A 113025-nucleotide genomic window follows, 5' to 3' on the forward strand; every position below is an offset into this window, starting at 1 on the left:
GCTGCGGCCAGGCGCATTCGCATTGCGACCGCCGGCGGGGCTGCCATCACGATCGAGGGCGGCAATATCACCTTTGAATGTCCGGGGCCGATTACATATAAGGCAGTGCAGAGGAAATTCGAGGGGCCCACGCATGCATCGCGCGAAATGAATACGTGGCCCCAAACGCCGTTCGATGACGCCTACCTCGTAAGAGATGAAATTACTGGAGAACCGCTACGAAACGTGCAAGTCGAATTGCGCCGCAATGATGGGGCACGCATCAAACTTGTGACAGACAGTGAGGGTCGCTTGCCGAAACAGCGAGGCATTTCGATGGAGCATGTTCAGTTGCGCGTGCTTGGCAAGCATTCACGTGACCACAACGCCTGAGGTGGCAATGCATAACGAGCGCAGTCCGTCGGATCAGGAAGTCGTGATATCGCGCACGCGCGATATCGACGGGCGACCGGTCTTCGACACACACCTGACCCCCACCGAGGACACACGAACCAAAGTTATTGAAACGAAGCTGCCAGCAGTAATTCCGATCGTGTTCCTGCCAGGGATCATGGGAACCAACCTCAAGAACAAGAAAACAGGCGATGCTGTCTGGCGGCCACCGAATATGAGCCTGAACCTGGCCGACATACTCGGCGTCGTCGCCGCTTTGGCGACATGGGGCGTTCGCGGACCGAAGAAGCGCCAGCAAATCCTGAAAGCGGAAGATCTGACAGTAGACGACGGCGGCTCTATTGACGTCGGGGAATCGGGTCTGGCAAAGGAAACCGCGCGCAAGCGAGGCTGGGGCAGCGTGCTTCGCACCTCCTATAACCCGGTCATGGGGATATTGGAAGCGCGAACCAGCCGTATCGTTGCCAACCGCGTGCCACAGGGATGGTGGTTCACTGAGGGGCTGCGCCCGCCTGCTGACTTCGGTGAGGAAACCGGACAGCCGGCATTGACGGAACCGGAACTCGTGAACGCAGCACGCTATGACTTCGATGTCTGGTGCGCCGGCTACAACTGGTTGCAATCCAACCGAAAGTCCGCCGAAGACGTCAGGCAATACATCGAAAACACGGTGCTGAGACACTACCGTGAACAGAAGCCGCCCGTGCCGGCTGACAAGGTCATCCTGGTCACGCATTCCATGGGCGGACTCGTTGCGCGTGCGCTTACGAGTCTTGTCGGTTATGAGAAGGTCCTAGGTGTTGTCCATGGCGTGCAGCCGGCTACAGGGGCGCCTGCGATTTACCATCACATGCGGGCTGGTTATGAGGGACCCGAACAGTTGATCCTGGGCTCCAATGCCGGGGAGGTAACGGCTGTCGTAGCAAACTCGGCCGGGGCCTTGGAGCTATGCCCGACGTTCGATCATCGCGACGGCCAAGCATGGTTGTTTTTGCAGAGCAAGCATGGCGATGTGGTCATGGACACAAGCGGCTTACCTAGTGCATTTCCGCGAGCGGAAAACCCTTATGATGAAATCTACAAGAATCCAGTGTGGTACGGGCTCGTGCCGGAGGCAAACACAAAGTTCCTCAATTTATCGGAGGACCTCTCCAACTACGATGATTCAAAAGTGGACCCGCGCGGCAACTTCGAAAAGCTGATTGACCAAGTCGCGAGGTTTCATCGTGATCTCGGTAGGCAATATCATCCCGAAACTTACGTACACTATGGTGCGGATGGCTCAAGGCCAATGCATAGCTGGCAAGACATTGTCTGGCGTGGCGATTCACACGAATTCCCGACATCAGATTTTCCGGCGAGCGACGATGGAAATGGGAGCTATCGACATGGTGCCACGACTAACGCCCCTGCCCTAACTGCGACACGCGGACAAGGTGATGGGACGGTACCCACTTTTTCGGGCGAGGCCCCCCGTGATGCTGGGGTGCGCTCAAGTTTCCGGCACGGTTCGGATGGCGCTGGTTCCGAGAACGCCGGTCGCAAAGGCTACGATCATCAAGGTAGCTACAACGACCCTAGGGCACGATGGGCGACGCTATACGGCATTGCCAAGATAGCCCAATTGGCCGACTGGCATTCAATTTAAAAATGAAGACATTGCGATCATTCATTACGGTAATTGTTGCTTGCCTGATGTCGGCACTTGCTAGCCTTAGCTATGGGCAATCGATGCCGCGGAGCAAATCAATGGATAAACTTGGCTGGAAGATATACTGTTTTGGGCGCTACCTCGTTGAGCTCCCCCCACAAGCCAAAGTCAACGCAACCTACAAAATTTGGGGCGACGAAATCGCGCCGATGCCAGGACAAACTCCAGGCACACTCCGGTCAATGATCGACCATCGAGAGAGGGACTTGAGGGCCGCACGTCACGAGACACAGGGTTCCATGCTCGTTAGTAGAACGATGGTTGGCGACGGCTCCGAAGTCCTATTGTCATGGTCATTGCCGTACAGCAAAGTCATGCTACGCAACGATACGTACCTTGTTGCAGCGGATCCGTGGCGCGCTTTTCGATATGGAGGAGATGTCTCCCCGGGTCGAGAACCGATAGCCCTTCGACACTCGAAAACCTTGGCCACCAACATCCGCTCCCGGGCTGACAACGAAATCCCCACAGGCCCCGGCTTCTGCATCGACAAAGGTTTTATCGCCGGCAACGACTACCGTTCCGAAAGCGTGCAGGTCGGCATCACACTGCCGCAGCACCCCAATGCCTTCATCAGTTTTGACGCCAGTACCGGCGCTGAGGAAGACCGGCTACTTGAACGCATCGACAAGTTTCTTGCTGCAGCAGTCGCCGGCCCGATCGCCGGCCTGAAGGTGTTGCGCAAGCGCCAACGCAACGTCAGTGCCATTCCAGCCGAAGAGTATGCAACCGCCGCGACGGGTAATGGCCAGCGTGTCTATGTTTTCGCCTGGGAATCGCAGGGAAGAAACAAGTCCTTGTCCGAGCAAAATGTGTCGGCTGGCCTGCGCGTACTCGAGCAGCCGGTGGTCAGTCCGAAGACACCTTATCAGCCGGCATTTCAGTCAGATGATGAGGCGCTGCAGTTGTGGGATGCCATCATCGAGTCCATTCGGCTACGGCCCGGCGCAGTTTAAAACTCTTCGATCAACACGACGGCCTCTTCTGAGATGCATCGTCTAGCCAGATACCTCTGTTTTGCCGCGGCAGCTTGCACTCTTGCATTGCACACCTCAATGGTTGAGGCACAAGCGGCTTCGAGACAATCCATCGTCAGCAGGACCGGCTGGAACACCTATTGTTTTGGTCGCTATCTTGTCGACTTGCCTCCGCAAGCCGTCATAAGTACTGCCTACAAGATTTGGGGCGACCCTATCACCTATTTGCCGGGAAAGACGCCCGAAATTCTGAGTTACGATATCCGCAAGCGCGAAGCGGAACTGAAGGCGATACAACATAAGCATCTGGAAGGGAGCCTTTATGTTCGCCGCGTGTCGCATCAAAATGGCTCAGTCAGCTTGGTTTCGTGGAAGGCACCATTTAGCAAGGAAGTCATGAGGATGGAGTCTTTCCTTGTCGCCAACAATCCGTGGCAGCTATTCCATTACGAAGGGGATATTTCTCGTAGCAGGCAGGACATGGCTCTTGCTCTTGCCGATTCGCTCGCCACCAACATCCGCTCGCGCGCCGACAACGAAATCCCCACCGGCCCCGGTTTCTGCATCGACAAGGGCTTTATCGCCGGCAACGATTACCGTTCCGAAAGCGTACAGGTCGGCATCACGCTGCCGCAGCACCCCAATGCCTTCATCAGTTTTGACGCCAGTACCGGCGCTGAGGAAGACCGGCTACTTGAACGCGTGGACAAATTTGCTATTGCAGCAGTCGCCGGCTGGTTCGCCGGCCTGAAGGTATTGCGTAAGGGCGAACGCAATGTCGGTGCCATTCCAGCCGAAGAGTATGCGACCGCGGCGACGGGCAATGGTCAGCGTGTCTATGTATTCGCCTGGGAGTCCCAGGGGAAGAACAAATCCTTGTCCGAGCAAAATGTGTCGGCTGGCCTGCGCGTACTCGAGCAGCCGGTGGTCAGTCCGCAGACACCGTATCGGCCGGCATTCCAGTCCGATGATGAGGCGCTGCAGTTATGGGATGCCATCATCGAGTCCATTCGGCTGCGGCCCGGCGCAGTCTAGCGCTGCCCTATTCCTCCTGCCGCGCCGTGTGTGCCAGCAGCCAGTCGGTCACGGCAGCGCGGTCGCCGCGGAAGACGATGCGTGCCGCGCGCTGGTCGCGCTGGAAGTCATACATCGGATCGTAGTAGTCGCGCAGCAGCACTTCGATCCAGCCGCGATGCAGTGCTACCTCGCCGCATTCTGCCTGCCGTGCCAGCGCCTGGTCCAGCAGCGCAGACAGCTTGCCGTAGCGTGCGCCGCCAAGCCGGGGCGCGATCGCGGCCATCGCTTCGCGCAGGCGCGTGGCGTAGGCGTCGAAGCCTTCCGCGCTGCCCCTGGTGTCGATAAATTCCGCCGCCAGTCCCTGCACGTAGTCGCGCAGCACGCGCTCGACGCGGACGTCGAACGGCGCTTCCAGCCATACCAGCGGACTGGCCTGCATGCGCTGCGACAGTGCCTGCGGCACGTCGCGGCTGCCGATGAAGCGGCCTTCGTCTTCCACCACCAGTGCACGCCAGCCGGCGTCGAGACGCCGCAGCACGTCGATGGCGAGGGCGTTTTCAAAGTCGATTTGCGGCGGCTGCGGCAGCGCGCGGCGGCCGAATGCCGAGCCGCGGTGGCGCGCATGGCCTTCCAGGTCGATCGACGCGGGCACGTCGGCCAGCACGTCGGTCTTGCCGCTGCCGGTCAGTCCGCCCACCACGAACCATGGCTGCGCTGCCGCCGCGGTATCGATGGTCTCGATCAGGAAGCTGCGCATGGCCTTGTAGCCGCCGGTCACGCGCGGATAGTCGACACCGGCATCGTGCAGCCACTGCTGCACCAGCTGCGAACGCAAGCCGCCGCGGAAGCAATACAGGTAGCCGTCCGGATGCGCGCGCGCAAACTCCGCCCAGGCGGCGATGCGCGTCGCCTTGCGCTGGCCGGACACCAGATGGTGGCCGAGTTCGATCGCGGCCTGCTGGCCCTTTTGCGCATAGCACAGGCCGACCTCGTGGCGCTCGGCGTCGTCCATCAGCGGCAGGTTGACCGCGCCGGGAAAGGCCCCGCGCGCGAACTCCAGCGGCGCGCGCACGTCCAGCATGGCGACGCCACTGAGGAACAACGTGCGGAAATCAGCGGTATCCGGGCGCATCAGCGGATCTCTACGGCCAGCGCGGCGCGTGCCACCATCTCGCCGATCGGGGCGAGCGCCAGTCCCAGGCGCTGGCATTCGTCAAGGAACTCGGCTTCGCCGGCCGGCTCGACCGCGACCAGCAGGCCGCCGCTGGTCTGGGGATCGCACAGCAGCGCGCGTTGCGTCTCGGTGAGCGGCGCGATGCGGTGCCCGTAGCTGTCGAAGTTGCGTTGGGTGCCGCCCGGCACGCACCCCCGGCCGATGTAGTCGGTCACGTCATCCAGCACCGGCACCGCGGCATAGTCGACGCGCGCGGTCAGACCGCTGCCGTCGGCCATTTCGACCAGATGGCCGAGCAGCCCGAAGCCGGTCACGTCGGTCATCGCGCGCACGCCGGACAAGCGCCCGAAGGCGCTGCCGGGCCGGTTCAGCACGCACATCCAGTCGCGCGCCAGATGGCGGTTATCGTCGCGCAGCAGTCCCTTCTTCTCGGCCGTGGTCAGCACGCCGATGCCGAGCGGCTTGGTCAGGTACAGCCGGCAGCCGGGCGTGGCGGTGTCGTTGCGCTTCATGTGCGCACGCTCGACCAGCCCCGTGACCGCCAGGCCGAAGATGGGCTCGGGCGCGTCGATCGAATGACCGCCCGCCAGCGGAATGCCGGCGTCGTCGCAGGCGCGGCGCCCGCCGGCCACCACTTCGCGTGCCACCTCGGGCGGCAGCACGTTCACCGGCCAGCCCAGGATGGCGATGGCCATCAGCGGGTCGCCGCCCATGGCGTAGATGTCGCTGATCGCATTGGTCGCGGCAATGCGCCCGAAGTCGAACGGGTCGTCGACGATGGGCATGAAGAAGTCGGTGGTGGAAACCACCCCGCGCTGGCCGTCTGCGCCATCCAGCGCATACACCGCTGCATCATCGCGCGAGGCATTGCCGACCCACAGGCGCGGGTCCAGGTGCTGCGCGCCGCTGCCGGCCAGGATCACGTCGAGCACTTTGGGAGAAATCTTGCAGCCGCAGCCGGCACCGTGGCTGTACTGCGTCAGGCGGATGGGACTGGTCATGAACGTGGACTCCGCGCGGCGCGCCGGCGGGTCAGGAGCCTTGCCCCGCCGGCGCGCCTGGATGAAGAGAGGAATTGGAATGAGAAGGGTTACTGCCTGCAGGCGAGCAACCAGGCGGCGCCGATCGGCGCCGCGCGCTGGGGCGGGCCGCCACCGAAGCGGCCGCGCCGAAGACGGCGGCTTATTGCTCGCCCGGCTCCATCTGCGACTGCAGGTAGTTCTGCAGCCCGACCTTGTCGATCAGGTCCAGCTGCGTCTCCAGGTATTCGATATGTTCCTCGGTATCGGTGAGGATATCGACCAGAATTTCGCGGCTGACGTAATCGCCAACCGACTCGCAGTAGGCAATGCCTTCCTTGACGGTGGCGTGCGCCGTCTGCTCCAGCTTCAGGTCGCACTTGAGCATCTCGGGCGTGTCTTCGCCGAGCAGCAGCTTGTGCAGGTCCTGCAGGTTGGGCAGGCCGTCCAGCATCAGGATGCGGTCGATCAGGCGGTCGGCGTGCTTCATCTCGCCGATCGATTCCTTGTACTCCACTTCGCCGAGCTTCTTCAGGCCCCAGTGGCGATACATGCGGGCGTGCAGGAAATACTGGTTGATCGCGGTCAGCTCGTTCTTGAGCTGGGCGTTCAGATGCTGGATGACCTTCTTGTCACCTTTCATTGGCGGCTCCTGTTGCTTCGGGCCCGCGCAAAAATACGAAACGGCGCCAATGGCGCCGTGCAGTCAGAAAAAAGGAATGCGCAAAAACGCGCCGTGAACTGAAGCTTCAGTTCATGGGCGCGTTCAGGCCACCAGCGCCTTGCGCTGGTCGTTCGCGACTGCCGGGTCCCGAGTGTCCATTATGGTACATGGGCCCGAAGCGGAACAGGAAGAAATCTCCACAACCTGGATGCTGGCGAGGGTCGCCACCGTCACGTTGCGTACCGCGGCCACGCCTTCCTGCAACACCTGCTGCGCGCACTCGCGGCAACGGCCGCAGCACGTGCCGACGCCGAGCGTTTCAGCCAGTTCGTCGAGGGTTTCGACGCCCAGGTGCGCGGCACCGTGAATCTCGCGATCGGTGATCTGGTTGCAGATGCAGACGTACACAACTCCCTCCGTTGGGGCGCGGGACACCGGCATGTCCCTGCGAATGAACGTCAGAATATCAGAGATCAATAATGATAACAATTCCCATTAAGCCACATCGACGAAGGTCGGGAAGGCGTCACAGGGCGTAAAAAGAAGGCGGCTGGCGCGGCACTTTTCCGTGTGGGGAAGTGCCGCGCCAGCCGCCTTTTTGCCTCGGAAAACCCTGATTGCGTCAGGGTCGTGCGATTTGCCGCAGGACCGTTGCCTGTTCCTCGGGATCGTATGCCTGCAGCAGCTGGTCGATCAATGGTTCCAGGTGTTCGCAGTTGGCGTGCAGGATTTCCTGCTTGACCCGCAGCAGCTGCGACGGGTGCATGGAGAATTCGCGCAAGCCCATGCCCAGCAGCAGCCGCGTCATCGACGGGTCGCCCGCCATCTCGCCGCACACCGCCACCGGCACGCCGGCGCGGTTGGCTTCGCGGATGGTGCGCGCCACCAGTTGCAGCACCGCCGGATGCAGCGGGTCGAACAGATGCGCCACGGCGTTGTCGGCGCGGTCGATCGCCAGCGTGTACTGGATCAGGTCGTTGGTGCCGATGGACAGGAAATCCATCTTGCGCAGGAACAGCGGCAGCAGCAGCACCGCCGCGGGGATCTCGATCATGGCCCCGACCTTCATGCCGGGGTCGTACGGCTCGCCGCGCTCGTCGAGCTGGCGCTTGGCCTTGGCGATCAGCGCCAGGGTCTGGTCGATCTCGCTGGCATGCGCCAGCATCGGCACCAGCAGCCGCACCGGGCCGAAGGCCGAGGCACGCAGCAGCGCGCGCAGCTGGGTCAGGAACATGCCGGGCTCCGACAGCGACCAGCGGATCGCGCGCAGGCCCAGCGCCGGGTTGAGCGCGGTCTCGAAGTCGTCTGCGCGGCCGTCGCCGCGGGCGTCGAGCGGCTTGTCGGCGCCGATATCGATGGTGCGGATGGTCACCGGCAGCCCGTGCATGGCGTCGACCGCGCCGCGGTATGCCTGGAACTGCTCTTCCTCGCCCGGCAGCTCGTCGCGCCGGTTCATGAACAGGAACTCGGAGCGGAACAGGCCGACGCCGACCGCGCCCGCGGCCAGCGCGGCGCCGGCGTCCTCGGCCATCTCGATATTGGCCAGCAGCTCGATCTCGATGCCGTCGAGCGTCACCGCCGGCGTATGGCGCAGGCGCTGCAGGCGCTTCTTCTCCAGCACGCGCTCGCTCTGGCGGTGGCGGTATTCCTCCAGGATGATGGCGGTGGGGTCGACGATCACCAGGCCGGCGTCGCCGTCGATGATGATCCAGTCATCCTGGCGGATCAGTTCGCTCGCGCTCTGCACGCCGACCGCGGCCGGGATGTCGAGGCTGCGCGCGACGATGGCGGTATGCGAGGTGCGCCCGCCCAGGTCGGTGACGAAGCCGTGGAACACGGTGTGGCGGAACTGCAGCATGTCGGCCGGCGCGATATCGTGGGCCACCACGATCACGCCGGGCGCGGGCTCGCCGTCGGCGGCCAGCGCTGGCACCGGCGCCGGCACCAGCACCGGGGCGCCGGCCAGCGCCTTGAGGATGCGCTCCACCACCTGCTGGATGTCGGCCTTGCGCTCGCGCAGGTATTCGTCCTCGATCTCGTCGAACTGGCGCATCAGCTCTTCGAGGCGCGTCGTCAGGGCCCACTCGGCGTTGTAGCGCCGGCCCCGGATCAGCGCCTCGGGTTCGCGCGCCAGCGCCTCGTCGTCGAGGATCATCGCGTGCACATCGAGGAAGGCACCCAGCTCTTCGGGCGCGTCGCGCGGCAGGTCGCGCTTGAGCGCGGCCAGTTCGGCGCGCACCGCGGCGCGCGCGGCGCGCAGCCGTTCCACCTCGGCGTCGAGCTGCTCTTCATCGACCAGGTAGTGCGACACGTCCAGCGCCGCGGGCGCAAGCAGGTGCGCGCGCCCGATGGCGACGCCGCGCGAGACCGGGATGCCGTGCAGGGCGAAAGGCATGTACCGCTCCGTCAGGAACGTTTATCAATTCGGGTCAAGGCCGCCGGCCTCACTCCCCTTCACCAAAACGGTTGGCGATCAGGGCCAGCAGCGCGTCCATCGCCTCCTGTTCGTCGGGACCCTCGGTTTCGATCGTGATGGTCGAGCCGATCCCGGCGGCGAGCATCATCACGCCCATGATGCTCTTGGCGTCGACCTGGCGTCCGTTGCGGGACATCTTGACCTGGCTGACAAAGCTGCCGGCGAGCTGGGTCAGCTTGGCGGACGCACGTGCGTGCAGTCCGAGTTTATTGATGATGGTGGTGTCCCTCTGCAGCATATTTGTCGGGATGATTGGCGGTTTGATTCTGGACGGTGGTGGTGCCGACCTGCAGCACGCCCTGCGAGCCGCCGGCCAGCGCCTTGGTGGCGAGCTGGTCCAGCTTTTCGGCCCGGTAGCAGATGGCGCGGACCAGCATGGGAAGGTTGACGCCGGCCAGCACGCGCACGCGGCCCGGCTCGGCCAGGCGCGCGGCGATATTGGCGGGGGTGGCGCCGAAGATGTCGGTCAGGACCAGCGCGCCGTTGTCTTCGCAGATGGCATCCAGGCGGCGCCTGGCCTCGGCCAGCACGGCGGCGGGATCGGCATCGGGAAGGACGTCGATGGCTTCCAGCCGCTGCGGCTGGCCACAGTAGACGTGGGCGGCGCAATCGCGCAGGGCTGACGCCAGCGGGGTGTGCGCGATGATCAGGATGCCTGCCATGATGGTGAATCCGTTGGATTGCCCCGATTGTAGCAGGCGCCCCCCGGCGCTCCCGCTGGCCGCCCGGGCCGGTGGGGCCTAGCTGCCGGCAGCGCCGACCGCGTGCTCGAGCGCGTCGATGAACATCGCCGCGACATGGAAGCCGGTCTGCTGGGTGATCTCCTGGAAACAGGTCGGGCTCGTCACATTGACCTCGGTGAGGTAGTCGCCGATAACGTCCAGGCCGACCAGCAGCAGGCCCTGCTCCCACAGCCCCGGCGCCAGCGCCTCGGCGATCTCGCGGTCGCGCCGGCTCAACTCCTGGGCGCGGCCGGTGCCGCCCGCGGCGAGGTTGCCGCGCACTTCGCCGGCCATCGGCACGCGCGCCAGCGAATACGGCACCGGCACGCCGCCGATCAGCAGCACGCGCTTGTCGCCGTCCTTGATCGCCGGGATATAGCGCTGCACCATCAGCGAGCGGGCGCCGTCCTGGCCCAGCGTCTCGACGATCGCGGCGAGGTTCATGCCGTCCGCGCCGACGCGGAACACGCCCATGCCGCCCATGCCGTCGAGCGGCTTGACGATGATGTCGCGATGCTCGGCGTGGAAATCGCGGATCCGCGCCAGGTCGCGCGTGACCAGCGTCGGCGTGATGAATTCCGGGTACTGCGCAATCGCCAGCTTCTCGGAATGGTCGCGGATCGCGCGCGGCTTGTTGAATACGCGCGCGCCCTGCGCCTCGGCCAGTTCCAGCAGCCAGGTGCTGGTCACGTATTCCATGTCGAACGGCGGATCCTTGCGCATCAGCACCGCGTCGAAGGCCGACAGCGGCTCGAGCGCGCTGTTGCCCTCGCGGTACCAGGCGCCGGGCTCCGCGCCATCGTCGCCGGTCAGGTGCAGGCGCGTGGCCACGGTCTCGACCGTGCGGCCGGACAGCGCCAGCTGCGGCTGCAGGCACCAGTACAGCTCGTGGCCGCGCGCGGCGGCCTCGGCCATCATGGCGTAGGTGGAGTCCTTGTAGGTCTTGAAGGTCTCCAGCGGATCGGTGATGAAGAGGATGCGCATGGCGGCGTTCAGATGATCGGGTTGGGGTCGGTCTTCTCGAGCTCCAGCGACGCCGCCAGCAAGGCCAGCCGCGCCACCACGCCATACATGTAGAAGCGGTTCGGCACCGCCGCGCCGGGCTTGGCGTGGCTGTCCGGGATGCCGTTGGGCGCAAACGCCAGCGGCACGAAATGCATGCCCGGCGCGTTCAGGTTCTCGTCGTTGCCGCGGCCGGTGTGCACGCGGTAGAAGCCGCCCACCACGTAGCGGTCGATCATGTAGACCACCGGCTCGGCCACCGCCTCGTTGACCTTCTCGAAGGTGTGCACGCCCTCCTGGATGATGACGTCGCTGACCTCCAGACCCTCCTTGACCACGCTCATCTTGTTGCGCTCTTTGCGGTTCAGGCCCTTGATCTCGGACGGGTCGCGCACGGTCATGATGCCCATGCCATAGGTGCCGGCATCGGCCTTGACCACCACGTACGGCGTTTCCTTGATGCCGTACTCGCGGTACTTCTTGGCAATCTTCTTCAGCACGCCTTCGACCGCGTCGGCCAGTTCTTCCTCGCCCACGCGCTCGTGGAAGTTCACGCCGGTGGTACGGGCGAAGTACGGGTTGACCATCCACGGGTCGATGTCGATCAGCTTGGCGAACTTCTTCGCCACCTCGTCATAGGCGGAAAAGTGGCTGCTCTTGCGGCGCGTGGACCAGCCGGCGTGCAGCGGCGGCAGCAGGTACTGCTCGTTGATGTTTTCCAGGATCGGCGGAATGCCGGCCGACAGGTCGTTGTTGAGCAGGATCGAACAGGGATCGAAGTCCTTCAGCCCCAGCCGGCGGGCCTTGGTGCCCAGGCGCGCCAGCGGCTCGACCACCAGGGTCTGGCCATCGGGCAGCTCGATCGGGGTCGGTTCGGTGATTTCCTCGGAAAGCGAGCCCAGGCGCACGTTCAGCCCCGCCTGGCGCATGATCAGCGACAGCCGCGCCACGTTCTGCAGGTAAAACATATTGCGGGTGTGGCGCTCCGGGATCAGCAGCAGGTTCTTGGCATCCGGGCAGATCTTCTCGATCGCGGCCATCGCCGCCTGCACCGCCAGCGGCAGCATCTCGGGGGCCAGGTTGTTGAAGCCGCCCGGGAACAGGTTGGTATCGACCGGCGCCAGCTTGAAGCCGGCGTTGCGCAGGTCCACCGAGCAATAGAACGGGGGCGTATGTTCCTGCCATTCCAGCCTGAACCAGCGCTCGATGGACGGCGTCGCGTCCAGGATCTTCTTTTCCAGTTCGAGCAGCGGACCGTTCAGCGCGGTGATGAGATGCGGGACCATATCCATCCTATAGATCGTCTTAATCGTTCGCCCCGATTGTAGAGGAACGGCCAACCAGGCGCTGGCACACCCTTTGTAAGGATATGCAGCGCCTGGCATAAGGGATAACCATATGGGGATGGGCGGCGCGAAATAAAGAGGCCGCGCCGGCGACGGCGGACGGGCAAAAAAAAAGCGCGGCGATGCCGCGCTTTTAAATGGCCTGACAGATACGGGGAGCGTTCTGCAGGTGGAGGAAACTGCCTCAGTGGCAATGTATGTGCGCCGCACATTAAAGACAATTGAAGCTTTTTAAGATCGGAGTTAAGCACTCTGCGAAAAGCCCGTGCCCGGCGCGGGGGATTGCCCGCTGGCCCGCGCCAGCATTGGCTTCGCCGGTCCGGGCGGCGGTGGGAATGCGCCGCGCGATGGCCTTGTTCGCCCCAGCGCGACCTGTCGCCGCAGGCTAAATGTCTGCAACCCCGGTCAAGGCGACAAAGAAAAAAGCCCGGCACGCAGCCGGGCAAAACTCCTGAGAGCAGATTCCCAATCAGCCCTCCAGCACAACACCGTTGCGATCAGCCTTCGTAAGCGGTCTCGCCGTGCGAGGTGATATCCAGGCCTTCGCGCTCTTCGTCTTCCGGCACGCGCAGCCCGATCAGCATGTCCACCAGCTTGAAGGCGACGAAGGCTACCACGCCGGACCACACCACGGTGGTCAGCACGCCTTCGAACTGGACCCACAGCTGGCCCGCAATCGAATAGTCGTCGGCGACCTTGTTGGCCACGTAGTCGTAGATGCCGGTGCCGCCCAGGCTGGGCGCGGCGAACACGCCGGTCAGCAGCGCGCCGACGATGCCGCCGACGCCGTGCACGCCGAACACGTCCAGCGAGTCGTCCATGCCCAGCATGCGCTTCAGTCCGGTCACGCCCCACAGGCACAGCAGGCCGGCCACCAGGCCCATCACGATCGAGCCCATCGGGCCGACGAAGCCCGCGGCCGGGGTGATCGCCACCAGGCCGGCGACCGCGCCCGAGGCGCCGCCCAGCATCGACGGCTTGCCCTTGCCGATCCACTCGCCGAAGGTCCACGACAGCACCGCGGCGCAGGTCGCCAGCAGCGTGTTGACGAAGGCCAGCGCGGCCGAGCCGTTGGCTTCCAGCGCCGAACCGGCGTTGAAGCCGAACCAGCCGAACCACAGCAGCGAGGCACCCACCATGGTGAAGGTCAGGCTGTGCGGACGGATCGCCTCGCGGCCGAAGCCGATGCGCTTGCCGAACATGAAGGCCCCGACCAGCCCGGCCACCGCGGCATTGATATGGACCACGGTGCCGCCGGCAAAGTCCAGCGCGCCCTTCTGGAACAGCCAGCCGGCCTTGGCCGTGGCGGCGGTGCCGGCAGCGGCGTCGGTGTAGGCATCAGGGCCCGGCCAGAACCACACCATGTGCGCCACCGGGATGTAGGCGAAGGTGAACCACAGCACCACGAACACCAGCACCGCCGAAAAGCGCGCGCGCTCGGCGAAGGCGCCGATGATCAGGCCGCAGGTGATGCAGGCGAAAGCGCACTGGAAGGCGAAGTAGCCCAGTTCCGGCAGCACCACGCCCTTGCTGAAGGTGGCGGCCACGGCGTCGACCGTCAGCCCCTTCATGAACAGCCGGTCGGTGCCGCCGAAGAAGGCGTTGCCCTCGGTGAAGGCAAAGCTGTAGCCGTAGATGGCCCACAGCAGCGCCACCAGCGAAAAGATCACCAGGCACTGCATCAGTACCGACAACATGTTCTTGGAGCGCACCAGGCCGCCATAGAACAGCGCCAGGCCAGGCAGCGTCATCAGGATCACGAACGCGGTCGAGACCAGCAGCCAGGCGGTGTCGCCCTTGTTGGGCACGGGTGCGGCCGGCGCGGCGGCGGCTTCAGCCGGTGCGGCCGCGGCAGGGGCCGCTGCAGGGGCCGCAGGGGCCGCGGCGGGTGTTGCTGCAGTCGCTGCCGCGGCCGGCGCGGAAGTGGCGGCGGCCGAAGCCTCGGCGGCCGGCTTGTCCTGCGCGGCGGCCGGAGCCGACATGCCCATGCCGGCCGTGCCGACGGCCAGCGCCATCGCGCCCGCGGTCAGGAATCGCTTGATCCAGGTTTTCATGGAATTCACCTTTGTCTCTATGCTGTCTTGGGTCACAGGGCATCGCCGCCGGTCTCGCCGGTGCGGATGCGGATGACCTGCTCGATCGGAGCCACGAAGATCTTGCCGTCGCCGATCTTGCCGGTGCGGGCGGACTTTTCGACCGCTTCGATGGCACGCTCGACCACGTCGTCGGGCACCGCCACCTCGATCTTCACCTTGGGCAGGAAGTCGACGATGTACTCGGCGCCGCGGTAGAGCTCGGTATGGCCCTTCTGGCGGCCGAAGCCTTTCACTTCGGTCACGGTGATGCCGGACACGCCCACGTCCGACAGCGCTTCGCGCACCTCGTCGAGCTTGAACGGCTTGATGACTGCGATGATGAGTTTCATCAGGATTCTCCTGGGAGCGGACCGGCATCAGCCCGCCCGGGCTGCGTCAGAGTTAGAAAGTCTTGGTGATCGAGGCCCAGGCCGCGGCCTTGCCCAGGTAGCGGCCGCGGTTGGCGCTGGTGTAGGCCACTTCCTTGGCGTTGGTGTCGACATAGGCGACCGCCAGCGCAAAGCCCTTGCCCAGGTCCTTGGTCAGCCCGATCTTCCAGTCGGTGTACGAGGCATCGCTGTTGTGCTTCACGCCCTGGTAGCCAACGTGCGCGTTCAGCGTCAGGTCCCAGAAATTCAGCGGCACGTTGGCGCTCAGGTCGACGTAGTAGCTGTTCTTGCTGTCGGCCCAGCCGAACAGGTTGGTGACCGAGTGCGAGTACTTCAGGAATACCGGTCCCCAGCCGACCCCGGCATACAGTTCCGTGGTGTACGGGCGCGGGTTGTTGTAGCCGCCCGGGTAGTAGTACTCGAGCACGCCCAGGTCATAGGCGAATTCGGTGCCCGCCACCTTGAAGGTGTTCTTGAAGCCGCCGTAGAAATCCATCTCGACCGGCGCCGACACCGCCGGATTGGCATCCTCGAGCCAGCTGATGCTGGAGTTCCAGTTGCCCAGGTAGAAGCCGCTTTCGTGCGCGTAATCGAAACCGCCCTGGATGGCCGGGCGCAGGTTGGTCTGGCTGATGCCGCGATAGCGGTAGTCCGTGACCAGCGACACGTTGGCCGTGAACGTATGCGGCGAGGCCGGCTCGGCAGCCGGGGCCGCGGCGCCGGTGCTCTGCGCCAGGGCGCCGCCCGCGGCGCTGGCCAGGACCACCGCGCTGACTGCAAGGGCCAACTTCTTCATGGGGTTTTTCTCCTTTTCCTGATGGCTCGGATTTCGTTTAGTTGGATTCCGGTGAAGCTTTGAGGCAGCTCGGCATCACTACTGCAACTGCCGTGCCAACCCACGGAATGCCGCAGTGCGTGCGGCCCCTCGCGCCCTGCCAATGGGCACCGCGCGGGCTTGAATGCGCCTCGCAGCGACGCCAGATGGGGTTAAATGGTGTGAACGGCGCGGCGCCGGTGCTTTCGCGCGCGTGCCGCTGGGGCGATAATCGAGTCTTGACGGGGACGGCGTAGGGCCCGCGCACCACGGATCGCCCGCATTCAGGGCGCCCAAATCCTGTGCGAAAGCGCGCCATACGCCAGATTCCCCCCCGGATTGGCACCACTCAGGTGCGCAAAGGAGAAACCATGAAACCGACCGACCTCTTCAACGACCTGCAGAACAAGGTCAGCGAGGCGCTGCGCAATTCGCCGGCAAAGGACATCGAGAAAAACGTGCGCAGCATGATGACCCAGGGCTTTGCCCGGCTGGACCTGGTCACGCGCGAGGAGTTCGACGTCCAGTCGCAGGTGCTGGCGCGCACCCGCGCCCGCCTGGAGGAACTGGAAAGCCGCGTGGCCGAGCTCGAGCGCCGCGCCGGCATCCCGCCGGGCGCCGGCTCGGTGGACTCGACCGGGGGCGCGTGAGCACGCCGGTCCCCCCGCCACCCTCCCGCCTGTGTGAAGGCCGCCAGTCATGGCGGCCTTTTTCGTTAACAGTTTCGTGCGGTTCGATGCCATGAGCCTTGCCGTCCTACGCAGCCGGGCCCTGACCGGCATCGCCGCGCCGCCGGTGCGGGTCGAGACCCACCTGGCCAACGGCCTGCCGGCCTTCACCATCGTCGGCCTGGCCGACACCGGCGTGCGTGAAAGCCGCGAGCGCGTGCGCGCCGCCATCCTCAACAGCGGCTACGAATTTCCCAACCGCCGCATCACCGTCAACCTCGCCCCGGCCGACCTGCCCAAGGAGTCCGGCCGTTTCGACCTGGCCATCGCGCTCGGCATCCTGGCCGCCAGCGGCCAGATTCCGGCCGACGCGCTCGACGCGCATGAATTTGCCGCCGAGCTGTCGCTGTCCGGCGAACTGCGTCCGGTGCGCGGCGCGCTGGCCATGGCGATGGGGCTGGCGCGTGACAATGCCGCCCGCGCCGGCTCGGGCGAGACGCCGCGCGCCTTCCTGGTCGCCGCGGGCAACGGCGCCGAAGCCGCGCTGATCGAAGACCTGGCGGTCCATGCGGCCGCCACCCTGCGCCAGGCCTGCGACCACCTCGGTCCCGTGGCCGAAGCACGACTACCCCGCGCCATGCCGCCCTTGCTGCCCGCCGCCAGCGGGCGCGGTCCCGATATGCGCGACGTGCGCGGCCAGGCGCAGGCACGCCGCGCCATGGAGGTGGCCGCCGCCGGACAACACTCGGTGCTGCTGGTGGGCCCGCCCGGTACCGGCAAGTCGATGCTGGCGCAGCGCCTGCCCGGCCTGCTGCCGCCGATGTCGCTGCAGCAGGCGCTGGAAGCCGCCGCCGTGATGAGCCTGACCCCGGGCGGCTTTCGCGCCGAGGCCTGGGGCGTGCGCCCCTGCCGCGCACCGCACCACACCGCGTCGGGCCCGGCCATGGTCGGCGGCGGCGGCAATCCGCGCCCCGGCGAGATCTCGCTCGCGCACCACGGCGTGCTGTTCCTGGACGAACTGCCCGAGTTCGACCGCCGCGTGCTCGAAGTCCTGCGCGAGCCGCTGGAGTCGGGCCGCATCACCATCGCCCGCGCCAACGGCCACGCCGACTTCCCCGCCTGCTTCCAGTTCGTGGCGGCGATGAACCCGTGCCCGTGCGGCTACCTCGGCCATCCCGACCGGCCGTGCCGCTGCACGCCCGACCAGGTGCGCCGCTACCAGTCGCGCATCTCCGGCCCCATGCTCGACCGCATCGATCTGCAGGTCGAGGTGCCCGCGCAGGACCAGGGCGAAATGCTCGACGGCCCGCCCGGCGAAGCCAGCACCGCGGTGCGCGCGCGCGTGCTCGCTGCGCGCGAACGGCAACTGGCGCGGCAGGGCAAGCCCAACAATGAACTGGGCGGACGCGAGATCGAGCAGCACTGCGTCATGGATCCGCAGGCGCAGGCCTTGCTGCGCGGCGCGATGACGCGGCTGGCATGGTCGGCGCGCTCGTACTTCCGCGTGCTGAAGGTGGCGCGCACGATTGCGGACCTGGCCGGCGCGGACTTGCTGGACGCCGCGCACGTGGGCGAGGCGATCCAGTACCGGCGGGCGCTGCGGATGGCCGGCTAGCGTGATCCGCGCCTCAGGCCTCTTCCGACCATTGCACGCCCTCGCGCGCCATGAACGCCGACGAGGCCGCCGGCCCCCACGTGCCCGCCGTATAGGGCCGCGGGCCTTCGTCCTGGGCGCGCCATGCCTCCAGGATCGGGTCGACCCAGGTCCATGCGGCCTGCAGCTCGTCGCGCCGCACGAACAGCGCCAGCCGTCCGCGGATGACATCGAGCAGCAGGCGCTCATAGGCCTCGGCGCGGCGCGTGGTGAAGGCCGAGTCGAGGTTCAGCGCCAGGCTCAGCGGCTTGAGCTTCATGCCCTCGCCCGGCTGCTTCACCATCAGCGTCAGCCGCACCGATTCTTCCGGCTGCAGCCGGATCACCATGCGGTTGGGCTGCAGCGTGCTGCCCGGGTCGAAGATCGAATGCGGCACCTCGGCAAAGTGGATCACCACCTCGGTCACGCGCTCCTGCATGCGCTTGCCGGTGCGCAGGTAGAACGGCACCTGGTTCCAGCGCCAGGTACCCAGCTCGGCCCGCATCGCGACAAAGGTCTCGGTGCGGCTGTCGGGCGGAATCCCCTCTTCCTGCAGGTAGCCGCGCACCAGCTCGCCGCCGATGGCGCCGGCGGTGTACTGGCCGCGCACGGTGTTGCGTCGTACGTCCTCGGGCGACATCGGCCGCAGCGAGCGCAGCACCTTGAGCTTTTCATCGCGCACCGCGTCGGAGTTGAGCGATGCCGGCGGTTCCATCGCCAGGATGCTGACCAGCTGCAGCAGGTGGTTCTGCACCATGTCGCGCATGGCGCCGGCTTCGTCGTAGAAGCCGCCGCGCGTGCCCACGCCCACGGTTTCGGCCACCGTGATCTGCACGCTGCGCACGAACGGCGTGCGCCACAGCGGTTCGAAGATCGAATTGCCGAAACGCAGCGCCATCAGGTTCTGCACCGTTTCCTTGCCGAGGTAGTGGTCGATCCGGTAGGTGCGGTCCTCGCTGAAGTAGCGGCTGACCACCTCGCCGATATCGATTGCCGAGGCCAGGTCCACGCCCAGCGGTTTTTCCAGCACCAGCCGGGTATCGTCGGCAATCAGGCCATGGCTGGCGAGGTTGTCGCAGGTGGCGGAGAACAGCCCCGGCGGCATCGCCATGTAGTAGATCCGCAGCGCATCGCTGCGCAGTTGCGCGGCCAGCGCGGGATAGTCTGCCGCCTGCGCGGCATCGAGATGCACGAAGTCCAGCCGCTGCAGGAAGGCCTGCCATTTGGCGGGTTCGACATAGCGCGCATCGACAAACGGTTGTGCGCTTTCGTCGGCAAAATTGACAAAGGCCTCGCGGTCCCAGCGGTGCCGGCCCACGCCGATGATGCGGGTGCCGTCGGGCAGGTTGCCGTCGCGGTGGCACATGTAGAGCGAGGGCAGCAGCTTGCGCGCCGACAGGTCGCCGGCGCCGCCGAAGATGACGAGGTCAAGCGGCCGGGCGTCGGCAGTGCCGAAGGCAGAGACGGTGCGGGTGGTTGGCATGACGGACTCCTTGCGTGCCGGGGGCGGCGTGGGATGGCGTGGGGCGGCATGAGCCGGGATTGAAATCTGGGCCGAATCAGCGGGTCTCGGTCACCTTGCGCAGGTATTGCGGCCGGTCGGGATTGCGCCCGCGCGCCACGGCGAGCGCCTGCGCGGCGATATAGAAGCTCTGGATGGCACAGATCGGATCGAGCAGCGCATGGCCGGCCGGCGTCAGCGGCAACTCCACCGGGAGCTCCCCCGGAAGTTCCACCGGAAACTTCGCATTATTCGTGCCAGCAGGCGCAGCCAGCAGCACGCGCGCACCCCGTGCGCGCATCTCGGCCGCCAGCGCCAGCAGCCCGGCCTGCTCCGGCCCGCGCGGCGCGAACACCAGCAGCGGATAGCCGTCGCCGATGATCTCCATCGGACCGTGCCGGACCTCGGCGCCTGAGAAGGCCTCGGCCTGGATGCCAGAGGTTTCCTTGAGCTTGAGCGCCGCCTCCTGCGCGATCGCCAGGCCCGCGCCGCGTCCCAGCACGATCATGCGCTGCGCGCCGCGCAGCGCCGGCACCAGCGCGGACCAGTCCTGCGCGGCCGCCGCGGCCAGCGCGGCCGGCAAGCCGGCGCAGGCATCGAGCAACGCGCGCCCACCGCCGCGCGCGGCTTCGAGATGCCCGACCAGCAGCGCCGACATCGACAGCATGGCGATATAGCTCTTGGTCGCCGCCACGCTCTGCTCAGTGCCGGCGAGCAACGGCAAGGCATGCGCGCACGCCTGCGCCAGCGGTGAAGCCGGCGCATTGACCAGCGCCACGGTGGCGGCGCCGCCGTGGCGCAGTGCCTGCATGGTCTCGACCAGGTCCGGGCTGCGGCCCGACTGCGAGAATGCCACCGCCAGCTGGCCGGCCACGCGCAACGCGCTGTCGTGCAGCGTCACCGTCGACATCGGCAGCGAGGCCACCGGCACGCCCAGCCGGCGCGTGACCAGCGCGGCGAAATAACTGGCGGCGTGGTCCGAGCTGCCGCGTGCCACGGTCAGCGCCGCGGGCCAGTCCTGCGCGGCCAGTTGCGTGGCCAGCGCCGCCACGCGCGGCGCCTCGGCCAGCTGCGCGGCCACCACCGCGGGCGCACTCAGGGCTTCTTCAAGCATTTGCGACACAGCACTCTCCTTCGACGTAAACGGTGCGCACCGACAGCGCGCGGTCCAGCACGACCACGTCCGCCCAGCAGCCCTCGGCCAGCATGCCGCGATCGGCCATGGCCAGGTACTGGGCCGGGTACAGCGACACGCGCCGCGACGCGTCGGCCAGGTCCAGCCCGATCGACACGAAGTTGCGCAGCGCCTGGTCCATGGTCAGCACGCTGCCGGCCAGCGTGCCGTCGGCCAGGCGCACGCTGCCATTGGCCTTGCAGACGCTCTGGCTGCCCAGGTGGTACATGCCGTCGGGCATGCCAGCGGCGGCGGTGGCATCAGTCACCGCGTACAGCCGCGGGATCGCGCGCAGCGCGGCGCGGATGGCGCCCGGGTGCACGTGCAGCAGGTCGGGGATCAGCTCGGCAAACTCGGCATGCGCCAGTGCCGCCGCCACCATGCCGGGCGCGCGGTGGCGCAGCGGCGTCATCGCGTTGAACAAGTGGGTGAAGCCGCTGGCGCCGGCATCCAGCGCGGCCACCGCGTCTTCATAGGTGCCCAGCGTATGGCCCAGCTGCACGCGCACGCCGCGCGCGGCCAGCTGGCGGATGATGTCCAGGTGCCCCGGCAGTTCGGGCGCCAGCGTCACCACCTTGAGTGGCGCGGCGTCCAGGTACTGCGCCAGTTGTTCCGGCGTGGCGACGGCAGTGGTGTCCGGCTGCGCGCCGAGCTTGCCAGGGTTGATGTAAGGCCCTTCCAGGTGCACGCCCAGCAGCCGCGCCGCGCCGGCCGGGCGCCCGGCACAGGCGCGCTCGAGCGCGCGCAGCGCGCACAGCAGCGCATCGTGCGGGGCGGTCATGGTGGCGCCGAGCAGGCTGGTGGTGCCGAAGCGCACATGGGTGCGCAGGATCTCCGGCACCGCGGCCTCGCCGTCCATGAAATCCTTGCCGCCGCCGCCGTGGTTGAGCAGGTCGACAAACCCCGGCAGCACGTACGGGGCATCGTTGCCCGCGGGCGCGACAGGCACGCCCTCGATGCGCGCGATGCGTCCGTCCGGGCCGGCATGGATCTCGCCGAAGATCCAGCCGGCCGGCGTCAGGATGTTTCCTTTCATGGCAATGCTCTCCAAATCATCGGCTGCCGCACCTGGCCACCGTCAGAACAGGTGGATGATGCCGGCATAGGCACCCTGCTGGTTCGCCCCCGCGCGCGGCATGGTGTCGGGCGAGGCCTGCACCGAGAACGTGGCGTTGCGCGAGTTGAACACCGAGGCGACGGTGCCATACAGCGAGGTGCGCTTCGACAAGTCATACTTTGCTCCCAGTGTGACAAGCGTGCCATGCCCGCCGCTTTGATTCAGGGTGGCGTAGTAGACGCCGGACAGCAGCGTCAGTGCCGGCAGCACGCGATAATTGGCGCCCACCCATGCCATCTGGCTGCGCGTGGCGGCATAAGGGTTCTCCGGCGTGGCCACGGTGCCGCCCGAGGACACGGTCAGGTTGTAGCCGGCGAACAGCCGCAGGTGGTTCAGCGCGTAGCTGCCGCCCAGCGTGTACTGGCGCGAGCTGGCGTACAGGTTGTCCATGCGGCCCTGGGCGTCGCGCAGCTCTTCATAGATGCCGGTCAGGTTCAGGTTGCCCTGTGCGTACTTGACGGCTGCGCTGAGCTGCCTGCCGCGATTGAAGCTGCCGGCCACGCCGTCGCTGCCCGCCTGCGCGCGCACGCTCAGCCCGCCCCACGCGGGCGAGTTGTAGGTCACGGCATTGGGACGCGATCCCCAGTTGCGGCCATAGACCAGCGTGGCCACCGAACTGGCCTGCAGGCCCATCGGGTCGATCGCACCGCTCTCGTCGTCGGTCAGGCTCATGGCCCTGCCCAGCAGCAGCGCGCCCCAATTGTCGCTGGCCAGGCCCACTTGCGCGCGGCGTCCGAACAGCGGCTCCGAGCGCCCGGTGCCGGAGGTGATCATGCCCTCCAGGTTGAACACCCCGCGCAGGCCGCCGCCGAGGTCCTCGGCGCCACGCAGGCCCCAGAAGCTGACGCCGTACTGGTTGCTGCCGAAGCGGAAGGTATCGGCGTCGCCGCCGTCTGGCCGGGCGATGCCGTTGACATAGTCGAGGCCAGCCACGGCGCGGCCGTACAGGGTGATGCCGGTGCCGGCGGCCTGGGCGCAGGCGCTTCCGGCCGACGCCGCGAGCAGCGTCGTCAATGCAATGCGTTTCACGATCAATGGCTCCTGGATAGGCAAGCGGTATCCACCGGCATGGCAGTCGTCGCTGCCGTGGTCGCGTTCCGGCCGATGGCGGGGTCGACCGCAGCCACACGGCTGCGGCGGCGGGGGTCAGTCAGGCCTGGCTTGCAGGGCGCGCTGCAGGGCGGCCGCGTGTGCGTCTGCCGCATGGCCGAAGGCGATATGCGCCGTGTCTTCGCCGATCCATAGCAGCGGGCTGCCGGCCAGGCGCTCGGCGCGCACTTGCGCGCGCTCGCGCACCGCCACGCGCAGCCGCGTCAGCGCCACCACGCTGACCGAGGCGATATTGGCGGCGCCGCCCAGCGCGTCGATCCACCAGTCGGTATCGAAGCCGCCCGCCGCGGTCGCTGAATCTGGCGCTGAATCTGGCGCTGAATCTGGCGCCAACCCAGGCGCTGAATCAGGCCCGGGCGCTGGCGCCTCCGTGGCAACCTCGGCAAGCGTGCCCGGCGCGGCCTGTTGCAGTACCGCGCGGATGTCGCCGGCGACCTGCTCGGCCTGCGGGCCGATCACCACCTGCACCACGTTGGGCGGGCGCCGGAGCACGCCGCGCACGCCCAGCGCCTTGAGCTGCGGCTCGGACACCGCGCCGACGTCGGCCACGTTCAGCCGCAGCCGCGTGGTGCACGCATCGATCGCGACCAGGTTGCCGGCACCGCCCAGTGCCTCGACATAGCGCTGCGCCACGCTGCCGGCGGCCGGCTGCACCGCGTTGCCGGCGGGCGCCGCGGGCACCACGCTGTCGCGGCCCGGCGTGGGCAGGTTGAAGCGGCGGATAAAGAAGCGGAACAGGCCGTAGTAGACCAGCGCATAGGCCAGCCCCAGCGCAAGCGCCAGCCAGCCGCGGCTGGACAGGCCATAGCCAAGCACGTAGTCGATCGCGCCCGCCGAGAAGGTGAAGCCCAGCCGGATCTCGAGCACATGGCACAGCGCCATCGACAGGCCGGTCATCAGCGCATGCAGTGCGTACAGCACCGGCGCCAGGAACATGAAGCTGAACTCGATCGGCTCGGTGATGCCGGTCAGGAACGAGGTCAGCGCCATCGAGAACAGCATGCCGCCCACCAGCGCGCGCCGCGCCGGCGGAGTCTCGTGGTACATCGCCAGGCAGGCCGCGGGCAGCCCGAACATCATCACCGGGAAGAAGCCGGTCATGAACAGGCCCGCGCCGGGATCGCCGGCAAAATAGCGGTGCAGGTCGCCCGCCACCGCCGCGCCGGTGGCCGGATCGGCATAGTTGCCGAACACGAACCAGGCCAGCGTATTGATCAGGTGGTGCAGCCCCGTCACCAGCAGCAGCCGGTTCAGCAGCCCGAACACGAACGCGCCGGCCGGGCCCGCGGTGGTCAGCCAGGCGCCGGCCACGTTGATGCCGGCCTGCACCGGCGCCCAGACATAGGCCAGCACGATGCCCAGCAGCAGGCAGGCCAGCGCGGTGACGATGGGCACGAAGCGCTTGCCGGCAAAGAACGCAAGATAGGGCGGCAGCGCAACGCCGCGGTAGCGGTTGTAGAGGCCGCCTGCGATCGCGCCGGCGATGATGCCGGCGAGCACGCCCATGTCGAGCGAGTTGTCGACGGTCTTCATCACCGTGGTCAGCACCAGGTAGCCGAGCGCGCCGGCCAGCGCCGCGGCGCCGTTGTGGTCACGCGCAAAGCCCACCGCCACGCCGATGGCGAACAGCAAGGCCAGGTTGGAAAAGACCGCATTGCCGGCCTGGGCCATCACCTCGATGCCGAACATGTCGGGCTGGCCCAGGCGCAGCAGCAGGCCGGCCACCGGCAGTACGGCAATCGGCAGCATCAGCGTGGCGCCCAGGCGCTGCACGCTGGGCAACAGGTCGATCTTCATTGGCGTCCCTCCTCGAAGCTGTGCGCGCATGGCGCTGGTGTGGTTAGCGTGGAACGGGGCTCACGCCGGCCAGTAGTGGCGGCACGCGTCGCGCACCGCCGCGGCGGAAGGCAGCTGCAGCAGTCCGGCCGCACGCTGCCGGCAGTCCGCGAGCGAAAGCGTGCGAACCCGCGCCTTGATGCCCGGCACCAGCCCGGCGTCGACCGACAACTCGGTCACGCCCAGCCCGAGCAGCACCGGCACGGCCAGCGGATCGCCCGCCAGCGCGCCGCACACGCCCACCCAGCGCCCATGGCGCGCCGCGCCCTCGGTGGTGGCGGCGATCATGCGCAGCACCGCGGGATGCAGCGCGTCCATGCGCGCCGCCAGTTCCGGCTGGCAGCGGTCCATGGCGAGCGTGTACTGGGTCAGGTCGTTGGTGCCGATCGAGAAGAAATCGGCGTGCTCGGCCAGTTGATCGGCAAGCAGCGCGGCGGCAGGCACTTCGATCATCACGCCGACCTCGATCTGCGCATCGGCATCCGCATCGTGGCCCGCAGCGGCCGCCAGCGCGCGAATGCGGGCGCGCCAGTGCAGCAGCTCGCCGACCTCGCTGACCATGGGCAGCAGGATGCGCAGCGGCGCCCTGGCGCGCACCGCCAGCAGGCCGCGCAGCTGCTCGTCCAGCAGTTGCGGGCGGACCTGCGCCAGGCGCACGCCGCGCAGGCCCAGCGCGGGGTTGTCCTCGGCGGGCAGGCGCAGCCAGGCGGCGTCCTTGTCGCCGCCGATATCGAGCGTGCGCACGATCGCGCTGCGGCCGCCCAGGGCCTCGGCGATGGCCTGGCAGGCAGCGGTGTGGTCGGCGGCGGCGGGCGCGGCGTCGCCATGCAGGAACAGCAGCTCGGTGCGCAGCAGGCCCACCGCATCGGCGCCGTGCGCCACCGCATTGCGCGCGTCGTCGACGCTGCCGATATTGGCGGCCACTTCTATGCGCACGCCATCGCGCGTAGTGGCCGCCGCGTGCGCGGCGTGCAGGTCAGCCTGGCGCCGCTGCGTGCGCAGCCTGACGGCGCTGGCGACGGCTGCCAGCAGGTGCGCGTCCGGGCTGGCATGCAGGCGCGCGTTGTCGCCGTCGACGATGACCGGCGTGCCGTCCGGCAGGCGCTCCAGCGCACTGCCCAGCGCCACCAGGCACGGGATGCCCAGCTGGCGCGCAATGATGGCGGCATGCGAGGTCGGGCCGCCGCGCACCATCGCCAGCGCGGCGACGCGGTCGCAGTCGAGCCCGGTGAGGTCGGAAGGCGTGAATTCGTCGGCGGCGAGCACCACGGGCTGGCCGTCGGCATCGGTGGGCATAACGGTGGGCATATCGACGGAGACGTCGGCGGCAGCATTGCCTGCCAGCGCACGCAGCACGCGCTTGCCCAGGTCCAGCAGGTCGGCGGCACGTTCGGCCGCGCGACGGTCGGCCATGGCTGACAGCACCGCGGCTTCGGCGCCGGTGGCCTCGCGCCATGCAAAGCCCGCGCTCTTGCCGGCGTCGATCAGGGTGTCGGCCGCGCCCAGCAGCGCCGGGTCTTCCAGCAGCGCGCGGTGCATGGCGAAGATGCCGGCCTCGGCGCGCGCCCCGCGCGCGCTGGCGGCTTCGCTGTCATGCGCCAGCCGCGCGTCGACCGCTGCCAGCGCGGCCCGCAGGGCGGCGCGTTCGGCCTCCATGCCCTGGCCGGCCTCGTGCGGCTCCGGCGTGGCCTCGCGCCACCAATGCAGCACGCCGATGGCGATGCCCGGGGCCGCGGCCACGCCGCCGATGCAGCCCGGCGGCAGCTCGCCGGACGTACCAGTCAATGCGGACGTCCCAACTGATGCCGGCGCCGCGCCGGCGGCAGGCGCGGCTTGCTCTTCGCCGGCCGCGGTGCGCTGCAGCTCCCGCGCCACGGCCTCCAAGGCGGCGCTGGCATCGCGCCCGCTGGCGACCAGTTCGACCGTGGCCCCTTCGCCTGCGGCCAGGGCCAGCAGTGCCACCAGGCTCGCCAGGCTGGCGTGGCGTCCGCCGTAGTGCAGCGCCACGGTGGCATCCAGGCCCTGCATGGCGGCGCGCGCGCGCGCGGCGGGCCGGGCATGGAGGCCGCCGGCACAGGCCAGCGTGACCGTGCGCCGCAGTGCGGCCGGGCCGGTGCCATCGGCCTGGCATGCCGGTGCCGCCGCGCCCGCGGAAGCTGCCGAAGCTGCCCCAGCCACCGCCCGCACCTTCAGCACCACGGTGCGGCCTGCCTCGGCCCGCAGCGCATCGGTACGCCCGGCGACGGTGAAGGCATTGCCGTTGGCAAGCGCCATCACCGTGACCAGGCTGCGCGCCTGCCGCGCGACACGGTCGAGGTCGAAGCGGATCAGCGCGTCGCCCTGGCGCACCGCGTCGCCCTGCGCCACGCAAGGCGCAAAGCCCTCGCCACGCAGCAACACGGTGTCGACGCCGACATGCACCAGCACCTGCGCCCCGCACGGCGCCTGCAGGGTCAGCGCATGGCCGGTCGCGGCCAGGTGCACGACGATGCCGTCGCAAGGCGCCACCACGGTATCGCTCAGCGGATCGATGCCCAAACCATCGCCGAACATGCCGTCGGCAAAGACCGGGTCCGGCACCGCCGCAAGGGGCAGCAGCACTCCGCTCAGCGGAGCGCGCAGCAACAGGGTTTCGCTCGTCTCAGCCATTCTGCTTCCAGAAGTCGCGTGGCCGCAGCGGAATGCAACGGCGCCAGAGTCAGGGAAAAGGTAAACGGCTCGCGACAATAAAAATACCAGTACAAACCACTACGCTGATCTTGTATCTAAGTGGTATTGATATGACGCGAGACGCGAGTATCACCCCGCAGCCGGGAGCAACAACTTGATCCAGCGCATAACTTACCGGTTATTAAGGAATTTCCTGGACGGGCTAGGCCATGTCCGAGTGCGGCCATGCGCCCAACCTATCCAATACCAATTGACGGAAAGCCTGCGCATGGCGAAGGCATCACGCGTGCCCCGCCATTCCCTGTCCAGGGCCGCGAAATGTCCTAAAGTGGTATCATCAACACCACACTTTGGTACCTACGAGGATTCGCATGGATCAACGGCTGCAGGCCATCCGGCCGGATGAAGCGGACGCCACGCCGATCTACCTGCAAGTGGCGCGCAAGCTGACTGCCGCCATCCAGGCCGGGCAATGGCGGGTGGGCGATGCGCTGCCGTCGGAGCGCACGCTGGTCGATTCGCTGGGGATTTCGCGCGTCACCGCAAGGCGCGCGCTGCAGGTGCTGGCCGAGGAAGGCACCATCACGCGCAGCCGTGGCGCGGGCACCTTTATCGCGCAGCGCGCCGAGCCCAAGCCGGCGCGGCTGGACAACTTCAGCGAACTGGCGCGCCGGCGCGGCATGACACCCGCCAGCGAGCTGGTGGCGTTTGAACGCCGCTGCGCCACGGCGCGGGAAGCGGCGGAACTGGCACTGCCCGAAGGCGATGAGATCGTCAGGCTGACCCGGCTGCGCAAGGCTGACGGGCAGATCTACTGGCTCGATGTGACCACGCTGGCGCTGGCCGTGCTGCCCGATGCCAGCGCCATCGGCGAATCGCTCTATGCCTACCTGGAACGGATCGGCAAACCGGTGCTGCACGTGACCGAAACCCTGGGCGCCGTCGTGGCCACCGTAGAGCTCGCGGCACGACTGGGTATCGAGCCAGGCGTGCCGCTGCTGCATATCCGCCGCACCGGCTACACCCATGGCGACAAGCCAGTCGAACTGACCGACGCGTACTGCCTGAACGATTTCTACGAGCTGAAGCAATAGCGCGCGGGAGCGCTGGCCACGGGCGGCTCCACGGGCGGCGGGGTCGGGTCCTCTTCTGGCGGCAATGGCAGGTCGGGGGGAACGCCCGGCGGCGCGGGCTCTTCCACCGGGGGCACGGTATGGCGCGGCTGCAGGCGCGCACCGGCGATGAGGTTCAGCGAGGCGGGCATGCGGGGTCTCCGTGGCGGGGTGTCCCTACTCATTGAAGCAAACCCCGCCGGCACACGCCAGGGTGGATCCCGCGCGGGTCAGGCGTGCTGGCGCCGCACGAAGAACAGCGCCGCGCCCACCGCCATCAGCACGCTGCCGAAAAACCGGTTCTGCCACAGCACCGCGCGCGCATTGCGGAACAGCCCCTGCATGCGCGAAGCCAGCAGCGCATAGCCATGCATCACCACCAGGTCGACGCCGCACATGGTGGCCGCCAGGATTGCCAGCTGCGGCGCCAGCGGCCGGTTCGGGTCGATGAACTGCGGCAGCACCGCGACCATGAAGATGATGCCCTTGGGGTTGGTCACATTGGTCAGCAAGCCGGTGGCAAAGCGCCGGCGCCGGCTCATCACGGCCACGCGCACCGGCCCGCCGCCCTGCGCCGGATCCGCTTCCACGCGGGCACGCCATTGCTGGATGCCGAGATAGATCAGGTACAACGCGCCGATGGTCTTGACCACCATGAAGGCCTGCTCCGAGGCCAGCAGCAGCGCGCCCAGCCCGCCGCCGGCCACCAGCAGCACGATCACCAGCCCGGCCTGCAGGCCGAAGATGGTGGTGGTGGTCCTGCGCAACCCGTACGACAGGCCATGGCTCATCGACAGCACCGCGCCCGATCCCGGCGACACGGCGATCACCCAGCATGCGGCGAAATAGGCTAACCAGACTTCCCAACGCATTTCGATTCTCCTTTGACTGCAACCATGCCGGGGCGGCGCATCGCCCCGCCGGCATCTGTACTTCGCTGAGGCGCCGCGGCGCCTCAGAGCGGGTGGAACCCGCCCAGGAACTGCTCCACCTGCTCGGCCTGGCGCGCATCGCGGGCGGCCTCGCCGGATTCCAGCACCACCGCCTGGAAGGCGCGCGTGCCCACCGCCACCAGGCGCGCGCTGAGCCGGCGTGGCGACTGGTCCTGCGGCGACACGCCGCTGGCCTGCAACTCCAGTCCGGCCAGCGGGCGGCCGGGCCGGTCCGCGCTCATGATGGTGACCGGCCGCGTGCGCGGTTCGCCCGACAGCGTGCCCAGGTTGGCCAGCAGGCCGGCCTGCATCGCCGCCAGGGCCTCGCGCCGCAGCGCCTCATCGTCGGCGGGCAGGGTCACCACGCCCACGGCGAAGAGGGTGTCGTCGATGCGCGCGGCCTCCATCGTCATCGGCAGCTTGCGCCCCGCAATGGTCACGTCGCGCGCGGCGCTGGTGGGCTTGCCGGGATAGAGCGCGGCGTAGCCACCCTCGCCCGACTGGATGGTGCGCCAGTCATAGCGCGGCGAACAGGCGCACAAGGCCAGCGCGAGCAGCGCGGCACAGCATGTCAGGGACCAGCGGGGCGCGGCAGCGGGGCTCAGCGGGGGCGGCACGGGACGCATGGGAAACGGGGCGGAAGCACGGGCTCGGGACGGCGCGCGCGGGCGCGATCGCCGGCGCGCGGAAACCGGTATTATCCCGGAAGCGGCGCGCCAGTGCTTGCCGCGCCGCTTGTCCCACCCGTGCCGCCCCGCGAACCGCCATGCCTGCCTCCCACCTCGCCCGAATTGCCGCCGCCCGCTCTCGCCGGCATTGGCTGGCCGCGGGCGCGCTGCTGGCCGCCATGGCCGGCGTGTCCGCCGCCCGCACGCCTCACCTGCCGCCGGCCACTGACCTCGCCGCTCACGGTGCCGAGGCCGCGCGCCGCGGCGAGCCGCTGGTGGTGCTGGTGTCGATGCCGGGCTGCGGCTATTGCGACGCGGTGCGCCGCAACTACCTGGGCCCGCAGGCCGCCGCCGGCGAGATCGCCGTGCGCGAGCTCGACATGACCGCCGACACGCCGCTGCGCGATGCCGACGGCAGCCAGACCACCGCGCGCGCCTGGGCGCGCGCGCACCAGGTCAGGGTGGCACCGACGGTGCTGTTCCTGGACCGCCAGGGCCGCGCCGCCGCCAGCCCGCTGCGCGGCATGCAGCCCGACTTCTACGGCGCCTACCTGGAACAGGCGCTGGCGCAGGCGCGCGCCGCCGTCGCCGCGCGCAAGTGACGGAAGGGTTCCAGCGCATGGCCGCAAGGCGGTACCGCACAGCACGCGAACGCCTGCCGCATTAGAATGTCCCACTGCTGACCGGCCCTGCCCGGTCCTCCCTGCACTAACGAAGCGGCTCCAGCCGGATTCCCATGACCACTACCCCCGCCTCCAAGACCTCCCGCAAGCCCTGGCCCATCGTCGCCGCCGTGGTGGTGCTGGCGCTGCTGGGCTGGTTCGGCTACCGCGCGCTGTCGCCGTCCGGTACCGCGCCGGCCGCCACCTTCACGCTGCTGTCCGGCGAAAAGGTCAACACCGCCGACCTCAAGGGCAAGGTCTACATGGTCAACTTCTGGGCCACCAGCTGCGCCACCTGCATCAAGGAGATGCCGGACATGGTCAAGACCTATGAACAGTTCAAGGGCAAGGGTCTGGAATTCGTCGCGGTGGCAATGAACTACGACCCGCCCATGTACGTGATGAACTTCGCCCAGACCCGCGGGCTGCCGTTCAAGGTGGCGATGGACAGCGACGGCAGCGCGGCCAAGGCCTTCGGCAATGTGGGCCTGACCCCGACCACCTTCGTGATCGACAAGGAAGGCCGCATCCTGAAACGCTATGTCGGCGAGCCCGAATGGGACGCGCTGCACAAGCTGCTCGACGGCGCGCTGGCCAAGTCAGCCGCATAACGCCCCGGTCCGGCGCTGCAAACAGACGATAAAAGGTGCTCATCGAGCACCTTTTTTTCTTTCCTGCCGCGATCCTGCGCGCGGCGGGTTGCGCGGGCGGGCTGTATGGATATACAGTTGGCGCCAGTCTCTTCCCAGCCCTTCCCGCCTGCCCCGCCCGTGACCCTGGACCTTGCCCCCGCCGCCGCAGCCGTAGCAGCCGAACCCACCGCATCTGACGCCGAAGCGCTCCCCGCCTACCTGTCCCGGCTCAACCCGGAGCAGCGCGCCGCGGTCGAGCACGGCAGCGAGGCGCCGCTGCTGATCATCGCCGGCGCCGGCTCGGGCAAGACCAATACGCTGGCGCACCGGGTCGCGCACCTGGTGCTGGGCGGCGCCGATCCGCGCCGCATCCTGCTGCTGACGTTCTCGCGCCGCGCCGCCGCCGAGATGGGCCGGCGCGTCGAGCGCATCGTCGACCAGGCGCTCGGGACCAGCACCGGCGCGGGGCGCGCCGCGCTGCAGTGGTCCGGCACCTTCCACGCCCTCGGCGCCCGGCTGCTGCGCGAATACGCGGAAACGCTGGGCCTGTCGCCCGCCTTCACCATCAGCGACCGCGGCGATGCCGCCGACCTGATGCACGTGGTGCGCCACGACCTGGGCCTGTCCGAGACCGCCAGCCGCTTCCCCAAGAAGGAAACCTGCCTGTCCATCTATTCGCGCGTGGTCAACACCCAGGCGCCGCTGGAGGATGTGCTCAGGCAGCAATTCCCGCGCTATGCGATGTGGGCCGACGCGCTGCGCACGCTGTTCGCCGGCTATGTCGAGGCCAAGCAGAAGCAGCACGTGCTGGACTACGACGACCTGCTGCTGTACTGGGCGCAGGCGATGGCCGAGCCCGCCATCGCGCAGGACATGGGCGCGCGCTTCGACCATATCCTGGTCGACGAATACCAGGACACCAACGCGCTGCAGGCGTCGATCCTGCTGGCGCTGCGGCCCGATGGCCGCGGCCTGACCGTGGTCGGCGACGACGCGCAGTCGATCTACGCCTTCCGCGGTGCCACCGTGCGCAATATCCTCGATTTCCCCGCGCAGTTCACGCCGCCGGCGCAGCAGGTCACGCTGTCGCAGAACTATCGCTCGACGCAGCCGATCCTGCAGGCCGCCAACGCGGTGATCGGGCTCGCCGCCGAGCGCTATACCAAGGACCTGTGGTCCGAGCGCCAGTCGGCCGAGAAACCGGGCGTGATCGTGGTCAACGATGAGGCCGACCAGGCCCGCTACGTGGTCGAGCAGGTGCTGGCACGGCGCGAGGCCGGCCTCGCGCTGATGGCGCAGGCGGTGCTGTTCCGCGCCGCCGACCATAGCGCGCAGGTGGAGATCGAGCTGGCGCGGCGCAATATCCCGTTCGTGAAGTTCGGCGGCCTCAAGTTCCTGGAATCGACCCACGTCAAGGACGTGCTGGCGGTGGTGCGCTGGCTGGAAAACCCGCGCGACCGCATGGCGGGCTTCCGCACCCTGCAGTTGCTGCCCGGCATCGGGCCCAAGACCGCGGCGCGCGTGCTCGATGCGCTGGCGCTGGCCACCGAGCCGCTGTTCTCGCTGGAAGCCTTCGAGCCGCCGCCGGCCGCCGCGCCCGCCTGGGCCGACCTGCTCGGGCTGGCGCGCGCGCTGATGGCGCCAGCCTCGCCGTGGCCGTCGGAATTCGAGCAGGTGCTGGCGTGGTACGCGCCGCATCTGGAGCGGCTGCACGACGACGCCGCCGCGCGCCAGGCCGACCTGCAGCAGCTGGAGCGCATCGCCGCCACCTACGGCGCGCGCGAGCGCTTCCTGACCGAGCTGACGCTGGATCCGCCCAGCGCCTCCGGCGACGAATCCGGCGTGCCCTTGCGCGACGAGGATTACCTGATCCTGTCGACCATCCATTCGGCCAAGGGGCAGGAGTGGAAGGCGGTGTACGTGCTCAACGCGGTCGACGGCTGCATGCCGAGCGACCTGGCCACGGGCACCACGGAAGAGATCGAGGAAGAGCGGCGGCTGCTGTATGTGGCGATGACGCGGGCCAGGGACCACCTCGATGTCATCGTGCCGCAGCGGTTTTATGTCCACCAGCAGGTGGGCTTCGGCGACCGGCATGTGTATGCGTCGCGCACGCGCTTCCTGCCGAACCGGGTGATGCCGAATTTCTACAGCCGCTCCTGGCCGCCGCCACCGATGCCGGGGGAAGGCAAGGCCAAGCCGGCGCTGGCGCCGGTGGACCTGGCCAGCCGGATGCGCAACATGTGGCGGTGAGCCGCCCCGCTACCCCGGCGCCAGCGCGATGTGCTTGTATTCGACGAAATGATCGATCGCGGCCACGCCGTTGAGCCGGCCCAGCCCCGACTGCTTGTAGCCGCCCTCCTCGAATTCATCGTAGACCGACGCCCAGTGGTTGATCCACACGGTGCCCGCCTCGAGCGCCCGCGCCATGCGCAGCGCGCGGTCGACGTCGCGCGTCCACACGCTGGCAGCCAGCCCATAATCGCTGTGGTTGGCCAGTGCCACGGCCTCGGCCTCGGTCTGGAAGACCTGCAGCGTCAGCACCGGGCCGAAGACCTCCTTCTGCACGATTTCCATGCCCGGGTCGTTCACCTCGAGCAGGGTCGGGCGGTAGAACGCGCCGCGCGCAAGCGGGCCTTCGGTGACCGGCCCGCCGCGCACCAGCACGTGCGCGCCGTCGGCAATCGCCGCCTCGACCATGCCGTTCACGCGCGCCACGCTGGCCTTGTCGATCAGCGGCCCCATCTGGCTGGCCGCCTCGGCGGCCGGTCCGACGCGTACCGCGGCCAGCCGTTCGGCCAGCCGCTGGCGCAGCGCGTCCGCCACGCCGCGCTGCACCAGCAGGCGCGAGCCGGTCATGCAGAACTGCCCGGCGAAGACCGTGAGCGCCTTCTCCAGCACCGGCAGCGCCGCGTCGAGGCTGGCATCGTCGAACACGATCATGGGCGTCTTGCCGCCCAGCTCGAGCCCGAACCGCTTCAGGTGGCGCGCGCCCGCGGCGCTGACGGCGCGGCCCGTGGCCGAGCTGCCGGTGAAGCTGATCACCGGCACGTGCGGCGATTCCACCAGCGAGCGCGAGCCTTCCTCGCCCGACTCGCTGAACAGGTTGACCACGCCGCGCGGCAATGACGGCGCGTGCGCCATGATGCGCGCCACCCGCGCATTGGTCAGCGCCGTCCGCCCCGGCATCTTGATCACCGCGGTGCAGCCCGCCGCCAGTGCCGGCGCCAGCGCGCGCACCATCAGCACCACCGGCGAATTCCACGGCACGATGATGCCGGCCACGCCTATCGGCTCGCGCAGCAGCAGCGACAGCCGCCCCGGCCTCGGCTCGGCGGCGCGGCCGTATTCGGCGACCGCGAGCCCGGCGTAGTAGCGCAGCTTGGCCGGCACCATGCCGACCTCGAACGCCGCCTCGGCGCGCACCTTGCCGTTTTCGGCGCAGAGCATGTCGATCAGCGTTTCGGCATGGCGCTCGAAGGCATCGGCCAGTTCATTGAGCACCCTGGCGCGCAAGGCGCGGTTGTGCCGCCACGCGGTAGGCTGCAGCGCGCGGCAGGCGGCGCCGATGGCCTGTTCGGCCTCGGCCCGGCCGGCATCGGCGTAGCGGCCGATGACGGCGGAGGTAGCGGGGTCGATGGCGTCGCGGTACAGGCCGGAGTCCACCCATTCGCCGTCGATCCAGTTCAGTGCCGTGGGCATGGTCATGTCGTGGGGGTCCTGTTCAGGCCAGGCGGCTGGCGATGCGCTCGGCCGTGGCAATGGTGGTGATGCTGGTCGCCACCGAAGGCACATCGGGGAAGATCGAGGCATCGACCACGCGCAGGCCCTGCACGCCGCGCACATTGCCCTCCAGGTCGACCACCGCCGCCGGATCGCCGGCCAGGCCCATCGGCGCGGTCGAGGTGGGATGGTGGCAGGTGTCGAGCGTGGCGCGCACCGCCTGCAGCACGGCTTCATCGCTGGCCGCCCGCGGGCCCGGGTTCAGTTCGGCGTGGATCAGGTCCGCCAGCGCCGCGCTGCGGCCCAGGCTGCGCGCCAGCCTGATGCCTTCCAGCAGGCGCTCGCAGTCCTGCTGCGCCGACAGCAAGTTCGGGTCGATCTTCGGCGCCACCGCCGGATCGCGGCTGGCCAGCCACAGCCGGCCGCGCGACTGCGGCCGCGTCAGCGCCACCGCCAGCACGAAGCCCACGCCAGTGGGACTCTGGGCGTACGGGAACAAAGGGGTGGCGGTGATGTGCAGGTCCAGTTCGCCGGGCGCGGCACCCCGGCTGCGGGTCCACAGCTTGGCGCCGGTCGACGGCGACTGCGCGCCGATACGATCCGGGCGGGCCGCGTAGGCGTTGTGGAAGAACGGGTGGCCCACCAGGTTGCGCCCCACCGGCGCGTCCTTCACCACCGGGATGCCGAGGTCGCGCAGGTGGTCGAACGGGCCCACGCCCGAGCGCAGCAGGATGGCGGCACTGCCGTAGCTGCCGGCCGACAGGATCACCTCGCCGGCATGAATCTGCTCGCCATCGGCCAGTTGCACGCCGATCGCGCGACGGCCGGCGAACAGCACCTTGTCGACCAGCACGTCGGCGCGGATGGCCAGGTTCGGGCTGGCGCGCACCTCGTCGGTCAGGTAGGCCATGCCGGGGTTCACGCGCACAGGGTCGGACACGTTCGTCGGATACGGGCCGACGCCGTCCGCATCGGCGTCGTCGAAGTCGGCAATCGCGCGGAAGCCGTTGGCCAGCGCCGCATCGATAAAGGCGCGCGGCATCGGCGCGAGGTCGGCACGGGCCGGCTGGCGCACCGGCAGCGGACCGCTGCGGCCGTGCAGCGCGTCGCTGCCGCCAGTGCGGTGCTCCAGCTTGCGGAAGAAGGGCAGCATCTCGTCGTAGCTCCAGCCTTCCAGGTTCCAGCGCCGGAAGTCCTCCGGGCGCGCACGCAGCGCCGCCGCGCCGTTGACCGCAGCGCTTGCGGCCGGCGCCGCGCTGTCGCCGCCGGCGATCGGTTCCGGACGGCCTTGCGGCGCATAGCCGTGCCCGGCTTCGAGCAGCAGCACCGTGCGCTGGCGCTGCTCGCTCAGCCGCCGTGCCATGACCGCGCCGGCCGAGCCGGCGCCAACCACGATCACGTCGACGGCGCGGGCCGGCCCGGCCGTGCGCGGCCGGTCGGCATCAGCGGCGTGGGCGAGACGGCCGAACGCGCCGCCGCAGGTGACGCCGGCGGCGGCCAGCGCCACGCCATGGCTGAAGAACTTGCGCAGGGAAGGCTTGGGCTTGCGATGCCGGGGGCGGGTCATGGTGTCTGTGCGGTGCGTTCCGGGCGATGCCCCGGTGCACACAGACTAGCCAGACCACGCGTTCCGAAACAGGCGGCGGATACAGAATCCGATGTTCGGGTTTTACGAACCGAGACCGGCGCTGGCGAGATGGTCAGCGATGGCCACTTCCCAGACCGCCGGCTGGCCGATCTGCTCGGCCAGGAAGTCCGCCAGCGCATGGATCTTGGGCGAGGCCCGGTGCGAGCGCCGGTACACCGCGGAAATCTGCCCGCCGGAGGGCTGGTAGCCGGGCAGCACGATGCGGAGTTCGCCGGCGGCGATGGCTGGCGCGGCCAGGAAGGCCGGCAGAATGGCCAGGCCCAGCCCGTCGCGGGCAGCCGCCAGCAGGTGATGGCCGCTGTCGGTACGCAGGCGGCCGTGGATGCGGAACGACTGCAGCTCGCCCTGCACCGGCAGTTGCCACATGCCGTGCGGCTCGCGATTGGAATAGAGCAGGCCCTGGTGGTGGCGCAGCTCGGTCGGGTGCGCGGGCGTGCCGTGCGCGGCCAGGTAGCCGGGGCTGGCGCAGATCAGGTGGCGGTTGGGCGCGATCGGGCGCGCCACCAGCGAGGAATCGGGCAGCTGGCCCATGCGGATGGCCAGGTCGAAGTTGCCCTCGTGCAGGTTGACGTAGCGGTCGTCGGTCTCCACATCCAGGCGCAGCTCGGGGTAGCGCAGCGAGAACGCCGACAGCATCGGCCCCAGGAATTGCACTGTGAAGGCCAGCGGCGCAGCCACCCGCAGCGAGCCGCGCAGGCTGGTATTGGCGCTCAGCACGGCGTCCTCGGCCTCGCCCACATCGGCCAGGATGCGCACGCAGTATTCGTGGAAGACCTGCCCCGCTTCGGTCGCCGCGGCACCGCGCCCGCGTTGCAGCAGCACGGCGCCGAGCCGTTGCTCCAGCATCTGCACACGCTCACTGATCACCGACTTGGTCGTGCCCAGCCGCCGTGCCGCCTCGGTAAAGCTGCCGGCATCGACCACGGCCACGAAGGCATGCATTTCAGAGAGTTTGTTCATGACTCGCGCCTGCCCGTCCGTGAATGCGTCGCCTGACTGGCCTACGCCACCTTTTCCAGCAGCAAGCCCTTCAGGTACTCCCCTTCCGGAAACGCCGCCAGCATCGGATGATCGGTGCCGGCCGACAAGCGCCGCAGGATGCGCGCATCCACCCGCGCATCGGTCACCGCGCCGGCCACGATCTTCTGGAACAGCTCCATGCTGATCGCCCCGGAGCACGAATACGTGAACAGCAGCCCGCCCGGGCGCAGCAGCTGCGTGCCGACCAGGTTGATTTCCTTGTAGGCGCGCGCGGCGCGGTCGATATGCTGTGCCGACGGCGCGAACTTGGGCGGGTCCAGCACGATCAGGTCGAACTGGCGGCCCTCGGCGCGGAATTCGCGCAGCATCTTGAACACGTCGGCGTCGAGCCAGGTCGCGCGTTCCGGATCGAAGCCGTTCAGCGTCACGTTGCCCGCGGCAATCTTCAGCGCCTCGCCCGACGAATCGATCGACGTCACCGATTTCGCCCCGCCGCGCAGCGCCGCCAGCGAGAAGCCGCCGGTATAGCAGAAGCAGTTCAGCACCTCGCGCCCTGCGGCGAGATCGCCCACCAGCTTGCGGTTGTCGCGCTGGTCGACATAGAAGCCGGTCTTGTGCCCGTTGCGCACGTCGACGTAATAGCGCACGCCGTGCTCGGTCACCGAGAGCGCCGGGTCGGGCTCGGCGCCGGCGAGCACGCCGGTGACCAGCTCCAGCCCCTCGCGCTGGCGCACCGCGGCGTCGGAGCGCTCATAGACGTTGGGACAGCCGGTCTCCTTGACCAGCGCCTGCACGATTGCGGTCTTCCAGTGTTCGACCCCGGCGGAATTGAACTGGCATACCAGCTGGCCCGAGGCGCCGTTGCCGTAGTAGTCGACGATCAGGCCGGGCAGCCGGTCCGATTCGCCGAAGATCAGCCGCACCGCGTCGCTGTCTTGCACCCACTGGCGCCGGTAGGCAATGGCCGCGGCCACGCGGCGCTTGAACAGGGCGTGGTCGACCGGCTCGTTCTCGTCGAAGGTCCACACGCGCGCGCGGATCTGCGATTCGGGGCTGTAGGCGGCCTTGGCCAGGAAGCGGCCGTCGGCGGCGCGCACGATCACGGTGGCGCCCGGCTCGCAGCGGCCTTCGGTGGTGGCAATGCCGGTGGCATAGATCCACGGGTGGCGGCGCAGCAGGGATTTTTCCTTGCCGGGTTTCAGGGTGATGGTGTTCATGTTGGTAAGGGAAAAAGCATGCCGCAGAGAGTGCCTTGCAATGCTGCAGCGGGCTCCCCTCTCCCGCCTGCGGAAGAGGGGTTGGGGGAGAGGGCGGGAGCTTCAACGAAGTGGCGCGTTTCGGTATGCCAGCGCCTGCCCTCTCCCCGGCCCCTCTCCCGCGCGTGGGAGAGGGGAGCAAACAGAGCGGGAAAGGAACGCCAGCGCCTTACAGCACCACCTTCACCATCGGATGCGATGTCAGCGCCCGGTACAGGTCATCGAGCTGCTCGCGGCTGGTGACCCATACCGTCACGGTCAGGCCCAGGTAGTTGCCCTTGCTCGACGGGCGCATTTCCATCTTGCCGGCGTGGAAGTCCGGATCGAACTCCTGCACCAGCGCGACGATGGCTTCGGCAAAGCCGTCCTGCATCGCGCCCATCACCTTGATCGGGAAGTGGCTCGGGTATTCGATCAGCGACTGCTCCGGCGGAATATCGCCGGGCTTGTTGCCGCTGCCTTGGTTGTCGGTCGTCATTTCGGATTCTCCGGCGCGAGGCCGGCGCGCCGCGGGGCGCACCGGCTCGCGCGCATTCAGCTCACTTGCGCTTGAACCACAGGCGGATGGTGTCCCACAGGCGGCCGAAGAAGCCGGCCTCGGGCACCTCTTCCAGCGCCACCACCGGGAATTCGGCCACCTTGTTGGTGCCGTCCATCAGCTTGACCATGCCCACCTGCTGCCCCGCCGAGATCGGCGCGATCAGCAGCTCCTGGCGCTCCAGCACCGGCTTCAGGCGCCCGCCGGTACCCTTGGGCACGGTGACGAAGGTCTCGTTCGGCACGCCGATCTTGACCGTGCCGCTCTTGCCCTTGTAGATGTCCGGCGTGGCCAGCACCTGGCCCTTGTCGTACAGGCGCAGCGTGTCGAAGAACTGGAAGCCGTAGTTGAGGATCTTCAGGCTTTCCTGGGTGCGCACCTGTTCGGTGGTGGTGCCGATCACGATCGAGATCAGGCGGCGCGAGCCGTCCGGCACGTTGGCCAGCGGCCGCTTGGCCGACGAGATCAGGCAATAGCCGGCGGACCTGGTGTGGCCGGTCTTGACGCCGTCGACGGTCGAGTCGATGTACAGCAGGCGGTTGCGGTTGGGCTGCCTGATCTTGTTATAGGTGAACTCCTTCTGCGAGTACATGCTGTAGTACTCGGGGAAGTCCTTGATCAGGCGCGTGGTCAGCGTCGCCAGGTCCACCGCGGTGGTGTAGTGGTTGGGGTCGGGGATGCCGTCGGTATTGGTGAAGTGGGTGTTCTTCATGCCCATGCGCTGGGCCTCGCGGTTCATCATCGCGACGAAGCCCTCTTCCGAGCCGCCGACGGCCTCGGCCAGCGCGAGCGCGGCGTCGTTGCCCGACTGCACGATCAGGCCCAGCAGCAGGTCCTGTACCGTGACCGGCTTGTTGGGCTCGATGAACATGCGCGACTCGTCGCTTTTGACCTTGAGCACCAGGTTGGTCGGCACCACCGCCTGGTCCAGCGTCAGGCGCTTTTCCTTGAGTGCCTCGAACGCCAGGTAGGCGGTCATCAGCTTGGTCAGCGAAGCCGGCTCGATGCGCGCATCGGCGTTCTGCGAGGCCAGGGCCTGGCCGCTGGTGACGTCATACAGCATCCACGACTTGGCTGCGACCTGCGGCATCGGCACGCCCTGCGCCAGCACGGCGGCGGGCGCGGCGGCCAGCACGACGGCGGCGGCGATGGCAGCGGGAGCAAAGGCGGAGCAAAGGCGTGTCGTGGCTCTATTCAGCATGTTTCTGTTTTCCGACAGTAAGAAGGTGGCGCGGGAAGGTTCCGAACTGGCGGCGTGCCGGCCTTACCGGTCCCACGCATTGACGACGAGCTGCTTGATCAGGTGCAGCTTGCGGTGAAAGAAATGGTCGGCGCCGGGGATCACGATCACCGGCAGCTCTTGCGGGCGCGCCCAGTCGAACACGCTGGCCAGCGGCACGGTGTCGTCCTGTTCGCCGTGGATCACGATGGTGTCGGCCGGCACCTGGGCGACTTCCCAGCGGCTGGCGGCGGTGCCCACCAGCACCAGGCGCTGCACGGGCGTGCCGGCCTCGGCCAGCCGCCGCGCCACATGGGTGCTGACGAAGCTGCCGAACGAGAACCCGCCCAGCGCCAGCGGCAGCGTCGCGGCCTGCGCCGACCACGCGGTCTGCTGGCGCATCCAGGCCACCACGGCGAGCAGGTCGTCCTGTTCGCCGATGCCGTTGTCATGCTCGCCGGCGGTCGCGCCGACGCCGCGGAAGTTGGGGCGCACGGTGGCATAGCCGAGCTGCACGAAGGCGCGCGCCAGCGTCTGCGCGACCTTGTTGTCCTTGGTGCCGCCGAACAGCGGATGCGGGTGCGCCACCAGCGCCAGGCCGCGCAGCGGGACCTCCGGCAGGTTCTGCGGCAGGTCTACCGAGAGCTCGATCGCACCGGCGGGACCGGCGATGGAAAGTACCTGGGTATGCGCGTTCATGATGGGCGGTCAGGGTGGCGGTCAAGCAAGCGCCCGGCGCAAAGCCCGGGCAAAAATGAAAAAACCGTCCGGCTGGCGGGCGGCGGGGCATGGCATTGGCAACAGTGGAACAGGGGTAAAGCAACAAGCCGGCATAGGCCGGCTTCGGTTCGTTCAGTGCGCCGCCATCAGCGGTCCACCATCAGCCGCTCGACCGGCTTGCCCTTGAGCAGGTGGCTGTCGATGATTTCATCGATGTCATGCTCGTCGACATAGGTGTACCAGATGGCCTCGGGGTAGACCACCAGCACCGGGCCGAGTTCACAGCGGTTCAGGCAGCCCGCCTTGTTGATGCGCACGCGGCCTTCGCCGCCGGCGATGCCCAGTTCCTTGCAGCGCTTCTTGGCGTATTCCTGCATGGCCTTGGCGTTGTAGTTGGCGCAGCAGTTCTCGCCGGCCTCGCGCTGGTTCAGGCAGAAAAAGACGTGGTGCTGGTAGTAGCTGCGCATGCGTACGGTGTGAAGACGGCCCCGGACGGCGGCACGGCCCGGACGGCATTGAACGGAAGCTTGGAATTATACGGCGTTGCGAGGGCGCGGCCGCGATCTGCGGCAGCTTTGCGCACACCGCCATGCACCCCGCGCCGCTGCCAGGTGGCGCCTCGCGCACCCCATGCCGACCCGCCATTCCGGATCCCCGGAGCCGCCCCGTCCGGGATTCCGGAATCCCGGAGGCCCGGCGCCCGCCCGCCGCCTGCCTTTCCTTGTGAATCAACCAGTTAGCAATACCGGTTGGACTGGCATGCCGGTTGCGAATTCCCGCCCCTGAACGCGCCGCAAGCGTGACGGCGCGCGCCCGCGCGGACCCGCCCGGGTACGGTCAACACCGAGGACGACATCATGAGGAAACCCTTCTACAAGATCCTGTACGTGCAGGTCCTGTTCGCCATCTGCATCGGCATCCTGCTCGGCCACTTCTGGCCCGACACCGGCGTCGCCATGAAGCCGCTGGGCGATGGCTTCATCAAGCTGATCAAGATGATCATCGGCCCGATCATCTTCTGTACCGTGGTCACCGGCATCGCCGGCATGAGCGACATGAAGAAGGTCGGCCGCGTCGGCGGCAAGGCGCTGCTGTACTTCGAGGTGGTGTCGACCTTCGCGCTGCTGATCGGGCTGGGCGCCGCGCATCTGCTTAAGCCGGGCGTGGGCTTCAACATCGACCCGGCCACGCTCGACACCAAGGCCATCGCCCAGTACGTGTCGAAGGCGCACGGCCAGAGCACGGTCGAGTTCCTGATGCACATCATCCCCGACACCGTGTTCAGCGCCTTCGCCAACGGCGACATCCTGCAGATCCTGCTGGTGTCGCTGTTCTTCGGCGCCGCGCTGGCCGTGCTGGGCGAGCGCGCCCGCATCGTGGTGCAGCTGATCGAGCAGGTCTCGAAGGTGTTCTTCCACATCGTCCACGTGATCACCAAGGTGGCCCCGATCGGCGCCTTCGGCGCGATGGCGTTCACCATCGGCAAGTACGGCCTGGGCTCGCTGGTGCCGCTGCTCAAGCTGATCGGCACCTTCTACTTCACCGCCATCGTGTTCGTGCTGGTGGTGCTGGGCACGATCGCGCGCATGACCGGCTTCAGCATCGTGCGCTTTATCTCGTACATCAAGGAAGAACTGCTGATCGTGCTCGGCACCAGCTCGTCCGAGGCGGCGCTGCCGCACATGATGGAAAAGCTGGAGAAGCTGGGCTGCTCCAAGTCGGTGGTGGGCCTGGTGGTGCCGACCGGCTACTCGTTCAACCTGGATGGCACCAACATCTACATGACCATGGCGGTGATCTTCATCGCGCAGGCCACCGGCATCGAGCTGACGCTGATGCAGCAGCTGACCATCCTGGCGGTGGCGATGATCACCTCCAAGGGCGCCAGCGGCGTGACCGGCTCGGGCTTCATCACGCTGGCGGCGACGCTGGCGGTGGTGCCGACCATCCCGGTGGCGGGCATGGTGCTGATCCTGGGCATCGACCGCTTCATGAGCGAGTGCCGCGCGCTGACCAACATCATCGGCAACGGCGTGGCCACGGTGGTGGTGTCGGCGTGGGAACGCGAGCTGGATCGCAAGCGCCTGGCGCGCGTGCTGCAGCACGGCGCCGGCGACGATGCCGATACGCTTGGCGAAGCCGGCCAGCGCGCCGCCTGAAACGACCGCGCCTGCGGCCGCGCGCCAGCGGGTATCATCGGCGCGACACCCCTCGCGCGCGCCGATGCCCCACTCCGACGACTTTCTCGCCGTGCATGATCCCGCCGCCACCCGGCCGGTGCACGCGCCGGCGGCCGGCAGCGGGCGCTGGTGGGGCTTTGCCGTCGCGCTGGCCGCGGGCCTGCTGCTGCTGTGCGCGCTGACCTGGCTGGTCTCGGTCCAGCGCGGCCTGGCCAGCCTGCAGCAAGGCACCGCCACGCGCGCCGACCGCTACGCCGCCACGCTCGAAAGCACGCTCGACCGCTACGAGTTCCTGCCCGCGCTGGTGTCGCTGCATCCGTTCGTGCGCGGGCTGCTCGCCGCCCCCGACGACGCGCAGCGCGTCGCCGCCGTTAACCAGTACCTGGCCGAGGTCAACCGGCGCGCGCATGCGTCGGCCACCTATGTGATCGCGGCCAACGGCATTGCGCTGGCGGCCAGCAACCACGGCCAGCCCGGCAGCTTCGTCGGCACCGACTACCGCTTCCGCCCCTACTTCCAGACCGCCGCGGGCGGCAAGATGGGACGCTTCTACGCCATCGGCATCACCAGCGACGAACCCGGCTACTACATCGCGCAGCCGATCGAGGCCGGTGGCAAGGTCATCGGCGTGACCGTGGTCAAGCTCAACCTGGAATGGTTCCAGCGCGCCGGCAGCGGCGCCGAACCGCTGATGGTCAGCGACGACCACGGCGTGATCTTCCTGTCGTCGGTGTCGGCATGGCAGTACCGCACGCTGCGCCCGTTGCCGCCGGCGCTGCGCGCGGAGATCGAGCAGACCCGCCAGTACCACGGACGCGCGGTAACGCCGCTGCCGCTGGAACCGCTGGCGTCGCCGGTCACGCGCTGGCTGGCCGATACCACGCTGGCGCACGGCGCGCGCCTGGTGCGGGTGCGCGACGAGGCCACGGCCGGGCGCACCACCTTCGCGCCGGACGGCGCCGAACGCGCCGACCGCTACCTGGAGCTGAACCGCACCGTGGGCCCCGCCGGCTGGACCATGCAGGTGATGGCGCCGCTGGATCCGGTGCTGGCCAACGCGCGCAACGCCACCGTGGCCGCGGCGCTGGCCTATGCCTGCATCTGCCTGCTGCTGGTCAACTGGCGCCAGCGCCGCCAGCGCGCGCGCGACATGCAGTACAGCCGCCGCTTGCTGGAAGCCGCCTACGACCAGCTGGAGCGCCGCGTCGAGGCCCGCACCGCCGACCTGATGGCGATCAACGAGAAGCTGGAAGACGAAGTGGCCGAGCGCACCCGCGCTGAAAGCGAGCTGCGCGCGGCGCAGGACGAGCTGGTGCAGGCCAGCAAGCTGGCCGCGCTGGGACAGATGGCGGCCGGCATCACGCATGAGCTGAACCAGCCGCTGGCGGCGCTGCGCACGTTCTCGGACAACACCCGCGTGCTGCTGGCGCGCGGCCAGCTGGACGCGGCCGAGGGCAACCTGACGGCGATTGCCGACCTGACCGAACGCATGGGCAAGATCACCGGCCAGCTCAAGCTGTTTGCCGGCAAGGCGCGCCCGGTGCAGCGGCCGGTGGCGCTGCGCGCGGCCGTCGACCACGTGCTGGCGCTGCTGGCGCCGCGGCTGGGCACGGTCACGATCGACCTTGCCGGCCTGGATGCGGTGCCGGGCCTCTGCGTGCGCGCCGACGAGCTGAAGCTGGAGCAGGTGCTGCTGAACCTGCTCGGCAATGCGCTCGACGCCATCGCCGCGGCCGCGCCGGCGCAGGGTCGCATCGACCTGGAAGTGCAGGCCGGCGAGCGTGCCGTCACCATTGTCGTGCGCGACAACGGCACCGGCATCGCGCCGCAAGCGCTGCCGCGCCTGTTCGAACCCTTTTTCACCACCAAGGAAACCGGCCAGGGACTGGGCCTGGGGCTGGCGATCTCGTCGTCGATCGTGCGCGAGTTCGGCGGCCAGCTCAGCGTCGCCAACGTCCCCGGCGCCGGCGCGCAGTTTACGCTGGTGCTGGCGCGCGCTTCCGCCATCGATCCCGCGCCATCGGTTTCCGCGTCACCATGAGTACTGCCATGCAAGACGGTCTGCGTGTCCTGTTTGTCGAAGACGAGCCGCTGGTGCGGCAGGCCACCGCGCAAAGCCTGGAACTGGCCGGCTTCCGCGTGCTGGCGCTGCCGTCGGCCGAGGCCGCGATCCCGCACCTGCACGGCGCCTTCGCCGGCGTTGTCGTGACCGACGTGCGCCTGCCCGGCGCCAGCGGGCTGGACCTGCTGCAGCACTGCCGCAACGCCGCGCCCGGCGTGCCGGTGGTGCTGGTGACCGGCCACGGCGACATCACCATGGCGGTGCAGGCGATGCGCGAAGGCGCCTATGACTTCATCGAAAAGCCGTTCGGCGCCGATCGCCTGACCGACACCGTGCGGCGCGCGCTCGAACGGCGCGCGCTGGAACTGGAAAACCAGGCGCTGCGCCGCGAACTGGCCGGGCCCGCCGCCGGCACGCGCATCATCGGCCGCTCGCCCGCGATCGGGCAGGTGCGCGCGCTGGTGGCCAATGTCGCGCCCACCGACGTGCCGGTGATGATCAACGGCGAGACCGGCACCGGCAAGGAACTGGTGGCGCGCAGCCTGCACGCGCTGTCCGCGCGCGCCGAGGGACCCTTTATCGCGCTGAACTGCGGCGCGGTGCCCGAGGCCATCTTCGAGAGCGAGATGTTCGGGCACGAAGCCGGCGCCTTCACCGGCGCGGGCAAGCGCCGCATCGGCAAGCTCGAGCATGCCTCCGGCGGCACGCTCTTCCTCGACGAGATCGAAAGCATGCCGCTGGCGCTGCAGGTCAAGCTGCTGCGCGTGCTGCAGGAAGGCTCGCTGGAGCGGCTGGGCTCGAACGCGTCGGTGAAGATCGACGTGCGCATCGTCGCGGCGGCCAAGGGCGACATGGACGCGCTGGTGGCGCAAGGCACCTTCCGCGAAGACCTGTATTACCGGCTCAATGTCGTCACCATCGCGCTGCCGCCGCTGCGCGAGCGGCGCGAGGACATCGTGCCGCTGTTCGAGCATTTCTCGCTGGTGTCGGCGGTGCGCTACCAGCGGCCCGCGCCGATCCTGTCCGAGGCCCAGCGCCAGGCGCTGGCCCAGCGCCCGTGGCCTGGCAACGTGCGCGAGCTGCGCAATGCCGCCGACCGCATGGTGCTGGGCGTGCCCGAGGGCGGCCAGGCGGGTGGGCAGGCGGCCGGCCCCGACGAGAGCGCGCCGCTGCGCGAGCGCATGGAGCACTTCGAGCGCGCCGTGATCGCCGACGCGCTGGCGCGCACCGGCGGCGCGGTAAGCCAGGCCGCCGACCTGCTCCAGGTGGGCAAGGCCACGCTCTACGACAAGATCAAGCGCTACGGGCTGTGATGTCATGCGCGGTTCATCGCGCTGCCACGGCGCCGTCACATTGGCGGCCTATGCTTCGTGGGCGGCTGCGGCATTGGCAGGTGCCCGCCGTGTGTATCAGTCTTCGTGGTAATTGATGGCCCCGCGCATGCGGGGCATTTTTTTGCCGCATCGGCGCCGCCGCGCCGCTTCACACCCGCCACACATTGCCCTCACCCCGGCTGGCCAGACTGGAGCCCTTCGCTCTCCGGAAACCGCCATGCCCTCCTTCGACTACGACCTCGTCATCGCCGGCGCCAGCTTTGCCGGTGCCGCCTGCGCCCTGGCCGCCGCGCGCGCAGGCCTGCGCGTGCTGGTGCTGGAACGCAAGACCGATCCGGGCGACAAGCTCCACACCACCGGCATCCTGGTCAAGGAAGCAATCGAGCAGACCTGGCTGGGCCAGGCGCCGGCCGATTGCGTGCATCGCGTCGAGCAGGTGAAGCTGTACTCGCCGCGGCTGCGCAGCCTGAACCTGAGTGCGCCCGGCTATTACTTCCACACCACCGACACGCCGCGCCTGATGCGCTGGCTGGCCGCCGAACTGGTGCGCCACCGGGTCGAGCTGCGGCTGGGCCAGGCCTTCGTCGGCGCGGTGCCGCGCCACGGCGGCTGGCATGTCACCGGTGTGGGCCTCGCGCGCTATCTGATTGGCGCCGATGGCGCGCAGTCGCGCGTGGCGCAATGTGCCGGGCTGGGGCGCGTGCACAGCTTTCTGTATGGCGTGGAGTACGAGTTCCCGGGACTGGCGCTGCCGGAGCCCGGCGCGCTGCACTGCTTCATCACGCGCCGCTTCGCGCCCGGCTATATCGGCTGGATCGCGCAGAACCCCGCCGGCGTGCAGGCCGGGCTGGCGCTGCGCTACCTGCCGCGGCGCGGCCGCGCGCCGGACCTGGACGGGCTGCTGGCGCATGTGCGCGAGCGCGCCGGCCTGCCGCAGCTGACGCAGCCGGCCGCGACGCGCGCCGGGCTGATCCCGTGCGGCGGCCCGGTGTTGCCGCTGGCGCGCGACGGCGTGATCCTGACCGGCGACGCCGCGGGCATTGTGTCGCCGCTTACTGCGGGCGGCATCCACTATGCCGTTGCCCACGGCGAGTCGGTCGGCCACGCGGTGGCCGCGCACCTGCTGCGCGGCGGGCCGGCACCGGAAGCCGTGGCCAGCGCCAGCGCACCGCGCTTTCGCGCCAAGCGCGCGCTGCGCTGGATGTTCGAGCGCTTCCAGTGCGACTGGCCGTTCGACCTGATGCTGTATTCGCCGCCGCTGCGCCGGGCCGCGGAGCAGGTCTATTTCCACCGGCGCGGCGCGGAACCGGCACCGCCGGCGCGGGCGGCGGCCAGCGCCTGAACGGCTAGAATGCTCGGCATGGAACAACCGCGCATCCTGGTGGTGGAAGACGAGCAGGCCATCGCCGACACCATCCTCTATGCCCTGCGCACCGACGGCATGCTGGCCGAGCACTGCACGCTGGGCGGCGACGCGCTCGCGTGCCTGCGCGCCGCGCGGGCCGACCTGGTGATCCTGGACGTGGGGCTGCCGGACCTGAGCGGCTTCGAGGTCTGCCGCACGCTGCGCACCTTCAGCGATGCGCCGGTGATCTTCCTGACCGCGCGCCACGAAGAGATCGATCGCATCGTCGGACTGGAGATCGGCGCCGACGACTACGTGGTCAAGCCGTTTTCGCCGCGCGAACTGGCCGCGCGCGTGCGCGCCATCCTGCGCCGGGCCCGCGGCGGCGCCACGGCAAAACCCGGCGAGGCGGCCGGCTTCACCCACGACCAGGACGGCGCCCGCCTGGCCTACCACGGCCACTGGCTGGCGCTGACGCGCTACGAATACCTGCTGCTGGCCTGGCTGGTGGCGCATCCGGGCCGCATCTACTCGCGCGCGCAGCTGATGGACGGGGTGTGGGCGGGCGCGCTCGATACCAGCGACCGCACCGTTGACACCCATATCAAGACCCTGCGCGCCAAGCTGCGCGAGGTGTCCGCCGAGGGCGCCGAGCGCATCCGCACCCATCGCGGCATGGGCTATTCGCTGGAGCCCTGAGCGCGCCATGCATATCGGCCTGCGCATCTTCTTCGGCTTTTTCCTGATCGTGGGCCTGGCCACGGTGCTGACGCTGCGCGTGTTCGTGCAGGAGGTCAAGCCCGGCGTGCGCCAGGCCATGGAAGACACGCTGATCGATACCGCGCACGTGCTGGCCGCGCTGGCCGCCGACGACCTCAAGGCCGGCCGCATCGCCGACGGCGACTTCGCGCGGCATATGGCGGCACTGCGCGAGGTGCCGGTCAATGCCGAGGTCTCGGGGCTGCACAAGGACAGCATCGGCTACCGCGTCTACGTCACCGATGCCAGCGGCATCGTGCGCTTCGACTCCACCGGTACCGACGTGGGCCGCGACTACTCGCGCTGGAACGACGTCTACCTGACGCTGCGCGGCAAGTACGGCGCGCGCAGCACGCGCGCCGATCCCGCCGACGAGGCCAGCACGGTGATGCACGTGGCCGCGCCGGTGCGCGATGGCGAGCGCATCGTCGGCGTGCTGACCGTGGCCAAGCCCAATGCGGCGATGGCGCCGTTCATCGCGCGCAGCCAGCGCAAGATCCTGCTCTACGGCGGCCTGCTGATCGGCACCGCGTGCGTGATCGGGCTGGCCTGCACGCTGTGGCTGATGCATGGATTGAGCCGCCTGCGCGGCTACGCGCGCGCGGTGGCGGCCGGCGAGCGCGCCGAGATGCCGCTGCGCGGCGCGGGCGAACTGGCCGAGCTGGGGCGCGCGGTGCAGGGCATGCGCGAGCGGCTGGAGGACAAGCAGTATGTCGAGCACTACATCCACACGCTGACCCACGAGATGAAGAGCCCGCTGGCCGCCATCGGCGGCGCGGCGGAACTGCTGCAGGAAGAGATGCCGGCGGCCGACCGCCAGCGCTTCGTCGCCAATATCCGGACCCAGTCGGGACGGCTGGAAACCATGATCCGCAAGCTGCTGGCGCTGGCCGAAGTGGAACAGCGCCAGCGTCTGGAGGTGCGCGAGCCGGTGGCGCTGGCGCCGCTGCTGGCGCAACTGTGCGCCGAGCTGGAGCCGCGCGCGCGGCAGCGCGGCGTCGCACTGCAGTGCGAGGCCGAGGCCGCGTCTGGTCCCGCCGCCGGCCACGTCGCCGGCGACCCGTTCCTGCTGCGCCAGGCCATCGCCAACCTGCTCGACAACGCGATCGACTTCGCCCCGCCGGGCACCGCGGTCACGGTGCGACTGCAACGCCGCGGCGACGCACTGGCCATTGCCGTGGCCGACCACGGTCCCGGCATTCCCGACTACGCGCTGCCGCGCGTGTTCGAGCGCTTCTACTCGCTGCCGCGCCCGCACGGTGCGGACAAGAGCACCGGCCTGGGCCTGTGCTTTGCGCGGGAAGTCGCAACGTTGCATCATGGCGACGTGACGCTGGCCAACCGCCCGGGCGGCGGCGCGCTGGCCGAACTGGTGCTGCCGGCGGCATAGCGCCACACGCCTGCCTGACCGGCATAGACTTGGGCTTCTAACGTGACCGCGCTGAAACTCCCTATAATCGAACGACCGTTCATTTAGGGCACGACAACGTGCCCGCCCGTAGTTCAGGAGACCCCATGCCCGCCGCCAAGCAACTGCCCCAGGCCCTGCAGAACCTGGCCCTGCCCGTGATTGCCTCGCCCATGTTCATCGTCAGCTACCCGGAACTGGTGCTGGCGCAGTGCAAGGCCGGCATCGTCGGCTCGTTCCCCGCGCTCAATGCGCGCCCGGCCGAGCTGCTCGACGAGTGGCTGACCCGGATCGGCGACGAACTGGCGGCCTTCAAGGCCGCCAATCCCGGCGCACCCGTAGGCCCGGTCGCGGTCAACCAGATCGTGCACGCCTCCAACGCGCGCCTGGAGCATGACGTCAAGGTCTGCGTGGAGCACAAGGTGCCGATCTTCATCACCTCGCTGCGCGCGCCGCCCAGGGAGCTGATCGACGCGGTGCACAGCTACGGCGGCATCGTGATGCACGACGTGATCAGCCTGCGCCATGCCGAAAAGGCAATCGAGGCCGGCGTCGACGGCCTGATCCTGGTCGCGGCGGGCGCCGGCGGACATGCCGGCATGCTGTCGCCGTTCGCGCTGGTGGGCGAGGTGCGCAAGATCTTCGACGGCCCGGTCGCGCTGTCGGGCTCGATCGCCACCGGCGAGGCGGTGCTGGCCGCGCAGGCCATGGGCGCCGACTTTGCCTACGTGGGCACGCGCTTCATCGCCTCGCAGGAGGCGCATGCGGCGGAGTCATACAAGCAGTCGATCACCAGCTCGGCCGCCGCCGATATCGTCTACACCAACCTGTTCACCGGCGTGCACGGCAACTACATCCGCGAAAGCATCAGCAACGCGGGCCTGGATCCGGACAATCTGCCGGTGGCCGACAAGACCAAGATGGACTTCTCCAGCGGCGCCTCCAAGGCCAAGGCGTGGAAGGATATCTGGGGCGCCGGCCAGGGCGTGGGCCAGATCCACGACATCCCCGGCGCCGGCGAAATCGTTGCGCGCATGAAGGCGGAGTACGATGCTGCCAAGGCGCGGCTGGGCATCGCGCGCTAACCGATCCCTCACCGGGCCGCTTTGGCGGCCTTTTTCCGACCATTGCCGCCTTCCACTCCCGACCTTTCGCCCGATCCCGATCCCGAAGCCGTGCTGAGCCACCGCCAGCGCGTGCTGCGCGCCGTCTGGGTGGCACTGGGCGGGCTGTGCCTGCTGCTGGGCGTGGTCGGCATCTTCCTGCCGGTGCTGCCGACCACGCCGTTCGTGCTGCTGGCCGCGGCCTGCTTCGCGCGCGGCTCGCAGCGCTTCCATGAATGGCTGCTGGGGCATCCGCGTTTCGGCCCGCTGGTCAGCGACTGGCAGCGCCACCGCAGCATCCCGTTCAAGGCGAAATGCCTGGCGCTGTCGATGATGTGGCTGTCGATGGGGACCACGGCGTGGCTGCTGCGCGGACGGCCGCTGGTGTCGGCGGCGTTGCTGGCGTGCGCGGTGGGGGTCAGTGTGTGGATGGTGCGGTTGCCGACGCGGGGGGAAGGCGGGCGGGAGTCTTGAGGTTGGGGTCTGTCGACGGTCCTTCTTCGTGGAGGCTCAGGCCCTCACCCCCGCCCCTCTCCCGCAAGCGGGAGAGGGGAGCAAACCCGCAGCGGCAGCATGGCCTTCGAGCCTTGCAACTGCAGCTTGTTTACTCCCTCTCCCGCTTGCGGGAGAGGGTTGGGGTGAGGGCAGGCCCATCCACGAAGTCCTGCGTCAATCGTAGCTGCGCGCGTCCTCGATCAGCCGCCCATCCTGCGGCAACGACCCCGCCGCCACGAACGCCACCTCGCCTCGCAGCCGCATTACCTCGCGCAGCGACTCCGCCACCGCGCGCTGCAGGTCGGCGTCTTGGCGCGTGGCCTCGCAATGCAGCGTCATCACGTCAGCCCCCGGATCGCCCGTCACCACCAGCCGCGCGGCGCGGATTTCGGGATGACGCCGCAGCACGTCGGCCACCTGCCCGGGATGCACGAACATGCCCTTGACCTTGGTCGCCTGGTCGGCGCGCCCCAGCCAGCCCTTAAGCCGGATATTGGTGCGCCCGCACGGGCTGGGCCGCTGCGACGACGCCGGCACCACCGCCGACAGGTCGCCGGTGCCGAAGCGGATCAGCGGGTAGTCGCCGTTGCCCAGCACCGTCACCACCACCTCGCCCGTCTCGCCTTCGGGCATGGGGCGCGAGCCGCCGGGCTCGACGATCTCGACCAGCACGCCCTCGTCCACCACCCAGCCGTCGCCGCCTTCGGTTTCATACGCGATCAGGCCGACATCGGCGGTGCCGTACATCTGCTGCACGCGCACCCCGCGATCCCGGAACCAGTTGCGCAGCGACGGCGGCAGCGCCTCGCCCGAGACCAGCGCCTTGGCCAGGCTGGTGCAGGGCGTGCCCAGTTCATCGCCGCGTTCCAGTAGCAGCTTGAGGAACGACGGCGTGCCGGCATAGGCCGCCGGCTGCAGGCTGGCCAGCGCCTGCACCTGCGAATCGGTCTGGCCCACGCCCGCCGGGAATACGCAGCAGCCCAGCCGGTGGGCGCCGCTTTCCATCATCATGCCGGCCGGCGTGAAGTGATAGGAGAAGGTGTTGTAGACCAGGTCGCCGGCGCGAAAGCCGGCGGCGTGCATGGCGCGCGCGGTGCGCCACCAGTCGGCGTCGTGGCCGTCGGGCTCGTGGATCGGGCCGGGCGACTGGAACACGTGGCGCAGCTTGCCCAGCGGCGTCGCGTTGAGCCCGCCCAGCGGCGCCAGCGCGCGCTGGCGCGCGCTCAGGTCCGACTTGCGCGTCACCGGCAGTTCGGCCAGCGCCGCGCGCGAGGTCAGCAGGCGCGGATCGACGCCATCCAGCAGTTCGGCAAAGTATGGCGCGTGGTCGCGCGCGTGGGCCACCTGGCGTGCCAGGGCGGCAAGGAGCGCCTGCTCGCGGACTTCCGGCGCGCGGGTTTCGAGCGGATCGAAGTATTCTGGCATGGTGCTGTGCGTCAGGGAATGGGATGCGGCCTGCCCCGCGCCGCCGGGCGCGTGGTGACAAGGCCGGGTGAAAACAGTCGTTTGCTAGGCGAGCCAGCGCTTGCGGCGGCGGTAACTCTTCACGTCGCGGAACGATTTGCGGCCCGGGCCGTCGGCGTCGTTGGCGGCCACGCCCAGGTAGAACTCCTTGACGTCCTCGTTGGTGCGCAGCGATTCGGCGTCGCCGTCCATCACCACGCGGCCGTTCTCGAGGATGTAGCCGTAGTCGGCGTAGCGCAGCGCCACCATGGTGTTCTGCTCGGCCAGCAGGAAGCTGACGTTCTCGCGCGAGTTCAGGCCGCGCACGATCTCGAAGATCTCTTCGACGATCTGCGGCGCCAGCCCCATCGACGGCTCGTCCAGCAGGATCATCGCGGGCTTGGCCATCATGGCCCGGCCGATCGCGCACATCTGCTGCTCGCCGCCGGAGGTATAGCCCGCCTGCGACTTGCGGCGCGTCTTCAGGCGCGGGAAGTATTCGTAGATCTTCTCCAGCTCGTCGCGGGTCTGGCCGCGCGACAGCCCGCGCGTGTAGGCGCCAGTGAGCAGGTTCTCCTCGATGGTCAGGTGCGCGAAGCAGTGGCGCCCTTCCATCACCTGGATCACGCCGCGGCGCACCAGGTCGTTGGGGGTGAGCTGGTCGACGCGGTCGCCGCGGTATTCGATCGAACCCTTGGTGACGTCGCCGCGCTCGGCCTGCAGCAGGTTCGAGATAGCCTTGAGCGTGGTGGTCTTGCCAGCGCCGTTGGCGCCCAGCAGCGCCACGATCTTGCCCTCGGGCACCTCGAGCGAGACGCCCTTGAGCACCAGGATCACGTGATCGTAGATGACTTCGATATTGTTGACGGACAGGAGGCTCATGGTGCGGCTCGTGGTGGCGTGATTCGGTGCTTCATCGTCGTGGCGGTTTGCTCCCCTCTCCCGCAAGCGGGAGAGGGGAGAAACCAGTCGGGATTCGTCCGGCCTCAGCTCTTCGAACAACCCGGCGTAATGCCCTTCTCCTTCGCGTACTGCGCCGCGGTGGCCTTGAACAGCGGGTGGATCAGGCTCTTGTTGCCCTCGATCCAGTCCGACACCACCACCCACTTGCTGCCGTCCCACTGCTGGATCTTCACCTTGCCCGAGCCCTCGTGGTTCTCGCAGCTGGTCTTGATCTCCGGCAGCAGGCCGGTGGCGCCCAGCTGCTGCAGGCGGGCGTTGGTCAGGTTCAGGTTCTCGAAGGCCCAGCGCATCTGCTCGCCGGTCATGGGCTTGCCCTTGCCGAACTTGGCCTGCGCCACGCGCACCGCTTCCACCGTCACCACCGCCGCCGACACGCCGCGGTTGTACAGCACCGAACCGACCTTGTTCTTGTCCTGCATATTGCCCTTGCCGGCGCCGTAGACCACTTTCTCGATATCGGCGATCAGCGGCACGTTCTTGCCGGCAACGTTCCAGGTCGCGCTCATGTAGCCCTTGGAGGCATCGCCGGCCGGCACCGTGTCTTCCTCGGAGCCCGCCCACCAGGAGCCGATCATCTTCTCGCGCGAGAAGCCCACCTTCTGCGCCGCCTTCAGCGCGGTCTGGTTCATCACGCCCCAGCCCCAGAAGATCACGTAGTCAGGGTTCTCCTGGCGGATCTTCAGCCATTGCGCGCCCTGCTCGTTGCCCGGGTGCGCCACCGGGATCTCGACCAGGTTGAACTTGCCCAGCCGCGCCTCGGCCTGCAGCGCCACGATCGGCTCCTTGCCATAGGCGGAGTCGTGGTACAGGTAGACGATCTTCTTGCCCGCCAGCGAGCCGCCGCTCTTGCTGGCCAGGTACTTGACGATGGCCGAGACCTGCATCTGGTACGTGGTCACCAGCGGGAACGCGTACGGGAACACCGAGCCGTCGACCGCGTCGGTGCGGCCGTAGCCCATCATCACCAGCGGCACCTTGTCGGCGGCGGTCTTGTCGACCAGCGCGTACGAAATGCCGGTGGACATGGCGTGGTAAGCCGTGCCCTTGGTGGTCGCGTTCTTCGACTTCAGCCGCTCATAGCACTCCACGCCCTTGGCGTTGTTGTACTCGGTCTCGCATTCTTCCCAGCTCAGCTTGACGCCGTTGATGCCGCCGTCCTTCAGGTTGACGTAGTTGAGGTAGTCGATGAAGCCGCCATACCAGGACTGCCCGTTGGCGCCATAGGGCCCCACGCGATAGCTCGGCAGCGCGATGAACTGCTCGTTGCTTTGCGCCAGTGCCGGCACCGCCGGCGCCAGCAGTGCAGCCGCGGCGCTGACCACCAGGGCGGCGCGTTGCACATTGCGGATCAGGTTGGTCATGACAGTCTCCTTCGCTCTCGGTGGAGCGTTTCGTTATGCGTAAGCTTCAGTACTTCACAGGAACTGCGGCAAGTCGGATAAGTCAGGCAAGTCAGGTACGTCAGCAACCCCGCTCCGTCAGTGCGGGAACGGCCACAGCCTCAGCTTCTCCTTGGCGATCTGCCACAGCCGGGCCAGCCCGTGCGGCTCGACGATCAGGAAGAAGATGATCAGCCCGCCGAACACCATCAGCTGGATGTGCGACACGGTGGCATTGGTAAAGGGCAGGTGCAGCAGCGATGCCAGCGGCGGCAGCACGTTGTCCAGGAAGATGGGCAGCAGCAGGATGAAGGCGGCGCCCAGGAACGATCCCAGGATGCTGCCGACGCCCCCGATGATGATCATGAACAGCACGCGGAACGACAGGTCCAGCGAGAAGCCGTCCGGCTCCACCGAGCCCAGGTAGCAGAACGCGTACAGCGCACCGGCCACGCCGCAGTAGAACGAGCTGACCGCGAACGCCAGCAGCTTGGTGCGCATCAGCGGGATGCCGATGACTTCCGCCGCCACGTCCATGTCGCGCACCGACATCCAGGCGCGGCCGGTGGCCGAGCGCACCATGTTCTTGGCCGCCAGCGCCAGCACCGTGACGATGGCCAGCACGAACAGGTACTTCTTCACCGGGGTGTCGATGGCGTAGCCGAACAGGTCCAGCCGCTGCGCCGTGATCACGCCCGACGAGCTGTTGTTGGAGAACCAGGGGAACTTGGTCAGCGCCCACACCACGAAGAACTGCGCCGCCAGCGTTGCCACCGCAAGATAAAAGCCCTTGATGCGCAGCGACGGCAGGCCGAAGGCCACGCCCACCAGCGCCGCCGACAGCCCGGCCAGCAGGAACGACAGCAGCACGGGAATGCCTTCGATGCGCAGCTGGAAGTTGTACGCCGCGTAGGCGCCCACCGCCATGAAGGCCGCTGTGCCCAGCGACAGCTGCCCGGCATACCCGGTCAGGATATTCAGTCCCAGCGCTGCCAGCGAGAAGATCAGGAACGGAATCAGGATGGCCGAAAACCAGTATTCCGAACCGATGAACGGCATCGCCACGAAGGCGAACGCCATCAGCACCGCAAAGCCGATGCGGTCCTGGCGGATCGGGAAGATCTGACTGTCGGTGACGTAGCTGGTCTTGAACTGGCCGGCTTCACGATAAAACATGGCAAGTCTCCTGTGCGAAGTCGGTCAGACGCGATCGATATGTTTCTCGCCGAACAGCCCTTCGGGCCGCACCAGCAGGAACAGCAAGGCAAACACGTACGGGAACCATCCCTCGATGCCGCCGAAATTGCCGCCGAACATCGACTGGAACACCGGCGGGATATAGATCTCGGCCAGCTTCTCCGAGGCGCCGATGATCAGCCCGCCGACGATGGCGCCGGGCACGGAGGTGAAGCCGCCCAGGATCAGCACCGGCAGCGCCTTCAGCGCGGTCAGCGTCAGCGCGAATTGCACGCCATTGCGCGAGCCCCACAGCATGCCCGCCACCAGCGCGACGAAACCCGCCACGCCCCAGACGATGGCCCAGATGTTCTGCAGCGGGATGCCCAGCGACAGCGCGGCCTGGTGGTCGTCGGCGACCGCGCGCAGCGCGCGTCCCACCTTGGTGTACTGGAAGAACAGCGCCAGCGATCCCACCAGCACGCCGGCGATGGCCGCGGCGGCAAGGTCGAACTTGGAGATGACGATGTTGAAGGTGGTCAGGATCGACTCGATCGGCTCGTCGACGATGCCCAGGTGGATCGGGCGCACTTCGTTGCCGAACAGCAGCGGCCCCAGGCCTTCGAGGAAGAACGACAGCCCGATGGTTGCCATGAACAGCGTGATCGGCGGCTGGTTGACCAGCTTGCGCAGCACGAAGCGCTCGGTGCTCATGCCGACCAGGATCATCACCACGAAGGCGCCGATCACCGCCGCCCACATCGGCATGCCCTTGTCCATCAGCCCCACCACCGCCAGCGCGGCAAAGTAGACCATCGCGCCCTGGGCAAAGTTGAACACGCCCGAGGCCTTGTAGATCAGCACGAAGCCCAGCGCCACCAGCGAGTACATCAGTCCCGACAGCAGGCCGCCGAGCAGGATTTCAAAGAAGAACGTCATGGTTCAGACCCTCAGTGCGAAGTGCCCAGGTATGCCTTGATCACGTCAGGGTTGCCCTTGACCTCTTCCGGCGTCCCATCCCCGATCTTCTTGCCGTAGTCCAGCACCACCACCCGGTCGGAGATATCCATCACCACGCCCATGTCGTGCTCGATCAGCACGATGGTGGTGCCGAACTGCCGGTTCACATCGAGGATGAAGCGGCACATGTCCTGCTTCTCTTCCACATTCATGCCGGCCATGGGCTCGTCGAGCAGCAGCATCGAGGGCTCGGCCGCAAGCGCACGCGCCAGTTCCACGCGCTTCTGCAGGCCGTACGGCAGGCGTCCCACCGGGGTCTTGCGGATCGACTGGATCTCGAGGAAGTCGATCACCTCCTCCACCTTCTGCCGGTGGCGCATCTCTTCATTGCGCGCCGGGCCCCACCACAGCGCGTGCGCGAACCAGGAGGTGCGGAACTGCGTGTTGCGTCCGGTCATGATGTTGTCCAGCACCGTCATGCCCTTGAACAACGCGATGTTCTGGAACGTGCGCGCAATGCCCTGGCGCGCCGCGGCGGTCGGGTGCATCTGCTTGCGCTCCTCGCCGCGGAACACGATGCGTCCCTGCTGCGGGTGATAGACGCCGTTGATCACGTTCAGCATCGAACTCTTGCCGGCGCCGTTCGGGCCGATGATGGCGCGCACCTCGTGCTCGCACACGTCGAACGAGATATCGGTCAGCGCCTTGACCCCGCCGAACGACAGCGAGATGTGCTGCAGGTCCAGGATCACCTCGCCGCCGGTGCGCGCCTGCTCGCCGGTGCGCTGCGCATGGCGCGTACCAGGATGCACGCCGCTGTCATCCGCCAGCCCCGCGGGGGGCAGCGGTCCTGCCGGCGCCATCGCCCCGCCACCGCCGGCGGCGCTCGCATCGGTGCGTGCCGCCGCGGTCCATTCGCGCTTGCCGGCGCCTTGCCAGGCCACTTGTGTCATATTGCTGCCTCCACCTGTGCTCTTATGCCGCGCGCGCCGCTACCGGCAGCCGCCTGGCATCCACCAGCTTCAGCGTGGCCGACACGCTGCCCTCGCGCCCGTCTTCGAACTTGACGCGCGTCTCGATGAACTGCTCCGACTTGCCCGCATAGAGCGCGTCGACCAGCACCCCGTACTTCTCCGCGATAAAGCCGCGCCGTACCTTGCGCGTGCGGGTCAGTTCGTCGTCGTCCGGGTCGAGCTCCTTGTGCAGCACCAGGAAACGCGCCACCTGCGAGCCCGCCAGCATGGGGTCGTTGGCGAGGTCCGCATTCACCTGGTTCACGCACTCGCCGATCATCTCCAGCACGTCCGGCTGCGCGGCCAGGTCGACGTAGCCGGCATACGGCAGGTGGCGGCGCTCGGCCCAGTTGCCCACCGCCTCGAAGTCGATGTTGATAAAGGCGCAGACCTGGTCGCGGCCGTTGCCGAAGGCCACCGCCTCCTTGATGTACGGGAAGAACTTGAGCTTGTTCTCGATGTACTTGGGCGCGAACATCGAGCCATCGGCCAGCTTGCCCACGTCCTTGGCACGGTCGATGATCTTCAGGTGGCCGTCGGCGTCGATCACGCCGGCGTCGCCGGTCATGAAGTAGCCCTCGTCGTTGATGGCCTCGCGCGTCGCATCCTCGCGCTTGTAGTAGGACTTGAGCAGGCCCACGCCGCGCACCAGCACCTCGCCGTTGTCGGCGATGCGGATTTCCATGCCCGGCGCGGCGGGTCCCACCGAGTCGAACTTGACCTTGCCGTCGGGCTGCAGGCACACATAGGCGCAGGTCTCGGTCTGGCCGTAGAACTGCTTCAGGTTCACGCCGATCGAGCGGTAGAAGCGGAACAGGTCCGGGCCGATCGCCTCGCCCGCGGTATAGGCCACGCGGATGCGGCTCATGCCCAGCACGTTGCGCAGCGGGCCGTAGACCAGCGCTTCGCCCAGCGCATAACGCGCGCGCTCGGCGAGCGATACCGGCTGGCCGTCGAGGATGGCAGTGCCGCAGCGGCGCGCCACGTCCATGGCCCAGTGGAACAGCTTGCGCTTGATCCAGCCGGCATCCTCCATGCGGATCATCACCTGCGTCAGCAGCCCCTCATAGATGCGCGGCGGCGCAAAGTAGTAGGTCGGGCCGATCTCGCGCAGGTCGGTCATCACCGTTTCGCGCGATTCCGGGCAGTTCACCGTAAAGCCCGCCACCATCGCCTGCGCATACGAGAACAGGTTGTCGCCGACCCACGCCATCGGCAGGTAGGACAGCACGTCGTCGTCGGCGCTGAGCTTGTCGAAGGCGCAGCCGTTGCGCGCCGAGCCGATCAGGCCATGGTGCGAATGGCACACGCCCTTGGGCTTGCCGGTGGTGCCGGACGTATAGAGAATGATCGCGGTGTCGTCGGGCTGCCCGGCGGCGATGGCGTCGTCAAAGAAGCCCGGATGGGCCTGGTCGAACTCGCGCCCCAGTTCCTGCAGGCGCTCGTACGACATCAGCGACGGATGGTCATAGTCGAGCAGGCCGCGCGGATCTTCGAAGATGACGTGGCGCACGGCGCGGCCGGACTCGGCCAGCTGCGCTTCCACCTCGAGCAGCTTGTCGACCTGCTCCTGGTCCTCGACGATGGCGAAGTCGATCTCCGCATCGTTGAGCACATAGACCATCTCGTTGGCGATGGCGTCCTGGTATAGCGGCACCGGCACGCCACCCAGCGCCTGCGCCGCGGTCATGGCCCAATACAGGCGCGGACGGTTGTCGCCCACCACTGCGAGGTTCATGCCGCGCTTGAAGCCGAGCGCGGCCAGACCACATGCCAGCGCCCTCACTTGCTGTGCCGCCTGGGCCCAGCTGTATGTCTGCCAGATGCCGAGATCCTTTTCGCGGTAGGCCGGATGTTCCGGCCGCTGCTGGGCGTGCGCCAGCAGCCATCGCGGAAAGGTCGTCGCCGACGATTCCTGCATCGCTGTCTCCTGTCCCTCCGGCGTGGGGGTCCACGCCCGGTGTCAAGCGCCGGTCCGGTCGTTATACTTGGCTTGCTTTGCCCGGCGGCATCTGCCGCATCGCATCAAGCCAGTCTGTGCCTTGTCTTCAGGGGCCGGGAGAAGCGTCTTCTGCCTTCCCGGCGTGCCCTTGGTGGCACCCGCGGTTCCGTTGTGATCGTACGATAGCCCATGCCAACACCCCCGGTTGTCACGCCGGTGACAATTCCGGGTTAATCCCTACCGGAGCTTTCGCGAGGCCATGCTGAACGATTTTGTCGACCGCTGCGTGTGGGCAGCAGACCTGAGTCCGGAGCAGCGCGAGCGCGTGCGCCGCGCCATGTTCGTGCACGAGTACAGCCAGGGCGACTACGTCTGCCACAAGGGCGACAAGGCCGAGCACTGGCTGGGCGTGCTCGAAGGGATCGTCAAGATCACCACGGTATCGCCGTCGGGCAAGTCGGTCACCTTCACCGGCGTGCCCACCGGCGGCTGGTTCGGCGAAGGCGCGGTGCTGAAGTCGGAGATCCGCAAGTACGACGTGATGGCGCTGCGCCGCTCGACCATCGCCTTCCTGCCGCGCGACACTTTTCAGTGGCTGCTGGATACCAGCCTGCCGTTCACGCGCTTCCTGCTGACGCAGTTCAACGAGCGCCTGGGGCAGTTCATTGCGGCGGTGGAGTATGAACGGCTGCTCGACATCGATTCGCGCGTGGCGCGCGCGGTGTCGTCACTGTTCAACGAGCACCTGTATCCCGGCCTCGGCAAGACGCTGGAGATCTCGCAGGAAGAAATCGGCCTGCTCGCCGGCATCTCGCGCCAGCGCGCCAACCAGGCGCTGAAGGTGCTGGAACAGCAGGGGCTGGTGCGGGTGGACTACGGCGTGATCGAGGTGCTGGACCTCGACGGGCTGCGGCAGTACGGGGAGTAAGGTGGCCAGCGCCATCGACGCCGAGACCCTGCTGGCGTATCGCGAAACGCACTACCGGGTGCTGGGCGACACGCCGATGACCTTGCGCATCGACCAGCCCAGCGCAGCACTGGCCGCGCTGCACTGCGCGCTGGGGGTGGACTGCAGCGCCTTCATCACCGCGGCCAACCCGTTCAGCCAGCGCTGCGACGATGCGGCCAACGCGCGCCGGCAACAGGCTCTGGCACAGGATCTCGGCGCACTGGGGCGGCGCGCGATCGAAGCCGCCGGCGAGCATCCCGATAACGGCTGGCCCGCCGAACCGAGCTTCCTGGTGCCCGGGCTGTCGCTGGCCGAGGCGCGGGCACTGGGCCAGGCATACCAGCAGAACGCCGTGGTCTGGAGCGGCGCCGACGCGGTGCCGCGACTGGTGCTGTTGCGCTGACCGGGCGGCCGCACCGGTCAACGCCGGCCGGCAAGGCGATCAGTGCCCGTGGCCGCGATGGCCGTGATGGCCGTGATGGCCACGGTGTCCGTGGCCATGGTGGCGATAGTGGTGACGCCGGTGATGATGATGCCGGTAGTGGTGATGCCGGCCGCGCCATTCGTGCCGCCCATACCAGCGCCGGCCGTCCCAGTAACGGTCGCCATGCCAGCCGTGGTAACGCGGCGCGTACACCACGGGAGGCGGCGGCGCCACATAGACCGGCGCCGGCGCGGCATAGACCGGTGTGCCGATATGCACCCCCACATCCACATGCGCCATCGCCGAACGCGCCGCCAGCAGGGACATGACGCCGGCGAGCAGCGCCGCGAAGAGAACCGGATGAGCCATGATGGTGTGTTGTCGTAAACGGAATGGGTGCACTCTACCGCGCATTCCTGTTACCAGATGCGGCGGATTGTTTCGGCATATAACGCGGTGTAAGCGGGATTGAGTGGCACCTGATCCGGGGCCAAAAAAGACAGCAGCCGCCCGAAGGCGGCCGCCAGTACACGCGGCAGAGCCGGTCTACTTACTTGCTATACACGTACACCCCACGCCCCGTCTTTCGCCCCAGATAGCCGGCAGCAACCATCTCGCGCATCAGCATCGCCGGACGATACTTCGGATCGGCAAACTCGGCGTACAGCACCTCCATCACCGCCAGCATGGTGTCCAGGCCGATCATGTCGGCCAGCGCCAGCGGCCCGATCGGGTGGTTGCAGCCCAGCTTCATGCCTTCGTCGATTTCTTCCGGCGAGGCCAGGCCTTCGCCCAGCACGCAGAAGGCTTCATTGATCATCGGGCACAGGATGCGGTTGACGACGAAGCCCGGGCTGTTCCTGACGGTGATCGGGTACTTGCCGAGCTGCTTCGACAGGCCCTCCACGGCGGCGTGGGTGGCGTCGCTGGTCTGCAGGCCGCGGATCAGTTCGACCAGCGCCATCACCGGCACCGGGTTGAAGAAATGCATGCCGATGAAGCGGTCGGCGCGCGAGGTCACGGCGGCGAGCTTGGTGATCGAGATCGACGAGGTGTTCGACGCGATGATGACGTTGTCGCCGACGATGCCGTCGATCTGCTTGAGGATCTTGACCTTGAGGTCGTAGTTCTCGGTGGCGGCCTCGATCACGATGTCGGCGGCCTTGAGGTCGTCGTAGGCGGTGCTGCCTTTGATGCGCGCCAGCGCGTCGGCCTTCTGCGCCTCGGTCAGCTTTTCCTTCTTGATCAGCCGGTCCAGGCTGCCCGACACCGTGGCCACGCCCTTCTGCACCGCGGCGTCGCTGATATCGACCATCACCACGTTCAGTCCCACGACCGCGCAGGCCTGGGCGATGCCATTGCCCATGGTGCCGGCACCGACGATGCCTACAGTCTTGATTGCCATCTTGTCTTCCTCTGCTTGCTTGGTTGAATGCTTGGATGCGTTGTTCAGGACGCCTGCTCGCGCAGCGCGGCGATGATGCGCTCGGCATGCCCCTTGAGCACTTCCGGCTCCTGCATGTCGCGCGCGTGGCCGCGCAGCGACTGGTCGTTGTAGCGCGGCACGATGTGGAAATGGATGTGCGGAACGGTCTGGCCCGCCGCGGCGCCGTTGAACTGGCCGATCGAGATGCCGTCCGGGTTGAAGGCCGCGCGCACCGCGCGCGCCACGCGCTGGGTGGCGACGATGGCGGCCTGGGCGCCACGCTCCGACAGGTCGAACAGGTTGACCGCGGCTTCCTTGGGCACCACCAGCGTATGGCCGTCGGCCTGCGGCATGATGTCCATGAAGGCGATGGTGTCGTCGTCCTCGTACACCTTGATGCACGGCATTTCGCCGCGCAGGATCTTGGCAAAGATATTGTTCGGGCTGTACTGGGTGTCCATGGTCTTGTGTTGCGGTTGTCTCGGGATTTGTTGCCGCCAGGCGCCGGCTTGCGCTTGCGTGCGCTGACGGTGCGGCGCAGCATCCGAGTGTAACGCAGGGCGGCCCGTCACCGCGGCCGCCCTGCGCGATTACCGGTCAGCGCGTGGATGGGGGTCTACATATTGCGCCGGTATTGCCCGCCGACCTCGAACAGCGCATGCGTGATCTGCCCCAGCGAGCAGACCCGCACCGCATCCATCAGCACCGCGAACACGTTCTGGTTGTCGATCACCGCCTGGCGCAGCCTCTGCAGCATCTCCGGCGCTTCGCCGGCATGCGCCTGCTGGAATGACTGCAGGCGGTCGAGCTGGCTCTGCTTCTCGGCCTCGCTCGAACGCGCCAGTTCCAGCTTCTGCGGCACCGGGTCGCCGTCCGGGTTCCGGAAGGTGTTCACGCCGATCAGCGGCAGCGTGCCGTCGTGCTTGAGCTGCTCGTAGTAGAGCGATTCCTCCTGGATCTTGCCGCGCTGGTAGCCGGTCTCCATCGCGCCCAGCACGCCGCCGCGCTCGGCGATGCGCTCGAACTCCTGCAGCACCGCCTCTTCCACCAGGTCGGTCAGTTCCTCGATCAGGAAGCTGCCCTGGTTGGGGTTCTCGCATTTGGCCACGCCCCATTCGCGGTTGATGATCAGCTGGATCGCCAGCGCGCGGCGCACCGATTCGCCGGTGGGCGTGGTGATGGCCTCGTCGTAGGCGTTGGTGTGCAGCGAGTTGCAGTTGTCGTAGATGGCGATCAGCGCCTGCAGCGTGGTGCGGATGTCGTTGAAGTCGATCTCCTGCGCATGCAGCGAGCGGCCCGAGGTCTGGATGTGGTACTTCAGCTTCTGGCTGCGCTCGTTGGCGCCGTATTTGTCGCGCATGGTCACGGCCCAGATGCGGCGCGCGACGCGGCCCAGCACGCTGTACTCCGGATCCATGCCGTTGGAGAAGAAGAACGACAGGTTGGGCGCGAAGTCGTCGATGTGCATGCCGCGCGCCAGGTAAGCCTCGACATAGGTGAAGCCGTTGGACAGCGTGAAGGCAAGCTGTGAGATCGGGTTGGCGCCGGCCTCGGCGATGTGGTAGCCCGAGATCGATACCGAGTAGAAGTTGCGCACCTGGTGGTGCACGAAATACTCCTGGATATCGCCCATCACCTTGAGCGAGAACTCGGTGGAGAAGATGCAGGTGTTCTGGCCCTGGTCTTCCTTCAGGATATCGGCCTGCACCGTGCCGCGCACGTTCTGCAGCACCCAGGCGCGGATCTTGGCCTCTTCGTCGGCGGTGGGGTCGCGGCCGTTGTCGGCACGGAACTTGTCGAGCTGCTGGTCGATGGCGGTGTTCATGAACATCGCCAGGATGGTCGGCGCAGGGCCGTTGATGGTCATCGACACCGAGGTGCCCGGGCTGGTCAGGTCGAAGCCGTCGTACAGCACCTTCATGTCGTCGAGCGTGGCGATCGACACGCCCGAGTTGCCCACCTTGCCGTAGATGTCGGGGCGCACGTGCGGGTCTTCGCCGTACAGCGTGACCGAGTCGAACGCGGTCGACAGGCGCTTGGCATCCATGCCCTCGGATACCAGCTTGAAGCGCCGGTTGGTGCGGAAGGCATCGCCTTCGCCGGCGAACATGCGCGTCGGGTCCTCATTCTCGCGCTTGAAGGCGAACACGCCGGCGGTGTACGGGAAGCTGCCTGGCACGTTTTCGCGCATCAGCCACTTCAGCACCTCGCCGTCGTCCTCGAAACGCGGCAGCACCACCTTGCGCACCTTGGTGCCCGACAGCGTGGTGGTGACCAGCCCGGTGCGGATCTCCTTGTCGCGGATCTTCACTACGTATTCGTCGCCGCTGTAGGCATCGCGCATCTGCGGCCACATCGCCAGCAGCTTGCGTTCGACCTGGCCCAGCGCGCTGTCGCGCTCCGCGGCCAGTGCGTCGAGCGCGGCGCCGACATCGCCCTGGCCCTGCGCGGCCTGCAGCATGCGGCTGGATTCGCGCAGCTGCTGGCGCTCGCGCGCGATGCGGCTCTGCCCGGCCACGCGGCGGTGGTAGGCGCGCACGGTGTCGGCCAGCTCGGCCAGGTAGCGGCTGCGCGCCGGCGGCACGATCACGTTCTGGCCGGTGGAGATGCGCCCCGCCAGGACCGGGAGCGTGCCCGCCTTCACCTTCAGGCCATGGCCGGTCAGCGCCTCGCGCAGGCCCTGGTACAGCATGGTGACGCCATCGTCGTTGAAGCGCGACGCCTGGGTGCCGTACACCGGCATGTCCTCCGGCTTGCCGTGCCATTGCTCGCGGTTGCGCTGCACCTGCTTGGCCACGTCGCGCCAGGCATCCTGCGCGCCCTTGCGGTCGAACTTGTTGATGGCGACGAAGTCGGCGAAGTCGAGCATGTCGATCTTCTCGAGCTGGCTCGCCGCGCCGAACTCGGGCGTCATCACGTACAGCGACAGGTCCACGTGCGGCACGATCGCGGCGTCGCCCTGGCCGATGCCGGAGGTCTCGACGATTACCAGGTCGAAGCCCGCCACCTTGCACGCGGCGATCGCGTCGGGCAGCGCCTGCGAGATCTCGGAGCCCGCCTCGCGCGTCGCCATCGAGCGCATGAAGATATTGGGGTGGTTGATCGCGTTCATGCGGATGCGGTCGCCGAGCAGCGCGCCACCCGACTTGCGCCGCGACGGGTCGATCGAGATCACGGCGATCGACAGCGCGTCCTGCTGGTCAAGCCGGAAGCGGCGGATCAGCTCGTCGGTCAGCGACGATTTGCCGGCGCCGCCGGTGCCGGTGATGCCGAGCACGGGAATCGATGCCTGCTGCGCCTGCGCATGCATCGCCGCCACCAGCGCCGCATCGGCCTTGCCGTTTTCGAGCGCGGTGATCAGTTGCGCCAGCGCGCGGCGGTCGCCGCCGGCGACGGGGTCGAGCGAGGTGGGCGCGTAGCGGCTCAGGTCGAGGTCGCAGCGCTGCACCATGTCGGCAATCATGCCGGCCAGGCCCATGCGCTGGCCGTCCTCGGGGCTGTAGATGCGGGCCACGCCGTAGGCCTGCAGCTCGCGGATCTCGTCGGGCACGATCACGCCGCCGCCGCCGCCGAAGACCTGCACGTGTTCGCCGCCCTTGTCGCGCAGCAGGTCGACCATGTACTTGAAGTACTCGACATGGCCGCCCTGGTAGCTGGAGATCGCAATGCCCTGCGCGTCTTCCTGCAGCGCCGCGGTCACGATCTCTTCGACCGAGCGGTTGTGGCCGAGGTGGACCACCTCGCAGCCATGCGACTGCAGGATGCGGCGCATGATGTTGATCGAGGCGTCGTGGCCGTCGAACAGGGATGCCGCGGTGACGAAGCGCACCTTGTTGGCCGGGCCGGTGCCGGGCTGCACCGGCTTGGGCTGGGGCGCGCCGCGGCGCACATCATGGACATCGGAAAGGTCGGTCATTGTCTCCACCGTGTCGGGGGTTGGCTGCGGCCGCGGCGTCCGCCGGCGCCGTTCTGTGCCGGCCTGGCCGCAGACGCGCGGCCTGCGCCCCGGGGTTGGGGCGGGTCGATTGTATGACGTTGACGTTAACGTTAATCAATGGGGCGGAACCCGGACGGCGGGGTGCCGGCGTCCTTATAGAGTAGGTGTCTGCGGGCTACGGACAAACAAAAGGCCACCTTGTCGGTGGCCCTTGCGCCGCATGCTGGTTTGACCGCCGGCCGACTCACCGGCACAGCGCCCCTATCCGCGGGCACTCGCCGAATGCATCGGTGCTGTGCTCATCCACCCGATGCCGCAGCGCGCGCAGCCACGCCGCCAGCCGCTGCATCGACAAAGGTGCGGGCGTCTGCGCCAGCGTAAAGCGCGCCCCCGTACCGTCGCCGGACAGCCAGACCCGATAGCCCTCCGGCAGCGTCAGCTCCTGGCCCGGTTCCAGCCAGATATCGTTGGGATTGCCTTCCACCGTCACCCATAGCTTGCCCGCCACCGCGCAGACGGTCTGCCCGTAACCGGCGCGCCAGCTCACCGGCAGTCCGGGTTGGTCCAGTTCGAAAGTCCGTAGTTCGCGCATGTTGCACTCCTTGTCAGCCCGGCGGTCATCGCGGGTGCCGGAGCATCCTGGATAGGGATGCCGGCGCCTTCGTCCGCCACGCTTCCATTATTCGCATCCCTCACTACAATCCCATGTACAGTTGTGAACAGTTTTCGATGGACTGTTCAGTAGTTTTTCCTGACAGTTTCCTGCCCACAGCCCTGCCCGGCAGTTCCCTCCATGAAACTGATCTTAGATGCTTCCACCGGAATTCCACTGACCGAGCAGATCGTCGACGGCGTGAAGGCGTGGATCGGCAACCGCGAGGCGCGCCCGGGGGCGCGGCTGCCGTCGATCCGGCAACTGGCCGCCGAAAACGGCATCAGCCGCTTCCCGGTGATCGAGGCCTATGACCGGCTGGTGTCGCAGGGCCTGCTCGATTCGCGCCAGGGCTCGGGTTTCTATGTGGCGGACAGTCCGCTGGCGGGGCGTTCGACGCGCGGCTGGTCCGACCCCAGCCTGGCCGAGGACCTGTCCGACCATATCCTGGAGCAGTTCAACCATCCCAGCGGCACGCTCAAGCTGGCGGGCGGCTTCGTCCCGGAGACCTGGCGCGACGTGGAGGGCCTGACGCAGGCGATCCGCGCAATCTCGCGCAACGAGATCGACAGCGTGATCCACTACGCCACCCCGATGGGCCATCCGGAACTGCGCCGCCAGGTGCTGCTGCGCGTGCGCCAGCTGGGCATCGCCGCGGAGCTGCCGCAAGTGCTGATCACCACCGGCGCGAGCCAGGCGCTGGACCTGGTGGTGCGCCACCTGCTCAAGCCGGGCGACACGGTGTTTGTCGAAGACCCCGGCTACTACAACCTGTTCGGCCTGCTGCGGCTGCACGGGGTGCAGCTGGTGGGGGTGCCGCACACGCCCGACGGCCCCGACCCCGACGCCACCGAGGCGCTGCTGCGCCAGCACAAGCCCAAGCTGTTTTTCACCAACAGCGTGCTGCAGAACCCGACCGGCTCGACGCTGGCGCCGCCGGTGGCGTTCCGGCTGCTGGAACTGGCGCGCCGGCACGGCTTCCGCTTTGTCGAGGACGATATCTTCTCGGACTTCCAGACCCACTTCACCGACCGGCTGGCCACGCTCGACCAGCTCGAGCACGTGATCTACATCGGCGGCTTTTCCAAGACGGTGTCGGCGTCGCTGCGGATCGGCTACCTCGTGGCCGACAAGGCGCTGGTCAAGGACCTGGTCGACGTGAAGGTGCTGACCAGCGTGGCCGGCTCGCACTTTGCCGAAGCGGTAACCGCGGCGCTGCTGGAGCGCGGCGGCTACCGCAAGTACGTGGAACGGCTGCGGCTGCGCGTGCGCGAGGCCGTCGCCAACGCGGTGCGCCAGCTGCACGGCAACGGCTGGGAGGTGTTCTGCCAGCCCTCCGGCGGCAACTTCCTCTGGGCCCGCCCGCCGGGCATCGAGGATTCGCGCGAACTGGTGACGCTGGGCGAGGACTTTGGCGTGACGCTGGCGCCGGGCAACTACTTCCGCCCGGGCGGCGAGACCTCGGCGTGGATCCGCATCAACGCCGCCTATGCCAACGAGCCGCGCGCGGTGGCGTTCATGAAGGCGGCAGCGGAGCGCGGCGCGCGCTGACGCTCAGCCGCCGTGGTTATGCAGCACGGCGTTGCGCCGCGCATAGGCGAAGTAGATCACCAGCCCCAGTGCCAGCCACACCAGGAAGGCGGCCCAGGTCAGCGCCTGCAGGTGTGCCATCAGAAACAGGCAGAAGCCGATCGACAGCAGCGGCACCACCGGCACGCCCGGGCAGCGGAACGCGCGCGGCAGTTCCGGCCGGGTCTTGCGCAGCACCAGCACCGCGACCGAGATCAGCGTAAAGGCGGCCAGCGTGCCGATATTGATCAGCTCCGCCAGCACGTTCAGCGGCACGAAGGCGGCAATCGCGGCAAACACGACGCCTACGGTCCAGGTGGCGAAATACGGCGTCGCATGCACCGGATGCACCGACGACAGCCGCTCGGGCAGCAGCCCGTCGCGCGACATCGCGAAGATCACGCGGGTCTGGCCGTAGGTCATCACCAGGATCACGGTGGTCATGCCCAGGATCGCGCCCAGGTCGACAAAGCCCGCCACCCAGTTCTGCCCGGCGAACTGCAGCGCCAGCGAGACCGGGTGGTCCACGCCGGCAAACTTCGCGAACGGCACGATGCCGGTCATGATCGCCGCCACCACCACGTACAGCACGGTGCAGACCGCGAGCGAGCCGATGATGCCGATGGGCAGGTCGCGGCGCGGGTTGCGCACTTCTTCCGCGGCCGAGGTCACGGCATCGAAGCCGATAAAGGCGAAGAACACCAGCGCCGCCGCATTGAAGATGCCGGAAAAGCCGAACGGTGCGAACGGCTGCCAGTTGGCCGGCTGCACATGCCATACGCCCACTGCGATAAACAGCAGCACCACGCCGATCTTCACCGCCACCATCAGGTTGTTGACGCGCGCGGACTCGCGCACGCCGTACGACACCACCCAGGTGATGGCCAGCATGATCAGGCACGCCGGCAGGTTCAGCACCGTCTGCACACCCGGCACCGAGCCGGGCGCGGCGCTCAGCGCCGCCGGCAGCTTCATGCCGAAGCCCGCCATCAGCGACTGGAAATAGCCCGACCAGCCCACCGACACCGCCGAGGTGGCCAGTCCGTATTCCAGCAACAGGTCCCAGCCGATCATCCACGCCACGATCTCGCCCAGCGTGGCGTAGCTGTAGGTGTAGATCGAGCCCGACACCGGGATCGCCGAGGCGAACTCCGCGTAGCACAGCGCGGCAAAGCCGCACGCCAGCGCCGCGATCACGAACGACACCGTCAGCGCCGGCCCGGCGGTCAGCGCGCCGGTGCCGGTCAGCACGAAGATGCCGGTGCCGATGATGGCGCCGATGCCCATCAGCACCAGGTCGACCGGACCCAGCACCTTTTTCAGGCCGTCATCGCGCGCGACGGCCAGCATCGCATCGATGTCCTTGGTGCGGAACAAGCTCATTCAAACTCCCTGCAACGGTGGCCGGGCCTGCGGCGGTAACGCGCGGGCCCGGGAAAAAAGGGCGCTAGTGTACGCCGCTGGCCGGGCGCATACATCACTTGCGCCCGGACAACGCGTTGCAGGAATGATAGGAAAAGCCGGCCAGGCCGGCACTGACGGCAGGCAAGGCCCGCGCTCAGGCGTGCGCGAGGATATTGACCAGCTGCCCGAACGGATCGCGCACAAAGAAGCGCCGCACGCCCCACGGCTCGTCGGCCGGGCCGTATTCCACGGCAAAGCCGGCGGCCACCATGCGGCGGTGGGCCTCGTCGACATCGTCGACCTCGATCGACAGTGCGGGCACGGGCGTGCCGTTGCCGCCTTCCACGGCAAAGCTGACCTGGGTCCGCGCCGCGGCATCGCTGCCGTAGGTGCGGATCCAGCCGTGGTCCATCAGCAGCTCCAGACCCAGCACGTCCTGGTAAAAGGCGCGAGCCTGGCCGGGATCGGCGGTGCCGATGTTGGCGACGATGCGGTTGACCTTCATGCCCGCGCCCCGCTTGTCACTTCGCCACCGGCATGGTGAACTCCGCGCCCTTGGCGATCGAGTCCGGCCAGCGCTGCATCACGCTCTTGTAGCGCGTGTAGAAGCGCACGCCCTCTTCGCCATAGGCATGGTGGTCGCCGAACAGCGAGCGCTTCCAGCCGCCGAACGAATGCCACGCCATCGGCACCGGGATCGGCACGTTGATGCCGACCATGCCCACCTGGATCTGCCGCGCGAACGCGCGCGCGATGCCGCCATCGCTGGTGTAGCACGACACGCCGTTGCCGTACTCGTGCGCGTTGATCAGCGCCACCGCCTCGGCAAAGTCGTGCACCCGCACCACCGACAGCACCGGGCCGAAGATCTCTTCCTTGTAGATCGTCATCTCCGGCGTCACATGGTCGAACAGCGTGCCGCCGACGTAGAAGCCGTTCTCGTGGCCGTCGACCTGGTGGCCGCGGCCATCGGTCACCAGCGTCGCGCCCTCGGCCACGCCCCTGGCGATATAGCCCTCGACCTTGGCCTTGTGCGCGCCGGTCACCAGCGGGCCCATCTCGGCATCGGCCTCCATGCCGTTGCGGATCTTGAGCGCCCGCGCGCGTTCGGCCAGCCGCGGCACCAGCTGGTCGGCCACCTCGCCGACCGCCACCGCCACCGAGATCGCCATGCAGCGCTCGCCGGCCGAGCCATAGGCGGCGCCGATCAGCGCGTCGACGGCCTGGTCCAGGTCCGCGTCGGGCATCACCACCAGGTGGTTCTTGGCGCCGCCCAGCGCCTGCACGCGCTTGCCGTGCCGGGTGCCTTCGGTATAGATGTACTCGGCGATCGGGGTCGAGCCGACGAACGACAGCGCCTGCACGTCGGGGTGCGCGAGCAGCGCGTCGACCGCTTCCTTGTCGCCCTGCACCACGTTGAACACGCCGTCGGGCAGGCCGGCCTGGCGCAGCAGATCGGCAATCAGCAGGCTCGGCGACGGATCGCGCTCGGACGGCTTGAGCACGAAGGTATTGCCGCACGCCAGCGCCACCGGGAACATCCACATCGGCACCATCACCGGGAAATTGAACGGGGTGATGCCGGCCACCACGCCCAGCGGCTGGCGCAGGTTCCAGTTGTCGATGCCGCCGCCGATGTTGTCGGTGAAATCGGTCTTGAGCAGGTTGGGGATGCCGCAGGCGAACTCCACCACCTCGATGCCGCGCGTGACCTCGCCCTTCGCATCCGAGAACACCTTGCCGTGCTCGCGCGTGATCAGCGCGGCGAGATCGTCGTGGTGCTGGTCCAGCAGTTCCTTGAACTTGAACAGGATGCGCGCGCGGCGCAGCGGCGGGGTGTCGGCCCACGCCGGGAAGGCGGCCTTGGCGGCGGCGACGGCATCGGCCACGTCCTGCGCGGTGCCCAGCGCCACGCGCGCGGCGACTTCGCCGGTGGCGGGATTGAACACATCCGCCTGGCGCTGGCCGCCGGCGCGGCGCACGGTGCCGCCGATGAAATGATGGACTTCGGCCAGTTGCCGGTTTTCTGCGATGCTCACTTGGGGTTTCCTTCGATGACCGCGGCGCGCAACACGGCGCGTCCCGGTGTGCAATCAGGGAAGCCGGGCCCGCGGGCCCGGCGGCAATGGGATGCGGCGCGGGCCGCTTGCTCGATGTCCCTTACTTGATGTCCTGCAGCGCCTTCTTCACCGTATCGAACAGCTCGCCGATCTGCGCTTCCGAGATGATCAGCGGCGGCGAGAACGCCAGGATGTCGCCGGTGTAGCGCACCAGCACGCCCAGCTCCAGGCACTTGAGGAAGGCCTCGTAGGCGCGCGCGCCCGGCTGGCCCGGACGCGATTCCAGCTCGATGCCGGCCACCAGCCCGTAATTGCGGATGTCCTTCACGTGCGGCGCGCCGCGCACGCCGTGCGCCGCGGCTTCAAATACCGGCGCCAGTTCGGCGGCGCGGCCGAACAGGTTCTCGCGCTGGTACAGGTCGAGCGTGGCGATCGTCGCCGCCGCGGCAACCGGATGGCCCGAGTAGGTATAGCCGTGCAGCAGCTCGATCGTGCCCGGCGCGGCCGAATTGACCACGGCGTCATGCACTTCGCGGCGCACGGCGACGGCGCCCATCGGCACCGCGGCGTTGTTGATCGCCTTGGCCATGGTGATCAGGTCCGGCGTCACCTTGAAACGCTCGGCCGCGGTGGCCGCGCCAAGGCGGCCGAAGGCGGTGATGACCTCGTCGAAGATCAGCAGGATGCCGTGGCGGCTGGTGATCTCGCGCAGCTTTTCCAGGTAGCCGACCGGCGGCACCAGCACGCCGGCGGAGCCGGCCAGCGGCTCGACGATCACCGCGGCGACGTTGGCCGGGTCATGCAGCGCCAGGATGCGCTCGAGCTCGTCGGCCAGATGCGCGCCCCATTGCGGCTGGCCCTTGGAGAAAGCGGCCTCGGCGAGGTTGAACGTGGCCGGCAGGTGGTCGGTGCCCGGCATCAGGTTGGCCGAGAAGGCCTTGCGGTTCGGCCCGATGCCGCCCACCGCCATGCCGCCGAAGCCGACGCCGTGGTAGCCGCGCTCGCGGCCGATAAAGCGCGTGCGCTGGCCTTCGCCGCGCGCGCGGTGGTAGGCCAGCGCGATCTTCAGCGCGGTGTCGACCGACTCCGAGCCCGAGTTGGTGAAGAAGATGCGATCCAGCCCCTGCGGCATGATCGCCGCCACCTTGGTGGCGGCCTCGAACGACAACGGATGGCCCATCTGGAATGGCGGCGCATAGTCCAGCGTGGCCGCCTGGCGTGCCACCGCCTCGGCGATTTCCTTGCGGCAGTGGCCGGCCGCCACGCACCACAGGCCGGCGCAACCGTCCAGGATCTGGCGGCCGTCGTGGGTGGTGTAGTACATGCCGCTGGCCGACGCCAGCAGGCGCGGCGCCGCCTTGTACTGGCGGTTGGCGGTGAAGGGCATCCACAGCGCATCGAGATCGGGAATCACGGTCTTGGCGGCGTCCATACGTTCTCCTGGGGGAATCGGGTCGGTGGGCGGCGCCGCGCTGGGGGCAGCGGCGGCGATGAAGGCCACTCTACCGGCGGCGGCTGGCCGACAAAATATACAGTCTGGACAACCGCGCCTTACCGTACAGTTTGATCACACCAAACCGTACAGGCAAGTGGCCCTTCGGTGCCGCTCCGGGGCGCTCGGCCGCACCCCGCTCCCTGCCGCCGTATGGCATGCCACGCTGCACTGCGGCAATTTTCGTGGGATGGAACGCCATCGGCCGCGAGCATGCCGCCAGCCGCTAAACTGTACAGGTCCACGCCCGTCCGAGTGCCCGATGCTGACCCTGAACCTGACCCGCAGCCGCCGCGACGGCGACACCCTGACCGAGCAGATCGTCGCCGGCATCGCCGCGCTGGTGGAGCAGCGCGCGCTGCGGGCCGGGGCGGCGCTGCCGTCGGTGCGGCGCTTCGCCCAGCACCACCATGTCAGCACCTTCACCGTGGCCGAGGCCTACGGGCGGCTGACCGCGCTCGGCTATCTGGCCGCGCGGCCCGGCTCGGGCTACACCGTGGCGCACCGCCACGCCCCGGCCGGCAATGCGCGCGCGCCGCAATGGGAGGCGCCGGGACTGAACGCGGCCTGGCTGCTGCAGGACGTCTTTGCCGACCATTCGGTGCCGATCAAGGCCGGCGCCGGCTGGCTGCCGGGCGACTGGCTCAACGAGGAAGGCCTGCACCAGGCCATGCGCGCCTCGGCCCGCGTGCCGGCGGCGCAGCTGTCGGGCTACGGCCATCCGTACGGTTTTGCGCCGCTGCGCGAGCACATTGCCGCGGGCCTGGGCCAGTACGGCATCCCGCTGCAGGCGCAGCAGGTGGTGCTGACCCAGGGCGCGACGCAGGCGCTCGACCTGGTGGTGCGCACGCTGCTGCGCGCCGGCGATACCGTGCTGGTGGAATCGCCCTGCTACTGCAACCTGCTGCAGATCCTGCGGCTGGCCGGGCTGCGCGTGGTCGGCGTGCCGCGCACGGCGGCGGGGCTGGACACCGACGCGCTCGAGGATGCGCTGCGTGCCCACGCCCCGCGCGCGCTGTTCATCAACACGGTGCTGCAGAACCCGACCGGCGCCAGCCTGACCAGCATGAACGCCTTCCGCGTGCTGCAGCTGGCCGAGCAGCACCGGCTGCTGGTGGTCGAGGACGATATCTACCGCGAGCTGGCCCCGGCCGGCTCGCCGATGCTGGCGGCCATGGACGGGCTGTCGCAGGTGGTCTATGTCAACGGCTTTTCCAAGACCATCACGCCGTCGCTGCGGGTCGGCTACCTCGCCGCCAGCCCGGACCTGGCCAAGGCCTTCGCGCGCACCAAGATGGCGGTCGGCCTGACCTCATCGGAGGTGACGGAGCGGCTGGTCTATTCGGTGCTGACCAGCGGCCACTACGGCCGCCATGTGGCGGCATTGTCCGAGCGGCTGCGCGCACAGCAGGACCGCGTCACGGAAAAGATGGAAGCGCACGGGCTCGAGGTGCTGCTGCGCCCCGAAGGCGGGATGTTCGCATGGGCGCGCCTGAACGAGGCGGTGCAGGCGCGCTGGCTGGCCAGCCGGCGCGGCGGCCCGCTGCTCGGCAACCGGCTTGCCACGATGGCGCTGGAGCATGGCATCTGGCTGGCGCCCGGATCGTATTTCGAGCCGGACGAAACCGACTCGCCCTGGATCCGCTTCAACGTGGCCACCGGCGATGCGCCGCAGTTGTGGCAGTTCTTTGACAGCCTGGCGCAGGCGCGGCAGGCGGCTTGAGGCAGAGGGAGGCGGCCTGGCCGGCGCTCAGCTCCAGAGACGCTCGACCAGCCAGCCCGCGGTGGCGCAAACGCCTACCCAGGCGGCAAGACAGGTGGCAATAAAGCGATAGCTCATCTCGGTACGGTCAACAAAGATATGACGGGGACGTGAATTTTTCGCTGGATCATACATCCATTCACGAATGTATGTAAGCGAAAGAAAAGATTCCTTACGACTCCCGCGGGTATCTTGTTGCGTATAAGGCACACCCTCGCAATACCTGCGCGTCCGTTCCTGACCAACCCCAACCCCGTCCCTGATGGCGTCGAGGGATGCCGCGGCACGCGCACGGTCTCTGCTACCCTTGGGCCTGCCCGGCTCCGTGCCCGACGATTCCCCAGGACTTCAAGCGCAACGCACGTATTTCCCATGCATACCCAAGACCTGTCCGCCTGGACCCACAGCCACGCCTTCGACGCCGGCAACCGCGCCGCCGAGCGCGGCACGCGCCTGGTCATGGTGATCACCGCCATCACCATGGTGGCCGAGATCGCCGCCGGGCTCTGGTTCAACTCGATGGCACTGCTGGCCGACGGCTGGCACATGAGCTCGCACGCGCTGGCGATCGGCCTGTCCGCCTTCGCCTATGCCGCCGCGCGGCGCTACGCCGGCGACTGGCGCTTTGCCTTCGGCACCTGGAAGATCGAAGTGCTGGCGGGCTTTGCCAGCGCGGTGTTCCTGCTGGGCATTGCCGCGCTGATGGCGGCGGGATCGGTCGAGCGGCTGTTTACGCCGCAGGCCATCCACTATCGGGAGGCGATGGGCGTGACCGCGCTGGGCCTGCTGGTCAACCTCGGCTGCGCGCTGATCCTGGGCGGCCATGCGCATGGCCACGACCACGGCCACGGCCATGGTCACCATCACGGCCACGACCACGGCCATCACCACCATGACCTCAACCTGCGCGCCGCCTATGTGCACGTGCTGGCCGATGCCGCCACCTCAGTGCTGGCGATCGTCGCGCTCGCCGGCGGCTGGTGGCTGGGCTGGAACTGGCTGGACCCGGTGATGGGACTGGTGGGCGCGGTGCTGGTCGGCCGCTGGGCCATCGGCCTGCTGCGCCAGAGCGGTACGGTGCTGCTGGACCGCGAGATGGACCATCCGGTGGTCGACGAGGTGCGCGAGGTGCTGGCCGGGCTGGATCACGGCGACGAAAGCACCCGCGTGTCCGACCTGCATGTGTGGCGCGTGGGCCGGCAGCACTTTGCCTGCATCGTCTGCCTGGTCACGCATGATGCCGCACTGACGCCGCAGCGCGTGCGCGAGGCGCTGTCGGTGCACGAGGAACTGGTGCACGTGACGGTGGAGATCAGCCGCTGCGACGGCGATCACTGAGACGACCACTGAGACGACCACCGAGGCGAGCGCAGCGGCCCGCCATCGGCTTGCGCGCGATCAGCTCAGCTCGCACCACATGCATAGCGGCGGCGTGTCCGCGGCGCGGTGGAATTCGCTCGATGCCATGACCTCGGGCGGCAGCTTCGCCGCCGGCACCAGCGTAAAGCCGTAGCGCGCGAAGTAGCTGGGACAGCTGGAGGCGAGCAGCACCGCGCGTTGCGCGCCGTTGGCGCGGGCACGCATCAGCGCGGCACGCACCACATGGGTGGCTACGCCCTGGTCGCGGTGTTCGGGCAGCACGGCCACGGAACGGATCACCACGGTGTCGCCGCAGCGCTCGCCGGCGGCGCAGCCGATGATCTGCGCGCCCAGGATGGCAACGTGGAAATGCTCGAGCAGGCGCGGCACGCCGTCCACCGGCAGCCCGCACCGTTCCAGCACCTCTCCCACGGCGGGAGCGTCCGTCGGCACGGCCACGCGGATGCGCAGGTCTTTCATCATCTGGAGCCTCTGTTTGTCACACTGCCTCGCGAAAGGAAACGCCATGGAAGCCCGTACATGGCGGTGCCGCCAACTGGCGGCACGGGTTGCATGCAGGCCGGCGGGCCTGTCGGGCAACATTACCTGATTCGCTGCCGTTGATCCATTGGGGATAAACGGGTGTCCGGAACCGATGTGGCATACCGGTCAGGGCGCGCGCGGCACAGCACGCCGCAGTCATGGCGCACGTCGATGACAGGCGCGTAACAAAAGGAAAGCGGAGAGCTCGCGCGCGAATGCGCAGGCGCGCCGGGCGCAATGCGCCCGGGCAGGAAGATGGAGGCGGGGATCCGGAATCGAACCGTCGTACACGGCTTTGCAGGCCGTTGCATAACCACTCTGCCACCCCGCCGCTGACATCGCGCCGGAACGGCGCGACGTGCTGCGGGCCGCAGTGTAGCGGGAAATGGAAATCTTTGCAGGAGACCGCGCGGCGCGGCGCGGCGGCTCAGCCCTCGATCTCGCCCATGGCGGACTGGATGTAGTTCTGCAAGCCGACCTTGCGCACCAGCTCCAGCTGCGTCTCGAGCCAGTCGATATGTTCCTCGGTGTCCTCGAGGATATCGACCACCAGCTGGCGCGAGACATAATCGCCGACCGACTCGAAATACTTGATCGCGTCCTTGCAGCTGGCCTGCGACACCTGCTCCAGCTTCAGGTCGCAGCCAAGCATCTCTTCGGTGTTCTCGCCGACCAGCAGCTTGTCGAGGTCCTGCAGGTTGGGCAAGCCGTCGAGCAGCAGGATGCGCTCGATCAGCTTGTCGGCGTGCTTCATTTCCTCGATCGATTCCTCGTACTCATGCTTGCCCAGCGCACGCAGCCCCCAGTGCCGGTACATGCGGGCATGCAGGAAGTACTGGTTGATGGCGGTCAGCTCATGCCGCAGCTGTGCGTTCAGCAACTGGATTACCTTCTTGTCGGTCTTCATGGCCTTCCCCCAATGTCCCCGGCAACGGGAACACACGATGTCGCGATGGCACGGCCACAGCAACGCCACGGCGAATCAGCCGCCGTGACTTCATGGTAGTCCCGCACAAGCGGACATCAAGCAATCCGGGCCCGCGCAGCGGCGTTCTTGCCGCACGGATTCTTTATTTTCCCGCCTGCTTGCGGATGCGAATGCCAATGGTTTTTATTCGGTTTTCATAAGCGCCCTGCACGACATCGTGACAAAAAAAGCGGGCGCCGCGGTGTTTGCCGCGGCGCCCGCCATGGGCGTTGCCATCGTTGAAGTTCAGTCCAGCTTCGCGCCCGAATCCGCCACCAGCGTCTTCAGCACCGGCCAGTCGCGCGCATAGAGCGCCTGCGCCTCGGCCGGCGAGCTGCCGACGGTGCGCAGCCCCAGCGTGACCATGCGCTCCTGCATCTCGGGAGTCTGCAGGATGGCGCGCACCTCGCTCTCGAGCCGGGCCAGGATCGGTGCCGGCACGCCTACCGGCGCCACCAGGCCGATCCAGCCGACGGTCTTGAAGGCGCTGTCCTGCATGCCGGCCTCGGCGAAGGTGGGCATGTCGGGTAGCGCGCTGCTGCGCTGCGTGCCGGTCACCGCCAGCGCCTTGAGCTTGCCGCTCTGGATGTAGGGCTTGGCGGTGAGGATGCTGGCGAAGCCAAACTGCACCTGCCCGCCGAGCAGGTCCTGCAGCATCGGCGCCTCGCCCTTGTAGGGCACATGCGTGGCCTGGCCCTGCACCAGCTTGCTGTAGTAAGCGCCGCTCAGGTGCGACAGCGAGCCCACGCCCCACGAGGCATAGCTCAGCTTGCCCGGCTGGCTGCGCGCGTATTCGCCCAGCTCGCGCACGGTGCGCGCCGGCACCGAAGGGTGGGTCACCAGCACCAGTTGCGCATCGGCCAGTACGCTGATCATGCTCAGGTCCTTGCGCGGATCGTAGGGCAGCTTCTGGAACAGGAACTGGTTGGTCAGCACTGACTGCGTCAGCGTCATCAGCAGCGTGTAGCCATCGGGCGCGGCCTTGGCCACGGCGTCGGTGCCGATGATGCCGGAAGCGCCGGCCTTGTTGTCGACGACCACCGGCTGGCCCAGCCGCTTGCTCAGCTTTTCGCCCATGGCGCGAGCGATGGTGTCGGTGCCGCCGCCGGCCACATAGGGCACGACGATGCGGATCGGCTTGGCGGGATAGGCCTGGGCCGCGGCCGGCAGGGCCATGCCGAGCGAAAGCCCGGCGACCAGGCCGCCAGTGGCCAGCGTCAGCCATGCGCGTCGGTTCATGTTGTCTCCAGATCGGTTTTGATTTTGGAGGACAACCTTAGTGGGCTTGAGAACTTACGTCCAATGCAATATTTTTCAGTTTTTGATGCGTTAATGGTTAATTCATGGGCTTGAGGCAGCTGCATCACTTCGTCACCCTGGTCGAGCAAGGCAGCTTCGCGCGCGCCGCTGCCGCGCTGCACCTGTCGCAGCCGGCGCTGACGCGCAGCATCCAGGCGCTCGAATCCGATCTGGGCACGCTGATCGACCGTAGCTACGGCAAGGTGCGGCCCACCGCCGCGGGCATGCTGGCGCTGGCGCGCGCGCGCCGCATGCTGCGCGAGCAGCGCGAGCTGCGGCGCGACCTGCAACTGCTCGAGGACGTGGAAGTCGGCTCAATCCGCGCCGGCTTCGGGCCGTTTGCGGCCTCGTTCCTGCTGGATCCGGTGCTGGAGGCGCTGGTGCGCCGCTATCCGCGGCTGCGCATCGACCTCGAGACCGCCGACACGCCCGCGATGCGGCGCTCGCTCGAAGCCGAGCAGCTCGATGTCTTTGTCGGCGAAAGCCGCAGCCTGGCGGAACTGGCACACCTGCAGATCGACCGGCTGCCGGCACTGGAAACGGCATTCTTCGTGCGCAGCGGCCATCCGCTGACCCGGCAGCGCAAGGTCACTTTGGCCGACCTGCGCGCCTATCCGGTGGCCGGTACCCGGTTGCCGCCGCATATCGTGCGCTATTTCCGCCAGGCCTTGCACGAGGCCAGCGGCGGCAGCGGCGGCCCGCTGCCGGAAGATGAACCCGGGCTGATGAGCGTCGCCTGCAACGACATGCATGCGCTGCGCGCGCTGCTGCTGGCGGTCGATGCCGTGGCGCTGGTGCCGGTGGCGATGATGGCCGAGGCGTGCGCGCAGCGCCTGGCCGTGGCCCTGCCGATGCACCCGCCCACCGCGTTGAAGGCGCAGTACGGCATCGTCACGCTGGCCGGGCGCACCCCGTCGCCGGCCATGCGCGTGTTCGCGGCGCTGGTGCATGAAGCGGTGGCGCAGACCGGCGCCTAGATCGGGCCGGTGCGGGCCGGTGCGGTCCCGGAGAGGCTGGCGCCATAGACCCGGCGTGATGCGGTTCAGCCCGCAGCCACCGCCGGCAGCCGCGCGGCCGGGCGCCGGCGTGAGCTTTGCCTGGTATGGTGGCCCGTTACAGGCGGGGTCCGGCGAAGACGGCCCTTCAGATGCCGATCATTCCCCTTGCACCAGGGCTGCCGCGACAGCCTGCTTCAAGTACGCAAGCAAACGCGGATGGAGCCAGGTACCGACACGCAGTTCCGCTTCGTTGTCTTCCGCCTGCCGCATTGCCGCCATGGCGGCATCGCTCCCCGCCAGTTCCCTTCGCATCGACAGCCAGGCTTGCGCCAGGCCTTGTACCGCACTGTGCCCGGGCGCATTGCCAGCGGCGAGATGCGACTCGAGTTCGCCGAGCAGCGCCGGCCAGCGTCGCATGACCTGCGCATAGCGGCGACGCAGGTGCCGATAGTCACGGGGTGCCAGGTACTTCCGGTAGATCGACAGCCGGAATTCGGCAAACGCCTGCAGGATGTACTCGCCCAGCGCCGGCGTGACGCCGGTGTGGGGCAATGCAGGGCCTTGTTCCGCAAACAGGTGGTCCAGGCGCACGAACATCGCAGCGCGCGAGCGCGTGTCCTTTTCCACCTGCGCGAACCAGTGGCGCGCCGCGGTGCGAGCCCTGGCGCCATGCGCGGGCTGGTTCTGCTCGAACAGCGCGCGCATGGCATCGATACGAAGCTGCCAGCTTGCGGCCAGCTTGCCGCCGCTGCCCAGCAAAGGCAGCGCCCGCGCTTCGTCGCCCAGGTATCTCCGATAGACCGACATGGCTTCGAGCGTGCGCAGGCATGCGGCTTCGGACGGCTCGCCGTCCAGAGCCAGCGCCTCCTGGATCCGCAACAGCTCGCCGCGCAGCTGCATCTGCCGGCTGATCTCCGCGTCCACCCGGGTCAGTTGCGCGGCAAGGAGGGAAGCCGTGGTCAATGTTCCCGCATCCAGAACCTGTCGGATTTCCGCGAGCGGGATATCGAGTTGCCTGAGCGACAGGATCTGCTGCAGGCGATGGAGGTCGTTCTGGCCGTAAAGCCGGTATCCCGATTCCGAGCGAACCGAAGGCTTGAGCAAGCCAAGCCGGTCGTAGTGGTGCAAGGTGCGTACGGTGAGCCCCGCACGCTTGGCGAGTTCGCCAACTTTTAGCCGCACAACGGTCTGTCCTGAAGAAATCAATCGATGCGGGGCATCATCCTACCGTAGCGCGGTACAGGCGCAACCCGCCGCCCACGGTCTGCAAGCCGTCCCGCCGGCGCGCAAAGTAGCGGGCATTGAGTGCGTCGGCGGACAGGCATTCCACTTCGCCAAACCCGCGCTCGCTCAGCGTCGTCCGCAGCGTGTCGGGATCGAAATCGCTCAGCCATGGTTCTCCGGAAGCGGCGAACGACTGCGCTGCGATCTCGTCCATCCACCGTTCGACCGGCGACAGCGAAGCGCGCGGCACGCGCGCATCGAACACGATTTCACTGCCCGGCGCATGCGCCGCGACCGCTTCGATGACGCGCATGGCCGCGGCTGCGTCCAGATAAGGCAACACCCCCAGGCAGCTGAAGAAAGTCGCTGCATCGGGGCGGATGCCGTGGCATGCCAGCAACTCGGGCAGGCGGGTGGCGGCCAGGTCGGCCGCGACGTACGCGACATGGGACGGCAGCGCAATGCCGCTTTCGCGGAGGCGGTCCAGCTTCCAGCGCTGGGCTTCGCCGCGGTCGATTTCCACGCATTGCGTGTCAGTCGGAATCCGCAGCGACAAGGTGTCCAGCCCCGCGCCAAGGATCACCACCTGGCGCACCCCCGCGCTCAGGCCAGCCCTCAGGCGATCCTCCGCAAAGCGGCTGCGGGCGACAACCGCGGCACGCAGCGTGCGCAGCATGGGCGCGTTGCAGGGAAAGGGGTCGGCAATGGTCTGGCGGGCCAAGCTACTGCCAAGCACATCGAAGACGAACGGGTCTTCCAGCAAGATTGGCGTATCGAGCAGCTGGTGTGCCGCACGGGCCAGGGCCATGGTCAGCGCGGACCGGCTGGGCGGCGTGCCGCCGGGGGCGGGATGGTCGAGCATGTTGGCTTCCGGTTGTGGAGAAAGCACTGATGCTCGACCCTGCCGCTACGTCAGGGTCAAACGATTTTTGCCAGCGGCGCGGACGGGCCCCTGAGGGAGCCGACAGGCAAAAGAAAAGCGCCTGAATGGCGCTTTCCCTGTTGTTCCGGCATGGCAATGTCCGGCGCGGAACAGCGTCCGCAGCCAGTCCCTTGCCCAGCGTCGGGTGCCTTACTCCACCGTCACCGACTTCGCCAGGTTGCGCGGCTTGTCCACGTCAGTGCCGCGCGCGCAAGCGGTGTGGTACGCCAGCAGCTGCAGCGGCACCACATGCAGGATCGGGGAGAGGTCGCCATAGTGCTCCGGCATGCGGATCACCTGGATGCCGTCGGACGACTGGATCTGCGTATCGCTGTCGGCAAACACGTACAGGCGGCCGCCGCGCGCGCGCACTTCCTGGATGTTGGACTTGAGCTTTTCCAGCAGCGCGTCGTTGGGCGCGACGGTGACCACCGGCATGGCTTCGGTGACCAGCGCCAGCGGGCCGTGCTTGAGCTCGCCGGCCGGGTAGGCTTCGGCGTGGATATACGAGATTTCCTTGAGCTTGAGCGCACCCTCCAGCGCGATCGGGTAATGCAGGCCGCGGCCGAGGAACAGCGCGTTCTCGCGGCGGGCGAAGTCTTCGGACCACGCGATGATCTGCGGCTCCAGCGCCAGCACGCCGTGCAGCGCGGCCGGCAGGTGGCGCAGGTTGGTCAGCGCACTGGCCTCGGCCTCCTCGGTCAGCAGGCCGCGGGTCTTGGCCAGCGACAGCGTCAGCATGTAGAGCGCGGCCAGCTGCGTGGTAAAGGCCTTGGTCGAGGCCACGCCGATCTCGGTGCCGGCGCGGGTCAGGAAGCGCAGCTCGGTCTCGCGCACCATCGCGCTGGTGGCGACGTTGCAGACCGCCAGCGTATGGACGTGGCCGAGCGCGCGCGCATGGCGCAGCGCGGCCATGGTGTCGGCGGTTTCGCCCGATTGCGAGATCACCACCACCAGCGCGCGCGGGTTGGGCACGGTGTCGCGGTAGCGGTATTCGCTGGCGACCTCGACCTGGGTCGGGATCTTGGCGATGCTCTCGAGCCAGTACTTCGCGGTGCAGCCGGAATAGTAGCTGGTGCCGCAGGCCAGGATCAGCACGCTGTCGATGCCGGCGAAGACCTCGGCGGCCTTGTCGCCGAACAGGTCCGGCGACAGGCCTTCGACGCCCTCGAGGGTGTCGCCCAGCGCGCGCGGCTGCTCGAAGATTTCCTTCTGCATGAAGTGGCGGTACGGGCCCAGGTCCACCGAGGCGGCGTGGGCTTCGACCAGGCGCGCTTCGCGCTCGACCGGGTGGTCGCTGGCGTCGTGGATGGTCACGCCGTCCAGCGTGATCTCGACCACGTCGCCCTCTTCCAGGTAGATGATGCGGTTGGCGGTGCCGGCCACCGCCAGCGCGTCGGACGCCAGGAAGGATTCGTTCTCGCCCAGCGCCACCACCAGCGGCGAGCCGGCGCGCGCGCCGACCACGCGGCCGGGCTGGTCCTTGGCGAAGACCGCGATGGCGTAGGCGCCGTGCAGGCGCTTGGTGACCGCGCGCACCGAGGCGAACAGGTCGCCGCGGGTGGCGCTGCTGGGATAGCTGTAGGCCTGGTGGATCAGGTGGGCGACCACCTCGGTATCGGTCTGCGACTCGAAGCCGTAGCCGACCGCGCGCAGCTCTTCGCGCAGCGGCTCGTAGTTCTCGATGATGCCGTTGTGCACCAGCGCGATGGTTTCGCCCGACAGGTGCGGGTGGGCGTTGACGGTGTCGGGCTTGCCGTGCGTGGCCCAACGCGTATGCGCCACGCCGGTGAAGCCGGACAGGCCGGACGCCTGCGTCTGCGCGTCGAGGTCGGCGACGCGCGACACGGTGCGCGCGCGCTCGACCGCATCGTCGCGCACGACGGCGACGCCGCACGAGTCATAGCCGCGATACTCCAGGCGGCGCAGCCCTTCGATCAGGACCGGAACGATGTTGCGCGTGGAAACCGCGCCGACGATGCCACACATGCTGAACCCCCGTTTGCTGGCGCCTGCCCTCTGGCCACTGGCGCCGGTATGAATCCTGTGGCGCCGCCTGGTGCAGGCGGCCCCTGGTGCTTACTGCTTCGGCTGCTTGACCGGACGCTGCCAGGCGTCGATGGTCAGCTGCTTGGCCCGCGACAGCGTCAGCTTGTCGGCCGGGGCCTCCTTGGTGAGGGTGGTGCCGGCGCCCAGCGTGGCGCCGCGGCGCACCGTCACCGGCGCCACCAGCTGCGTGTCGGAGCCGATGAAGACATCGTCCTCGATCACGGTGCGGTGCTTGTTCACCCCGTCATAGTTGCAGGTGATGGTACCCGCGCCAATATTGACGCGCGACCCCACCGTGGCGTCGCCCACATAGGCCAGGTGGTTGGCCTTGCTGTGTGCGGCCACCTGTGCATTCTTGACCTCGACGAAGTTGCCGATATGCACGTCCTCGCCCAGCTCTGTGCCGGGGCGCAGGCGCGCGTACGGCCCGATGCGGCCCGCGGGCCCGACTTTGGCCTCGTCGATATGGCAGAACGGGTGCAGCTGCGCGCCGGCGCCGACGGTGCTGTTGCGGACCACGCAATGCGCGCCGATGCGCACGCCGTCCTCGAGGTGCACGCGGCCCTCGAACACGCAGCCGACGTCGATGGTGACATCGCGCCCGCAGGTCAGCTCGCCGCGCACATCGATGCGGGCCGGGTCCAGCAGCGTCACGCCGGCTTCGAGCAGGCGCCGGGCCAGGTTGCCCTGGTGGATGCGCTCGACCTCGGCCAGTTGCAGCTTGCTGTTGACGCCCAGCGTCTCCCAGACCGCGGCAGGCTGTGCCGAAACGGTTTCGACGCTGTCGGCGACGGCGCGCTCGACGGTGTCGGTCAGGTAGTACTCGCCCTGGGCATTGTCGTTGCGCAGCGTCGACAGCCACTTGCGCAGGTGGCCGGTCGGGCACACGATGATGCCGGTGTTGATTTCGCGGATGGCCTTCTCGGCTTCGGTCGCGTCCTTTTGCTCGACAATGCGGACGATGCTGCCCGCCGCGTCGCGCACGATGCGGCCGTAGCCGGTCGGGTCGGGCATTTCCACGGTGAGCACGCCAAAGCGCTGCGCGCCGGCCTCGGCCACCAGTGCCTGCAGCGTCGCCGCGCTGGTGAGCGGCACGTCACCGTAGAGAACCAACGTAGGCTGGTTGTCGTCCAACAAGGGAAGTGCCTGCATCACCGCATGGCCGGTGCCCAGTTGCTGGGACTGCTCGGCGAAGGCGACATCGTCAGCGGCCACCGCCTCGCGCACGCGCGCGGCGCCGTGGCCAACCACGACCACCAGCCGCGACGGCGACAGCGCACGGGCCGTATCCAGGACATGCGCGAGCATGGGCCGCCCGGCTACCGGGTGCAGCACCTTGGGCAAATCGGAATACATCCGCTTGCCCATGCCCGCGGCGAGAATGACGATATTCACAAGGAGACCCCTAAGTGAGTGTGTCCGAAAATATTCTGGGAAACGCCGGCCGGATATTGGGCCCGGTGTTTGGCAAGGGGCGCCGCCGGGGCTGGCAAAAGCTTGCCGCCAGGCCTGCGCATCTTCCCGCAAACCCTTGCCAGGACTCGGCTGGCGGGCAGCGAGCGAGCCCCGTTCCAATGCGCGGCGATTTTAACATGGCGCTTTCTCCCCAACCGGCCGAGGTTTCCGAATTTCACAATTGCTGGGCCCGGCGCATTTTGGTGATTCTGGGCGCCGCGGCCCTGTGCGCGTGCAGCGCCATGAAGCTCGGTTACCAGCAGGGCGACCGCCTGGCGTACTGGTGGATCGACAATTATGTCGACGTCACCGCGGCCCAGGAGCCGCTGACGCGCGAGGCGATCGCGCGCTTCTTTGCCTGGCACCGCAAGGCGCAGCTACCGGAAATCGCCAACCTGCTGCAGGAGGCCAAGGCCGACGTGCGCCAGCCGGTCACGCCGGCGATGGTTGCGCACTTCCAGGACGCCTCGCAGGAACTGGCGCGCCGCTCCTTCGAGCAGGCCATGCCCGACATGGCCGACCTGCTGCTGACGCTGACGCCCGACCAGATCGCGCGCATGGAAAAGAAGTTTGCCGAGGGCAACGCCAAGTACCGCAAGAAATTCCTCAACGCGGACCCCGCCGAGCGCGAGGAAGCGCGCTTCGACAAGGTGATGGAATACGCCCGCCTGGTCTACGGCGGCTTCTCTCCCGAGCAGGAGAAGGCGATCCGCGTCAAGGTCGGTCCGGTGGTGCAGAATGCCGAGGCACGCTATGCCGAGCGCGTCGCGCGCCAGCAGGAATGGATCAAGATGGTGCGCTTCGTGCAGGCCACTCAGCCGCCCAAGGCGCAGGTGATCGACCTGCTGCGCCGCTTCCGCGAATACTGGCAGAACCCGCCGGCCCGGCACGCCGCCAGCCACGAAGCCGGCAACAACGCCGGCATCGCGCTCACGGTGGCGATTGCCAACCTGACCACGCCGCAACAGAAGGCACACGCGCAGGAACGCTTCCAGAAGTGGATCGACGACACGCATGCGCTGATGCGCGAGAAGGCAAGTCCGCCGGTGCAGTCGGCGGCGGCGAACTGAAACCGCGCCGCCTGAAGCAAAAACGCCCGCGCAAGCGGGCGTTCTGCCATCCGGCGGCCGCAGGACTTATTGCGTGCCGGCCGGCTGCGCCGCGGGCGTGCGCTCGAAGCGCACGAACTCCATGCGGTTTTCGTCCAGGCTGCCGGCAAACGTCAGCGGCTGCTGCTGGAACGTGGTTTCACCGAACAGCGAGGCCTCGTCGACCTTGGCCAGGCCGGTCGCCAGGCCGGTGAACGGGAACAGCTCGGTATCGGCCAGGTGCGACGGCACCACGTTGCGCAGCGCCGCGAAGATATTGTCGATGCGGCCCGGATTCTGCCGCTCCCACTCCTGCAGCATCTCGCTGACCTTCTTGCGCTGCAGGTTTTCCTGCGAGCCGCACAGGTTGCACGGGATGATGGGGAATTCCATCGCGCGCGCGTACGACGCGATGTCCTTCTCCGAGCAATACGCCAGCGGGCGGATCACGATGTGCGCGCCGTCGTCGGTGGCCAGCTTGGGCGGCATCGCCTTCATCTTGCCGCCGAAGAACATGTTCAGGAAGAAGGTGTTGACGATGTCGTCGCGGTGGTGGCCCAGCGCGATCTTGTTGGCGCCCAGCTCCTTGGCGGTGCGGTAGATCACCCCGCGGCGCAGGCGCGAGCACAGCGAGCAGGTGGTCTTGCCCTCAGGCACCTTCTCCTTGACGATCGAGTAGGTGTCAGCCTCGACGATCACATATTCGACGCCGACCGACTTCAGGTACTCGGGCAGGATGTGTTCCGGGAAGCCGGGCTGCTTCTGGTCCAGGTTCATCGCAATCAGCTTGAACCGGATCGGCGCGCGCTTCTGCAGCGCCATCAGGACCGACAGCATGGTGTACGAGTCCTTGCCGCCACTCATGCAGACCAGCACGGTGTCGCCGTCCTCGATCATGCCGAAGTCGCCGATGGCCTTGCCGGTTTGCGATTGCAGCCTCGTCTCGAGGCGATAGAAGTTGTTTGAGTGGCTCATGGAGCATCCTGTTGCGTGGCGCCCGCCGGATGGAATGGCCGGCGCGGCGCGAAGGGGCAACATTTTACTTTAGGCGCCCGCGCGCTGCAGCGGGCGCCTAAAGGACCGCTCAGGCCTGCTTGATATGGAAGACCTCGACCCCGACCGAATCGCAATCCGGGTACACATCGGGCTTCTCGGTCGACACGCGCACCGCGCGCACCTTGGGATGCTTCAGCATGGCGCGCGCGACGTCGTCGCACAGCGTCTCCTGCAGGTGCACGTGGCCCTGCGCCATGCGCGCCGCGACGGTGTTGCGCATGAAGTCGTAGTCGACCACTTCGTCGAGCTTGTCGGCCTGCGGCGTGCATTCCTCCAGCGGCACGAACAGGTCGATATTGATCAGCACGCGCTGCTCGCCCTTCTTCTCGAATTCGTGCACGCCGATATTGATCTGTACTTCGTAGTTGCGCAGGAACATGCGTCGGCAGTCCTGCAGGCTGGGGTGGGAAAGGGCGGCGAGCATGGTCATGGGCGGAAAACGAAAGGGGCAGTGTAAGACAGGGTTGCCGCGCCGGTCAGGCGCGGCCGATGATGCGGGTCATTCGGTCAGGAACATCACGTCGCGCGCCAGCGGCATCAGGTGCTGGCCGCCGTCGACGTACAGCGTGGTGCCGGTCACGGCGCGCGCCCGCGCCAGGTAGGCCACCGCCTGGGCGATGTCCTCGGGCGTGGAAGACTGGCCCAGCGGCGTCACGCGATGCGCGCGGCGGAAGCTCTGCTCCGACTGCTCGCCCGACACCAGCGTGATGCCGGGGGCCACGCCCACCACGCGCAGGCGCGGCGCCAGCGCCTGCGCCAGCTGCACCGTGGCGGTCTGCAGCGCGGCCTTGGAGAGCGTGTACGACAGGAAATCCGGGTTCAGGTTGTCGAGCTTCTGGTCGAGCAGGTTGATCACCACGCCGCGCGGCTCGGCGGCCTTGTTCGCGCCATCCGCGCCGGCGGCCGCGGCCAGCGCCTTGTGCAGTTCCCGCGCCAGCAGCAGCGGCGCGGCCACGTTAGTGCGCATATGCGTATCCAGCGACGCATACGAGAAGCTGGTCGCCACGTCGTACTGGAACAGCGAGGCATTGTTGACCAGGCAGGTCGGCACGCCCAGCGCGGCGGTGCAGTCGGCCACCAGCCGGCTGGTGGCGGCCTCGTCGGCCAGGTCGGCGCGCAGCACCGCGGCGCGGCGGCCGAGCGCGCGGAGCTGCGTGGCGAGGGCTTCGGCCTCGTCGACCGAGCGATGGCAGTGCACGGCCACGTCCCAGCCCTGCGCCGCGAGTTCCAGCGCGATGGCGCGGCCCAGGCGGCGCGCGCCGCCAGTCACGAGGGCCACGCCGCGGGCGGCGGCCTGGGCGGCCTTGTGGCCAGCCTTGTCGCCAGCCGTATCGTTGGCGGGTTGGCTGGCGGAAGTATCGGTTGCGGGCATTGCTACAATCGCAGGATGCAGAAAGCCGCTAGTTTACCCCTTCCCCCCGCCGACGCGCTGGCCGCTTCCGATACTCTTACGGCCCGTATTGGCGAATCGATCGATGCCGCCGGCGGCTGGATCGGCTTCGACCGCTACATGGCGCTGGCGCTGTACGCGCCCGGCCTGGGCTATTACAGCGGCGGCTCGGCCAAGTTCGGGCGCGATGCCCGCGACGGCAGCGACTTCATCACCGCCCCCGAGCTCAGCCCCTTCTTCGCCCGCACGCTGGCGCGCCAGTTCGCGCCGTTGCTGGCGCACGGGATGCCGCGCCTGCTGGAATTCGGCGCCGGCACCGGCCGGCTGGCGGCGGACCTGCTGCTGGGGCTGGAACAGGAAGGCCAGTTGCCCGACACCTATGCCATCGTCGAACTGTCGGGCGAGCTGCGCGCGCGCCAGCAGGACACGCTGGCCCGGCGCGCGCCGCACCTGGCGGAGCGCGTCACCTGGCTCGATACGCTGCCGGCCGCCTTCGACGGCGTGATCGTCGGCAATGAAGTGCTGGATGCGATGCCGGTGCAGCTGTATGCGCGCCGCGACGGCGGCTGGCATGAGCGCGGCGTGGCGCGCGCCGCGCCGCGGGCCGATGGCGGCGCGCCTGCGTTCCGCTTCGAGGACCGCCCGCTGGCCGATGCCGACGTGCCCGTGGCGCTGCGCGCCATCCCCGGCGACCATGACCTCGTCACCGAAACCCATGCCGAGGCCGAGGGCTTCACGCGCGCGGTCGGCGCCATGCTGGCGCGCGGCGCGGCCTTCTTCATCGACTACGGCTTCCCCGGCAGCGAGTACTACCACCCGCAGCGCGCCGGCGGCACGCTGATGTGCCACTACCGCCATCATGCGCACCCGGACCCGTTCCTGTATCCCGGCCTGCAGGACATCACCGCGCATGTGAACTTCAGCGGCATCGCGCACGCCGCGGCCGAGTCGGGGCTGACCGTGGCGGGCTTTGCCTCGCAGGCGCGCTTCCTGATGAACGCCGGCATCACCGACCTGCTGATGGCGCTGGACCCGTCCGACGCGCGCGCCTTCCTGCCGCAGGCCAATGCGGTGCAGAAGCTGCTGTCCGAGGCCGAGATGGGTGAGCTGTTCAAGGTGATCGCGCTCACGCGCGGGCTCGACGACACCGAGCCGCTGGCCGGTTTTGCCCGCGGCGACCGCTGCCACGCCTTGTAACGGCACCGGAGCCGCCATGCTGCGCTGGACCCTGACCATCTTCCTGAGCGTGATCATCCTGTCCGCTGCACTGCCGTGGCTGCAGAAGGTCGGGCTGGGCCGGCTGCCCGGCGACGTGCGCTTCCGCGTGTTCGGGCGCGAGTTCGTGCTGCCGTTCGCGTCGACGATCCTGATCTCGCTGATTGCGCTGGTGATCGGCAAGCTGCTGTAGGAGCTTCGGCCGCCTGCCAGGACCGGCTCACTCGCCCGGCTGCGCCCCGAGCCGCTGTGCCACCGCCGCGACCCGCGCGGCATGGACCCTGTCCTTGATCTGCGCCACGTCATCCGCGCAGGCGCGCGCGATCGCCCCCGCATCGACCGACGCCGCGGCCTCGCGCGCCGCCAGCAGGCGCGCGGCCTGCGGGTAGGCGTTGTGCTCCAAACCCTTGCGCCCGCGCTTGTCGGCCTCGCAGGCCTGCAGCGCCTGGGCGAAGCGCGCGGGCTTGCGCAGCGCGTCGCAGCGCTCCAGCAGCCGCACTACGGCGGCGGCGCCGAACTCCAGCGAGCGGTGGATGTTGCCGTGCTCGCGCGCCACCACTACCGCCAGGTCGCGGCACTCGTTGGGCACGCGCAAGCGCGCGCAGACCTCTTCCAGCAGCCTGACGCTGCGCAGCTCGTGGCCGATATGGCGCGGCAGCACGTCCGCGGGCGTGGTGCCCTTGCCCAGGTCATGCACCAGCGCGGCAAAGCGCACCGGCAGCGGTGCGTCCAGCGCGGCGGCGCAGTCGATCACCATCATCACGTGCACGCCGGTATCGACCTCGGGGTGGAAGTCGGCGCGCTGCGGCACGCCCCAAAGCCGCTCCAGCTCGGGCAGCAGCCGCGCCAGCGCACCGCATTCGCGCAGCACCTCGAACATGCGCGACGGCCGTGCCTCCATCAGCCCGCGCGCCAGCTCCTGCCACACGCGCTCGGGCACCAGCGCGTCGACCTCGCCCGCGGCGACCATCTCGCGCATCAGGCGCATGGTTTCGGCGGCGACGTTGAAGTCGTGGAAGCGCGCGGCAAAGCGCGCCAGCCGCAGGATGCGCACCGGGTCTTCGGCAAAGGCGTCGGAGACATGGCGGAACAGGCGCGCGGCCAGGTCGCGCTGGCCGCCGTGCGGATCGATCACGGGCCCGGTCAGGTTGCCGTCGGCATCCACCGCGCGCGCCATCGCGTTGATGGTCAGGTCGCGCCGGACCAGGTCGTCTTCCAGCGTGACGTCGGGCTCGCAGTAGAAGGCAAAGCCCTTGTAGCCCATCGCGGTCTTGCGCTCGGTACGCGCCAGCGCGTACTCCTCCTGCGTGCGCGGATGCAGGAACACCGGGAAATCCTTGCCGACCGGGCGGTAGCCGGCGGCTTCCATCTCGGCCGGGGTCGCGCCGACGACCACGTAGTCGCGGTCCTGGCTGGGCTTGCCCAGCAGTTCGTCGCGGATCGCGCCGCCCACGGCATACACCTGCATGGTTATGGCCTTTTCATGCGCCGGCACGGGGCAGCCGCCCGGTGCCGGCGTTCTGGCTAGTGGTTGACGATGATCGCATCGGCCCGGTCCGGGGCCAGGCGGTATGGCTCGTCGTCGGCCAGGAAGTCGCGTTCCTCGCGCGCGCCGGCAATCCATTGCTGCATCGCCGGCAGCCCCAGCACGAAATCGGCATAGGCCTTGGCGTCTTCGCGGTCGTCCGGCAGGTGGATGCCGTAGGTGGCGAAGCGGCTTACCACCGGCGCAAAGAACGCATCGGCGACGGTGAAGGTGCCGAACAGGAACGGCCCGCGCGCCGCATGCTGCTTGCGCAGCCCGTCCCAGATCGCGGCGATGCGCTCGACCTCGCGCTGCACCGCGACGTTCCAGCCGCGCCCGGGCAGCACCGCGGTCACGTTCATCGGCAACTGGCTGCGCACGTTGCCGAAACCCGAGTGCATCTCGGCGCAGACCGCGCGCGCCACCGCGCGCTCGGCGGGGTCGGCCGGCCACAGCTGCTGGCCGGGGAAGCGCTCGGCCACGTATTCGGAGATCGCCAGCGAATCCCACACGGTGACATCGCCGTCGACCAGCACCGGCACCTTGCCCGCGGGCGAGTAGCGGGCGATCTCGGCGGCGAAGCTGCCGGTGAACAGGCGCACCTGCACTTCCTCGAAATCAATGCCGGCCTGGCGCAGCAGCAGCCAGGGGCGCAGCGACCAGGAGGAATAGTTCTTGTTGCCGATGACGAGCTTCATCGTGAGGTCCTTGGGGGAGGAAACGGAGGGAGAGACGGCACGGACGCGGGCCGCGACCCATGCGCCGCGGCCCGCGGCACGGCGTGGCCGCAGAGCGCCGGACCAGTCATTTTGCCAGCGTGGCCGCCCGCGTCAAAGTGAATTGCGCTCGCAACCGATATGAAATCCGGTCACATAGGCCGCGCCGCCCGGTGGCGCCTCAGCGGTGCACGCTGGCGCGCATGTGGGTCAGCGCGGTATCGCGGTTGCGCCCCGACAGCGCGTCGGTCATGACGGCCTCCAGGTGCACGGGATGCAGGTTCAGTTCCGGCGCCAGCGGGCGCTCCAGCACATTGTCGAGCTGCATCGAATCCAGGTTGTCGCGCGACAGCAGCGGTTCGCCCGGCATATGCTCCATGACCGCGGCCTGCACCCGCGCCAGCGCATCGGGCAGCGCGATTACCGGGCGCGGATGGCCCGAGGCGCGCCCGGCAAAGCGCACCAGCTCCTCCAGCGTATAGACCTGCGGCCCGCCCAGCTCATAGCCGTGGCCGATGGTGGCCGGGTTCACCATGGCGTTCAGGTAGGCCTGCACCACGTCCTGCACGAATACCGGCTGGAAGCGCGCATGCGCGCACGCCAGCGGCACTACCGGCGCCAGCTGCTGCATGTGGGCGAACAGGTTGAGGAAATGGTCATCGGGGCCGAACACCACCGAGGGCCGGAAGATGGTCCAGTCGAGCCCGCTGGCGCGCACGATGCGCTCGCCGTCGCCCTTGCTGCGCAGGTACATCGACGGCCCCTTGCTGTCGGCGCCGAGCGCGCTCATATGCAACAGCCGGCGCACGCCGGTGGACAGGCATGACGCCACGATCTGCCGCACCAGCTCCACATGCGCGCTGGCAAAGGCTTCGCCGTAGGGCTCGGCGCGCTCGCCGTGCAGCACGCCTACCAGGTTGACGACGATGCCGTCGACGCCGAGCGAACCGATCGCGTCGTCGAGCGCGGCATTGTCGGCCAGGCCCAGTTCCACCACCTCGACGCGCGGCAGCAGCAGCAGGTGCTGCGCATGCTCGACATTGCGCGTGCCGACCACGATGCGCTCAGGGGCGATGGGGGAATCGGGATTGGCGCCGGGTTCCAGCGGCGCGCCCGAGGCCGAGGCGGCGCCGGCCAGGCGCGAGACGAGATGGCTGCCGATAAAGCCGGCGCCACCGATGACGAGGACGTTGCTGGTCTGCATGTTGCCTCCGTGCCAGGAAAGAAGCACGCCGCGGCACCCGCCAGCCCGGGCCCGCGGCACTATGCCGGCAGGCCCGTCTTGCCCGCCCTATGCCGGAGCAGGCGGACCAGAACAGACGACTTCAGGGCAGGCTGGTGGTGGTCACCGCCGACGGCGCGACCGTGCCCAGGCGCGATTTCAGCGACTGCGGCCGGCCACTCATCAATGCAGCATAGTACGTGGCGTTGGAAAGCACATTCTTCACATAGCCGCGCGTTTCATTGAACGGGATGGTCTCTGCAAAGATCGCGCCTTCCACCGGCCGCGCCAGCGTGCTGCGCCAGGCCTTGGGCCGGCCCGGGCCGGCGTTGTACGCGGCCGAGGCGAGCGTCCACGAGCTGTCCAGGTCGGTCAGCACCATGTTCAGGTAATTGGTGCCGAGCTGGATGTTGATGGTGGGATCGCCCATCATCGACGGCGAAAAGTCGCTCATGCCGATCTTGCGCGCCACGTATTTTGCTGTCGCGGGCATCACCTGCATCAGCCCATGCGCCCCCGCCGACGAGCGCGCATTCATGATGAAGCGCGACTCCTGGCGGATCAGGCCGTACACCCATGCCATGTCGAGGCCGACCTCGTCGGTGGCGCGCTGCATGATGTCGCGGTACGGCATCAGGAAGCGCAACGCGAAGTCATGCTCGTTGCGGGTGCGGTCGGCCGAGTTGACGGTGCGGTCGAGCAGCTCGAGGCGGCGCGCATATTCGGCCGCGGCCAGCAGCTCGCGGTCGCTCATGTTGCGCAGCTCCCAGTTCCACTCGCGGTTGCCCTCGAAGCGCAGGTTCATGGCATAGAACTTCTGCGCGCGCTGAAAACCGGGGCGCGCGCGCATTGCCATGGCCTCGGCGTCGCTGACGGTGGTGCGCGGCGGCAGCGTGATGCGGTTGCCCAGTTCCTCGCTGGCCAGCTGGCCGTAGAAATTGAACTGGCCGGCAATCTGCTGGAAGTTCTGCTGGGCCTCGGTGTCGCGGCCGTCGACCTTGAGCGCGCGGCCGTACCAGTAGGTCCAGGCCGGGTCCTTGGCGCGCAGCTCCGGGCGCATCAGCTCGACCGCCTGGCGCACCTGCTTCCAGTCGCCCTGGCGCAGCGCGGCGCGCACGCGCCATTCCTGGGTGTCGTCGGAGAGCCACTGGTTGCCGCCCAGGTCCATCTGGCGGCGGTAGTAGCCGGCCGCCTCGGGCAGCAGCTTCCTGGCGGCGAACTGGCCGATCACACCCCACGCCGCGCCCTGCTCGTCGCGCGACAGCGTGCCCTGGGCCGTGGCCAGGTAGGCCGCCGCCTGCGACGGGTCGGAGCGCGCCATCTTGACGATGGTGGCCAGGGTGTCGCCGTCGGCGCGCGCCTCAGGTCGCGCATCAGGCAACAGCGCGGCGATCTTGCCGGCCAGCGTGACGTAGTTCTGCTCCAGCGCCAGGCGCGCCTGGAAGGCCACGTCGCTGCGCTGGATCTGCTGGCTCTGGACGAGGTAGCCGATCAGGTCGACGCAGCCTTCGCCGTAGTACCTGGGATCGCTCAGCACGGCGCGCGCGTCGGCCGCCACGTTCTGGCCCTTGAGCGCGCGCGACAGCAGCGCATAGCACTCGACCTGGGTATCGTCCTTGAGCGCGAACTGCGGGTATTCGACATCGAAGTTGGCCCAGTCGCGCTTCTTGCCCAGCACCAGCAGCCAGTCATTGCGCATGCGGTCGGCAATCGCGTCGCCCTTGTAGCGCTGCAGGAACACGCGCACCTGGTCGTCCGGCGCATCGATGCGGGCCAGGCCGCTGGCGTCGAACAGCTGCGGCTTGATGCGGAAGTACTCGACATAGGACGGAACCGGGTAGTCCACCAGCGTGGCCGAGATCGCGTAGGCGCGTTCCACGTCGTTCTTGCGCGCGGCTTCGCGCAGCGCGGTGAAGGCCTCGTCGGGATCGCTGGGGATCACCGTCGACGGCGCGCGCGTGACCGCCTGCGGGCGCTTCTGCGCGTGGACGGGCGTGACAAGCAATGCACATGCGAGCGCGATCCAGGCGGCCCGCCCTGCACGCTGCAGATATACTCCCTTCAGCATTCTTCTTCCTTGTCGATGACGGCGGCGCCCGCGCCTGCACCGTGTGCCGAAAACCGCGGCGCCGCCGTCCGTGTTGGTTCGGACGAGGGCATTATCCCACGCCATGTCTTCCACTCCTGCGACTAGCTCCATCCCTGCCGGCGACCGCCGCGCGCTGCGCGCGCAGCTGCTGGCGCAGCGCGCCGCGCTGCCCGCGCGCGCCGCGGCCGATGCCCGCATCGCCGCCGCGCTGTCCGAACTGCTGGCCGGCCTGGCGGTGCGCTGCCTGGGTTTCTACTGGCCGATCCAGCAAGAGTTCGACGCGCGCGCCGCGGTGGCGCAGTGGCTCGCCGCCGTGCCCGGCCGCCATGCCGCGCTGCCCGCGGTCAGCCGCCCCGGCACGCCGCTGGATTTCCACCTGTGGACGCCGGATACGCCCATGGCCACCGGCCACTACGGCATCCCGGTGCCCGACGGCACCGAGGCCGCCATGCCGGATGCGCTGATCATTCCCTGTGTCGGTTTCAGCCCGGACAAGTTCCGCCTGGGCTACGGCGGTGGATTCTACGACCGCACCCTGGCGGCGATGGCGCAGCGGCCGGTGGCCATCGGCGTCGGCTACGACGCCTGCCGCATTTCTCTGCAGGCGCAGCCGCACGACATCGCCATGGACTGGATCGTGACGGAGTCGGGCGCGTTCTAGCCCGGAGCGGTCCCGGCGCCCTGCACCAGCTCATCGACCAGCGCGCGCATGCAGCGCCAGTGCGAGCCTTCCCAGAACACCCGCCGGCAGCGGTCGCAGGTGACGAAGCTGCGATGCCGCGCGAGCACGCCGTCCGGCACGCGCCCGGCCGCACCGGCGGGATCCAGCGCGTGCAACGGCGCATTGCAGTCCAGGCACAATGAAAACGGCCGGGCGCTGCGCGCCAGGTCCAGCCGCGCGAAGATCTCGCGCACCTGCTGGCGCGACTTGAGCGCGCGCACATAGCAGCCGTGCGTGATGCCGCGCCGCTTGAGCAGCTCGCGGTCGCGCGTCAGCACGATGCGGCCCTCGTCGACCGCGATGCGCTCGATCTCGCTGTCTTCGAAATGGTTGTCGTAGAGCGTGTCGAAGCCGGTCATGCGCAGCAGATGCGCCAGCCCGCCCAGGTGGGCGTCGGCAACAAAGCGCATCACGCGCAGCGGCTGCTCGCGTACCCGCAGCAGCGGGGACACGTCGATGCGTTCGAACTTGGGATAGACCGCGACCCGGTCGCCCTCGCACAGCTGCCGGTCGAATCCGCATGATTCGCCGTTGACCAGGATCAGCTCGACCTCGGTATGCGGCACGCCCAGCGCCTCGATCATGTGCTTGACGGTCGCGGCGCGCGCGCACGCGCAGGACAGGTCGCGCCGGCGCTGGTCCGGCGCGAGGAAGTCGTTCAGTTCCTCGTAGAAGCGGAAGGTGGCGGTGACCATGGGGCGAGTATGGCACCGATTGTGGCGGGCGTGGTCTGCAGCTACGTCTGCGCAGGAAGCTGGCTTCCGGCCCTTGCAGCAAGCTCCCCTCGCCCGCTTGCGGGAGAGGGGTGGGGGAGAGGGCCGGCGCCTGACGCAGCCGACATCGTTTCACTTCGTAGAAGCTCCTGCCCTCTCCCCCGACCCCTCTCCCGCGCGCGGGAGAGGGGAGCAAACAGTCAGCCCGCATTCCCCAGCCGCAGCGCCGCCTCCACCGCGAGCTTCGCCCACGGCGTCATCGCCGCCGGCGATTCCAGTGCGGCGGGCGGCAGGCTGAGGTAGTGGCGCATGGTGACCTCGCGCCTGGCGGACTGGTAGCGGAAGGGCTCGCTGCCCTCGGCGTCGAACTTGCCGCGCGTGGTGTCATCCGCTTTCAGGTAGCAGGTACCGCCCGACACCAGCGCGAACATCAGCCCGTCATAGAAGAGGCCGTGGCCACCAAACATCCTCTTGGCCGTCACCGGCCCGATGCGCGCCGCCAGCGGCCCCATCGGCTCGAGCAAATGTTCGATGAAGGGATCGGGGCGACGTGTGGCCATCAGCGCGGTCCCGGCGCTTACAGCTTCAGCCGTTGCCAGATCGCCTTGGTCGCACCGGCCGCGTTGAGCGTATAGAAATGCAGCCCCGGCACGCCCGCGGCCAGCAGCCGCTCGCACAGCGCCGTGACCACATCCAGCCCGAAGGCGCGGATCGATTCGCGGTCGTCGCCGAAGCTCTCCAGGCGCTTGGCCACCCAGCGCGGCACTTCGGCGCCGCACATCTCGGAGAAGCGCATCAGCTGCGAGTAGTTGGTGATCGGCATGATGCCCGGCACGATCGGCACCTCGACGCCGAGCGCGCGCACATCGTCGACAAAGCGGAAGTACGCGTCGGCGTTGTAGAAGTACTGCGTGATCGCCGAGTCGGCCCCGGCCCTGACCTTCCGCACGAAGTTGTCGAGGTCATGGCGCGGCGACTTCGCCTGCGGGTGGTACTCCGGGTATGCCGCGACTTCGATATTGAACCAGTCGCCGGTCTCGGCGCGGATGAACTCGACCAGTTCGTTGGCGTAGCGGAACTCGCCAATCTCGCCCATGCCCGACGGCATGTCGCCGCGCAGCGCGACGATATGGCGGATGCCGCCTTCGCGGTACTGCTGCAGGATTGCGCGGATGCTCTCGCGCGACGAGCCCACGCATGACAGGTGCGGCGCGGCCTCGATGCCTTCGCGCTGGATTTCCAGCACGGCGTCGAGCGTGCCCTGCTGCGTGGTGCCGCCGGCGCCGAACGTCACCGAGATGTACTTGGGCTTGAGCGGTGCCAGCTGCGCACGCGTGTTGCGCAGCTTCTCCGTGCCCTCCGCCGTCTTGGGCGGGAAGAATTCAAAGCTGAAGTAGCGGTCTTGCATGATGGTGGCGCGCCGCGTTGTCACGGCGCGCGAATAGGGTCAGTCGTCGCGGTTGCCCAGCAGCAGGCTGGCCAGCAGCCACGAGATCACGCTGTACAGGATGGAGCCCAGCAAGGCCGCCCAGAAGCCGCCGACGGTAAAGCCCGACAGCAGGTTGCCGACAAACAGGAACAGCAGCGCGTTGATGACGAAGATAAACAGCCCCAGCGTCAGCAGCGTGACCGGCAGGGTCAGGATCACCAGGATCGGACGGATCAGCGTATTGACCAGGCCCAGCACCAGCGCCGCCAGCATCGCCGAGCCGAAGCTCTTGATGTGGATCGACGGGATGATGTAGGGCAAGACGAACAGCGCGACGGCGTTGATGATCCAGACGACCAGTAATCTCATGACGGTTCCTTGGTTGGCTTCCCTGCGGGATGGCTCCCCTCCCCCGCAAGCGGGAGAGGGCGTGGCTACCTCACTGCGCGCATCAATAGCGGTAGTGATCCGCCTTGTACGGGCCTTCCTTCTTCACGCCGATGTAAGCGGCCTGCTGCTCGGTCAGCTCGGTCAGCTGCGCGTTCAGCTTGCGCAGCTGCAGGCGCGCGACCTTCTCGTCCAGGTGCTTGGGCAGCGTGTAGACGCCGACCGGGTACTTGCCGCTGTCGCGCTCCTGCCAGAGCTCGATCTGCGCGATGGTCTGGTTGGCGAACGAGCTGCTCATCACGTACGACGGGTGGCCGGTGGCGCAGCCCAGGTTCACCAGGCGGCCCTTGGCCAGGATGATCAGCTTCTTGCCGTCGGGGAACTTGACGTGGTCGACCTGCGGCTTGATCTCGTCCCACTCGTACTTCTCGATCGAGGCGATGTCGATCTCGTTGTCGAAGTGGCCGATGTTGCAGACGATGGCCTGGTCCTTCATCCGGGCCATGTGGTCATGGGTGATGACGTGGTAGTTGCCGGTGCAGGTGACGAAGATATCGCCATGCTCGGCGGCGTAGTCCATGGTGACCACGCGGTAGCCTTCCATCGCGGCCTGCAGCGCGCAGATCGGGTCGATCTCGGTCACCCACACCTGCGCCGACAGCGCGCGCAGCGCCTGCGCGCTGCCCTTGCCCACGTCGCCGTAGCCGGCGACCACGGCGATCTTGCCGGCGATCATCACGTCGGTGGCGCGCTTGATGCCGTCGACCAGCGATTCGCGGCAGCCGTACAGGTTGTCGAACTTGCTCTTGGTGACCGAGTCGTTGACGTTGATCGCGGGGAAGCGCAGCTCGCCCTTCTGCGCCATCTGGTACAGGCGGTGCACGCCGGTGGTGGTTTCCTCGGTCACGCCGCGGATGGCTTCCAGGTTGCGGCTGTACCAGCTGGGGTCGCGGGCCAGCTTTTCCTTGATCGCGGCGAACAGGTAGGTTTCTTCCTCGCTGCCCGGATTGGCGATCACCGCAGCGTCCTTCTCGGCGCGCGCGCCCAGGTGCAGCAGCAGCGTGGCGTCGCCGCCGTCGTCGAGGATCATGTTGGGGGTGCCGCCGTCGGCCCAGTCGAAGATGCGGTGCGTGAAGTCCCAGTACTCCTTCAGCGATTCGCCCTTGAACGCAAACACCGGGGTGCCGCCCGCGGCGATCGCGGCGGCGGCGTGGTCCTGCGTCGAGAAGATATTGCACGAGGCCCAGCGCACGTCGGCGCCCAGCGCCTTGAGCGTCTCGATCAGCACGGCGGTCTGGATCGTCATGTGCAGCGAGCCGGCAATGCGCGCGCCCTTGAGCGGCTGCGCGGCGGCGAACTCGTCGCGGATCGCCATCAGGCCGGGCATCTCGGTCTCGGCAATGGCGATTTCCTTGCGGCCCCAGCCTGCCAGGTTGATGTCGGCGACGAGGTAGTCGTGCTTCAGGTCGGTCACAGCGTTCATGTTTCACTCCCGGTGAAGAGTGGCACGCAGGTGACGAGTACGGGAAACTGGCGGCCGTGCATGGCGCTCGGGCTCATGCGAAGCACGCGGATAGGTCGACTCGCCTCCGTGCGAAACCACGGATCAGCGAGCGCCGTTGAAGACAGTCCGAGCCTGGCGGATGGCAGGGGCGGGTGTGCCGCCGGCCGCGCGATGTGCCTCGCGGGGCCTCCATCCGTTGCAACGCTCCTCGGAGTGGCGGTATTGTAGCGTGCCCGGACGCCTTGCGCACCGGCCCCCTCCGATTCCTGCACAGATGATTCCAACGCCACCCCGCACCCTGACCATCGCCGGCTCCGACTCCGGCGGCGGCGCCGGCATCCAGGCCGACCTGAAGACCTTTTCCGCGCTGGGCTGCTTCGGCATGAGCGCCATCACCGCGATCACCGCGCAAAACACGCTGGGCGTGACCGGCGTGCATGCGATCCCGGCCGACATGGTGGCCGCGCAGATCGACGCGGTGGCCTGCGATATCGGCGTGGACGCCGCCAAGACCGGCATGCTGGGCACCGCCGCCATCGTCGAGGCCGTGGCCGCGGCGGCGGACCGGCACGGCCTGCGCAAGCTGGTGGTGGACCCGGTGATGATCTCGACCTCGGGCGCGACACTGTCCGACGATGCCACCACGCAGGCCATGGTGCAGCTGCTGTTCCCGCGCGCGCTGCTGGTCACGCCCAACCTGCCCGAGGCCTCCTACCTGCTGGGCCGCAGGATCGCGCGCCGCGCCGACATGGAACAGGCCGCCGCCGACCTGATCGCGCTGGGCTGCCCGGCCGTGCTGCTCAAGGGTGGCCATCTGGAAGACGATGGCGCGGCGGGCCTCGCCGGCGGGCTGGACGACATGCTGATGCTGAAGGACGGCACCGTGCGCGTGTTCACGCACCCGCGTGTCGAGACCCGCAACCTGCACGGCACCGGCTGCACGCTGGCGGCGGCGATCGCGTCGCAGCTGGCGCGCGGCGAGGCGCTGGAAGCGGCCGTCGGAACCGCGCTGGACTATGTGGCGCAGGCCATCGCGGCCGGCGCAGGCTTGCGGCTGGGCGGCGGCAACGGTCCGCTGAACCACGCCTTCGCGCCGCGCGCGTTGGGCTGAGCGGCCTGGCCCGCGTGCCCGTGGCGCCTAGTTGCCGCCGCTGGACAACGGCACCAGCTTGAACGCGGCGCGCGCCACGCACACCACGTTGCCGTCGGCATCCTTCACTTCCCCCTCGCAGAACGCAATGCGCGCACCGCGGCGCAGGCAGCGCGCTTCCAGCGTCAGCTCGCCGCGCGCGGCGGCGAGGAAGTGGGTCGACATGTCGATGGTGATCACGCCGGTTTCCGTCGGCGCGTGCGAGCGCGCGGCGCCGCTCAGGGTGAAGTCCAGCGTCGCCATCAGCGTGCCGCCATGCACGTCGCCGCGGCTGTTCACCAGCTGCGGATGCGCCGGCAGGCGCGTGCGGCAGTAGCCCTCTTCGATCAGCTCCGGCTGCAGCCCGAAATAGCGCATCAGCGGCACGTCAATGCCGAAATAGGGCTTTTCAGGCGTGCCGGGGGCGGCTGGGATGATGGCGGGAAGCTGGGTCGACATGGTGGGCACGGCTGGGTGGTTGGCAGGGAATACTGCCCGACATCATAGCGGCGAGGTCCGCTCCGGCTTCAGCGTCCGGGCGAATGTCGCACAAATCTTGTCAATGGAATTAGCCATCGCTCGCACCGTGGGAAGCAAGCTCCCCTCTCCCGCGAAGTGGGAGAGGGGCGGGGGAGAGGGCCGGAGCCTCAACGAAGTCAAGGGCGTCGGTATGCCAGCGCCTGCCCTCTCCCCCGGCCCCTCTCCCGCAGGCGGGAGAGGGGAGCAAACCGACGGGGCTGAATCCCCGCCTCACAACTCTTGCCGCATCGCCACGCGCTGCCGCAATCCCGCCGCGCGCTGCGCCGCCAGCGCCTCCGCCAGCAACGGGCAAAGCTCGCTGTCCTCCAGCCGCCGGAACCCCATCGACGCATAAAACGGCGCATTCCACGGCAGGTGCGCAAACGTGGTCAGGTTCAGCGAACGCAGGCCGCCCGCGCGTGCCCAGCCCTGCACCGTGCCCACCAGCGCGCGCCCGATGCCGCGGCGCCCATGGTCCGGATGGACATCCATTTCGTCGAGATAGCCGCATTCACCGTTGCGGCTGGCCAGCGCAAAGCCGGCCAGCTGGCCGCCGCGCTCGGCTACCCACAGGCGCTGCTCGCGCTGCGCGGCGGCCAGCGCCGAATCGGGCGTGCTGACCAGCCGCAGCAGCGCCGGCAGGTCGCCGTCGGGGAACATCGCTGCCGCGGCCAGTTCGATCGCGGCCAGCGACGGCAGGTCACCTGCCGTCGCGAGGCGGATGGCGTGCGCGGCAGCCCGGGCCATGGCAGGCTCAGGCCGCGGGGAACAGGCTGAGCAGATGCGCCACCGCGGCTGGCACGTCGTCGGCCTCGGTCACCGCGCGCACCACCGCGGCACTGCCGACGCCGACCGCCAGCACTTCGCGCAGATTGGCGGCGTTGACGCCGCCGATGCCCACCAGCGACGGAATCACCGGCTGCATCAGCTTGACATAGGCACGGAAACGTCCCATGCCTTGCGGCTGGGTCGGCATCACCTTGGTGGTGGTCGGGAAGATCGCGCCCAGCGCCAGGTAGCTGGGGCGGATCGCGGCCACGCGCAGCATCTCGGCGTAACCGTGCGTGGACACGCCCAGCCGCAGCCCCGACGCGCGGATCGCGTCCAGGTCGGCATCGTCCAGGTCTTCCTGGCCCAGGTGGATGCCGTAGATGCCGCTGTGCGCGCCATGGGCGGCGTGATGGTCGAGCGCCGCCCGCCAGTGGTCGTTGATGAACAGGCGCGACGACGAGCCCTGCATGGCCCTGGCCGCGCGCGCAATCTCGGCGCGCACCGCGGCAGCGTCGCCGGACTTGAAGCGCAGCTGCAGCGTCGGCACGTTCAGCGGCGCCAGGCGTTCGATCCACTCGGCGCTCGGCACCACCACGTACAGGCCCAGCGCGGGGCACGGCGCGAACGGCGCCGCGGTGTGCTCGGGCGCCACCAGCGCGGCGTGGCGCACGTGCGGGAAGCGCGCGAAGTCGGACGGCCAGTCGGCCGAACCCGGGGCCCAGGCGCGCGCCAGGCACAGCGCATCGTGGGCCGGAAAATGCAGCGACAGGCAGGCCAGCAGCACCGCGACGAAGGCGGGAGAATGCGGCTGGCCGGTATCCGCAGCGACCGAGAACACCCAGGTGCCCATCGGCGAGCGCACGGTGTCGATCCACTGGCCGCCCTCGCGGTCGGTCTCGATCAGCGTGGCGCCGGCGGCGGCGACGCGCGCGATGGTGTCGGCATCGGCTTCGCCGTCGGACAGCAGCACGTCGTGGGCACCTGGCTGCGCCGGGCCGTCTTGCAGGCGCCAGGCCTGCCACGGTTTGTCGTCGACGCCGAAGGTGTCGCCATAGTGTTCCAGCACCGCCTGGCGCAGCGGGCCGTCGCTGGGGGCGTGCACGGGGCGGCGGGTCATGCGCGCTGCTCCGTGTCGTCGGCGTGCCAGAACGGCATGCCCACCACCGGGGTGCTGGCCTGCGCGACCTCGCGCTCGGGCATCGGCCCGGCCAGGTAGGCGGTGCGGCCCGCGGCCACGGCCTGGGCGAAGGCGCGCGCCATGTCGACCGGGTAGGCGGCCTGGGCCACCGCGGTGTTGAGCAGCACGCCGTCGTAGCCCCACTCCAGCACCTGCGCCGCATGCGACGGCAGGCCCAGGCCGGCATCGACGATCAGCGGCGTGTCGGGCAGGCGCTCGCGCAGCACGCGCATCGCGTGCGGGTTGACCGCGCCGCGGCCGGTGCCGATCGGCGCGGCCCATGGCATCAGCGCCTGGCAGCCGACGTCGAGCAGGCGGCGGCACAGCACCAGGTCCTCGGTGCAGTACGGCAGCACCTTGAAGCCCTCCTTGATCAGGGTCTCGGCCACGGCGGGCAGGTTCAGGGTGTCGGGCTGCAGGGTGTAGTCGTCGCCGATCAGTTCAAGCTTGATCCACGGCGTCTCGAACACCTCGCGCGCCATCATCGCGGTGGTGATGACTTCCTGCGCGGTGAAGCAGCCGGCGGTGTTGGGCAGCACCGGCACGTTCAGCGCCTTGAGCATCTGCCAGAACGCCTGGCCGCCCTCGCCGTCGCCGACCGCGCCCTGGCGGCGCAGCGCAACGGTGATCATGGCCGGCGTGGAGGCCTGCACGGCCGCTTCCAGCGTGGCTGGCGAGGGATAGCGCGCGGTGCCCAGCAGCAGGCGCGAGCCGAACGACTCGCCATACAGCACGAACGGGTCGCGCAGGGTTGCGGAAGGTTCGAAGGTCATGGGTCAGCCTCCCGTCACGGGTTGCACGAGGTCGATGCGGTCGCCGGCCGCAAGAGGGGTGTTGGCGTGCGCGGCGCGCGGCACGAACTGGCCGTTGACCGCCGCGGCAAAGGGGGGCGCGATCTGCGCCGCGCTCACCGCGTCCGCCAGCGTGGCGGATTCGGCAAGGGCGAGCGGTCGGCCGTTGAGCAGGATATCCATGTCAGTCTTGCATTAATGCAGCGTTCCGGAGCGCGGGCCGATGGTGGGCGCCGGCGCTTCCGTCACCGCCTCGATCATACCGGGCCAGCGCAGCGCGGCCGGCACGGCATGCGCGGCGGGATCGCCCTTGAGCAGCGCGCCCACCACCGCGCACGCGGCCTCGGTCACCGCGGGCGCGATCAGGAAGCCGTGGCGGTACAGGCCGTTCACGCGCACCACGCGCGCGCGCTGGTCCACGCGGATCGCCGGCAGGTGGTCGGGGCGGGTCGGGCGGCGCTGCACGTTCAGCTCCAGCACGCGCGCCTCGCCGAAGGCAGGGTGCAGCGAATGCGCGGCCGACAGCAGCTCCAGCGCGGAACGCACGCTCATCGGCGAATCGTCCTCGCTTTCCAGCTCGGTCGCGCCGATCACATACAGGTCATTGGGCTTGGGCGCGATATAGATCGGGTAGCGCGGATGCAGCAGGCGCACCGGACGGTGCAGCCTGACGTCGGGCGCATGCACGCGCACCACTTCGCCGCGCAGGCCACGCAGGCCGGGCTGGCTGCCGCCGGGCTGCGCCGGCCACGCGCTGCGCGCACCCAGGCCGCGGCAGTCCAGCACCACGTCGGCGTGGATGCCAAGCTGGGGCAGCGAGCCGGCATCGACCTCGCCCGCCTCCCAGACACAATGCACGCCTTCGCTGACCGCGCACGACAGCAGCGCACGCAGCGCGCCGCGGTTGTCGAGCTGGCCTTCGCCGGCCAGCAGCAGCCCCTGCGGAAAGCGGCCCGCCAGCGCCGGCTCGACCTCGCCCACGCCCTTGCCGTCGAGCGCGCGCAGCCGCTGCGCCACCAGTTCCGGCGGCGCCACCGCGCGCACGCGGCTGGTGAACAGCGACATCTCGGCGCGGTCGCGCGCATGCCAGACCACCAGCGTGCCGTCCTCCTGGAAGAAGACCGGTTCCGCCAGCTCGGCCAGCCAGGCGCGCCACAGGTCGACGCTGGCGATGCCGAGGTCGACGATGCGGCGCTCGGCAATGGCCGACTCGGCCAGCGGCGCCAGCATGGCCGCGGCCACGTAGGCGGCCGAGCCCGCGCCGTCCGGGCCGGCCCGCTCCACCAGCGCCACGCGGGCACCGCTGCGGACCAGCAACCAGGCGGCCAGGCGGCCGGCAAGGCCGGCCCCGAGGATGGCGACGTCAAACGACTGCACTGCTGTCATGAGGGTGTTGTGCCGGGCGCGCCATGCGGCCGCGTCCGGCCTCCTTGTTATCGGTGCCGCCGCGCGGGGCGCTGTGCGGCGGCGGATCTTGCGCGGGCATGGCTTGCGAGGCCATGCCCGTCCTGCCGTGACTTCGGCAGGTTTTCAGCTACTGCCTTAGGAGTAGATCTTGCTGCCCTTCTTCAGGAACTCGATCGACTTTTCTTCCATGCCCTGCTGCGCTTCCTTGGGCAACGAGGCGGCGTAGTCGCGCACTTCCTGCGTGATCTTCATCGAGCAGAACTTCGGCCCGCACATCGAGCAGAAGTGGGCGATCTTGGCACCCTCGGCCGGCAGCGTGGCGTCGTGGTACGAACGCGCGCGTTCCGGGTCGAGGCCCAGGTTGAACTGGTCTTCCCAGCGGAACTCGAATCGCGCCTTCGACAGCGCGTTGTCGCGCAGCTGCGCGCCGGGCCAGCCCTTGGCCAGGTCGGCGGCGTGGGCAGCGATCTTGTAGGTGATGATGCCCTCGCGCACGTCTTCCTTGTCCGGCAGGCCCAGGTGCTCCTTGGGCGTGACGTAGCACAGCATGGCGGTGCCCATCCAGCCGATATTGGCCGCGCCGATGCCGCTGGTGATGTGGTCGTAGCCAGGGGCGATGTCGGTCACCAGCGGTCCCAGGGTGTAGAACGGCGCCTCGTAGCAATGCTTGAGTTCTTCGTCCATGTTGGCCTGGATGCGCTGCAGCGGCACGTGGCCCGGGCCTTCGATCATCACCTGCACGTCGTGCTTCCACGCCTTGGCGGTCAGCTCGCCCAGCGTGCGCAGCTCGCCGAACTGTGCCTCGTCGTTCGAGTCGGCGATGCAGCCCGGACGCAGGCCGTCGCCGAGGCTGAACGACACGTCGTAGGCCTTCATGATCTCGCAGATCTCGTCGAAGTGCGTGTACAGGAAGTTTTCCTTGTGGTGCGCCAGGCACCACTTGGCCATGATCGAACCGCCGCGCGAGACGATGCCGGTGACGCGGTCGGCGGTCAGCGGCACGTAGCGCAGCAGCACGCCGGCGTGGATGGTGAAGTAGTCCACGCCCTGCTCGGCCTGCTCGATCAGCGTGTCGCGGAACATCTCCCAGGTCAGGTCCTCGGCGATGCCGCCGGTCTTGTCCAGCGCCTGGTAGATCGGCACCGTGCCGATCGGCACCGGCGAGTTGCGCAGGATCCATTCACGGGTTTCGTGAATGTGCTTGCCGGTGGACAGATCCATGATGGTGTCGGCGCCCCAGCGGATCGACCACACCATCTTTTCCACTTCCTCGGCCAACGACGAGGTCACCGCCGAGTTGCCCAGGTTGCCGTTGATCTTGACGCGGAAATTGCGCCCGATCGCCATCGGCTCCAGCTCGGTGTGGTTGATGTTGGCGGGGATGATGGCGCGGCCCGAGGCGATTTCCTGGCGCACGAATTCCGGCGTGATGTCTTCCGGACGCAGCGGCAGGCCGGCGCCCAGCGCGTTGCCGGGGTGCTGGCGCAGCAGCGCCTTGTATTCGGGCTTGTCGTACAGCGCCTGCAGGTTCAGCGACTCGCGCAGCGCCACGTATTCCATTTCCGGCGTGATGATGCCCTTGCGCGCATAGTGCATCTGCGACACGTTGGCACCGGCCTTGGCGCGGCGCGGGTTGGTCAGCTGGGCGAAGCGCAGGTGCGCGGTGGCGGGGTCGTTGGCGCGGTCGCGGCCGTATTCCGACGACAGGCCGGGCAGCACTTCGGTGTCGCCGCGTTCTTCGATCCACTTGGCGCGCACGGCCGGCAGGCCGGCCTTCAGGTCGATATGCACGTCCGGGTCGCTGTACGGGCCCGAGGTGTCGTAGACCGGGATCGGCGGGTTGGGCATGTCGCCCTTCTCCGTGCGCGTGGACGTCTGCAGGATCGTGCGCAGCGGCACGCGGATATCCGGGCGGCTGCCGGTCAGGTAGGTCTTGCTGGAAGCCGGGTAGGCGAATTTCTGGTCGAGATCGCTTTCGAGCGATTCGAAGGATGCAGCGGGGGCAGTACGGGCCATGGGTGTCGTCCTCTCTCTCTTGCGGGGTGGACGAAACCAGGAGCCCTGTGAGCGCCGCCTGGGCTTGTGGCCGCAGGGGCGAGTCCCGGAGGGACCAGAGGCTTGGTCTTGCTGAAACTTCCCACGCCGGTACTAACCGGATCGGGTTCGAAGGGACTCTCTCAGCCGCACGGCCCATCCGCACGGCACCCCTGTTTCATCCAACGGGGTGAATTTAAGCACAGAGCCCCGGTGGGCGCCAGTGCCAGTTCGCCAGCGCGAGTGGTGCCACAGTTGTGCAAAAAGGTATCGAATCGCGCATGCTGCATCGCAAAAACCCGCCACATGCGGACGAACAGGCACTCCTACGCGCGCAGCGTGATCTACCATGCAAGCAAACGGCAAGTCCCGACCCAGGAGACACCATGACCGACGCCGCCACCCACCGCGTCTTCAACCAGGTGCCGGATCTCGCGCACTACAACCTGTTCGACAGCGATCCCACGGTGCGGGCCGCGCTGGAGCGCCTGGACGGCGGCTGGCATGCCGACGCGCTGCGGCAGTTCGGCGCGCGGCTGGGCGAGCCGGAGGTGCAGCAATGGGCGGCGGATGCCAACCGCCATGCGCCGGAGCTGCACACCCACAGCCGCACCGGCGAGCGCATCGACATGGTCGAGTTCCACCCCGGCTGGCACGCGCTGCTGGGGCTGTTGCGCAGCCAGCAGCTGCAGGCCCTGCCCTTCGCGCAACCGCGTGCCGGCGCCTGGGCGGCGCGCACGGCGGGGTACTTCCTGCAGGCGCAGGTGGAATCGGGCTCGCTGTGCCCGCCCACCATGACCTTCGCCAGCATCCCCGTGCTGCGCAAGGAAGCCACGCTGTTCGCCGAGCTGGAACCGCGCCTGTATGCAACCGAGCATGACGCGCGCGACCTGCCATGGCGCAGCAAGACCGCGATCATGATCGGCATGGGCATGACCGAGAAGCAAGGGGGCTCAGACGTGCGCGCCAACACCACCGTGGCGCGCCCGGTGCGCGGCGAGGGCCGCGGCGCGGAATACGCGCTGACCGGCCACAAGTGGTTCTTCTCCGCGCCGATGTGCGATGCGCACCTGGTGGTGGCGCGCATGGGCGCCGAAGACGGTCCGCTGTCGTGCTTCTTCGTGCCGCGCTTTCGCGACGATGGCAGCCGCAACGCGGTGCAGATCCAGCGACTCAAGGACAAGCTCGGCAACCGCTCCAATGCCAGCAGCGAAGTCGAGTTCCGCGACGCCACCGGCATCCTGATCGGCGACGAAGGACGCGGCATCCCGACCATCATCGAGATGGCCACCAGCACGCGGCTGGACTGCGTGATCGGCAGCGCAGCGATCCTGCGCGCGGCGTTCGTGCAGGCGCTGCACCACACGCGCCACCGCAGCGCCTTCGGCCGCCTGCTGGCCGACCAGCCGCTGATGCGCAACGTGCTGGCGGACCTGGCGCTGGAATCCGAAGCCGCCACGCTGCTGATGATGGAACTGGGCCACGCCTTCGCGCAGGCCGAGGGCGACAACCCCGACCCGCTCGCCGCCGCCTGGAAACGCGTGGTCACGCCCGCGGCCAAGTTCTGGGTGTGCAAGCGCACGCTCGAGGCCACCGGCGAAGCGATGGAAGTCTGGGGCGGCAACGGCTATGTCGAGGAGGGCCCGATGGCGCGGCTGTACCGCGAGGCGCCGGTCAATTCGATCTGGGAAGGCTCGGGCAACATCATGTGCCTGGACGTGCTGCGCGCGCTCCAGCGCAATCCGGACGATGCCGCACGGCTGCTGCAGGACCTGTCGCGCCGCGCCGGCGGCCACCCGGCGGTGCGCGCCGAACTGGCCTCGCTGCAGGCCATGCTGCGTGAAAACGCCGACCAGCTCGAAGCCAACGCGCGCCGCTTTGCCCAGGGCCTGGTGCTGACCGCGCAGGCGGCACTGATGCTGGCGCATGCCGACCCCGCGCACGCGGAGCTGTTCGTCGCCAGCCGGCTCGGGCGCCAGCACGGGCGCGTGTTCGGCACGCTCGACGCGGATGCCGGCGCGCTCGGGCGGGTGGCGTCGCGCGGCTTCGAGGGCTAGGCCTCCATCGACTCCAGCACCCGCAGCATCACCCGCGGCGCATAGCGGATCAGGTCATGCGCGCGCTCGCCGATCATGATCGCGGGCGCATTGATGTTGCCACCGACCAGCGTCGGCATTACCGACGCATCGACCACGCGCAGGCCTTCCACGCCGCGCACGCGCAGTTGTGGATCGACCACCGCCATCGCATCCATGCCCATGCGGCAGGTGCCGACCGGGTGGTAGATGGTGTCGGCGCGCTCGCGGATCAACTCGCGCACGGCGGCATCGTCGCTGCCATCGGCGCGCAGGCCGGCCGTATAAAGTTCGCGCCCGCCGAAGCAGGCCAGCTGCGGCTGCGCCAGGATGCTGCGCACGATGCGCACCCCGGCCACCATGTCGTCGAGGTCGCGCGCGTCGCTGAGGTACTTCGGGTCGATCAGCGGGGCGCGCCGGATATCGGCCGCGGCC

102 protein-coding genes, 1 tRNA gene and 2 riboswitches (1 of these 105 only partly in view) are annotated in these 113025 nt (G+C 68.4%); of the genes, 30 read left to right on the top strand and 73 right to left on the bottom strand.

All coding sequences use genetic code 11. The features are described from left to right. The 4 genes from FHX60_RS25685 to FHX60_RS25700 all read left to right on the top strand — a co-directional run. Window positions 1–372 (top strand): DUF2345 domain-containing protein (locus tag FHX60_RS25685; protein WP_183285030.1); only part of this gene is annotated, 372 nt, incomplete at its 5' end. Window positions 373–379: 7 nt separating this feature from the next. Next, a complete protein-coding gene (locus tag FHX60_RS25690; protein WP_183285031.1) occupies window positions 380–2041 on the top strand; it encodes a Tle4 family T6SS lipase effector in 1662 nt (553 codons plus the stop codon). A gap of 101 nt (window positions 2042–2142) precedes the next feature. After that, window positions 2143–3060: a T6SS immunity protein Tli4 family protein gene (locus FHX60_RS28065; RefSeq protein ID WP_512698855.1), complete on the top strand. Its 918-nt coding sequence runs from the start codon at window positions 2143–2145 to the stop codon at window positions 3058–3060. A 99-nt stretch (window positions 3061–3159) separates the two neighbouring features. Beyond that, the gene (locus tag FHX60_RS25700; protein WP_183285033.1) at window positions 3160–4116 is read left to right on the top strand and encodes a T6SS immunity protein Tli4 family protein; all 957 of its coding nucleotides are present in this window, start codon (window positions 3160–3162) and stop codon (window positions 4114–4116) included. Between the two features lie 7 nt (window positions 4117–4123). Here FHX60_RS25700 and mnmH read toward each other — a convergent pair whose 3' ends face one another. The 12 genes from mnmH to FHX60_RS25760 all read right to left on the bottom strand — a co-directional run bounded on the left by mnmH (window position 4124) and on the right by FHX60_RS25760 (window position 15761). Next, entirely contained in the window at window positions 4124–5230 is a 1107-nt protein-coding gene (gene mnmH / locus FHX60_RS25705; RefSeq protein ID WP_183285034.1) for a tRNA 2-selenouridine(34) synthase MnmH, read from the bottom strand. Next, window positions 5230–6273, bottom strand: coding sequence for a selenide, water dikinase SelD (gene selD, locus FHX60_RS25710; RefSeq protein WP_183285035.1), 1044 nt, complete (start codon window positions 6271–6273; stop codon window positions 5230–5232). Before selD ends, mnmH begins: the two co-directional genes overlap by 1 nt. A 181-nt stretch (window positions 6274–6454) precedes the next feature. After that, window positions 6455–6934 (bottom strand): bacterioferritin, encoded by a 480-nt coding sequence (gene bfr / locus FHX60_RS25715; protein WP_092307445.1) that lies wholly within the window; start codon window positions 6932–6934, stop codon window positions 6455–6457. Between the two features lie 123 nt (window positions 6935–7057). After that, window positions 7058–7363, bottom strand: a complete 306-nt coding sequence (locus FHX60_RS25720; RefSeq protein WP_026164535.1) for a (2Fe-2S)-binding protein — start codon at window positions 7361–7363, stop codon at window positions 7058–7060. A 214-nt stretch (window positions 7364–7577) separates the two neighbouring features. Then, a complete protein-coding gene (gene ptsP, locus FHX60_RS25725) occupies window positions 7578–9350 on the bottom strand; it encodes a phosphoenolpyruvate--protein phosphotransferase (RefSeq protein ID WP_112773857.1) in 1773 nt (590 codons plus the stop codon). 49 nt (window positions 9351–9399) lie between these two features. Beyond that, complete coding sequence (locus FHX60_RS25730; RefSeq protein WP_018008656.1) at window positions 9400–9669, bottom strand: HPr family phosphocarrier protein; 270 nt, start codon at window positions 9667–9669, stop codon at window positions 9400–9402. Continuing rightward, window positions 9638–10093, bottom strand: coding sequence for a PTS sugar transporter subunit IIA (locus FHX60_RS25735; RefSeq protein ID WP_062796549.1), 456 nt, complete (start codon window positions 10091–10093; stop codon window positions 9638–9640). The genes FHX60_RS25730 and FHX60_RS25735 overlap by 32 nt, the downstream gene beginning before the upstream one ends. Window positions 10094–10171: 78 nt before the next feature. Then, window positions 10172–11137 (bottom strand): glutathione synthase, encoded by a 966-nt coding sequence (gene gshB / locus FHX60_RS25740; RefSeq protein WP_092307441.1) that lies wholly within the window; start codon window positions 11135–11137, stop codon window positions 10172–10174. An 8-nt stretch (window positions 11138–11145) separates the two neighbouring features. Next, window positions 11146–12441, bottom strand: coding sequence for a glutamate--cysteine ligase (gshA, locus tag FHX60_RS25745; protein WP_112773858.1), 1296 nt, complete (start codon window positions 12439–12441; stop codon window positions 11146–11148). Between the two features lie 557 nt (window positions 12442–12998). Next, the gene (gene amt / locus FHX60_RS25750) at window positions 12999–14555 is read right to left on the bottom strand and encodes an ammonium transporter (protein WP_116601264.1); all 1557 of its coding nucleotides are present in this window, start codon (window positions 14553–14555) and stop codon (window positions 12999–13001) included. Window positions 14556–14587: 32 nt separating this feature from the next. Continuing rightward, complete coding sequence (locus tag FHX60_RS25755; protein WP_010814843.1) at window positions 14588–14926, bottom strand: P-II family nitrogen regulator; 339 nt, start codon at window positions 14924–14926, stop codon at window positions 14588–14590. A 52-nt stretch (window positions 14927–14978) separates the two neighbouring features. Then, window positions 14979–15761, bottom strand: a complete 783-nt coding sequence (locus FHX60_RS25760) for a TorF family putative porin (RefSeq protein ID WP_092307437.1) — start codon at window positions 15759–15761, stop codon at window positions 14979–14981. Between the two features lie 389 nt (window positions 15762–16150). On the opposite strand from FHX60_RS25760, the gene FHX60_RS25765 reads away from it, so the two are divergent. Both FHX60_RS25765 and FHX60_RS25770 read left to right on the top strand, forming a co-directional pair. Then, a complete protein-coding gene (locus FHX60_RS25765) occupies window positions 16151–16429 on the top strand; it encodes an accessory factor UbiK family protein (protein WP_092307435.1) in 279 nt (92 codons plus the stop codon). A gap of 91 nt (window positions 16430–16520) precedes the next feature. Continuing rightward, window positions 16521–18062: a YifB family Mg chelatase-like AAA ATPase gene (locus FHX60_RS25770; protein WP_183285036.1), complete on the top strand. Its 1542-nt coding sequence runs from the start codon at window positions 16521–16523 to the stop codon at window positions 18060–18062. A 13-nt stretch (window positions 18063–18075) separates the two neighbouring features. On the opposite strand, the gene zwf is transcribed toward FHX60_RS25770, so the two are convergent. The 6 genes from zwf to ptsP (FHX60_RS25800) all read right to left on the bottom strand — a co-directional run bounded on the left by zwf (window position 18076) and on the right by ptsP (FHX60_RS25800) (window position 27467). Next, on the bottom strand, window positions 18076–19563 hold the full coding sequence (zwf, locus tag FHX60_RS25775) for a glucose-6-phosphate dehydrogenase (RefSeq protein ID WP_112773860.1): 1488 nt from the start codon (window positions 19561–19563) through the stop codon (window positions 18076–18078). A gap of 76 nt (window positions 19564–19639) precedes the next feature. Next, on the bottom strand, window positions 19640–20695 hold the full coding sequence (locus FHX60_RS25780; protein ID WP_112773861.1) for an SIS domain-containing protein: 1056 nt from the start codon (window positions 20693–20695) through the stop codon (window positions 19640–19642). Then, complete coding sequence (gene nagA / locus FHX60_RS25785) at window positions 20688–21791, bottom strand: N-acetylglucosamine-6-phosphate deacetylase (RefSeq protein WP_183285037.1); 1104 nt, start codon at window positions 21789–21791, stop codon at window positions 20688–20690. Before nagA ends, FHX60_RS25780 begins: the two co-directional genes overlap by 8 nt. Window positions 21792–21833: 42 nt before the next feature. Then, complete coding sequence (locus tag FHX60_RS25790) at window positions 21834–22901, bottom strand: porin (RefSeq protein WP_183285038.1); 1068 nt, start codon at window positions 22899–22901, stop codon at window positions 21834–21836. Window positions 22902–23018: 117 nt separating this feature from the next. Beyond that, window positions 23019–24779 (bottom strand): N-acetylglucosamine-specific PTS transporter subunit IIBC, encoded by a 1761-nt coding sequence (gene nagE, locus FHX60_RS25795; RefSeq protein ID WP_183285039.1) that lies wholly within the window; start codon window positions 24777–24779, stop codon window positions 23019–23021. Window positions 24780–24839: 60 nt separating this feature from the next. Beyond that, window positions 24840–27467 (bottom strand): phosphoenolpyruvate--protein phosphotransferase, encoded by a 2628-nt coding sequence (gene ptsP / locus FHX60_RS25800; protein WP_183285040.1) that lies wholly within the window; start codon window positions 27465–27467, stop codon window positions 24840–24842. A 392-nt stretch (window positions 27468–27859) separates the two neighbouring features. Between ptsP (FHX60_RS25800) and FHX60_RS25805 the strand changes: the two genes are divergently transcribed. Further along, complete coding sequence (locus FHX60_RS25805; protein ID WP_112773866.1) at window positions 27860–28582, top strand: GntR family transcriptional regulator; 723 nt, start codon at window positions 27860–27862, stop codon at window positions 28580–28582. On the opposite strand, the gene FHX60_RS25810 is transcribed toward FHX60_RS25805, so the two are convergent. The 3 genes from FHX60_RS25810 to FHX60_RS25820 all read right to left on the bottom strand — a co-directional run bounded on the left by FHX60_RS25810 (window position 28564) and on the right by FHX60_RS25820 (window position 30158). Further along, window positions 28564–28752: a hypothetical protein gene (locus tag FHX60_RS25810; RefSeq protein WP_112773867.1), complete on the bottom strand. Its 189-nt coding sequence runs from the start codon at window positions 28750–28752 to the stop codon at window positions 28564–28566. The genes FHX60_RS25805 and FHX60_RS25810 overlap by 19 nt on opposite strands. A 78-nt stretch (window positions 28753–28830) precedes the next feature. Further along, entirely contained in the window at window positions 28831–29472 is a 642-nt protein-coding gene (locus FHX60_RS25815; RefSeq protein ID WP_183285041.1) for a LysE family transporter, read from the bottom strand. An 83-nt stretch (window positions 29473–29555) separates the two neighbouring features. Further along, the gene (locus FHX60_RS25820) at window positions 29556–30158 is read right to left on the bottom strand and encodes a hypothetical protein (RefSeq protein WP_092307425.1); all 603 of its coding nucleotides are present in this window, start codon (window positions 30156–30158) and stop codon (window positions 29556–29558) included. Window positions 30159–30298: 140 nt separating this feature from the next. On the opposite strand from FHX60_RS25820, the gene FHX60_RS25825 reads away from it, so the two are divergent. The 3 genes from FHX60_RS25825 (at window position 30299) to FHX60_RS25835 (ending at window position 33747) form a co-directional block, all read left to right on the top strand. Next, the gene (locus FHX60_RS25825; RefSeq protein ID WP_183285042.1) at window positions 30299–30802 is read left to right on the top strand and encodes a thioredoxin fold domain-containing protein; all 504 of its coding nucleotides are present in this window, start codon (window positions 30299–30301) and stop codon (window positions 30800–30802) included. Between the two features lie 134 nt (window positions 30803–30936). Then, a complete protein-coding gene (locus FHX60_RS25830) occupies window positions 30937–31473 on the top strand; it encodes a TlpA disulfide reductase family protein (protein WP_092307422.1) in 537 nt (178 codons plus the stop codon). A 105-nt stretch (window positions 31474–31578) separates the two neighbouring features. Then, the gene (locus tag FHX60_RS25835) at window positions 31579–33747 is read left to right on the top strand and encodes an ATP-dependent helicase (protein WP_221210146.1); all 2169 of its coding nucleotides are present in this window, start codon (window positions 31579–31581) and stop codon (window positions 33745–33747) included. A gap of 9 nt (window positions 33748–33756) precedes the next feature. On the opposite strand, the gene FHX60_RS25840 is transcribed toward FHX60_RS25835, so the two are convergent. From FHX60_RS25840 to FHX60_RS25875, 8 genes are all read right to left on the bottom strand, one after another. Further along, a complete protein-coding gene (locus FHX60_RS25840; protein ID WP_112773871.1) occupies window positions 33757–35202 on the bottom strand; it encodes an aldehyde dehydrogenase family protein in 1446 nt (481 codons plus the stop codon). 16 nt (window positions 35203–35218) lie between these two features. Continuing rightward, a complete protein-coding gene (locus tag FHX60_RS25845) occupies window positions 35219–36784 on the bottom strand; it encodes a GMC family oxidoreductase (RefSeq protein WP_183285044.1) in 1566 nt (521 codons plus the stop codon). Window positions 36785–36886: 102 nt separating this feature from the next. Then, window positions 36887–37825, bottom strand: a complete 939-nt coding sequence (locus tag FHX60_RS25850; RefSeq protein WP_183285045.1) for a LysR family transcriptional regulator — start codon at window positions 37823–37825, stop codon at window positions 36887–36889. Window positions 37826–37866: 41 nt separating this feature from the next. After that, complete coding sequence (locus FHX60_RS25855) at window positions 37867–39063, bottom strand: class I SAM-dependent rRNA methyltransferase (protein ID WP_183285046.1); 1197 nt, start codon at window positions 39061–39063, stop codon at window positions 37867–37869. Between the two features lie 208 nt (window positions 39064–39271). Then, window positions 39272–39580, bottom strand: coding sequence for a YbeD family protein (locus FHX60_RS25860; RefSeq protein ID WP_012351583.1), 309 nt, complete (start codon window positions 39578–39580; stop codon window positions 39272–39274). 61 nt (window positions 39581–39641) lie between these two features. After that, the gene (locus FHX60_RS25865) at window positions 39642–40841 is read right to left on the bottom strand and encodes a D-alanyl-D-alanine carboxypeptidase family protein (protein ID WP_183285047.1); all 1200 of its coding nucleotides are present in this window, start codon (window positions 40839–40841) and stop codon (window positions 39642–39644) included. Window positions 40842–40904: 63 nt separating this feature from the next. Next, window positions 40905–41558, bottom strand: coding sequence for an alpha/beta hydrolase (locus FHX60_RS25870; RefSeq protein ID WP_092307414.1), 654 nt, complete (start codon window positions 41556–41558; stop codon window positions 40905–40907). 167 nt (window positions 41559–41725) lie between these two features. Then, entirely contained in the window at window positions 41726–42046 is a 321-nt protein-coding gene (locus tag FHX60_RS25875) for a (2Fe-2S) ferredoxin domain-containing protein (protein ID WP_012351580.1), read from the bottom strand. Between the two features lie 390 nt (window positions 42047–42436). Between FHX60_RS25875 and FHX60_RS25880 the strand changes: the two genes are divergently transcribed. From FHX60_RS25880 to FHX60_RS25915, 8 genes are all read left to right on the top strand, one after another. After that, the gene (locus FHX60_RS25880; protein WP_092307412.1) at window positions 42437–43738 is read left to right on the top strand and encodes a dicarboxylate/amino acid:cation symporter; all 1302 of its coding nucleotides are present in this window, start codon (window positions 42437–42439) and stop codon (window positions 43736–43738) included. Window positions 43739–43802: 64 nt separating this feature from the next. After that, complete coding sequence (locus FHX60_RS25885) at window positions 43803–45800, top strand: sensor histidine kinase (protein ID WP_183285048.1); 1998 nt, start codon at window positions 43803–43805, stop codon at window positions 45798–45800. 8 nt (window positions 45801–45808) lie between these two features. Next, window positions 45809–47134: a sigma-54-dependent transcriptional regulator gene (locus FHX60_RS25890; RefSeq protein ID WP_112773876.1), complete on the top strand. Its 1326-nt coding sequence runs from the start codon at window positions 45809–45811 to the stop codon at window positions 47132–47134. A gap of 238 nt (window positions 47135–47372) precedes the next feature. Next, window positions 47373–48497: an NAD(P)/FAD-dependent oxidoreductase gene (locus FHX60_RS25895; protein WP_183285049.1), complete on the top strand. Its 1125-nt coding sequence runs from the start codon at window positions 47373–47375 to the stop codon at window positions 48495–48497. A gap of 9 nt (window positions 48498–48506) precedes the next feature. After that, a complete protein-coding gene (gene creB, locus FHX60_RS25900) occupies window positions 48507–49199 on the top strand; it encodes a two-component system response regulator CreB (protein WP_309251829.1) in 693 nt (230 codons plus the stop codon). Between the two features lie 7 nt (window positions 49200–49206). Then, entirely contained in the window at window positions 49207–50649 is a 1443-nt protein-coding gene (gene creC, locus FHX60_RS25905; RefSeq protein ID WP_183285050.1) for a two-component system sensor histidine kinase CreC, read from the top strand. Window positions 50650–50774: 125 nt separating this feature from the next. Next, entirely contained in the window at window positions 50775–51752 is a 978-nt protein-coding gene (locus FHX60_RS25910; RefSeq protein ID WP_183285051.1) for an NAD(P)H-dependent flavin oxidoreductase, read from the top strand. A 42-nt stretch (window positions 51753–51794) separates the two neighbouring features. Further along, the gene (locus FHX60_RS25915; protein WP_165835134.1) at window positions 51795–52244 is read left to right on the top strand and encodes a YbaN family protein; all 450 of its coding nucleotides are present in this window, start codon (window positions 51795–51797) and stop codon (window positions 52242–52244) included. A gap of 195 nt (window positions 52245–52439) precedes the next feature. Here FHX60_RS25915 and FHX60_RS25920 read toward each other — a convergent pair whose 3' ends face one another. The 7 genes from FHX60_RS25920 to FHX60_RS25950 form a co-directional block, all read right to left on the bottom strand. After that, window positions 52440–53690 (bottom strand): phenylacetate--CoA ligase family protein, encoded by a 1251-nt coding sequence (locus FHX60_RS25920; RefSeq protein WP_183285052.1) that lies wholly within the window; start codon window positions 53688–53690, stop codon window positions 52440–52442. Window positions 53691–53774: 84 nt separating this feature from the next. After that, window positions 53775–54590, bottom strand: coding sequence for an ABC transporter ATP-binding protein (locus FHX60_RS25925; RefSeq protein WP_018003769.1), 816 nt, complete (start codon window positions 54588–54590; stop codon window positions 53775–53777). Between the two features lie 104 nt (window positions 54591–54694). Next, complete coding sequence (locus tag FHX60_RS25930) at window positions 54695–56032, bottom strand: ABC transporter substrate-binding protein (RefSeq protein WP_112773881.1); 1338 nt, start codon at window positions 56030–56032, stop codon at window positions 54695–54697. 117 nt (window positions 56033–56149) lie between these two features. Continuing rightward, complete coding sequence (locus tag FHX60_RS25935; RefSeq protein WP_112773882.1) at window positions 56150–57226, bottom strand: branched-chain amino acid ABC transporter permease; 1077 nt, start codon at window positions 57224–57226, stop codon at window positions 56150–56152. 24 nt (window positions 57227–57250) lie between these two features. Continuing rightward, window positions 57251–58165, bottom strand: a complete 915-nt coding sequence (locus tag FHX60_RS25940) for a branched-chain amino acid ABC transporter permease (RefSeq protein WP_092307394.1) — start codon at window positions 58163–58165, stop codon at window positions 57251–57253. Between the two features lie 11 nt (window positions 58166–58176). Continuing rightward, entirely contained in the window at window positions 58177–59139 is a 963-nt protein-coding gene (locus tag FHX60_RS25945; RefSeq protein ID WP_112773883.1) for an ABC transporter ATP-binding protein, read from the bottom strand. 22 nt (window positions 59140–59161) lie between these two features. Further along, window positions 59162–61120 (bottom strand): AMP-dependent synthetase/ligase, encoded by a 1959-nt coding sequence (locus tag FHX60_RS25950; protein WP_183285053.1) that lies wholly within the window; start codon window positions 61118–61120, stop codon window positions 59162–59164. A gap of 280 nt (window positions 61121–61400) precedes the next feature. Here FHX60_RS25950 and FHX60_RS25955 point away from each other — a divergent pair, with 280 nt between their 5' ends. Both FHX60_RS25955 and FHX60_RS25960 read left to right on the top strand, forming a co-directional pair. After that, window positions 61401–62069, top strand: coding sequence for a Crp/Fnr family transcriptional regulator (locus FHX60_RS25955; RefSeq protein WP_092307388.1), 669 nt, complete (start codon window positions 61401–61403; stop codon window positions 62067–62069). 1 nt (window position 62070) lies between these two features. Continuing rightward, the gene (locus tag FHX60_RS25960; protein WP_183285054.1) at window positions 62071–62493 is read left to right on the top strand and encodes a DUF3293 domain-containing protein; all 423 of its coding nucleotides are present in this window, start codon (window positions 62071–62073) and stop codon (window positions 62491–62493) included. 39 nt (window positions 62494–62532) lie between these two features. Here FHX60_RS25960 and FHX60_RS25965 read toward each other — a convergent pair whose 3' ends face one another. The 5 genes from FHX60_RS25965 to FHX60_RS25985 all read right to left on the bottom strand — a co-directional run bounded on the left by FHX60_RS25965 (window position 62533) and on the right by FHX60_RS25985 (window position 68469). Then, window positions 62533–62883 (bottom strand): hypothetical protein, encoded by a 351-nt coding sequence (locus FHX60_RS25965; protein ID WP_183285055.1) that lies wholly within the window; start codon window positions 62881–62883, stop codon window positions 62533–62535. 181 nt (window positions 62884–63064) lie between these two features. Beyond that, complete coding sequence (locus tag FHX60_RS25970; protein ID WP_260164772.1) at window positions 63065–63967, bottom strand: 3-hydroxybutyryl-CoA dehydrogenase; 903 nt, start codon at window positions 63965–63967, stop codon at window positions 63065–63067. Beyond that, a complete protein-coding gene (locus FHX60_RS25975) occupies window positions 63964–64401 on the bottom strand; it encodes an HIT family protein (protein WP_112773887.1) in 438 nt (145 codons plus the stop codon). The genes FHX60_RS25970 and FHX60_RS25975 overlap by 4 nt, the downstream gene beginning before the upstream one ends. Window positions 64402–64556: 155 nt before the next feature. Then, a complete protein-coding gene (gene icmF, locus FHX60_RS25980) occupies window positions 64557–67856 on the bottom strand; it encodes a fused isobutyryl-CoA mutase/GTPase IcmF (RefSeq protein WP_183285057.1) in 3300 nt (1099 codons plus the stop codon). 265 nt (window positions 67857–68121) lie between these two features. Beyond that, the gene (locus FHX60_RS25985; RefSeq protein WP_183285058.1) at window positions 68122–68469 is read right to left on the bottom strand and encodes a DUF2917 domain-containing protein; all 348 of its coding nucleotides are present in this window, start codon (window positions 68467–68469) and stop codon (window positions 68122–68124) included. Window positions 68470–68670: 201 nt separating this feature from the next. Here FHX60_RS25985 and FHX60_RS25990 point away from each other — a divergent pair, with 201 nt between their 5' ends. Next, a complete protein-coding gene (locus tag FHX60_RS25990) occupies window positions 68671–70080 on the top strand; it encodes an aminotransferase-like domain-containing protein (RefSeq protein ID WP_183285059.1) in 1410 nt (469 codons plus the stop codon). 3 nt (window positions 70081–70083) lie between these two features. Here FHX60_RS25990 and bcaP read toward each other — a convergent pair whose 3' ends face one another. From bcaP to aptA, 4 genes are all read right to left on the bottom strand, one after another. Next, window positions 70084–71481, bottom strand: coding sequence for a branched-chain amino acid transporter BcaP (bcaP, locus tag FHX60_RS25995; protein ID WP_116327977.1), 1398 nt, complete (start codon window positions 71479–71481; stop codon window positions 70084–70086). Between the two features lie 175 nt (window positions 71482–71656). Continuing rightward, complete coding sequence (locus FHX60_RS26000; RefSeq protein ID WP_116294120.1) at window positions 71657–72007, bottom strand: glyoxalase superfamily protein; 351 nt, start codon at window positions 72005–72007, stop codon at window positions 71657–71659. Between the two features lie 16 nt (window positions 72008–72023). After that, window positions 72024–73541, bottom strand: a complete 1518-nt coding sequence (locus tag FHX60_RS26005) for a CoA-acylating methylmalonate-semialdehyde dehydrogenase (protein ID WP_183285060.1) — start codon at window positions 73539–73541, stop codon at window positions 72024–72026. 121 nt (window positions 73542–73662) lie between these two features. Further along, window positions 73663–74994 carry an omega-aminotransferase AptA gene (aptA, locus tag FHX60_RS26010; RefSeq protein ID WP_112777295.1) on the bottom strand — a complete coding sequence of 444 codons (1332 nt, stop codon included), beginning with the start codon at window positions 74992–74994 and terminating at the stop codon, window positions 73663–73665. 322 nt (window positions 74995–75316) lie between these two features. On the opposite strand from aptA, the gene FHX60_RS26015 reads away from it, so the two are divergent. Together FHX60_RS26015 and dmeF are read left to right on the top strand one after the other, a co-directional pair. Further along, window positions 75317–76777, top strand: coding sequence for an aminotransferase-like domain-containing protein (locus tag FHX60_RS26015; protein WP_092317676.1), 1461 nt, complete (start codon window positions 75317–75319; stop codon window positions 76775–76777). Between the two features lie 411 nt (window positions 76778–77188). Continuing rightward, the gene (dmeF, locus tag FHX60_RS26020; protein WP_183285061.1) at window positions 77189–78154 is read left to right on the top strand and encodes a CDF family Co(II)/Ni(II) efflux transporter DmeF; all 966 of its coding nucleotides are present in this window, start codon (window positions 77189–77191) and stop codon (window positions 78152–78154) included. A gap of 60 nt (window positions 78155–78214) precedes the next feature. On the opposite strand, the gene FHX60_RS26025 is transcribed toward dmeF, so the two are convergent. From FHX60_RS26025 to FHX60_RS26040, 4 genes are all read right to left on the bottom strand, one after another. Next, window positions 78215–78658, bottom strand: a complete 444-nt coding sequence (locus tag FHX60_RS26025; protein WP_112777297.1) for a GNAT family N-acetyltransferase — start codon at window positions 78656–78658, stop codon at window positions 78215–78217. A gap of 316 nt (window positions 78659–78974) precedes the next feature. Continuing rightward, window positions 78975–79049, bottom strand: a tRNA-Cys gene (locus FHX60_RS26030). 96 nt (window positions 79050–79145) lie between these two features. After that, entirely contained in the window at window positions 79146–79625 is a 480-nt protein-coding gene (bfr, locus tag FHX60_RS26035) for a bacterioferritin (protein WP_112777298.1), read from the bottom strand. A 306-nt stretch (window positions 79626–79931) separates the two neighbouring features. After that, window positions 79932–80924, bottom strand: coding sequence for a Bug family tripartite tricarboxylate transporter substrate binding protein (locus FHX60_RS26040; RefSeq protein WP_112777299.1), 993 nt, complete (start codon window positions 80922–80924; stop codon window positions 79932–79934). 104 nt (window positions 80925–81028) lie between these two features. On the opposite strand from FHX60_RS26040, the gene FHX60_RS26045 reads away from it, so the two are divergent. Further along, the gene (locus tag FHX60_RS26045; protein ID WP_183285062.1) at window positions 81029–81961 is read left to right on the top strand and encodes a LysR family transcriptional regulator; all 933 of its coding nucleotides are present in this window, start codon (window positions 81029–81031) and stop codon (window positions 81959–81961) included. 177 nt (window positions 81962–82138) lie between these two features. Here the strand turns inward: FHX60_RS26045 and FHX60_RS26050 are convergent, their stop codons facing one another. The 4 genes from FHX60_RS26050 to glmU form a co-directional block, all read right to left on the bottom strand. Then, window positions 82139–83164 (bottom strand): MerR family transcriptional regulator, encoded by a 1026-nt coding sequence (locus FHX60_RS26050; protein WP_183285063.1) that lies wholly within the window; start codon window positions 83162–83164, stop codon window positions 82139–82141. 37 nt (window positions 83165–83201) lie between these two features. Further along, window positions 83202–84068 (bottom strand): class I SAM-dependent methyltransferase, encoded by an 867-nt coding sequence (locus FHX60_RS26055; RefSeq protein ID WP_183285064.1) that lies wholly within the window; start codon window positions 84066–84068, stop codon window positions 83202–83204. Between the two features lie 210 nt (window positions 84069–84278). Further along, entirely contained in the window at window positions 84279–86117 is a 1839-nt protein-coding gene (gene glmS / locus FHX60_RS26060; RefSeq protein ID WP_112777303.1) for a glutamine--fructose-6-phosphate transaminase (isomerizing), read from the bottom strand. Window positions 86118–86207: 90 nt separating this feature from the next. Continuing rightward, window positions 86208–87572 carry a bifunctional UDP-N-acetylglucosamine diphosphorylase/glucosamine-1-phosphate N-acetyltransferase GlmU gene (gene glmU, locus FHX60_RS26065; RefSeq protein ID WP_183285065.1) on the bottom strand — a complete coding sequence of 455 codons (1365 nt, stop codon included), beginning with the start codon at window positions 87570–87572 and terminating at the stop codon, window positions 86208–86210. Window positions 87573–87874: 302 nt separating this feature from the next. On the opposite strand from glmU, the gene FHX60_RS26070 reads away from it, so the two are divergent. Next, entirely contained in the window at window positions 87875–88702 is an 828-nt protein-coding gene (locus tag FHX60_RS26070; protein WP_181487105.1) for a DUF6279 family lipoprotein, read from the top strand. A gap of 66 nt (window positions 88703–88768) precedes the next feature. Here FHX60_RS26070 and ttcA read toward each other — a convergent pair whose 3' ends face one another. The 3 genes from ttcA to FHX60_RS26085 all read right to left on the bottom strand — a co-directional run bounded on the left by ttcA (window position 88769) and on the right by FHX60_RS26085 (window position 91148). Beyond that, window positions 88769–89695 (bottom strand): tRNA 2-thiocytidine(32) synthetase TtcA, encoded by a 927-nt coding sequence (gene ttcA / locus FHX60_RS26075; protein WP_112777306.1) that lies wholly within the window; start codon window positions 89693–89695, stop codon window positions 88769–88771. A gap of 109 nt (window positions 89696–89804) precedes the next feature. Beyond that, entirely contained in the window at window positions 89805–90206 is a 402-nt protein-coding gene (locus FHX60_RS26080) for a dihydroneopterin aldolase (RefSeq protein WP_082818824.1), read from the bottom strand. Between the two features lie 69 nt (window positions 90207–90275). Further along, a complete protein-coding gene (locus FHX60_RS26085; RefSeq protein WP_183285066.1) occupies window positions 90276–91148 on the bottom strand; it encodes an SDR family oxidoreductase in 873 nt (290 codons plus the stop codon). A gap of 15 nt (window positions 91149–91163) precedes the next feature. Between FHX60_RS26085 and FHX60_RS26090 the strand changes: the two genes are divergently transcribed. Both FHX60_RS26090 and FHX60_RS26095 read left to right on the top strand, forming a co-directional pair. Then, window positions 91164–92363, top strand: coding sequence for a class I SAM-dependent methyltransferase (locus FHX60_RS26090; protein ID WP_183285067.1), 1200 nt, complete (start codon window positions 91164–91166; stop codon window positions 92361–92363). Between the two features lie 16 nt (window positions 92364–92379). Continuing rightward, a complete protein-coding gene (locus FHX60_RS26095) occupies window positions 92380–92574 on the top strand; it encodes a DUF2905 domain-containing protein (protein ID WP_012351539.1) in 195 nt (64 codons plus the stop codon). Window positions 92575–92601: 27 nt separating this feature from the next. Here FHX60_RS26095 and FHX60_RS26100 read toward each other — a convergent pair whose 3' ends face one another. From FHX60_RS26100 to FHX60_RS26115, 4 genes are all read right to left on the bottom strand, one after another. After that, on the bottom strand, window positions 92602–93849 hold the full coding sequence (locus FHX60_RS26100) for a multifunctional CCA addition/repair protein (RefSeq protein ID WP_183285068.1): 1248 nt from the start codon (window positions 93847–93849) through the stop codon (window positions 92602–92604). Window positions 93850–93905: 56 nt separating this feature from the next. Then, window positions 93906–94604: a glutathione S-transferase family protein gene (locus FHX60_RS26105; protein WP_183285069.1), complete on the bottom strand. Its 699-nt coding sequence runs from the start codon at window positions 94602–94604 to the stop codon at window positions 93906–93908. Between the two features lie 199 nt (window positions 94605–94803). Then, entirely contained in the window at window positions 94804–95826 is a 1023-nt protein-coding gene (locus FHX60_RS26110; protein ID WP_183285070.1) for a complex I NDUFA9 subunit family protein, read from the bottom strand. 121 nt (window positions 95827–95947) lie between these two features. Beyond that, the gene (locus FHX60_RS26115) at window positions 95948–97912 is read right to left on the bottom strand and encodes a lytic transglycosylase domain-containing protein (RefSeq protein ID WP_183285071.1); all 1965 of its coding nucleotides are present in this window, start codon (window positions 97910–97912) and stop codon (window positions 95948–95950) included. 103 nt (window positions 97913–98015) lie between these two features. On the opposite strand from FHX60_RS26115, the gene FHX60_RS26120 reads away from it, so the two are divergent. Next, window positions 98016–98594, top strand: coding sequence for a 5-formyltetrahydrofolate cyclo-ligase (locus tag FHX60_RS26120; RefSeq protein WP_183285072.1), 579 nt, complete (start codon window positions 98016–98018; stop codon window positions 98592–98594). On the opposite strand, the gene FHX60_RS26125 is transcribed toward FHX60_RS26120, so the two are convergent. From FHX60_RS26125 to ahcY, 5 genes are all read right to left on the bottom strand, one after another. Next, complete coding sequence (locus tag FHX60_RS26125; RefSeq protein WP_112777314.1) at window positions 98591–99349, bottom strand: Mut7-C RNAse domain-containing protein; 759 nt, start codon at window positions 99347–99349, stop codon at window positions 98591–98593. The genes FHX60_RS26120 and FHX60_RS26125 overlap by 4 nt on opposite strands. Before the next feature lie 218 nt (window positions 99350–99567). Next, complete coding sequence (locus FHX60_RS26130; protein ID WP_183285073.1) at window positions 99568–99927, bottom strand: TfoX/Sxy family protein; 360 nt, start codon at window positions 99925–99927, stop codon at window positions 99568–99570. Window positions 99928–99944: 17 nt separating this feature from the next. Continuing rightward, entirely contained in the window at window positions 99945–100775 is an 831-nt protein-coding gene (gene metF / locus FHX60_RS26135; protein WP_092317739.1) for a methylenetetrahydrofolate reductase [NAD(P)H], read from the bottom strand. A gap of 39 nt (window positions 100776–100814) precedes the next feature. Continuing rightward, the gene (locus FHX60_RS26140) at window positions 100815–101165 is read right to left on the bottom strand and encodes a phage holin family protein (protein WP_012351530.1); all 351 of its coding nucleotides are present in this window, start codon (window positions 101163–101165) and stop codon (window positions 100815–100817) included. An 82-nt stretch (window positions 101166–101247) separates the two neighbouring features. Continuing rightward, window positions 101248–102666, bottom strand: a complete 1419-nt coding sequence (gene ahcY / locus FHX60_RS26145; protein ID WP_183285074.1) for an adenosylhomocysteinase — start codon at window positions 102664–102666, stop codon at window positions 101248–101250. A 121-nt stretch (window positions 102667–102787) separates the two neighbouring features. Beyond that, window positions 102788–102903: riboswitch (S-adenosyl-L-homocysteine riboswitch) on the bottom strand. Between the two features lie 58 nt (window positions 102904–102961). Here ahcY and thiD point away from each other — a divergent pair. Continuing rightward, window positions 102962–103798, top strand: a complete 837-nt coding sequence (thiD, locus tag FHX60_RS26150; protein ID WP_183285075.1) for a bifunctional hydroxymethylpyrimidine kinase/phosphomethylpyrimidine kinase — start codon at window positions 102962–102964, stop codon at window positions 103796–103798. 27 nt (window positions 103799–103825) lie between these two features. Here thiD and FHX60_RS26155 read toward each other — a convergent pair whose 3' ends face one another. The 7 genes from FHX60_RS26155 to thiC form a co-directional block, all read right to left on the bottom strand. Beyond that, entirely contained in the window at window positions 103826–104275 is a 450-nt protein-coding gene (locus FHX60_RS26155; protein ID WP_018004680.1) for a PaaI family thioesterase, read from the bottom strand. A gap of 291 nt (window positions 104276–104566) precedes the next feature. Beyond that, window positions 104567–105082, bottom strand: coding sequence for a GNAT family N-acetyltransferase (locus tag FHX60_RS26160; RefSeq protein WP_183285076.1), 516 nt, complete (start codon window positions 105080–105082; stop codon window positions 104567–104569). Window positions 105083–105089: 7 nt separating this feature from the next. Continuing rightward, on the bottom strand, window positions 105090–106223 hold the full coding sequence (locus tag FHX60_RS26165) for a thiamine phosphate synthase (RefSeq protein ID WP_183285077.1): 1134 nt from the start codon (window positions 106221–106223) through the stop codon (window positions 105090–105092). Then, a complete protein-coding gene (locus tag FHX60_RS26170) occupies window positions 106220–107056 on the bottom strand; it encodes a thiazole synthase (protein WP_112777320.1) in 837 nt (278 codons plus the stop codon). Before FHX60_RS26170 ends, FHX60_RS26165 begins: the two co-directional genes overlap by 4 nt. A 3-nt stretch (window positions 107057–107059) precedes the next feature. After that, window positions 107060–107257, bottom strand: coding sequence for a sulfur carrier protein ThiS (gene thiS, locus FHX60_RS26175; RefSeq protein WP_012351522.1), 198 nt, complete (start codon window positions 107255–107257; stop codon window positions 107060–107062). 12 nt (window positions 107258–107269) lie between these two features. Further along, complete coding sequence (locus FHX60_RS26180) at window positions 107270–108460, bottom strand: FAD-dependent oxidoreductase (RefSeq protein ID WP_112777321.1); 1191 nt, start codon at window positions 108458–108460, stop codon at window positions 107270–107272. Window positions 108461–108616: 156 nt separating this feature from the next. Beyond that, window positions 108617–110497, bottom strand: a complete 1881-nt coding sequence (gene thiC, locus FHX60_RS26185; RefSeq protein WP_092317766.1) for a phosphomethylpyrimidine synthase ThiC — start codon at window positions 110495–110497, stop codon at window positions 108617–108619. Between the two features lie 101 nt (window positions 110498–110598). Then, a riboswitch (TPP riboswitch) is annotated at window positions 110599–110700 on the bottom strand. Between the two features lie 201 nt (window positions 110701–110901). On the opposite strand from thiC, the gene FHX60_RS26190 reads away from it, so the two are divergent. Beyond that, window positions 110902–112572 carry an acyl-CoA dehydrogenase family protein gene (locus FHX60_RS26190; RefSeq protein WP_183285078.1) on the top strand — a complete coding sequence of 557 codons (1671 nt, stop codon included), beginning with the start codon at window positions 110902–110904 and terminating at the stop codon, window positions 112570–112572. Here the strand turns inward: FHX60_RS26190 and FHX60_RS26195 are convergent. Next, window positions 112569–113025, bottom strand: the final stretch of a protein-coding gene (locus tag FHX60_RS26195; protein ID WP_183285079.1) for a GMC family oxidoreductase. It continues 1223 nt past the right edge of the window; 457 of the gene's 1680 nt are visible here — the last part of the coding sequence; the start codon falls outside the window, past its right edge — the gene reads right to left on this strand; the stop codon is at window positions 112569–112571. The genes FHX60_RS26190 and FHX60_RS26195 overlap by 4 nt on opposite strands.

This window comes from Cupriavidus alkaliphilus (assembly GCF_014191175.1).
Classification (GTDB): Bacteria; Pseudomonadota; Gammaproteobacteria; order Burkholderiales; family Burkholderiaceae; genus Cupriavidus; species Cupriavidus alkaliphilus.

Excerpts from the sequence above, each read along its gene's own strand:
- FHX60_RS25815 (WP_183285041.1), bottom strand. The coding sequence starts at position 29,472 with ATGCGTTGGGAAGTCTGGTTAGCCTATTTCGCCGCATGCTGGGTGATC.
- thiC (WP_092317766.1), bottom strand. The coding sequence starts at position 110,497 with ATGGCCCGTACTGCCCCCGCTGCATCCTTCGAATCGCTCGAAAGCGAT.
- nagA (WP_183285037.1), bottom strand. The coding sequence starts at position 21,791 with ATGAAAGGAAACATCCTGACGCCGGCCGGCTGGATCTTCGGCGAGATC.
- thiS (WP_012351522.1), bottom strand. The coding sequence starts at position 107,257 with ATGGATATCCTGCTCAACGGCCGACCGCTCGCCCTTGCCGAATCCGCC.
- FHX60_RS25870 (WP_092307414.1), bottom strand. The coding sequence starts at position 41,558 with ATGAACGCGCATACCCAGGTACTTTCCATCGCCGGTCCCGCCGGTGCG.
- FHX60_RS28065 (WP_512698855.1), top strand. The coding sequence starts at position 2,143 with ATGGATAAACTTGGCTGGAAGATATACTGTTTTGGGCGCTACCTCGTT.
- FHX60_RS26160 (WP_183285076.1), bottom strand. The coding sequence starts at position 105,082 with ATGGCCCGGGCTGCCGCGCACGCCATCCGCCTCGCGACGGCAGGTGAC.
- FHX60_RS26055 (WP_183285064.1), bottom strand. The coding sequence starts at position 84,068 with ATGCTCGACCATCCCGCCCCCGGCGGCACGCCGCCCAGCCGGTCCGCG.
- FHX60_RS25880 (WP_092307412.1), top strand. The coding sequence starts at position 42,437 with ATGAGGAAACCCTTCTACAAGATCCTGTACGTGCAGGTCCTGTTCGCC.
- icmF (WP_183285057.1), bottom strand. The coding sequence starts at position 67,856 with ATGACCGACCTTTCCGATGTCCATGATGTGCGCCGCGGCGCGCCCCAG.
- ptsP (WP_112773857.1), bottom strand. The coding sequence starts at position 9,350 with ATGCCTTTCGCCCTGCACGGCATCCCGGTCTCGCGCGGCGTCGCCATC.
- FHX60_RS25955 (WP_092307388.1), top strand. The coding sequence starts at position 61,401 with ATGCTGAACGATTTTGTCGACCGCTGCGTGTGGGCAGCAGACCTGAGT.
- FHX60_RS25950 (WP_183285053.1), bottom strand. The coding sequence starts at position 61,120 with ATGCAGGAATCGTCGGCGACGACCTTTCCGCGATGGCTGCTGGCGCAC.
- FHX60_RS26110 (WP_183285070.1), bottom strand. The coding sequence starts at position 95,826 with ATGCAGACCAGCAACGTCCTCGTCATCGGTGGCGCCGGCTTTATCGGC.
- FHX60_RS26015 (WP_092317676.1), top strand. The coding sequence starts at position 75,317 with ATGCTGACCCTGAACCTGACCCGCAGCCGCCGCGACGGCGACACCCTG.
- FHX60_RS25730 (WP_018008656.1), bottom strand. The coding sequence starts at position 9,669 with ATGCTGCAGAGGGACACCACCATCATCAATAAACTCGGACTGCACGCA.
- glmS (WP_112777303.1), bottom strand. The coding sequence starts at position 86,117 with ATGTGTGGCATCGTCGGCGCGGTTTCCACGCGCAACATCGTTCCGGTC.
- FHX60_RS25780 (WP_112773861.1), bottom strand. The coding sequence starts at position 20,695 with ATGCTTGAAGAAGCCCTGAGTGCGCCCGCGGTGGTGGCCGCGCAGCTG.
- FHX60_RS25830 (WP_092307422.1), top strand. The coding sequence starts at position 30,937 with ATGACCACTACCCCCGCCTCCAAGACCTCCCGCAAGCCCTGGCCCATC.
- creC (WP_183285050.1), top strand. The coding sequence starts at position 49,207 with ATGCATATCGGCCTGCGCATCTTCTTCGGCTTTTTCCTGATCGTGGGC.
- FHX60_RS26045 (WP_183285062.1), top strand. The coding sequence starts at position 81,029 with ATGGGCTTGAGGCAGCTGCATCACTTCGTCACCCTGGTCGAGCAAGGC.
- FHX60_RS25860 (WP_012351583.1), bottom strand. The coding sequence starts at position 39,580 with ATGACGACCGACAACCAAGGCAGCGGCAACAAGCCCGGCGATATTCCG.
- FHX60_RS25965 (WP_183285055.1), bottom strand. The coding sequence starts at position 62,883 with ATGGCTCATCCGGTTCTCTTCGCGGCGCTGCTCGCCGGCGTCATGTCC.
- FHX60_RS25940 (WP_092307394.1), bottom strand. The coding sequence starts at position 58,165 with ATGACGTTCTTCTTTGAAATCCTGCTCGGCGGCCTGCTGTCGGGACTG.
- selD (WP_183285035.1), bottom strand. The coding sequence starts at position 6,273 with ATGACCAGTCCCATCCGCCTGACGCAGTACAGCCACGGTGCCGGCTGC.
- FHX60_RS25735 (WP_062796549.1), bottom strand. The coding sequence starts at position 10,093 with ATGGCAGGCATCCTGATCATCGCGCACACCCCGCTGGCGTCAGCCCTG.
- FHX60_RS26125 (WP_112777314.1), bottom strand. The coding sequence starts at position 99,349 with ATGGTCACCGCCACCTTCCGCTTCTACGAGGAACTGAACGACTTCCTC.
- gshA (WP_112773858.1), bottom strand. The coding sequence starts at position 12,441 with ATGGTCCCGCATCTCATCACCGCGCTGAACGGTCCGCTGCTCGAACTG.
- FHX60_RS26140 (WP_012351530.1), bottom strand. The coding sequence starts at position 101,165 with ATGAGATTACTGGTCGTCTGGATCATCAACGCCGTCGCGCTGTTCGTC.
- FHX60_RS25910 (WP_183285051.1), top strand. The coding sequence starts at position 50,775 with ATGCCCGCCGCCAAGCAACTGCCCCAGGCCCTGCAGAACCTGGCCCTG.
- zwf (WP_112773860.1), bottom strand. The coding sequence starts at position 19,563 with ATGCCAACCACCCGCACCGTCTCTGCCTTCGGCACTGCCGACGCCCGG.
- FHX60_RS25890 (WP_112773876.1), top strand. The coding sequence starts at position 45,809 with ATGCAAGACGGTCTGCGTGTCCTGTTTGTCGAAGACGAGCCGCTGGTG.
- mnmH (WP_183285034.1), bottom strand. The coding sequence starts at position 5,230 with ATGCGCCCGGATACCGCTGATTTCCGCACGTTGTTCCTCAGTGGCGTC.
- FHX60_RS25770 (WP_183285036.1), top strand. The coding sequence starts at position 16,521 with ATGAGCCTTGCCGTCCTACGCAGCCGGGCCCTGACCGGCATCGCCGCG.
- FHX60_RS25700 (WP_183285033.1), top strand. The coding sequence starts at position 3,160 with ATGGTTGAGGCACAAGCGGCTTCGAGACAATCCATCGTCAGCAGGACC.
- FHX60_RS25925 (WP_018003769.1), bottom strand. The coding sequence starts at position 54,590 with ATGAGCCTCCTGTCCGTCAACAATATCGAAGTCATCTACGATCACGTG.
- FHX60_RS25805 (WP_112773866.1), top strand. The coding sequence starts at position 27,860 with ATGGATCAACGGCTGCAGGCCATCCGGCCGGATGAAGCGGACGCCACG.
- FHX60_RS25930 (WP_112773881.1), bottom strand. The coding sequence starts at position 56,032 with ATGACCAACCTGATCCGCAATGTGCAACGCGCCGCCCTGGTGGTCAGC.
- thiD (WP_183285075.1), top strand. The coding sequence starts at position 102,962 with ATGATTCCAACGCCACCCCGCACCCTGACCATCGCCGGCTCCGACTCC.
- FHX60_RS25865 (WP_183285047.1), bottom strand. The coding sequence starts at position 40,841 with ATGCTGAATAGAGCCACGACACGCCTTTGCTCCGCCTTTGCTCCCGCT.
- bcaP (WP_116327977.1), bottom strand. The coding sequence starts at position 71,481 with ATGAGCTTGTTCCGCACCAAGGACATCGATGCGATGCTGGCCGTCGCG.
- FHX60_RS26080 (WP_082818824.1), bottom strand. The coding sequence starts at position 90,206 with ATGACCATGCTCGCCGCCCTTTCCCACCCCAGCCTGCAGGACTGCCGA.
- bfr (WP_112777298.1), bottom strand. The coding sequence starts at position 79,625 with ATGAAGACCGACAAGAAGGTAATCCAGTTGCTGAACGCACAGCTGCGG.
- FHX60_RS26025 (WP_112777297.1), bottom strand. The coding sequence starts at position 78,658 with ATGATGAAAGACCTGCGCATCCGCGTGGCCGTGCCGACGGACGCTCCC.
- FHX60_RS25920 (WP_183285052.1), bottom strand. The coding sequence starts at position 53,690 with ATGCCAGAATACTTCGATCCGCTCGAAACCCGCGCGCCGGAAGTCCGC.
- aptA (WP_112777295.1), bottom strand. The coding sequence starts at position 74,994 with ATGGACGCCGCCAAGACCGTGATTCCCGATCTCGATGCGCTGTGGATG.
- creB (WP_309251829.1), top strand. The coding sequence starts at position 48,507 with ATGCTCGGCATGGAACAACCGCGCATCCTGGTGGTGGAAGACGAGCAG.
- FHX60_RS25875 (WP_012351580.1), bottom strand. The coding sequence starts at position 42,046 with ATGCGCAGCTACTACCAGCACCACGTCTTTTTCTGCCTGAACCAGCGC.
- FHX60_RS25985 (WP_183285058.1), bottom strand. The coding sequence starts at position 68,469 with ATGCGCGAACTACGGACTTTCGAACTGGACCAACCCGGACTGCCGGTG.
- FHX60_RS26115 (WP_183285071.1), bottom strand. The coding sequence starts at position 97,912 with ATGCTGAAGGGAGTATATCTGCAGCGTGCAGGGCGGGCCGCCTGGATC.
- FHX60_RS25760 (WP_092307437.1), bottom strand. The coding sequence starts at position 15,761 with ATGAAGAAGTTGGCCCTTGCAGTCAGCGCGGTGGTCCTGGCCAGCGCC.
- FHX60_RS25810 (WP_112773867.1), bottom strand. The coding sequence starts at position 28,752 with ATGCCCGCCTCGCTGAACCTCATCGCCGGTGCGCGCCTGCAGCCGCGC.
- FHX60_RS25945 (WP_112773883.1), bottom strand. The coding sequence starts at position 59,139 with ATGACACAAGTGGCCTGGCAAGGCGCCGGCAAGCGCGAATGGACCGCG.
- FHX60_RS26000 (WP_116294120.1), bottom strand. The coding sequence starts at position 72,007 with ATGAAGGTCAACCGCATCGTCGCCAACATCGGCACCGCCGATCCCGGC.
- dmeF (WP_183285061.1), top strand. The coding sequence starts at position 77,189 with ATGCATACCCAAGACCTGTCCGCCTGGACCCACAGCCACGCCTTCGAC.
- FHX60_RS26105 (WP_183285069.1), bottom strand. The coding sequence starts at position 94,604 with ATGAAGCTCGTCATCGGCAACAAGAACTATTCCTCCTGGTCGCTGCGC.
- FHX60_RS25990 (WP_183285059.1), top strand. The coding sequence starts at position 68,671 with ATGAAACTGATCTTAGATGCTTCCACCGGAATTCCACTGACCGAGCAG.
- amt (WP_116601264.1), bottom strand. The coding sequence starts at position 14,555 with ATGAAAACCTGGATCAAGCGATTCCTGACCGCGGGCGCGATGGCGCTG.
- FHX60_RS26100 (WP_183285068.1), bottom strand. The coding sequence starts at position 93,849 with ATGCAGGTGTATGCCGTGGGCGGCGCGATCCGCGACGAACTGCTGGGC.
- FHX60_RS25840 (WP_112773871.1), bottom strand. The coding sequence starts at position 35,202 with ATGACCATGCCCACGGCACTGAACTGGATCGACGGCGAATGGGTGGAC.
- FHX60_RS26095 (WP_012351539.1), top strand. The coding sequence starts at position 92,380 with ATGCTGCGCTGGACCCTGACCATCTTCCTGAGCGTGATCATCCTGTCC.
- FHX60_RS25885 (WP_183285048.1), top strand. The coding sequence starts at position 43,803 with ATGCCCCACTCCGACGACTTTCTCGCCGTGCATGATCCCGCCGCCACC.
- gshB (WP_092307441.1), bottom strand. The coding sequence starts at position 11,137 with ATGCGCATCCTCTTCATCACCGATCCGCTGGAGACCTTCAAGACCTAC.
- FHX60_RS25895 (WP_183285049.1), top strand. The coding sequence starts at position 47,373 with ATGCCCTCCTTCGACTACGACCTCGTCATCGCCGGCGCCAGCTTTGCC.
- FHX60_RS26180 (WP_112777321.1), bottom strand. The coding sequence starts at position 108,460 with ATGACAGCAGTGCAGTCGTTTGACGTCGCCATCCTCGGGGCCGGCCTT.
- FHX60_RS25835 (WP_221210146.1), top strand. The coding sequence starts at position 31,579 with ATGGATATACAGTTGGCGCCAGTCTCTTCCCAGCCCTTCCCGCCTGCC.
- FHX60_RS26190 (WP_183285078.1), top strand. The coding sequence starts at position 110,902 with ATGACCGACGCCGCCACCCACCGCGTCTTCAACCAGGTGCCGGATCTC.
- FHX60_RS25765 (WP_092307435.1), top strand. The coding sequence starts at position 16,151 with ATGAAACCGACCGACCTCTTCAACGACCTGCAGAACAAGGTCAGCGAG.
- FHX60_RS25845 (WP_183285044.1), bottom strand. The coding sequence starts at position 36,784 with ATGACCCGCCCCCGGCATCGCAAGCCCAAGCCTTCCCTGCGCAAGTTC.
- FHX60_RS25850 (WP_183285045.1), bottom strand. The coding sequence starts at position 37,825 with ATGAACAAACTCTCTGAAATGCATGCCTTCGTGGCCGTGGTCGATGCC.
- FHX60_RS26120 (WP_183285072.1), top strand. The coding sequence starts at position 98,016 with ATGTCTTCCACTCCTGCGACTAGCTCCATCCCTGCCGGCGACCGCCGC.
- FHX60_RS26090 (WP_183285067.1), top strand. The coding sequence starts at position 91,164 with ATGCAGAAAGCCGCTAGTTTACCCCTTCCCCCCGCCGACGCGCTGGCC.
- FHX60_RS25975 (WP_112773887.1), bottom strand. The coding sequence starts at position 64,401 with ATGGACACCCAGTACAGCCCGAACAATATCTTTGCCAAGATCCTGCGC.
- FHX60_RS26085 (WP_183285066.1), bottom strand. The coding sequence starts at position 91,148 with ATGCCCGCAACCGATACTTCCGCCAGCCAACCCGCCAACGATACGGCT.
- FHX60_RS26165 (WP_183285077.1), bottom strand. The coding sequence starts at position 106,223 with ATGACCCGCCGCCCCGTGCACGCCCCCAGCGACGGCCCGCTGCGCCAG.
- nagE (WP_183285039.1), bottom strand. The coding sequence starts at position 24,779 with ATGAAGATCGACCTGTTGCCCAGCGTGCAGCGCCTGGGCGCCACGCTG.
- FHX60_RS25820 (WP_092307425.1), bottom strand. The coding sequence starts at position 30,158 with ATGCGTCCCGTGCCGCCCCCGCTGAGCCCCGCTGCCGCGCCCCGCTGG.
- FHX60_RS26170 (WP_112777320.1), bottom strand. The coding sequence starts at position 107,056 with ATGACCTTCGAACCTTCCGCAACCCTGCGCGACCCGTTCGTGCTGTAT.
- ahcY (WP_183285074.1), bottom strand. The coding sequence starts at position 102,666 with ATGAACGCTGTGACCGACCTGAAGCACGACTACCTCGTCGCCGACATC.
- bfr (WP_092307445.1), bottom strand. The coding sequence starts at position 6,934 with ATGAAAGGTGACAAGAAGGTCATCCAGCATCTGAACGCCCAGCTCAAG.
- FHX60_RS26040 (WP_112777299.1), bottom strand. The coding sequence starts at position 80,924 with ATGAACCGACGCGCATGGCTGACGCTGGCCACTGGCGGCCTGGTCGCC.
- FHX60_RS26130 (WP_183285073.1), bottom strand. The coding sequence starts at position 99,927 with ATGGCCACACGTCGCCCCGATCCCTTCATCGAACATTTGCTCGAGCCG.
- FHX60_RS25935 (WP_112773882.1), bottom strand. The coding sequence starts at position 57,226 with ATGTTTTATCGTGAAGCCGGCCAGTTCAAGACCAGCTACGTCACCGAC.
- metF (WP_092317739.1), bottom strand. The coding sequence starts at position 100,775 with ATGCAAGACCGCTACTTCAGCTTTGAATTCTTCCCGCCCAAGACGGCG.
- ptsP (WP_183285040.1), bottom strand. The coding sequence starts at position 27,467 with ATGGCTGAGACGAGCGAAACCCTGTTGCTGCGCGCTCCGCTGAGCGGA.
- FHX60_RS25755 (WP_010814843.1), bottom strand. The coding sequence starts at position 14,926 with ATGAAACTCATCATCGCAGTCATCAAGCCGTTCAAGCTCGACGAGGTG.
- FHX60_RS25855 (WP_183285046.1), bottom strand. The coding sequence starts at position 39,063 with ATGAACACCATCACCCTGAAACCCGGCAAGGAAAAATCCCTGCTGCGC.
- FHX60_RS25690 (WP_183285031.1), top strand. The coding sequence starts at position 380 with ATGCATAACGAGCGCAGTCCGTCGGATCAGGAAGTCGTGATATCGCGC.
- FHX60_RS25825 (WP_183285042.1), top strand. The coding sequence starts at position 30,299 with ATGCCTGCCTCCCACCTCGCCCGAATTGCCGCCGCCCGCTCTCGCCGG.
- ttcA (WP_112777306.1), bottom strand. The coding sequence starts at position 89,695 with ATGAGCCACTCAAACAACTTCTATCGCCTCGAGACGAGGCTGCAATCG.
- FHX60_RS26155 (WP_018004680.1), bottom strand. The coding sequence starts at position 104,275 with ATGTCGACCCAGCTTCCCGCCATCATCCCAGCCGCCCCCGGCACGCCT.
- FHX60_RS26070 (WP_181487105.1), top strand. The coding sequence starts at position 87,875 with ATGAAGCTCGGTTACCAGCAGGGCGACCGCCTGGCGTACTGGTGGATC.